Source organism: Bacillus sp. FSL K6-0138 (assembly GCF_037982765.1).
Lineage (GTDB): Bacteria > Bacillota > Bacilli > Bacillales > Bacillaceae > Bacillus > Bacillus glycinifermentans.
This window is the reverse complement of the sequence record NZ_CP150286.1, coordinates 3,230,770-3,344,052: the sequence shown is the minus strand read 5'-3', so window position 1 is coordinate 3,344,052 and position 113,283 is coordinate 3,230,770. Positions and strand designations below refer to the sequence as shown.

General features: G+C 47.9%; 121 protein-coding genes, 1 tRNA gene, 4 pseudogenes, 3 riboswitches and 1 other annotated feature (1 of these 130 only partly in view). Of the genes and pseudogenes, 79 read left to right on the top strand and 47 right to left on the bottom strand.

Going from position 1 to position 113,283, the window contains the following annotated elements; all coding sequences use genetic code 11:
• Both MHB78_RS17755 and MHB78_RS17750 read right to left on the bottom strand, forming a co-directional pair.
• On the bottom strand, nt 1–41 hold the 5' portion of the coding sequence (locus MHB78_RS17755; protein WP_046131284.1) for a spore germination protein GerPB. The gene continues 199 nt to the left of window position 1, outside the view; only the first 41 of its 240 coding nucleotides appear in the window; its start codon is at nt 39–41; its stop codon lies beyond the left edge, outside the window.
• Nucleotides 42–52: 11 nt separating this feature from the next.
• Nucleotides 53–274 (bottom strand): spore germination protein, encoded by a 222-nt coding sequence (locus tag MHB78_RS17750; RefSeq protein ID WP_046131283.1) that lies wholly within the window; start codon nt 272–274, stop codon nt 53–55.
• A 143-nt stretch (nt 275–417) separates the two neighbouring features.
• Between MHB78_RS17750 and MHB78_RS17745 the strand changes: the two genes are divergently transcribed.
• Entirely contained in the window at nt 418–711 is a 294-nt protein-coding gene (locus tag MHB78_RS17745) for a DUF3784 domain-containing protein (RefSeq protein WP_046131282.1), read from the top strand.
• A gap of 76 nt (nt 712–787) precedes the next feature.
• Here the strand turns inward: MHB78_RS17745 and MHB78_RS17740 are convergent, their stop codons facing one another.
• Together MHB78_RS17740 and MHB78_RS17735 are read right to left on the bottom strand one after the other, a co-directional pair.
• Entirely contained in the window at nt 788–976 is a 189-nt protein-coding gene (locus MHB78_RS17740; protein ID WP_046131281.1) for an aspartyl-phosphate phosphatase Spo0E family protein, read from the bottom strand.
• 165 nt (nt 977–1,141) lie between these two features.
• A complete protein-coding gene (locus tag MHB78_RS17735; protein WP_046131280.1) occupies nt 1,142–2,224 on the bottom strand; it encodes a CotH kinase family protein in 1,083 nt (360 codons plus the stop codon).
• 164 nt (nt 2,225–2,388) lie between these two features.
• On the opposite strand from MHB78_RS17735, the gene MHB78_RS17730 reads away from it, so the two are divergent.
• The 5 genes from MHB78_RS17730 (at nt 2,389) to MHB78_RS17710 (ending at nt 5,833) form a co-directional block, all read left to right on the top strand.
• The gene (locus MHB78_RS17730) at nt 2,389–2,979 is read left to right on the top strand and encodes a hypothetical protein (RefSeq protein ID WP_340033076.1); all 591 of its coding nucleotides are present in this window, start codon (nt 2,389–2,391) and stop codon (nt 2,977–2,979) included.
• Between the two features lie 152 nt (nt 2,980–3,131).
• Nucleotides 3,132–4,037 (top strand): fumarylacetoacetate hydrolase family protein, encoded by a 906-nt coding sequence (locus tag MHB78_RS17725; protein ID WP_046131277.1) that lies wholly within the window; start codon nt 3,132–3,134, stop codon nt 4,035–4,037.
• Nucleotides 4,038–4,304: 267 nt separating this feature from the next.
• Nucleotides 4,305–4,628: a hypothetical protein gene (locus MHB78_RS17720; protein WP_231947436.1), complete on the top strand. Its 324-nt coding sequence runs from the start codon at nt 4,305–4,307 to the stop codon at nt 4,626–4,628.
• Nucleotides 4,601–5,350: a ribosome small subunit-dependent GTPase A gene (rsgA, locus tag MHB78_RS17715; RefSeq protein WP_231947437.1), complete on the top strand. Its 750-nt coding sequence runs from the start codon at nt 4,601–4,603 to the stop codon at nt 5,348–5,350. Before MHB78_RS17720 ends, rsgA begins: the two co-directional genes overlap by 28 nt.
• Before the next feature lie 114 nt (nt 5,351–5,464).
• Nucleotides 5,465–5,833, top strand: a complete 369-nt coding sequence (locus MHB78_RS17710) for a YisL family protein (protein WP_046131322.1) — start codon at nt 5,465–5,467, stop codon at nt 5,831–5,833.
• 39 nt (nt 5,834–5,872) lie between these two features.
• On the opposite strand, the gene MHB78_RS17705 is transcribed toward MHB78_RS17710, so the two are convergent.
• Complete coding sequence (locus tag MHB78_RS17705; protein ID WP_046131276.1) at nt 5,873–6,439, bottom strand: DUF2777 domain-containing protein; 567 nt, start codon at nt 6,437–6,439, stop codon at nt 5,873–5,875.
• A gap of 161 nt (nt 6,440–6,600) precedes the next feature.
• Here MHB78_RS17705 and asnB point away from each other — a divergent pair, with 161 nt between their 5' ends.
• The gene (asnB, locus tag MHB78_RS17700; protein ID WP_046131275.1) at nt 6,601–8,442 is read left to right on the top strand and encodes an asparagine synthase (glutamine-hydrolyzing); all 1,842 of its coding nucleotides are present in this window, start codon (nt 6,601–6,603) and stop codon (nt 8,440–8,442) included.
• Nucleotides 8,443–8,481: 39 nt separating this feature from the next.
• Here the strand turns inward: asnB and MHB78_RS17695 are convergent, their stop codons facing one another.
• Entirely contained in the window at nt 8,482–9,822 is a 1,341-nt protein-coding gene (locus MHB78_RS17695; protein ID WP_046131274.1) for an MATE family efflux transporter, read from the bottom strand.
• Between the two features lie 120 nt (nt 9,823–9,942).
• On the opposite strand from MHB78_RS17695, the gene MHB78_RS17690 reads away from it, so the two are divergent.
• From MHB78_RS17690 to MHB78_RS17670, 5 genes are all read left to right on the top strand, one after another.
• The gene (locus MHB78_RS17690; RefSeq protein ID WP_046131273.1) at nt 9,943–10,806 is read left to right on the top strand and encodes an AraC family transcriptional regulator; all 864 of its coding nucleotides are present in this window, start codon (nt 9,943–9,945) and stop codon (nt 10,804–10,806) included.
• A gap of 34 nt (nt 10,807–10,840) precedes the next feature.
• Complete coding sequence (locus MHB78_RS17685; RefSeq protein ID WP_046131272.1) at nt 10,841–11,410, top strand: GNAT family protein; 570 nt, start codon at nt 10,841–10,843, stop codon at nt 11,408–11,410.
• Between the two features lie 36 nt (nt 11,411–11,446).
• Nucleotides 11,447–12,493, top strand: coding sequence for a LacI family DNA-binding transcriptional regulator (locus tag MHB78_RS17680; protein WP_046131271.1), 1,047 nt, complete (start codon nt 11,447–11,449; stop codon nt 12,491–12,493).
• A 272-nt stretch (nt 12,494–12,765) separates the two neighbouring features.
• Nucleotides 12,766–13,794, top strand: a complete 1,029-nt coding sequence (locus MHB78_RS17675) for a Gfo/Idh/MocA family oxidoreductase (RefSeq protein WP_046131270.1) — start codon at nt 12,766–12,768, stop codon at nt 13,792–13,794.
• A 138-nt stretch (nt 13,795–13,932) separates the two neighbouring features.
• Nucleotides 13,933–14,625: a class I SAM-dependent methyltransferase gene (locus tag MHB78_RS17670; RefSeq protein WP_046131269.1), complete on the top strand. Its 693-nt coding sequence runs from the start codon at nt 13,933–13,935 to the stop codon at nt 14,623–14,625.
• Nucleotides 14,626–14,647: 22 nt separating this feature from the next.
• Here MHB78_RS17670 and MHB78_RS17665 read toward each other — a convergent pair whose 3' ends face one another.
• The 4 genes from MHB78_RS17665 to MHB78_RS17650 all read right to left on the bottom strand — a co-directional run bounded on the left by MHB78_RS17665 (nt 14,648) and on the right by MHB78_RS17650 (nt 19,081).
• On the bottom strand, nt 14,648–15,730 hold the full coding sequence (locus MHB78_RS17665; RefSeq protein WP_046131268.1) for a Ger(x)C family spore germination C-terminal domain-containing protein: 1,083 nt from the start codon (nt 15,728–15,730) through the stop codon (nt 14,648–14,650).
• Nucleotides 15,727–16,845, bottom strand: coding sequence for a GerAB/ArcD/ProY family transporter (locus MHB78_RS17660; RefSeq protein WP_052948532.1), 1,119 nt, complete (start codon nt 16,843–16,845; stop codon nt 15,727–15,729). Before MHB78_RS17660 ends, MHB78_RS17665 begins: the two co-directional genes overlap by 4 nt.
• Before the next feature lie 4 nt (nt 16,846–16,849).
• Nucleotides 16,850–18,349 (bottom strand): spore germination protein, encoded by a 1,500-nt coding sequence (locus MHB78_RS17655; protein ID WP_046131266.1) that lies wholly within the window; start codon nt 18,347–18,349, stop codon nt 16,850–16,852.
• Nucleotides 18,350–18,472: 123 nt separating this feature from the next.
• The gene (locus MHB78_RS17650; protein WP_046131265.1) at nt 18,473–19,081 is read right to left on the bottom strand and encodes a LysE/ArgO family amino acid transporter; all 609 of its coding nucleotides are present in this window, start codon (nt 19,079–19,081) and stop codon (nt 18,473–18,475) included.
• 134 nt (nt 19,082–19,215) lie between these two features.
• Between MHB78_RS17650 and MHB78_RS17645 the strand changes: the two genes are divergently transcribed.
• From MHB78_RS17645 to MHB78_RS17615, 7 genes are all read left to right on the top strand, one after another.
• On the top strand, nt 19,216–20,658 hold the full coding sequence (locus MHB78_RS17645; RefSeq protein ID WP_046131264.1) for a PLP-dependent aminotransferase family protein: 1,443 nt from the start codon (nt 19,216–19,218) through the stop codon (nt 20,656–20,658).
• 272 nt (nt 20,659–20,930) lie between these two features.
• Nucleotides 20,931–22,277, top strand: a complete 1,347-nt coding sequence (locus MHB78_RS17640; RefSeq protein ID WP_046131263.1) for an aspartate aminotransferase family protein — start codon at nt 20,931–20,933, stop codon at nt 22,275–22,277.
• The gene (locus MHB78_RS17635; RefSeq protein ID WP_046131262.1) at nt 22,261–23,769 is read left to right on the top strand and encodes an aspartate aminotransferase family protein; all 1,509 of its coding nucleotides are present in this window, start codon (nt 22,261–22,263) and stop codon (nt 23,767–23,769) included. Before MHB78_RS17640 ends, MHB78_RS17635 begins: the two co-directional genes overlap by 17 nt.
• Nucleotides 23,769–25,538 carry an IucA/IucC family protein gene (locus tag MHB78_RS17630; protein ID WP_046131261.1) on the top strand — a complete coding sequence of 590 codons (1,770 nt, stop codon included), beginning with the start codon at nt 23,769–23,771 and terminating at the stop codon, nt 25,536–25,538. Before MHB78_RS17635 ends, MHB78_RS17630 begins: the two co-directional genes overlap by 1 nt.
• Nucleotides 25,531–26,085: a GNAT family N-acetyltransferase gene (locus tag MHB78_RS17625; RefSeq protein ID WP_046131260.1), complete on the top strand. Its 555-nt coding sequence runs from the start codon at nt 25,531–25,533 to the stop codon at nt 26,083–26,085. The genes MHB78_RS17630 and MHB78_RS17625 overlap by 8 nt, the downstream gene beginning before the upstream one ends.
• Nucleotides 26,060–27,403: a lysine N(6)-hydroxylase/L-ornithine N(5)-oxygenase family protein gene (locus MHB78_RS17620; RefSeq protein WP_046131259.1), complete on the top strand. Its 1,344-nt coding sequence runs from the start codon at nt 26,060–26,062 to the stop codon at nt 27,401–27,403. The genes MHB78_RS17625 and MHB78_RS17620 overlap by 26 nt, the downstream gene beginning before the upstream one ends.
• Nucleotides 27,404–27,420: 17 nt before the next feature.
• Nucleotides 27,421–29,235 (top strand): IucA/IucC family siderophore biosynthesis protein, encoded by a 1,815-nt coding sequence (locus tag MHB78_RS17615; RefSeq protein ID WP_046131258.1) that lies wholly within the window; start codon nt 27,421–27,423, stop codon nt 29,233–29,235.
• Between the two features lie 43 nt (nt 29,236–29,278).
• Here the strand turns inward: MHB78_RS17615 and MHB78_RS17610 are convergent, their stop codons facing one another.
• From MHB78_RS17610 to MHB78_RS17595, 4 genes are all read right to left on the bottom strand, one after another.
• Nucleotides 29,279–29,716, bottom strand: a complete 438-nt coding sequence (locus tag MHB78_RS17610) for a GNAT family N-acetyltransferase (protein ID WP_046131257.1) — start codon at nt 29,714–29,716, stop codon at nt 29,279–29,281.
• 18 nt (nt 29,717–29,734) lie between these two features.
• Nucleotides 29,735–33,151, bottom strand: coding sequence for a methionine synthase (gene metH, locus MHB78_RS17605; RefSeq protein ID WP_046131256.1), 3,417 nt, complete (start codon nt 33,149–33,151; stop codon nt 29,735–29,737).
• Nucleotides 33,135–34,973 carry a bifunctional homocysteine S-methyltransferase/methylenetetrahydrofolate reductase gene (locus MHB78_RS17600; RefSeq protein ID WP_046131255.1) on the bottom strand — a complete coding sequence of 613 codons (1,839 nt, stop codon included), beginning with the start codon at nt 34,971–34,973 and terminating at the stop codon, nt 33,135–33,137. The genes metH and MHB78_RS17600 overlap by 17 nt, the downstream gene beginning before the upstream one ends.
• 74 nt (nt 34,974–35,047) lie before the next feature.
• Nucleotides 35,048–35,161, bottom strand: a riboswitch (SAM riboswitch).
• A gap of 91 nt (nt 35,162–35,252) precedes the next feature.
• On the bottom strand, nt 35,253–35,744 hold the full coding sequence (locus MHB78_RS17595; RefSeq protein ID WP_046131254.1) for a YajQ family cyclic di-GMP-binding protein: 492 nt from the start codon (nt 35,742–35,744) through the stop codon (nt 35,253–35,255).
• Nucleotides 35,745–35,905: 161 nt separating this feature from the next.
• On the opposite strand from MHB78_RS17595, the gene MHB78_RS17590 reads away from it, so the two are divergent.
• The gene (locus MHB78_RS17590) at nt 35,906–36,754 is read left to right on the top strand and encodes a S1 RNA-binding domain-containing protein (RefSeq protein WP_046131253.1); all 849 of its coding nucleotides are present in this window, start codon (nt 35,906–35,908) and stop codon (nt 36,752–36,754) included.
• Between the two features lie 41 nt (nt 36,755–36,795).
• Here the strand turns inward: MHB78_RS17590 and MHB78_RS17585 are convergent.
• Nucleotides 36,796–36,920: pseudogene (locus MHB78_RS17585) on the bottom strand (DUF3941 domain-containing protein).
• A 151-nt stretch (nt 36,921–37,071) separates the two neighbouring features.
• Here MHB78_RS17585 and MHB78_RS17580 point away from each other — a divergent pair.
• Nucleotides 37,072–37,275, top strand: coding sequence for a spore germination protein (locus MHB78_RS17580; RefSeq protein WP_046131251.1), 204 nt, complete (start codon nt 37,072–37,074; stop codon nt 37,273–37,275).
• Between the two features lie 62 nt (nt 37,276–37,337).
• On the opposite strand, the gene MHB78_RS17575 is transcribed toward MHB78_RS17580, so the two are convergent.
• Nucleotides 37,338–38,198 carry a DegV family protein gene (locus MHB78_RS17575; RefSeq protein WP_046131250.1) on the bottom strand — a complete coding sequence of 287 codons (861 nt, stop codon included), beginning with the start codon at nt 38,196–38,198 and terminating at the stop codon, nt 37,338–37,340.
• Between the two features lie 175 nt (nt 38,199–38,373).
• On the opposite strand from MHB78_RS17575, the gene MHB78_RS17570 reads away from it, so the two are divergent.
• Nucleotides 38,374–39,216: a YitT family protein gene (locus MHB78_RS17570; protein ID WP_046131249.1), complete on the top strand. Its 843-nt coding sequence runs from the start codon at nt 38,374–38,376 to the stop codon at nt 39,214–39,216.
• A 106-nt stretch (nt 39,217–39,322) separates the two neighbouring features.
• The gene (locus MHB78_RS17565) at nt 39,323–39,682 is read left to right on the top strand and encodes a BsuPI-related putative proteinase inhibitor (RefSeq protein WP_172796351.1); all 360 of its coding nucleotides are present in this window, start codon (nt 39,323–39,325) and stop codon (nt 39,680–39,682) included.
• Between the two features lie 71 nt (nt 39,683–39,753).
• Here MHB78_RS17565 and guaC read toward each other — a convergent pair whose 3' ends face one another.
• The 4 genes from guaC to MHB78_RS17545 all read right to left on the bottom strand — a co-directional run bounded on the left by guaC (nt 39,754) and on the right by MHB78_RS17545 (nt 42,144).
• On the bottom strand, nt 39,754–40,734 hold the full coding sequence (gene guaC, locus MHB78_RS17560; RefSeq protein WP_046131247.1) for a GMP reductase: 981 nt from the start codon (nt 40,732–40,734) through the stop codon (nt 39,754–39,756).
• A 158-nt stretch (nt 40,735–40,892) separates the two neighbouring features.
• Nucleotides 40,893–41,090 carry a DUF3813 domain-containing protein gene (locus tag MHB78_RS17555; RefSeq protein ID WP_065894228.1) on the bottom strand — a complete coding sequence of 66 codons (198 nt, stop codon included), beginning with the start codon at nt 41,088–41,090 and terminating at the stop codon, nt 40,893–40,895.
• 1 nt (nt 41,091) lies between these two features.
• On the bottom strand, nt 41,092–41,232 hold the full coding sequence (locus MHB78_RS17550; protein ID WP_164918140.1) for a hypothetical protein: 141 nt from the start codon (nt 41,230–41,232) through the stop codon (nt 41,092–41,094).
• Nucleotides 41,233–41,331: 99 nt separating this feature from the next.
• A complete protein-coding gene (locus tag MHB78_RS17545; RefSeq protein WP_046131245.1) occupies nt 41,332–42,144 on the bottom strand; it encodes a Cof-type HAD-IIB family hydrolase in 813 nt (270 codons plus the stop codon).
• Nucleotides 42,145–42,267: 123 nt separating this feature from the next.
• Here MHB78_RS17545 and MHB78_RS17540 point away from each other — a divergent pair, with 123 nt between their 5' ends.
• The 10 genes from MHB78_RS17540 (at nt 42,268) to MHB78_RS17495 (ending at nt 53,588) form a co-directional block, all read left to right on the top strand.
• Nucleotides 42,268–43,035 carry a prolyl oligopeptidase family serine peptidase gene (locus MHB78_RS17540; protein ID WP_046131244.1) on the top strand — a complete coding sequence of 256 codons (768 nt, stop codon included), beginning with the start codon at nt 42,268–42,270 and terminating at the stop codon, nt 43,033–43,035.
• Between the two features lie 66 nt (nt 43,036–43,101).
• Nucleotides 43,102–43,410 carry a metal-sulfur cluster assembly factor gene (locus tag MHB78_RS17535; RefSeq protein ID WP_046131243.1) on the top strand — a complete coding sequence of 103 codons (309 nt, stop codon included), beginning with the start codon at nt 43,102–43,104 and terminating at the stop codon, nt 43,408–43,410.
• A gap of 528 nt (nt 43,411–43,938) precedes the next feature.
• Nucleotides 43,939–44,976: an N-acetyl-gamma-glutamyl-phosphate reductase gene (gene argC, locus MHB78_RS17530; RefSeq protein ID WP_046131241.1), complete on the top strand. Its 1,038-nt coding sequence runs from the start codon at nt 43,939–43,941 to the stop codon at nt 44,974–44,976.
• An 18-nt stretch (nt 44,977–44,994) separates the two neighbouring features.
• Nucleotides 44,995–46,215 (top strand): bifunctional ornithine acetyltransferase/N-acetylglutamate synthase, encoded by a 1,221-nt coding sequence (argJ, locus tag MHB78_RS17525; protein WP_046131240.1) that lies wholly within the window; start codon nt 44,995–44,997, stop codon nt 46,213–46,215.
• Between the two features lie 11 nt (nt 46,216–46,226).
• On the top strand, nt 46,227–47,000 hold the full coding sequence (gene argB, locus MHB78_RS17520; protein WP_046131239.1) for an acetylglutamate kinase: 774 nt from the start codon (nt 46,227–46,229) through the stop codon (nt 46,998–47,000).
• A complete protein-coding gene (locus MHB78_RS17515) occupies nt 47,001–48,158 on the top strand; it encodes an acetylornithine transaminase (RefSeq protein ID WP_046131238.1) in 1,158 nt (385 codons plus the stop codon).
• Nucleotides 48,159–48,226: 68 nt separating this feature from the next.
• Nucleotides 48,227–49,288, top strand: a complete 1,062-nt coding sequence (locus tag MHB78_RS17510) for a carbamoyl phosphate synthase small subunit (RefSeq protein ID WP_046131237.1) — start codon at nt 48,227–48,229, stop codon at nt 49,286–49,288.
• The gene (locus MHB78_RS17505; protein WP_046131236.1) at nt 49,281–52,379 is read left to right on the top strand and encodes a carbamoyl phosphate synthase large subunit; all 3,099 of its coding nucleotides are present in this window, start codon (nt 49,281–49,283) and stop codon (nt 52,377–52,379) included. The genes MHB78_RS17510 and MHB78_RS17505 overlap by 8 nt, the downstream gene beginning before the upstream one ends.
• Entirely contained in the window at nt 52,367–53,305 is a 939-nt protein-coding gene (gene argF, locus MHB78_RS17500) for an ornithine carbamoyltransferase (protein WP_046131235.1), read from the top strand. Before MHB78_RS17505 ends, argF begins: the two co-directional genes overlap by 13 nt.
• A gap of 103 nt (nt 53,306–53,408) precedes the next feature.
• Nucleotides 53,409–53,588: a YjzC family protein gene (locus tag MHB78_RS17495; RefSeq protein ID WP_046131234.1), complete on the top strand. Its 180-nt coding sequence runs from the start codon at nt 53,409–53,411 to the stop codon at nt 53,586–53,588.
• A gap of 33 nt (nt 53,589–53,621) precedes the next feature.
• Here the strand turns inward: MHB78_RS17495 and MHB78_RS17490 are convergent, their stop codons facing one another.
• Nucleotides 53,622–53,807, bottom strand: a complete 186-nt coding sequence (locus MHB78_RS17490) for a YjzD family protein (protein ID WP_046131233.1) — start codon at nt 53,805–53,807, stop codon at nt 53,622–53,624.
• Between the two features lie 236 nt (nt 53,808–54,043).
• Here MHB78_RS17490 and MHB78_RS17485 point away from each other — a divergent pair, with 236 nt between their 5' ends.
• The 4 genes from MHB78_RS17485 to MHB78_RS17470 all read left to right on the top strand — a co-directional run bounded on the left by MHB78_RS17485 (nt 54,044) and on the right by MHB78_RS17470 (nt 56,688).
• Nucleotides 54,044–54,778 (top strand): hypothetical protein, encoded by a 735-nt coding sequence (locus MHB78_RS17485; RefSeq protein ID WP_046131232.1) that lies wholly within the window; start codon nt 54,044–54,046, stop codon nt 54,776–54,778.
• Nucleotides 54,779–54,871: 93 nt separating this feature from the next.
• Nucleotides 54,872–55,447, top strand: coding sequence for a hypothetical protein (locus MHB78_RS17480; protein ID WP_046131231.1), 576 nt, complete (start codon nt 54,872–54,874; stop codon nt 55,445–55,447).
• Between the two features lie 87 nt (nt 55,448–55,534).
• A complete protein-coding gene (locus tag MHB78_RS17475) occupies nt 55,535–56,494 on the top strand; it encodes a BMP family ABC transporter substrate-binding protein (RefSeq protein ID WP_046131230.1) in 960 nt (319 codons plus the stop codon).
• A gap of 5 nt (nt 56,495–56,499) precedes the next feature.
• Nucleotides 56,500–56,688, top strand: coding sequence for a ComZ family protein (locus MHB78_RS17470; protein ID WP_046131321.1), 189 nt, complete (start codon nt 56,500–56,502; stop codon nt 56,686–56,688).
• A 44-nt stretch (nt 56,689–56,732) separates the two neighbouring features.
• Here MHB78_RS17470 and MHB78_RS17465 read toward each other — a convergent pair whose 3' ends face one another.
• Nucleotides 56,733–56,990, bottom strand: a complete 258-nt coding sequence (locus MHB78_RS17465) for a hypothetical protein (protein WP_046131229.1) — start codon at nt 56,988–56,990, stop codon at nt 56,733–56,735.
• A 167-nt stretch (nt 56,991–57,157) separates the two neighbouring features.
• On the opposite strand from MHB78_RS17465, the gene MHB78_RS17460 reads away from it, so the two are divergent.
• The 9 genes from MHB78_RS17460 (at nt 57,158) to MHB78_RS17420 (ending at nt 67,017) form a co-directional block, all read left to right on the top strand.
• A complete protein-coding gene (locus MHB78_RS17460) occupies nt 57,158–58,096 on the top strand; it encodes a beta-ketoacyl-ACP synthase III (RefSeq protein WP_046131228.1) in 939 nt (312 codons plus the stop codon).
• 21 nt (nt 58,097–58,117) lie between these two features.
• Nucleotides 58,118–59,356, top strand: a complete 1,239-nt coding sequence (gene fabF, locus MHB78_RS17455) for a beta-ketoacyl-ACP synthase II (RefSeq protein WP_046131227.1) — start codon at nt 58,118–58,120, stop codon at nt 59,354–59,356.
• Nucleotides 59,357–59,441: 85 nt separating this feature from the next.
• Nucleotides 59,442–60,230, top strand: a complete 789-nt coding sequence (locus MHB78_RS17450) for a DUF2268 domain-containing protein (protein ID WP_046131226.1) — start codon at nt 59,442–59,444, stop codon at nt 60,228–60,230.
• A gap of 180 nt (nt 60,231–60,410) precedes the next feature.
• Entirely contained in the window at nt 60,411–61,385 is a 975-nt protein-coding gene (locus MHB78_RS17445; RefSeq protein WP_046131225.1) for an ABC transporter ATP-binding protein, read from the top strand.
• A 4-nt stretch (nt 61,386–61,389) separates the two neighbouring features.
• Nucleotides 61,390–62,412, top strand: a complete 1,023-nt coding sequence (locus tag MHB78_RS17440) for a dipeptide ABC transporter ATP-binding protein (RefSeq protein ID WP_046131224.1) — start codon at nt 61,390–61,392, stop codon at nt 62,410–62,412.
• Between the two features lie 109 nt (nt 62,413–62,521).
• On the top strand, nt 62,522–64,168 hold the full coding sequence (locus tag MHB78_RS17435; RefSeq protein WP_046131223.1) for a peptide-binding protein: 1,647 nt from the start codon (nt 62,522–62,524) through the stop codon (nt 64,166–64,168).
• Nucleotides 64,169–64,252: 84 nt separating this feature from the next.
• Nucleotides 64,253–65,203 carry an ABC transporter permease gene (locus MHB78_RS17430; protein WP_046131222.1) on the top strand — a complete coding sequence of 317 codons (951 nt, stop codon included), beginning with the start codon at nt 64,253–64,255 and terminating at the stop codon, nt 65,201–65,203.
• Nucleotides 65,204–65,221: 18 nt separating this feature from the next.
• Nucleotides 65,222–66,136 carry an oligopeptide ABC transporter permease gene (gene opp4C, locus MHB78_RS17425; protein WP_046131221.1) on the top strand — a complete coding sequence of 305 codons (915 nt, stop codon included), beginning with the start codon at nt 65,222–65,224 and terminating at the stop codon, nt 66,134–66,136.
• A 128-nt stretch (nt 66,137–66,264) separates the two neighbouring features.
• Nucleotides 66,265–67,017, top strand: coding sequence for a YjbA family protein (locus MHB78_RS17420; protein ID WP_046131220.1), 753 nt, complete (start codon nt 66,265–66,267; stop codon nt 67,015–67,017).
• A 133-nt stretch (nt 67,018–67,150) separates the two neighbouring features.
• Here the strand turns inward: MHB78_RS17420 and trpS are convergent, their stop codons facing one another.
• Nucleotides 67,151–68,140: a tryptophan--tRNA ligase gene (gene trpS, locus MHB78_RS17415; RefSeq protein WP_046131219.1), complete on the bottom strand. Its 990-nt coding sequence runs from the start codon at nt 68,138–68,140 to the stop codon at nt 67,151–67,153.
• A 49-nt stretch (nt 68,141–68,189) separates the two neighbouring features.
• Nucleotides 68,190–68,412: a binding site (T-box leader), on the bottom strand.
• A gap of 459 nt (nt 68,413–68,871) precedes the next feature.
• Here trpS and MHB78_RS17410 point away from each other — a divergent pair.
• The 7 genes from MHB78_RS17410 (at nt 68,872) to spxA (ending at nt 75,806) form a co-directional block, all read left to right on the top strand.
• Nucleotides 68,872–70,500 (top strand): peptide ABC transporter substrate-binding protein, encoded by a 1,629-nt coding sequence (locus MHB78_RS17410; RefSeq protein WP_046131218.1) that lies wholly within the window; start codon nt 68,872–68,874, stop codon nt 70,498–70,500.
• Between the two features lie 101 nt (nt 70,501–70,601).
• Nucleotides 70,602–71,537, top strand: a complete 936-nt coding sequence (locus MHB78_RS17405; protein WP_046131217.1) for an ABC transporter permease — start codon at nt 70,602–70,604, stop codon at nt 71,535–71,537.
• 4 nt (nt 71,538–71,541) lie between these two features.
• Nucleotides 71,542–72,459 (top strand): ABC transporter permease, encoded by a 918-nt coding sequence (locus tag MHB78_RS17400; protein WP_046131216.1) that lies wholly within the window; start codon nt 71,542–71,544, stop codon nt 72,457–72,459.
• A 4-nt stretch (nt 72,460–72,463) separates the two neighbouring features.
• Nucleotides 72,464–73,540: an ABC transporter ATP-binding protein gene (locus MHB78_RS17395; protein ID WP_152654486.1), complete on the top strand. Its 1,077-nt coding sequence runs from the start codon at nt 72,464–72,466 to the stop codon at nt 73,538–73,540.
• Between the two features lies 1 nt (nt 73,541).
• Nucleotides 73,542–74,465, top strand: coding sequence for an ATP-binding cassette domain-containing protein (locus tag MHB78_RS17390; RefSeq protein ID WP_046131214.1), 924 nt, complete (start codon nt 73,542–73,544; stop codon nt 74,463–74,465).
• A 190-nt stretch (nt 74,466–74,655) separates the two neighbouring features.
• Nucleotides 74,656–75,234 carry a GNAT family N-acetyltransferase gene (locus MHB78_RS17385; RefSeq protein ID WP_046131213.1) on the top strand — a complete coding sequence of 193 codons (579 nt, stop codon included), beginning with the start codon at nt 74,656–74,658 and terminating at the stop codon, nt 75,232–75,234.
• A gap of 176 nt (nt 75,235–75,410) precedes the next feature.
• Entirely contained in the window at nt 75,411–75,806 is a 396-nt protein-coding gene (gene spxA, locus MHB78_RS17380; RefSeq protein WP_046131212.1) for a transcriptional regulator SpxA, read from the top strand.
• Between the two features lie 48 nt (nt 75,807–75,854).
• Here the strand turns inward: spxA and MHB78_RS17375 are convergent, their stop codons facing one another.
• Nucleotides 75,855–76,517 carry a TerC family protein gene (locus MHB78_RS17375; protein WP_046131211.1) on the bottom strand — a complete coding sequence of 221 codons (663 nt, stop codon included), beginning with the start codon at nt 76,515–76,517 and terminating at the stop codon, nt 75,855–75,857.
• Nucleotides 76,518–76,668: 151 nt separating this feature from the next.
• Here MHB78_RS17375 and MHB78_RS17370 point away from each other — a divergent pair.
• The 4 genes and pseudogenes from MHB78_RS17370 (at nt 76,669) to pepF (ending at nt 80,714) form a co-directional block, all read left to right on the top strand.
• Nucleotides 76,669–76,794, top strand: a pseudogene (locus tag MHB78_RS17370) (hypothetical protein).
• Nucleotides 76,776–77,414, top strand: coding sequence for an adaptor protein MecA (gene mecA, locus MHB78_RS17365; protein WP_046131210.1), 639 nt, complete (start codon nt 76,776–76,778; stop codon nt 77,412–77,414). The pseudogene MHB78_RS17370 and the gene mecA overlap by 19 nt, the downstream one beginning before the upstream one ends.
• A 121-nt stretch (nt 77,415–77,535) precedes the next feature.
• Nucleotides 77,536–78,684, top strand: coding sequence for a competence protein CoiA family protein (locus tag MHB78_RS17360; RefSeq protein ID WP_046131209.1), 1,149 nt, complete (start codon nt 77,536–77,538; stop codon nt 78,682–78,684).
• Between the two features lie 212 nt (nt 78,685–78,896).
• Entirely contained in the window at nt 78,897–80,714 is a 1,818-nt protein-coding gene (gene pepF / locus MHB78_RS17355; protein ID WP_281503742.1) for an oligoendopeptidase F, read from the top strand.
• Nucleotides 80,715–80,766: 52 nt separating this feature from the next.
• Here the strand turns inward: pepF and MHB78_RS17350 are convergent, their stop codons facing one another.
• The 5 genes from MHB78_RS17350 to MHB78_RS17330 all read right to left on the bottom strand — a co-directional run bounded on the left by MHB78_RS17350 (nt 80,767) and on the right by MHB78_RS17330 (nt 84,166).
• Complete coding sequence (locus tag MHB78_RS17350; protein WP_046131207.1) at nt 80,767–80,934, bottom strand: hypothetical protein; 168 nt, start codon at nt 80,932–80,934, stop codon at nt 80,767–80,769.
• Nucleotides 80,935–81,342: 408 nt separating this feature from the next.
• Nucleotides 81,343–82,236, bottom strand: a complete 894-nt coding sequence (gene spxH, locus MHB78_RS17345) for a protease adaptor protein SpxH (protein ID WP_046131206.1) — start codon at nt 82,234–82,236, stop codon at nt 81,343–81,345.
• Nucleotides 82,233–82,631: a thiol management oxidoreductase gene (locus MHB78_RS17340; protein WP_046131205.1), complete on the bottom strand. Its 399-nt coding sequence runs from the start codon at nt 82,629–82,631 to the stop codon at nt 82,233–82,235. The genes spxH and MHB78_RS17340 overlap by 4 nt, the downstream gene beginning before the upstream one ends.
• 284 nt (nt 82,632–82,915) lie before the next feature.
• The gene (locus tag MHB78_RS17335) at nt 82,916–83,581 is read right to left on the bottom strand and encodes a lytic transglycosylase domain-containing protein (RefSeq protein WP_046131204.1); all 666 of its coding nucleotides are present in this window, start codon (nt 83,579–83,581) and stop codon (nt 82,916–82,918) included.
• Between the two features lie 12 nt (nt 83,582–83,593).
• Nucleotides 83,594–84,166: a CYTH domain-containing protein gene (locus MHB78_RS17330; RefSeq protein WP_046131203.1), complete on the bottom strand. Its 573-nt coding sequence runs from the start codon at nt 84,164–84,166 to the stop codon at nt 83,594–83,596.
• 128 nt (nt 84,167–84,294) lie between these two features.
• Between MHB78_RS17330 and MHB78_RS17325 the strand changes: the two genes are divergently transcribed.
• Genes MHB78_RS17325 through MHB78_RS17310 form a run of 4 tightly spaced genes read left to right on the top strand, consistent with a single transcriptional unit; the run spans nt 84,295 to nt 87,046 of the window.
• Nucleotides 84,295–84,660 (top strand): hypothetical protein, encoded by a 366-nt coding sequence (locus MHB78_RS17325; protein ID WP_046131202.1) that lies wholly within the window; start codon nt 84,295–84,297, stop codon nt 84,658–84,660.
• Between the two features lie 30 nt (nt 84,661–84,690).
• Nucleotides 84,691–85,326: a GTP pyrophosphokinase family protein gene (locus MHB78_RS17320; RefSeq protein ID WP_046131201.1), complete on the top strand. Its 636-nt coding sequence runs from the start codon at nt 84,691–84,693 to the stop codon at nt 85,324–85,326.
• A 17-nt stretch (nt 85,327–85,343) separates the two neighbouring features.
• Complete coding sequence (locus MHB78_RS17315; protein WP_046131200.1) at nt 85,344–86,144, top strand: NAD kinase; 801 nt, start codon at nt 85,344–85,346, stop codon at nt 86,142–86,144.
• An 11-nt stretch (nt 86,145–86,155) separates the two neighbouring features.
• The gene (locus tag MHB78_RS17310) at nt 86,156–87,046 is read left to right on the top strand and encodes an RluA family pseudouridine synthase (RefSeq protein WP_046131199.1); all 891 of its coding nucleotides are present in this window, start codon (nt 86,156–86,158) and stop codon (nt 87,044–87,046) included.
• Nucleotides 87,047–87,061: 15 nt separating this feature from the next.
• Here the strand turns inward: MHB78_RS17310 and prpE are convergent, their stop codons facing one another.
• Complete coding sequence (gene prpE / locus MHB78_RS17305; RefSeq protein ID WP_046131198.1) at nt 87,062–87,802, bottom strand: bis(5'-nucleosyl)-tetraphosphatase PrpE; 741 nt, start codon at nt 87,800–87,802, stop codon at nt 87,062–87,064.
• A 299-nt stretch (nt 87,803–88,101) separates the two neighbouring features.
• Between prpE and MHB78_RS17300 the strand changes: the two genes are divergently transcribed.
• The 10 genes from MHB78_RS17300 to MHB78_RS17255 all read left to right on the top strand — a co-directional run bounded on the left by MHB78_RS17300 (nt 88,102) and on the right by MHB78_RS17255 (nt 96,927).
• On the top strand, nt 88,102–89,946 hold the full coding sequence (locus MHB78_RS17300) for a monovalent cation:proton antiporter family protein (protein ID WP_046131197.1): 1,845 nt from the start codon (nt 88,102–88,104) through the stop codon (nt 89,944–89,946).
• Nucleotides 89,947–90,002: 56 nt separating this feature from the next.
• Nucleotides 90,003–90,111: riboswitch (TPP riboswitch) on the top strand.
• A 90-nt stretch (nt 90,112–90,201) separates the two neighbouring features.
• The gene (gene tenA, locus MHB78_RS17295; RefSeq protein WP_046131196.1) at nt 90,202–90,903 is read left to right on the top strand and encodes a thiaminase II; all 702 of its coding nucleotides are present in this window, start codon (nt 90,202–90,204) and stop codon (nt 90,901–90,903) included.
• Complete coding sequence (tenI, locus tag MHB78_RS17290) at nt 90,878–91,495, top strand: thiazole tautomerase TenI (protein WP_046131195.1); 618 nt, start codon at nt 90,878–90,880, stop codon at nt 91,493–91,495. Before tenA ends, tenI begins: the two co-directional genes overlap by 26 nt.
• Entirely contained in the window at nt 91,479–92,591 is a 1,113-nt protein-coding gene (thiO, locus tag MHB78_RS17285) for a glycine oxidase ThiO (RefSeq protein WP_046131194.1), read from the top strand. The genes tenI and thiO overlap by 17 nt, the downstream gene beginning before the upstream one ends.
• The gene (gene thiS / locus MHB78_RS17280; RefSeq protein WP_046131193.1) at nt 92,588–92,791 is read left to right on the top strand and encodes a sulfur carrier protein ThiS; all 204 of its coding nucleotides are present in this window, start codon (nt 92,588–92,590) and stop codon (nt 92,789–92,791) included. The genes thiO and thiS overlap by 4 nt, the downstream gene beginning before the upstream one ends.
• Before the next feature lie 3 nt (nt 92,792–92,794).
• Nucleotides 92,795–93,562: a thiazole synthase gene (locus MHB78_RS17275; protein ID WP_006636858.1), complete on the top strand. Its 768-nt coding sequence runs from the start codon at nt 92,795–92,797 to the stop codon at nt 93,560–93,562.
• Nucleotides 93,559–94,569, top strand: a complete 1,011-nt coding sequence (locus MHB78_RS17270; RefSeq protein ID WP_046131192.1) for a thiazole biosynthesis adenylyltransferase ThiF — start codon at nt 93,559–93,561, stop codon at nt 94,567–94,569. Before MHB78_RS17275 ends, MHB78_RS17270 begins: the two co-directional genes overlap by 4 nt.
• Before the next feature lie 26 nt (nt 94,570–94,595).
• Nucleotides 94,596–95,408 (top strand): bifunctional hydroxymethylpyrimidine kinase/phosphomethylpyrimidine kinase, encoded by an 813-nt coding sequence (thiD, locus tag MHB78_RS17265; protein WP_046131191.1) that lies wholly within the window; start codon nt 94,596–94,598, stop codon nt 95,406–95,408.
• 156 nt (nt 95,409–95,564) lie between these two features.
• Nucleotides 95,565–96,341 carry an enoyl-ACP reductase FabI gene (gene fabI / locus MHB78_RS17260; protein WP_046131190.1) on the top strand — a complete coding sequence of 259 codons (777 nt, stop codon included), beginning with the start codon at nt 95,565–95,567 and terminating at the stop codon, nt 96,339–96,341.
• Between the two features lie 106 nt (nt 96,342–96,447).
• Nucleotides 96,448–96,927, top strand: a complete 480-nt coding sequence (locus MHB78_RS17255) for a CotO family spore coat protein (RefSeq protein WP_046131189.1) — start codon at nt 96,448–96,450, stop codon at nt 96,925–96,927.
• Between the two features lie 32 nt (nt 96,928–96,959).
• Here MHB78_RS17255 and MHB78_RS17250 read toward each other — a convergent pair whose 3' ends face one another.
• The 5 genes from MHB78_RS17250 to MHB78_RS17230 form a co-directional block, all read right to left on the bottom strand.
• Complete coding sequence (locus tag MHB78_RS17250; RefSeq protein WP_046131188.1) at nt 96,960–97,412, bottom strand: CotY/CotZ family spore coat protein; 453 nt, start codon at nt 97,410–97,412, stop codon at nt 96,960–96,962.
• Nucleotides 97,413–97,573: 161 nt separating this feature from the next.
• Nucleotides 97,574–98,056: a CotY/CotZ family spore coat protein gene (locus MHB78_RS17245; protein ID WP_046131187.1), complete on the bottom strand. Its 483-nt coding sequence runs from the start codon at nt 98,054–98,056 to the stop codon at nt 97,574–97,576.
• Nucleotides 98,057–98,187: 131 nt separating this feature from the next.
• A complete protein-coding gene (locus tag MHB78_RS17240; RefSeq protein WP_046131186.1) occupies nt 98,188–98,694 on the bottom strand; it encodes a spore coat protein in 507 nt (168 codons plus the stop codon).
• 67 nt (nt 98,695–98,761) lie between these two features.
• Nucleotides 98,762–99,118 carry a hypothetical protein gene (locus tag MHB78_RS17235; RefSeq protein ID WP_046131185.1) on the bottom strand — a complete coding sequence of 119 codons (357 nt, stop codon included), beginning with the start codon at nt 99,116–99,118 and terminating at the stop codon, nt 98,762–98,764.
• A gap of 47 nt (nt 99,119–99,165) precedes the next feature.
• The gene (locus tag MHB78_RS17230) at nt 99,166–99,552 is read right to left on the bottom strand and encodes a spore coat protein (protein ID WP_046131184.1); all 387 of its coding nucleotides are present in this window, start codon (nt 99,550–99,552) and stop codon (nt 99,166–99,168) included.
• 174 nt (nt 99,553–99,726) lie between these two features.
• Here MHB78_RS17230 and MHB78_RS17225 point away from each other — a divergent pair, with 174 nt between their 5' ends.
• From MHB78_RS17225 to MHB78_RS17210, 4 genes are all read left to right on the top strand, one after another.
• Complete coding sequence (locus MHB78_RS17225) at nt 99,727–100,080, top strand: DUF1360 domain-containing protein (RefSeq protein ID WP_046131183.1); 354 nt, start codon at nt 99,727–99,729, stop codon at nt 100,078–100,080.
• Nucleotides 100,081–100,380: 300 nt separating this feature from the next.
• A complete protein-coding gene (locus tag MHB78_RS17220; RefSeq protein WP_231947479.1) occupies nt 100,381–100,584 on the top strand; it encodes a hypothetical protein in 204 nt (67 codons plus the stop codon).
• An 80-nt stretch (nt 100,585–100,664) separates the two neighbouring features.
• A complete protein-coding gene (locus MHB78_RS17215; protein WP_052948531.1) occupies nt 100,665–100,814 on the top strand; it encodes a YjcZ family sporulation protein in 150 nt (49 codons plus the stop codon).
• A gap of 130 nt (nt 100,815–100,944) precedes the next feature.
• A complete protein-coding gene (locus MHB78_RS17210; protein ID WP_046131181.1) occupies nt 100,945–101,202 on the top strand; it encodes a stage VI sporulation protein F in 258 nt (85 codons plus the stop codon).
• Between the two features lie 41 nt (nt 101,203–101,243).
• Here the strand turns inward: MHB78_RS17210 and MHB78_RS17205 are convergent, their stop codons facing one another.
• Complete coding sequence (locus MHB78_RS17205; protein ID WP_046131180.1) at nt 101,244–103,523, bottom strand: ATP-dependent helicase; 2,280 nt, start codon at nt 103,521–103,523, stop codon at nt 101,244–101,246.
• 117 nt (nt 103,524–103,640) lie between these two features.
• Here MHB78_RS17205 and MHB78_RS17200 point away from each other — a divergent pair, with 117 nt between their 5' ends.
• Complete coding sequence (locus MHB78_RS17200) at nt 103,641–103,898, top strand: hypothetical protein (RefSeq protein ID WP_046131179.1); 258 nt, start codon at nt 103,641–103,643, stop codon at nt 103,896–103,898.
• A 49-nt stretch (nt 103,899–103,947) separates the two neighbouring features.
• Here the strand turns inward: MHB78_RS17200 and MHB78_RS17195 are convergent, their stop codons facing one another.
• The 9 genes from MHB78_RS17195 to MHB78_RS17155 all read right to left on the bottom strand — a co-directional run bounded on the left by MHB78_RS17195 (nt 103,948) and on the right by MHB78_RS17155 (nt 109,861).
• The gene (locus MHB78_RS17195; protein WP_046131178.1) at nt 103,948–104,535 is read right to left on the bottom strand and encodes a DedA family protein; all 588 of its coding nucleotides are present in this window, start codon (nt 104,533–104,535) and stop codon (nt 103,948–103,950) included.
• 94 nt (nt 104,536–104,629) lie between these two features.
• Nucleotides 104,630–105,616 (bottom strand): UDP-glucose 4-epimerase GalE, encoded by a 987-nt coding sequence (galE, locus tag MHB78_RS17190; RefSeq protein WP_046131177.1) that lies wholly within the window; start codon nt 105,614–105,616, stop codon nt 104,630–104,632.
• Nucleotides 105,613–106,509 (bottom strand): UTP--glucose-1-phosphate uridylyltransferase GalU, encoded by an 897-nt coding sequence (gene galU / locus MHB78_RS17185; RefSeq protein ID WP_173427498.1) that lies wholly within the window; start codon nt 106,507–106,509, stop codon nt 105,613–105,615. Before galU ends, galE begins: the two co-directional genes overlap by 4 nt.
• Nucleotides 106,510–106,531: 22 nt before the next feature.
• Nucleotides 106,532–106,924: a GtrA family protein gene (locus tag MHB78_RS17180; protein ID WP_046131175.1), complete on the bottom strand. Its 393-nt coding sequence runs from the start codon at nt 106,922–106,924 to the stop codon at nt 106,532–106,534.
• Nucleotides 106,925–107,122: 198 nt separating this feature from the next.
• Complete coding sequence (locus tag MHB78_RS17175) at nt 107,123–107,551, bottom strand: GNAT family N-acetyltransferase (RefSeq protein WP_046131174.1); 429 nt, start codon at nt 107,549–107,551, stop codon at nt 107,123–107,125.
• A gap of 9 nt (nt 107,552–107,560) precedes the next feature.
• Complete coding sequence (locus MHB78_RS17170; protein ID WP_046131173.1) at nt 107,561–108,070, bottom strand: YjcG family protein; 510 nt, start codon at nt 108,068–108,070, stop codon at nt 107,561–107,563.
• Nucleotides 108,071–108,135: 65 nt separating this feature from the next.
• Nucleotides 108,136–108,858 (bottom strand): esterase family protein, encoded by a 723-nt coding sequence (locus tag MHB78_RS17165; RefSeq protein ID WP_046131172.1) that lies wholly within the window; start codon nt 108,856–108,858, stop codon nt 108,136–108,138.
• Nucleotides 108,859–109,038: 180 nt separating this feature from the next.
• Nucleotides 109,039–109,341, bottom strand: coding sequence for a helix-hairpin-helix domain-containing protein (locus MHB78_RS17160; protein WP_315956865.1), 303 nt, complete (start codon nt 109,339–109,341; stop codon nt 109,039–109,041).
• Nucleotides 109,342–109,429: 88 nt separating this feature from the next.
• Nucleotides 109,430–109,861 carry a hypothetical protein gene (locus MHB78_RS17155; protein WP_046131171.1) on the bottom strand — a complete coding sequence of 144 codons (432 nt, stop codon included), beginning with the start codon at nt 109,859–109,861 and terminating at the stop codon, nt 109,430–109,432.
• A 163-nt stretch (nt 109,862–110,024) separates the two neighbouring features.
• A riboswitch (SAM riboswitch) is annotated at nt 110,025–110,142 on the top strand.
• Between the two features lie 64 nt (nt 110,143–110,206).
• On the opposite strand from MHB78_RS17155, the gene MHB78_RS17150 reads away from it, so the two are divergent.
• Together MHB78_RS17150 and metC are read left to right on the top strand one after the other, a co-directional pair.
• Nucleotides 110,207–111,325: a methionine biosynthesis PLP-dependent protein gene (locus MHB78_RS17150; RefSeq protein WP_046131170.1), complete on the top strand. Its 1,119-nt coding sequence runs from the start codon at nt 110,207–110,209 to the stop codon at nt 111,323–111,325.
• The gene (gene metC, locus MHB78_RS17145) at nt 111,322–112,500 is read left to right on the top strand and encodes a cystathionine beta-lyase (RefSeq protein WP_046131169.1); all 1,179 of its coding nucleotides are present in this window, start codon (nt 111,322–111,324) and stop codon (nt 112,498–112,500) included. The genes MHB78_RS17150 and metC overlap by 4 nt, the downstream gene beginning before the upstream one ends.
• Nucleotides 112,501–112,558: 58 nt before the next feature.
• On the opposite strand, the pseudogene MHB78_RS17140 reads toward metC, so the two are convergent.
• Nucleotides 112,559–112,819: pseudogene (locus MHB78_RS17140) on the bottom strand (DUF819 family protein); the annotation flags it as partial.
• A 114-nt stretch (nt 112,820–112,933) separates the two neighbouring features.
• Between MHB78_RS17140 and MHB78_RS17135 the strand changes: the two are divergent.
• A tRNA-Val gene (locus MHB78_RS17135) sits at nt 112,934–113,006 on the top strand.
• A 67-nt stretch (nt 113,007–113,073) separates the two neighbouring features.
• On the opposite strand, the pseudogene MHB78_RS17130 reads toward MHB78_RS17135, so the two are convergent.
• Nucleotides 113,074–113,197, bottom strand: a pseudogene (locus tag MHB78_RS17130) (hypothetical protein).
• Nucleotides 113,198–113,283: the final 86 nt, after the last annotated feature.

Genomic DNA, 113,283 nt, shown 5'->3' with positions numbered 1-113,283 from the left:
AGGTAATTGATTTGTATCGTTTGATTAATATAGAAGTTCATGATCTCACTCCTTACAGGTTTCCTGCGACCGGCTGATCGATCAGATCGGTATCGTTTGTGCGGGTAATGCTGTTTTGGTTGTATATGACGGTTCCGTCTCCGGTTACAAAACTCCCGGCGCCGGCAAACGTTTTAAGTTCGGAATAAGGAGAGATCGTAATGCAGTCCCCGATATGAACAATCCCGCTTGAACCTACGGCATTTACTTTAAAAGCTCCGACAATCGCTGGCATGAAAGCACACCCTTTACAAACATTCTTATGGGCTATACACCATATCTTATGTTCATTGGGCTCTTTTGTGATAAGGGTGAAACTATTTTCTGAAAAAAACGTAAAAAGCAAGCAGAAGCGTGTTGCGGGGGGTGGAAGTGAGCATGTATTTCGAGCTTCAATATGATTCATTATTGCTGGCATTTCTTTTTATGTTTACGGCCTACGCTGTCGGGATAAAAAAACAATTGTGGCTGTTGAGAGGATTTCAGCAGTCAAGGATCAGAGACAAGGATAAACTCGCTGAAACAGCCGGATATTTCTTTTTAAACAGCGGCTTTTTCCTGTTGTTGAACGGCTTTGTTTATATACCGTATCAAGAGACGTTTACACCACCTGCCATCCTTGCTTACGGTGTCTGTACAATCATATATGTGCAGAAAACATTGGTTGATTAGAGGATGGCATCAAAAAAAGACCGGCGGCTGTTACAGCTCTGCCGGAAAAAAGCAGTATTGCCCGGGGCGGCGGCTTTTAGGAAGTTCGGCGGCCGCGGGTTTTAAAAGCGTCTTCGGGTTGCATGCCGTTTTCGTGTTTCTGCATTTTTTGATTGAGCAAGTTGTCCAGTTCCTGACTGCAGCGAATCGCTTCTTTTGAATTGATTCCGAATTTTTCAGCGGTTTCGAATAAGTCTAACCGTTTTGCTTCAATTTTCTTGTTCATCATGGCAGTCTCCAACCTTCACATATATTTTGAGCCGGTGAATCAGCTTTTACAGCGGAATAAAAAAGTGGATATTGATAGTATACCCTATTTTGTGATAAAAGGATTTTTTTCGCCAATATGACAAAAAATGTGACAATTTTCGGCGCAGACGTGTGTTTCGTCTTAAAGCCTGGCCAGCTCAAAAAGCAAAAAGCGTTTTCTCTTTTCAATATACTGAAAAATCTGTTTTTGTTCATCCTCAAGCTGCTCGGAGGTGATGGTTGTGTAAGGATCCATCTGAAGGAAAGGTGTCAGGTCGGCATGCCATTTTGTCAGAAAAGGCGAGAGCCGGCTGATCGTGAATTCGTGCTGCAGGATGTGCCTCATTAAAATGGAGTATTGGGCTTTGAAGGCCGGGATGTCCAGCAGCCTCGCGGATAATGTGTTATAGCCTGTCACCGGAATGCGGTCATGCTTCATTTCTTTGCCGTTGATGTTCCGCCCCCATGTCGCATCATAATCCCAGGGGATGATTTGGAAGGATCCCGTCTTTTCATTGAAATACAGGGCGTAATTATGAACAAATGCGTCGAAATTTTGCGTGCACACCGCTCCGATCAGCCATAGCAAATATTGTTTGACATGAAGGTATCGTTTGATTTCTTTTGCAAAGACATCGTCTTTTGCGGTGTTGATAAAGTAGATAAACTCCTGGAGCGCATCGTCGTGCCTCACCGAACCCGATTTTCTTTCATAGCCCTGCAGGAGATTTTTCTTTGCCTGCTTATCGAAAGAACTCAAAAGGGAAAAGTTGGCATCGTCATCAACAGCGTAGTAAATCGCCCCGTCTTCCAAATTTCTTTTCTTTAAGAATGTATCGTCAACAGATTCGATTTTTAAATAGATCCCTTCTTTTTTTCCGTTGATATAAAGGAACACGTGCGAGGCTGAGGGAGAAAGGACGCCGATTTTTTCAAAGAAATGAAAGGAGAGCCTGTTTCGGATGTAGGAAGGATCATTGAATTCGGCGTTTAAATGGAATTCGGATTCCCCGTTTTTCGAATGCTTGCGATATTGAATGTCATACGATTTTTTTTTCAATTTGCGGGTGTGCGATCCCCTGTAAGAAACGAAGACGGGAATGTTTGCCGAACTGGTTTGTAGCATGCCGGGGACCGCTTTGTCGCTCCAGATGTCTTTTTTTAATTCAGTTAATCTGCTCTGATCAATGTTCAGCCTAAAGGCCGGCAAAGCAGTGCCACTCATGATCATTTCCTCCTTTTTTATCTGACATATCATATGTGGAAAAAGCCTGTCCCGGAAGCGCATGGCCTAAGTTTGCATAAAACAGTCATTTGCCTCAGTACACCTGTCTCTACTCTAGAGTATGATAAAGCAGGACATAAAAAGGTGGATAGGAGGGTTAAAAGATGAGTGATGTCCATGATCATGATATTCAACAAGCGGTAGACCAGCTGAAGAGCGAGGGCAGAGATCAATATTTAGACCGTGAGCCTGATTCTCCGGCAGCCGAAGAAACCAGGCCCGCCAGCATTTTTGACCTGTGGTGGGGGATAAGGCCGCACAGAAGCAACCGGCATGAGAAAAGCAAGGAGCACGAGAAAAGCAAGGAGCACGAGAAAAGCAAGGAGCATGAGAAAAGCAAGGAGCACGAGAAAAGCAAGGAGCACGAGAAAAGCAAGGAGCACGAGAAAAGCAAGGAGCACGAGAAAAGCAAGGAGCACGAGAAAAGCAAGAAGCATGAGAAAAGCAAGGAGCATGAGAAAAGCAAGAAGCACGAGAAAAGCAAGGAGCACGAGAAAAGCAAGGAGCATGAGAAAAGCAAGAAGCATGAAAAAAGGAAAAAACACGAGAAAAGCAAAAAACCGGAATACGGGCACAAGCGGCCTGAATATCGTTCTCACAAGAAAAAGCATTACAGAAAAACGAGACACGGCTATGAAAAATATACGGAATATTATGAGGGAAATGTAACAGAGGTCAAATATCGCAAAGTATAATCAAAGCGGCTTACTGCATTGTGAGCCGCCATTTTTTTAGGTGTGAAAACCGGGACTTTAGAACGGGTTTTCACATTGCAGAAAGGATTTTTTAACGGTCTGGAGAATATAAAAAAAAGTTAAGCTGAAATCTAACTGCGGGGGAATTTTGAATGAAGTTTGCGACAGCAGTGCTGCACAGCCGTCAATTTGTGGGACTTGTCATTGGCGATAAAATCATGGATTTGCACAAAGCCGAAAAAAAGCTGTTTGAGCTTGAGACTATACCTGAAACGCTCATCGGGTGCGTGAGCGAGGGCGACAAGTTCGTCCGGCATGTCGAACAGCTTGTCGAGTGGTCAAAGAAAAAAAATACCGAAGAAAGCGGTTCGTATATTTATCCGCTGTCAGATGTCAAGCTGCTGGCGCCCATTCCAACGCCGCGGAAAAACGTCTTTTGCATCGGAAAAAATTATCGGGACCATGCGATAGAAATGGGAAGCGAATCAGACATTCCGAAACATATCATGGTCTTTACAAAAGCGCCGACTTCGGTGATCGGGCACCTTGAAGAGATCGATGCCCACAAAGGCGTGACAGAAACGCTAGATTATGAAGGGGAACTGGCCGTCGTCATCGGCAAAACGGGAAGACGCATCCCGAAAGAACAAGCGCTTGACTATGTATTCGGCTATACGATTATCAACGATGTGACTGCGCGCGATCTGCAAAAGCGGCATAAGCAGTTTTTTATCGGAAAAAGCCTTGACGCCACATGTCCGATGGGGCCGTATCTTGTACATAAATCAATGATTGAAGACCCGCAGCAGCTGAAAGTGGAAACGCGGGTCAACGGTGAACTCCGCCAGTCGGGCGATACGAAAGATATGATCTTTTCGGTTGCCGAGATCATTGAGACGCTGTCAAAAGGAATGACGCTTGAAGCCGGCGACATTATCGCAACGGGCACGCCGTCCGGGGTCGGCAGCGGGTTTCAGCCCCCAAGGTTTCTGCACGAAGGGGATCAGGTCGATATCACGATCGAACCGATCGGAACGCTTTCGAATCTTGTAAAATAAACCTTGTTGCATAGTGGGTATTTCTGTATAATGAAATTATAAAATTTTTCGAAAAGAGGGATGTGCGATGAGAAGACAGATTGTGAAGTTTGCAAGCTTATTCATAGCACAGCCCATGTCAAATAAATGACCGGTTACCTTTGTTTGATCTGGTGATATTCCATGGGCTGTGTCAGTACGGCTCATGGATTTTTTGCTTAGATGGAGCGAAAAAAAGGGCCTGCGGGCTCTTTTTTTAATATCATCAGACAATGGGAGGAAACTTATTTGAATTTATCAAAATTAGGCGTCAACTATATTAGCCACCGTTTAAAGGATATGAAAGAAAGCGGCCTTGTGCTGGGAAGGGTCGCCCTTCCGCATAAGCGGCTGTATCGGGTTTTTACCGGACAGGGGGAATGGCTTGCCGAAATTTCCGGCAGGCTGAGGTTTGAAGCGGAAACGAGCGGGGATTTTCCGGCTGTGGGAGATTGGGTGTATATGCGTCCGCGGGAAGATGAAAAAAAGGAGACATTGTTCCCCGCTTTAGCCAAATTTCGCGCAAGGCTCCGGGTGATCCGGCTGTGGAACAAATCACGGCTGCCAATGTAAATACGATTTTTCTCGTCAATGCCCTCAACCGGGATTTCAACATCAGAAGAATCGAACGATATCTATCGCTCGCTTGGGAGAGCGGAGCCAATCCAGTCATCGTCCTCAGCAAAGCCGATATTGGCGATCGAATAGAGGAAAAGGTCAGACAGGCTGAATCTGTCGCATTCGGCGTGCCGGTCCATGTCATCAGTGCACATGAAGGCACGGGGATGGATGAACTGAAGTATTATGTCAGAGAGGGAGAGACAGCGGCGCTTTTAGGCTCGTCAGGAGCGGGAAAATCGACGATGATGAATTTTTTCCTGAACGAAAACCGTCAGGCCGTTCAAGAGGTTCGCGAAGGTGATGACAGAGGGAGGCATACGACCACGCACAGGGAGCTGTTTATGATTCCGGATGGAGGGGTTTTAATCGACACGCCGGGCATGAGAGCAATTGAGCTCTGGGAATCTGAAGAAGGCTTTCAGCAAAGCTTCGCTGATGTTGAGGAGCTGGCGCTTGCCTGCAAATTTACCGATTGCAGCCATCATCAAGAGCCCGGATGCGCCGTTCAAGCGGCCATCCTGGCAGGGGACTTGGATCATTCCCGCTTGAAGAGCTACCTCAAGCTCAAAAAAGAGCTGGAATACATCGCGAGAAAAAAAGACAAACGGGCGATGATACAAGACAAAAACCGCTGGAAGCAGATTTCAAAAAGCATGAGGAAAAAGCGGCGCTGAAATCATTCGGCGCCTTTACCATGATATTGGCAGCGTTCACATTTTTTTGTTTAATGGACGGGTTCATGATAATATAAAAGCAATACCTGATCTGATAGGGGGGAATTCGATATGGTGACGCATTTGCACATCACGGCTTGGGTGATTGCGCTCATTTTAGTATTCGTTACTTATGCGCTTTATGCCGTCAAAAATGAAAGAGGCGCGAAAATCGCACATATGGTTCTTCGCTTGTTCTATATTTTGGTGATCTTAACGGGAGCGGAAATCTTGTTTAGGTTCGCTGCCTGGACGAATGTATACACAGGAGAATACATAGGCAAGACGATCCACGGCCTTGTGACGGTCGGATTGATGGAAATGCTCTTGATCCGCAAGAGAAAAGGAAAACCGATCACCGGGATTTGGATCGGCTTCATTATCGTCCTGCTCTTAACGATCGCGCTCGGGCTCCGTCTTCCTCTGGGCTTTAAAACCTTTTAAGCGCGTGCACCAGTTCTGTTTTAAGGGCTGGTGTTTTTTTTATGAGGGGGGTTTGTATGCTGATATAGTCACGATCCTTATCCCATCGGATGTTGTCCATTCAAACCTGTCTTTTCTCTCACCGGTCCGTTCGTAATGATGCTGGAGCGCGCATTGTTTCACATCGTTTGAAAACTGGTAAAACGAGGCGCCTTTTTCTGTTGCAGGGTTTGCCGAAAAGCTTAAGCCGTTGAAGGCGTAGACGCAGTCAAAAACAGAAAAACCGAGGCTGTTCAACTGGTCTAAAAACGAATAAAACTGCCCGTCGTCCAAATCATACAAAAAATCCAAAAATGCCTGTTTTACCGTTTTCAAATAGCGGATTGCCTCACCGCCTGTTAATGGAATGTTTTCGCCTCTTTCTGTTGCGGCGAACCGATCGAAGAGCTCCGCTTTCACCCATTTGCCGTCGAGATCGATATAGACGCCCGGGCTTCTCAGGCTTTCAAACAGACATATATCCCCTTCCTCATTTTCGATCAGGCAGATTCCCTCGTCCATGATAATCGTTCCGTAAATCCATCTGCGGTCTTCTTCATAAATCCTCATCTCGCGTTCCGTTCCCATGGCTGGTCTCCTTTCCTTTTCTTTTTCTCCAAAACGGGCTTGTCTCATACAAGTCTCTGATGGACAATTCAACTATTATTGTAAGGTGCATAAAATAAGTAAAGTGACAAAGGAAGTGAGCCTAAAAAGAGAAAGAACATTAGAATTGGAGCTGATCGACAATGTGTGGAATAACGGGGTGGGTGGACTTTACAAAACCGCTCGTCCGAGAGCAGCCTGTCATGGAGAAAATGACTGACACGCTTTCGAAAAGAGGACCCGATGACACAAACATTTGGGGAAAGCATCACGTTTTATTCGGACATAAGCGCCTGGCTGTCGTCGATTTGGAAGGCGGCAGACAGCCGATGACCCGCACACATCAAGGGCATACCTACACGATTTGCTATAACGGAGAGCTCTATAATACAGAGGATTTGCGAAAAGAGCTTCTGGCGATGGGGCACCGATTTAAGAGCCACTCTGATACAGAGGTGCTGCTCCACTCCTATATGGAATGGAAGGAAGCATGCATCCACAGGCTGAACGGAATCTTTGCGTTTGCTGTCTGGGATGACGAGCGGGATCTTCTGTTTGCGGCGAGAGACCGCCTCGGGGTCAAGCCGCTGTTTTATTCCGAGCACGGTACGTCATTTCTGTTCGGCTCTGAAATCAAGGCGATTCTCGCTCATCCAGAGGTGAAAGCAAAGGTTGATCGCGAGGGGCTTGCCGAAATATTCGGACTCGGTCCGTCAAGAACGCCGGGAAGCGGGGTTTTTAAAGGGATTAGGGAAATCCGCCCGGGGCATGCCATGCTGTTTTCAAAGGACGGCTTGACGGTGTGGCGCTATTGGAATGTCAAAAGCGAAAAACATCCCGACAGTTTTGCCGATACCGTTCTGAATGTCAGAACGCTTTTTGAAGACGCCGTGACAAGACAGCTTGTTTCAGATGTGCCCGTATGCACGTTTTTGTCAGGCGGCGTCGATTCAAGCGCCATTACGGCGACTGCTGCTAAGCATTTTGAAAAAGAAGGTAAAGCTCCGCTCCATACGTTTTCGGTCGATTATGAGGACAATGAGCAGTATTTTACCTCGAGTTTGTTTCAGCCGAATGCCGACGGACCGTGGATCCGAAAAATGTCGGAAGCATTCGGAACCGTTCACCACAACTGCGTCATTTCCCAGGAGGATCTCGCCGGCTATTTGGAGGAAGCGGTCATCGTCAGGGATTTGCCCGGAATGGCCGATGTCGATTCGTCGCTCCTTTGGTTTTGCCGGGAAATCAAAAAGGATTTTGTCGTGAGCCTGTCCGGGGAATGCGCAGATGAGATTTTCGGCGGGTATCCGTGGTTTCATTCGGCAGAGGATGTGAAAGGTTTCCCATGGATGAGATCTATGGAGGAACGGATCGGACTTCTCAACAGCGGCTGGCAGAAAAAGCTCGGCCTCAAGGAGTACGTAACGGCGAAATACGAAGAAACGGTGAAAGAAACGCCGGTGTTAGACGGAGAAACGGGTGAGGATAAGAGAAGAAGAGAGCTGTTTTACTTAAATATGCTTTGGTTTATGACGACGCTGCTTGACCGGAAAGACAGGATGAGCATGGGTGCAAGTCTTGAAGTCAGGGTGCCGTTCGCCGATCACAGGCTCGTCGAATACGTTTGGAATATCCCGTGGGAATACAAAATGCACGGAAACCGGGAAAAAGGGGTCTTCCGCAAAGCATTGGAAGGGATTTTGCCTGACGACATTTTATATCGCAAAAAAAGCCCGTATCCGAAGACGCATCATCCCGCTTATACAAAAGCGGTGAAACGCTGGCTCGCGTCGCTTATTCAGCAGAAGGATTCGGCCCTTCACACCTTTTTGGACAGAAAAAAGCTCGATCAGCTGATCGAGACGGAGGGCGCGTCTTTTCAGGTTCCCTGGTACGGCCAATTGATGAAGGGACCGCAGCTCATCGCGCACCTCGCGCAGATTCATACCTGGTTTGAGACTTACAGAATCGATATTGAAGAATAGAAGAAAGCACCCGGAGCAAGGCGGGTGCTTTTTGAATAATCAAGCCGCAAATCCTTTTTGGAGCCATATTTTTGATCTCCATCTTCTATACATCATAATCCCTCTCACCCATTCATCAGCAATAAAAGAAAACCAAATTCCCGCAAGGCCGAGTTCAAGCTGGATGCCGAAAATGTATGCGATCGGCAGGCCGATTCCCCACATGGAGATGATCGCCATATAGACCGGATATTTCGCATCACCGGCGGCTCTGAGCGAGTTGATGATCACCACATTGAATGAACGGCCGGGCTCGAGGATGATCGTCATGATGATTAACATGCTCGCTGTCGCGATAATATCGGGATTTTGGCTGAAAATGCCGATCAGCGGTTTTGAAAAAACGGCCAGCAGAATGGAGGTGAATGTCGTAATCGCCAGCGCCCACCACAGGCTTTTTAAGCATCTGCTGTATGCTTCGTCAAATTGTTTGGCTCCGATATGGCGCCCGATCAAAATTTGCGTTCCCTGGCTGATCGCCGTTCCAAAAAGCATGATAAACATCATCAAGTTTTGCGCATATACTTTTGTCGTCAGCGCCTGTGCACCCATGAGCGTGATAAAATAGGTGACGATCATTTGTGACGCGTTATATGAAAGCTGTTCTCCGGCCGAAGGGATGCCGATTTTGAGCAGCTTTTTCAGATGGCCTTTTTGAATGAGGAAAAGGCGCTTTGATAAAAGCGGCATGCCGATGCGCTTTTTGACGAGCAGGGCGATCGCCAATAGGCCGATGACGCGGGCAGTTGAAGTAGACAGCGCCACCCCTGCAACGCCGAGCACAGGGAAGCCGAACGGCCCGAAAATAACGAGATAGTTTCCGGCGATATTTAATATGTTCATGCCGATCGTGACGGCCATTGTATCCTTCGTATGTCCGTAGCTTTTTAAGATCGCGCTGTACGTCATGATCAGCGCCTGGACAAAGGACAGTCCGCCGACGATCTGCAAAAAGATTTTCGCTTCATCGAGCAGTTCCGCCGACAGCCCCATCATCAATAAAAGCGGTTCTGCAAACATATAAATGGCTGCGCTTATGAGAAGACTGATGATAAAATTGGCGCTGATGGAGACGTACCCGACATCCATCGCTTCATTTTTCTGCCGTGATCCTAAAAACTGTGAAATGATGACTGTGGTACCCGTTGCGATGAAGCCGAACATGACGATGATCAAATTCAGCATTTGGTTGCTGACGCCGACGGCCGCTACGCTGTCGTCGGAATATTGGCTGAGCATCAGGGTATCCGCGTTTCCCATCAGCATATATAATGAAACCTCGATAAAAATCGGCCATGTCAAAGCAAATAAAGAGAGGTTTTGAACATTTGTTTTCTTCATGGCGGTGACCCCTTTCTTTTAAAAATCCGTTTAATAGTGTAACGCCATCCTTTTATAATAAAAAGAGACGAAACCGATACTTTTTGGAGAAATCCGACCAAATCAAAGGGGGGAAGAGCATTGGATCATGTCATCTTCAAGATTCCGCCGCTGCCTGTTCTGATCACCTGCGGAGAAGGGGTATTCAAAACAGGGGAAAAACACGTGAAACGTGAATATTCCGTCTTTGACCTCTTATATGTCATAAAAGGGGAGCTGTTTTTGACCGAAGGCGGCAAGCCTTTCCGCGTCACAGAGGGGGAGTACATCATCCTCATCCCGGGGCTGGAGCATTACGGACATCAGGGCTGTCTGGAGGATACCCATTATTTCTGGCTCCACTTTCAAGAGGAGGCGTACGAATTGGCGGATCAGGGAGGTGAGAACTGGACCGGACTCAAGCTTGAGCACGGAACGTTTGAAACGCCCCCTTTATACAGCCTGAGACTTCCGAGAAAAGGGAAAGTCGATCAAAAGGCTTTTATAGAAAAGCAGTTTAGAAGCTTGCTTGATGATTCTGCCGAAAATTCGGATTTGCCTCTCAGAAAACAGCTCCTGTTCGAAGAGCTGCTCATTCACCTGCAAAAAGAGGCATTCCGCATTCCTTCCGCGAATGAACGGGTGGCATCGGAAGCGCAGCGCTATATCGACCGCCACTACAAAGAAAAGCTCAGCATGGATCAGCTGTCGGCCGCTCTGCATTATCACCAGGACTACATCACCCGCTGCATGCAAAAAGTGTTCGGCCAAACGCCGGGGCAGTATGCCAACAAGGCGCGCATGCATGAAGCAAAACGGCTGCTTTCGGTGACAAATGACAAAATGTCATCGATCGCCGAACAAGTCGGCATCGACGATCCGACGTATTTTTCAAAGCTTTTCAAACAGATGGAAGGCATGTCGCCTGTCGAGTACAGAAGGATGATCAAGAGGAGCATCGAATAAGGTATAGGAAAAAACGGATCGGAGGAGAAAACACATGGACTCCATATGCGGCGATAAAGTCAAATTGCGTCAGATTACGATGGATGACGTTCCTGAGTTATGGACTATGATCTATGGGACAAAAAAACCTGAATGGAAAAAGTGGGATGCGCCTTATTTTCCGCTCCAGCCTGAGCCGTATCAATATTTTGCAGAATCATTCTTGCCGCTATTGAAAGAAAAGCCGCCCCGCTATGCAGCGATAGAGATTGACGGACGGTTTAAGGGGACGGTTTCTTATTATTGGGAATGCAGGCCGACCCGCTGGCTTGAATGCGGCATCGTCATCTATGATCCACAGTTTTGGAACGGCGGATACGGCACTGAAGCGGTGAAGCTGTGGGTCGGCTGGTTGTTTGAAAACATCGATGTTGAAAGAATCGGGATGACGACGTGGTCCGGGAACGGGCGGATGATGAAGTGCGCGGAAAAAGCGGGTTTTACATTGGAAGGGCGGCTTCGAAAAGTCAGGTATTACGATGGGGTTTACTATGATTCAATCAGATACGGAATATTGAGGGAAGAGTGGGAGCATATTTGCGGAGAAGGCTGCCGCATTCTATAATAAACGACGAGATAGAATACGGATGAGGGAGAAAATATGAAAATCACGATTTATGATGTGGCAGAAGCGGCCGGCGTTTCGATTTCCACGGTGTCGCGCGTGATCAACAACACCGGGAGAATCAGCCAATCGACAAGACAAAAAGTATTCGAGGTTATGAAAGACCTCAATTATCAGCCGAATGTCCATGCATCAGCGCTGACCGGGAAGCGGACGAACATCATCGGCCTTCTGACGCCTGATATCTCCAACCCTTTTTTCGGCGAACTGGCCAAAAGCGTGGAAGAACGGGCGGATGAGCTCGGATTCAGCATCATCATGTGTTCCACGGACAGGGACCCGAAAAAAGAGACAAAATATTTTTCAGTGCTGAGGCAAAAAAATGTCGACGGAATCATTTTTGCGACAGGCATTGAAAACAAAGAGAGCTTGGCGGCGGTTGAGGATATCGCCGATGAAGGCATACCGCTCGTCATGATTTCGCAGGACCGCGCTCTTTTTCCGATGGATGTCGTGGTTATTGACGACTTGATGGCCGGATATATAGCGGCAAAGCATTTAATCTCGCTCGGCCATAAAAGCATCGCCTGTGTGATCGGCGACGGAACGACAACGTGTGAAAAAGACCGTCTGAAGGGCTTTAAAAAAGCGATGGATGAAGCAGGGATTGCCGCCGGAGAGTTGCTGACGGCAGGAAACGGCTTCTCCCTTCAAGGCGGTAAAAAAGCCGCGGCATCCATATTCTCTCAAAAGGTACCGACAGCTGTTTTGGCGATCAATGATGTGCTCGCCTGTGCAGTGATCCAGACGGCGAAGGAATGGGGGCTGGAAGTGCCCGGGGATGTATCGGTGATCGGCTTTGATAATACGATGCTGGCCGAAATGGTCGCTCCGCCGCTCACTACCGTTTCCCAGCCGATCGAAGAAATGGGGCGCCGCGTTGTCGAACTGCTTGCGGAAGAGATTCGCGGCGCGAAAAAATCAAAAAGCAAGACGATTTTAGCACCGGAGCTTATCATCAGACAGTCGACGGCTCGGCCGCGAACAACAGAAAAAACACAGGAAAAGGGCAGCTTTAATTAATTCAAAAAGCGGCTCTTTTTTTGCAGGAGGGAGCAAGCGCTTGTCCTTAATTTTTTCCGAACGCACCATCATTGATCTGACAAAATTATAAAAAAGTATTGCGGAAGCAATTAATCAGCGATAAAATGGAATCGAATTTGAGCAAGCGCTTTCTCAATAAGCGGGGAGCCATATTCCGCGATAGAACCCGTCTTAGCCTGCTACAAAAATAAAGCGCTTACAAATCAGACGGGCCGCCGTCAGACGAATAAACAGCGAGGGGAGAAAAAAACGTGGGAAAAACCGTGAAATGTGCAGTATTGGGATTGGGGAGGCTCGGCCTTTATCATGCGAAAAACTTAAAAACCGCAGTACAAGGGGCGGAGCTTGCGGCTGTAGCCGATCCGCTCAAAGGAAAGGCAGAGCAGGCGGCTTCAGAGCTTTCAGTCGAAAAATGGTCAGTGGATCCGTACGAAATCCTGGAAGATCCGGATATTGACGCCGTCATCATCGTCACGCCGACGACGACTCATGCGGAAATCATTAAAAAGGCGGCCGATTGCGGGAAGCAGATTTTTGTCGAAAAGCCGCTGACACTCAGCCTTGAGGAATCAAAAGAGGTCACAGCAAAAATCGAGGAGGCCGGCGTCATTTGCCAGGTCGGCTTTATGAGGCGGTTCGATCCGGCATATGCCGATGCGAAAAGAAGAATCGATGCCGGCGAGATCGGCAAACCCGTCTATTTTAAAGGATTTACGCGTGACTTCGGTTCCCCGCCGGCTGAATTTATTAAAAACAGCGGCGGCATTTTTGTCGATTGTTCCATCCATGATTATGATATTGCGCGCTATGTAATGGGCGCCGAAATCACTTCTGTATCGGGGCACGGCCGGGTTGTAAAGCATGACTTTATGGCCGAATGCGGGGACGTCGATCAGGCGCTGACCTATATGGAATTCGATTCAGGAGCAGCCGGCGATACGGAGGCGAGCCGGAATTCTCCTCACGGCTATGACATTCGCGCTGAAATCATCGGAACCGAAGGCAGCATTTTTGTCGGATCGCTCAGAAACAAACCGGTGACGATGCTCACCGGAAAAGGCAGCAGCTATGACATCATTCCCGATTTTCAGACGAGGTTTCATGAAGCGTATTGTCTGGAGCTTGAACATTTTGCCGAATGCGTCCGCAATCAGACAAAACCGATCGTAACCGCTCATGACGCGACCATTAATCTGGAAATCGCGATCGCGGCAACCGAATCATATAAAAGAGGCAAGCCTGTCAACCTTCAGAATCAGGCGGGGCGGATGACGGTTTAGAAAGGGCGGGACACGCACGCGCGAACAATCCCGCAGACCCTTAATAAATGATCGATTCATTCGTATTCTTTAAAAAAGAATCGAAGCATGGACTTCCAGACACAAGCTGTTGGAGGTTTTCTGACAAGGGGGATATAGATGGGCACAGCCGGCGTTCAGTTTGATAAAGTCGCTGAAGAATACGATTTTGCAGCAAGCCTTTTGAATGATCATTCATTTTTTCTGTCCAACATGCCTTTAAAAAAGGGGACGGCATTAGACATTGGCTGCGGCACAGGCCTGCTCGCTCACGAGCTGTCCGGTCATTTTGATCATGTGATTGGCATTGATCTATCAAATGAAATGCTGGAGATCGCCAGGCGTAAACGCCGGGGCCAAAATACCGAATATTTGAAAATGGATGCGAATGATCTTCGATTCTCCGGTCTCTTTGATTTCATTGTCAGCAGGACGACATTTCATCATTTGAAAGATGTGCCGAATGTGATCTGCAGAATGAAAGAATTATTGCATCCAGGCGGAAAGATCGTCATCATCGATAATGTATCAGAGGTTGAGACGCCGCCCGCGTATGTGTATGTGCTGGGAGCGATTCGAGAATTTTTTCCCAACTGTTTTACTTTCGGAATAAAAAGTGCTGCAAGGGTGTTCAGGCATCAGACCTCAAAACCGTGGCTTGAACATTTAGCGGCAGACAAATACCTTTCAGAACAAGCATACTACGATCTTTACGGACCATTGCTTCCGGGCTGCACATTCCGCCGGATGGGCTGGGCGATGGGGATCGTCTGGGAAAACAAGCCGATCGGTCAAAACGGACTTGAATTTTGATGTGCGACCTTTTTAAACGAAATCATTGCGTGTTTGTTATCGGTCTGAGTTTCACTTGATAACGAACTTTAATATCCATGTTTTCCCACAATTTCTCCCAATGTTCATCGCTCATCGGCTTTGTGAACGGGAACAGCGCTTCACCGCCGATTTCGAGAGGATCTGCTTTGACCTGCTGCATTTTTTTCAGCAGGCAGGCTGTCCGCCTTTCCAATTCAGATTCGATATCTTGGACAAGCATGTCGAATTCTCTTTGATCCTGGAGGTTTTTCTCTCCGTCATATTCTTCGATTCCGGCGTTAACGCTGACATTCATTGTTAACGCCGTCTTTTTTTCGTTCAATTCGAAATAGACCGCCGATCGTGCCTGGCCAAGCACAATCGAATGCCCGGGAAGGGGCAAATATTTGAGATATCGATTATTGTTGATGATCTGAAAGGTTTGATCATCGATTCCTGAAATAACGTTTGCCAGTTTATCATCTTGAAATAGGGCGGTGCCTTCATATTTGAAATGATATCCATCTGTTTGGAACACCGGGGCGTACGGATCAGAAAAATGAGTATAAAGCTGATTTTTGAAATGATGCAGATTAACGATGCTCATCTCTCCCTGGCTTGCTTTTTCATAATGACGCAATGTTTGATAAAGGTAGAAATCGAACTTTTTGCTTTCCTTTAGTGCATTGGTCATATATTTGTCAAAATCCCCATTAACAATGATGAGGTAAAGGCGCGGGCCGATTTTCGCATCGGATAGCAGAGAGTTCACGATCTTTATAATCCCTTTCCTGGCAAGCCTTTCTTCAATCATAACCATCCGAAGCTGTCCGTTTTTTAATTCGTTATAGTAATTTAAGTCGAAATTTTTTCCAAACTGCTTGACCATTTTGACTTCTTTATTAAAAATCCGCTTTTCTTCAAATCCAATCGGCGGGACGAGCGTGCTCATGGACAGCTTTCCGTTACCCGCTTCTTTGATGAACCAAAATGTGACGGGCGAGATTTCTTCAATCTCGTTGTTTTCAACAAATGGAGAACATCCCTGTGCTGTCAATAAAAAAGTGATCGCAATGTATAATAAAGCAGCTTTTCTTTGTGTCATTCCATACGCCCCTTTAGCTTGCCGGCTATGACGAGTAATGAAGGAACCAGCGTGTAAGTGACGGCACCGATCGATACTTCAAGCAAAAACCATATGTTTTGCTGTTCGCCCGTTTTCCAAAACCATGTGCTTAATACGAGAGTGCCTGCCAAAATGAAAAGGATGCTTGAGTAAAATCCTTTTCTCGTCACAGGCTTTGAAACTTTTTTCAACAGGATGCTCACTCCTCCGTAGAAACATAGAAGAAAGATTGCAATGACGAATGCGAAATGAAACATATGAGCAGACAGCAACAAGGTATCGATTCGTTCCAAGACCGGCGATTGCAGATAGCGCAGCATGTTCATCACCGGAAAAAGGGTTTCACGCAAATAGGAAGAACCGTAAAAAAATAATGATGCTATGAACAGCAGCAAATATTCAAAGAGCGAAATCGCATTTCCGATCGTTAAGCATTTCAGCACTTTCGTATGTTTGCTGAACCAGGGAGCCAGGCAAATCAGATATTCGGGACTCGAAAACGCAGACCAGGTCACAAGCAGCGCTTTCCATGACTGCCTGGTCCATTCAAACGGAATGAGCGGGTATAAATCATTCAGCGAAGCGATCGGGGGAACATAGAATCTGATAAACAAAAAAACGATCCAAAATGACGACATGAACGCAATGATCACAAACCTCATCGTATTTTCCATCCCGCGGGAAGCCGTATAACCGCCGATTAAAATGATAAACAACACAAGCCAGTTAATATTGATAGCCGGAAAAATAAAGTGGCGGACGCTTTCAGCGTAGCTTACGACCATAATCATGATTTTGACGGACAGCTGAAGCAGGCCGATCAAAACGAAAAAGCGGAGTTTTCTTTCGCCGAAAAGCTCTGCAAAGCCCTCATATCCCCTGGCAGCAGGATGTGCCTTCAGGAACTTTGATAAAATAACCAAATTCAACTGTGACAGCATCCCGATCGCAATCATGATGAAGATCATGTAAGGGTGAACCAAATACATCGGCAGGACCAGGATATAGAAAAGAACCTGCATCTGGTTGGTGATAAAGATCATATACAGGCCGTCAAGAGGCCGCGTTTTGTTAAATAGCGTGAAGGGGTTCACCCGATCACCTCCTTTTGCCATATCTCCATTTTTGAAGGGGGTGTAAAAATTCCGGTCGCCTTTTCAGCCAGATTAGCGGACTGCGGATGAATAGATCGAGCCAATCCCTTAAATATAAAGGCGAGAACGGCGCAAAATAAGGCTGTTTCAGGGAAGTGAGCCCATTCAAATGGACAAACAGCCCGATCAGCCCGAAGATCATTCCGAAGATCATTCCGAAGATCATTCCGAAAAAGCCGAGGCAAGCCGTTAACACGAGCATGATAAAATGCATTAACGTATAGCCTTTTGCCACCATGTAATTCGGCACCAAAAAAGAAGCGACCGTTGAAATTCCGACGAGAACAATTAAAACTTTGCTGACGAAACCGGCTTGAACCGCTGCTTCTCCGATGATGATTCCGGAAATGACTCCCAATGTCGAGCTTGATTTGACAGGCATACGCACGCTTGCTTCCTTTATGATTTCGATGACGATCAGCATGAGGGCGGCTTCCCAAAACGGGTTGAGCGGGACCTTGCTTCGCGATTCGATCAAAACAAAAAGAATCTGCAGAGGGATCATATGATAATGATGGGTCGATAACGCCACATAAATAGGGATCAACATGATCGACAGAAAAAAGCTAAAATAACGAAGACATCTGAGAAAGCTAGATATCGGCCAGCGGATTGTATAATCTTCAGGCGAATGGAAAAGGTGAAAAAACGTAATCGGCGCATTTAGAGCGTACGGTGTATTATCGACCAAAATGGTGATTTTGCCGATGCTCAAATTGTACACGCAAATATCCGGGCGCTCTGTCTGCTGAAACTGGGGGAAGATCGAATAATGGTGACCCTCAATTAGTTCTGCAAGCTGAGCAGAATCAAAGACCGTATCAAAATCGATCTCCGAAATTCTTTTTTTCACATCCTCTACAAATTCACGGTTGGTCAGGCCGGCAATATAGACGATCATGACAGAAGTTTTGCTCAACGTTCCGGCTGTTAAGCTTTCCGTTTTTAAATTTGTCAAAGGCAGGCGTCTCCGTATCAAAGACAAATTGATCCCGATCTGTTCAGTGAAGCTGTCTTTTGGCCCGTATATTACCGTTTCCGTAAGAGAAGATTCAATTGGGCGCCCCAATTGATTTCTCATCGGTATCGCGAACCACTGCTTCTCAAGCGGATCGTGTATCAACACAGATCCTGTCATCAGATGCTCTTTTGCTTCAGCAAAAGATTCAACATGCAAAACATTTGACACCAAGCTTTTTAAAGAGAGGTATACCGTTTCTTCCGAACAGTTGATAAGGGGTTTGATAATCGCTTGCTGAAGGAGACCCCCGTCAATGATCGTATTGATAAAGTAAAATACGGCTTTTTGTCCGCTTTCCGTTTCATGTTCTTCCACTTTGGCATCTGCCATGCCTTTGATTGCTTCTTGAACGGATTCAGTACTAAGAGCGGTTTTTGCACCTGAGATGTGATCTATCGTCGTTAGTCTGTATTTTCGAAACATCGGCATCCCTCATCAGCGATTGATCAAAATGGTTTCCGGCGCTTTCCAGATGTGTTTATTGTGCTCTCCGAAGCTTAATTTATACAGGAGACTTAAACGGCGAAACCCGGGGAAGCCCCGAGTTTAAGCAAATAACGAGGCGCCGAGATAAACGGCGAGCATCCACATCATGACAGCGGAGATTTTATTAAAGAAGATCAGTACGGATCCGCGCGAATCGAGCCTCCTGAGGATTCGCCCTGCCGAGGCGAGTCCGGCAAACCATATCCACGAAACGAAGATGCAAGATCCGGTAAACAGCCACTTTTCCCGGCCGTCGTATGTCAACGAATTGGTACCGATCACCCCGACGATATCAAGGATTGCATGAGGATTTAAAAGGGATACGGCCGCCGCAAAAGCGATCTGCTTTTTCGCCGTCATGCCTAAAGAACCGGTGTCTTCTCCGGAGGGCCTGCTGTTCCATGTGACCCATCCTATAAAGAGGAGAAAGCAAGTGCCTGCTGCAATCAAGACAATCTTTACGGCGGGGATCCCGGCGACAGCCGCGGAAACGCCTGTGACCGCGGCGATAATGAGCAGCGTGTCGCATAATGAAGCGGAAACGACAAGCGGCAGCACCCGCCAAAAGCTTTGTGAAACTGCACCTTGCTGAAAGATAAAAACGTTTTGCGCGCCTAAGGGCAAAATCAGCCCAAAAGCGAGAATCATTCCGTGAATTGCTGCGTTCATTGTTAGCAAAAACTCCTTTCATCAAAAAACGTCTGTTTTATTGTAGTGCGGGGAGCGGATCTTGTCTCCAGCCATTTGGATGGTATAAGAGCCCAGCCAAATGATATAGTTGAAAAAAGGAGCGAAAACGACGCATGAATAATCGGCTGAACCGAAACTCAGAAATTCCGCTGTATCAGCAAATCGAACAGATCATCAAGGGAAAAATTGTAAAAGGGGAATGGCCTGCCGGAACGAAAATCCCTTCCCAGCGAAAGCTTGCCGATGTCTTCCGGGTTAACCGGAGCACGGTGACCGCGGCGATTGACGAATTAACCGCGAGAGGCCTTCTTGAAGGAAAGCGGGGAGGCGGAACAAAAGTGACGAATCATACGTGGAAAAGCCTCTCCGCCGTGCGGCCGCTCGATTGGACAAGCTATGTCCGGTCGGGGATTCACCGCCCGAATTCGACGACGATTCAGGAAATCAACCGGCAGGAATTCAATGAAGGCATGATCAGACTCGGAACGGGAGAATTGTCGCCTGAGCTCTTGCCTTACAGGCAAATGAAAGAGGTTCTCGCAGGTGCTGAAGTTGAACAACAACTGTCGCTTGGCTATGAAGAGCCGAAAGGAAACCGCTATGCAAGGGAAGCGGTGGCAGAGCATCTAAAGCGAAAAGGGGTGAATACTTCGCCGGACTCCATTTTAATCGTCTCCGGCGCCTTGCAGGCTTTGCAGCTCATCGCGGTCGGCCTTCTGAAGCGAAGATCGGCCGTACTCACGGAAAGGCCGTCATACCTGTACTCGCTGCACGTTTTCCAATCGATGGAGATGAGGCTCTTCGGGATCCCGGTTGATGAAAGTGGACTTGATCCCGCATTCATCCCGGCATGCAAAAAGCAATACGGTGCAGACCTTTTGTACACGATTCCGTCATTCCACAACCCGACGGGCAGACAAATGTCGGAAGACAGAAAAAAAGAGCTGATTCGAATCAGCAAAGCGTACTCCCTTCCGATCATCGAGGACGATGCATACGGCGATTTATGGCTCGACGGTCCGCCGCCTCCGCCGCTGAAAGCCTTTGATCAGGACGGCAGCGTCCTTTATGTCGGGACGCTGTCAAAGACCGTCAGCCCAGGTCTGCGCATTGGCTGGGTCGCTGGTCCCGAGCCCGTCATCGAAAGGCTGGCTGACATTAAAATGCAGACGGATTACGGCTCAAGCTCGCTTTCCCAATGGGCTGCTGCCAAATGGCTTTCGGGCGGCCTTTACGAAAAACACCTCATGGAGATCAGAAAAAAGCTGAAAATCAGGCGTGATGCAGCGCTTCGCAGTCTTAAAGCCCATTGCGGGGCGATCGCAACCTGGGAAAAGCCGAGCGGCGGATTTTACATTTGGCTCACATTTCATAAACCGCTGCCGCTCAATACGTTATTCGAAAGGGCGCTGAAGAGAAATGTCCTGATCAACCCTGGAACGCTATATGATAAAGAAGCAAAACAAAGCATCAGACTGTCCTACTCCTACGCCTCTATATCCGATCTCGAAACAGGCATCCGAACGGTTGCGGAACTGGCGCGGGAACTGATGTGACGAACGCCTTCATAAGGCCGGCGGGGCAAGCCGGCCTATTCCTCCCCAATACACAATCTCCAATTCAGGTCTAAAAGACAATGGTAAAAAACAGTAATTTCCATTATAAAATGACTTTTGATTCGTATTAAGAATGTCAGCAAAGCGAAGAGACACCTTCTTATGAGAAAAATCACATTTTTCCGAATCTTATTGACAGGCCCGTGTCACAAAATATACACTTTTTTTGTCATTGAAAATGATAATCTTTATCAATTGGAGGAGTGCTTTTCATGTCTGTACAAACCAGTTCTAAAAATCGAGTGTTTTTGGAGCAGCAAAATAGAAGAGAATCAAACGCACGTTCATATCCGAGGCGGTTTCCGCTTGCCATGCAAACGGCCGAAGGCATTTTTGTGACGGATGCGGATGGAAAGCAATATTACGACTGCCTGGCAGGTGCGGGTACGCTTGTGCTCGGTCATAATCATCCAGTTGTCATTGAAGCGATTCAAAAAATGATCGATGAAAAGCGCCCTCTGCACACGCTTGATATCACGTCTGAAATAAAAGAAGAGTTCATCAGCGAAGTGTTTGCAAGCCTTCCTGAATCATTTGCCAAGCGGGCGAAGATTCAGTTTTGCGGTCCGACAGGCGGCGATGCGATTGAAGCCGCAATCAAGCTTGTGAAAACGGCGACAGGCAGGAGAAGCATCCTGTCGTTTCAAGGCGGATACCACGGGGCAACTCACGGAACGATGGCGTTAAGCGGCAATTTGTCACCGAAAGAAAACGTCCAGGGGCTGATGCCTGATGTTCATTTTCTCCCGTACCCTTATGAGTACCGCTGCCCGTTCGGAGCCGGCGGAGAGGAGACCCACCGCCTGTCAAGCGCATATATCGAAAACATGCTCGACGATCCTGAAAGCGGTATCCTGCCTCCGGCGGGGATGATTTTTGAAGCCGTCCAAGGCGAAGGCGGCTCTGTCCCGGCGCGTGCCGAATGGATAAGGGAAATGAGAAGAATCACAAAAGAACGCGGCATCCCGCTGATCATCGACGAGGTGCAGACCGGAATCGGCAGAACCGGAAAAATGTTTGCGTTTGAACACGCCGGCATCATACCTGATGTCATCGTCCTGTCGAAAGCGATCGGCGGAAGCCTGCCTCTGTCTGTCGTCGTCTATGACCGTGACCTAGACCAGTGGGCCCCGGGCGCGCACATCGGTACATTCAGGGGAAATCAGATGGCAATGGCGGCCGGAACGGCAACATTAAAATACATGAAAGAAAACGGCATTCTGCTACACGTGGAAAAAGCCGGCGCCAAATTCATGCAGCATTTACAGGACATACAGCGCCATATCCCCGAAATCGGCGATGTCAGAGGTCGGGGCCTGATGATCGGCGCAGAAATCGTCTCCCCGCTCCAAAAACAAAGCGCTGCCGGCACCCCGCCGGCCGATCCGGAGCTTGCAGCAAAGATCCAAAGAAAATGCTTTGAAAAAGGCCTGATCGTCGAAACAGGCGGCCGCCACGGCAGCGTCATCCGCTTTTTGCCGCCTTTGATCGTGACGGAAGAGCAAATCGCCGACATCACAGCGATTTTCAAAGAGGCTGTCTATGAAGCTCTCAAGTAAGGAGAGAACCTTCGATTCCCTCTTCATGCACGGCGGCAAACAGGGAATCGAAGCCTACCGGAAAGCAGTTGAGGCCGTTGTGAACATCTTGTCGGACGAATGGAAGAGGGACGCGGATCCGTACAGCGGAAACATGCCGCACGAATTGGACGGTCCCGCCAGAAACGTCTGCTCGTTTCGCGAAACGGGCGAGCCGCTTGAGAGCGTTCTTGAACAATTACAGGAAGTCTGCCTGCAGAACCGCATCCGTGTCGAGCATCCGAAATGCACCGCGCATCTTCATTGTCCGCCTGTGATTCCGGCTGTGGCAGCGGAAATGCTGATCAGCGTGATGAACCTGTCGATGGATTCATTTGACCAAAGCGGGGCAGCGTCCTTGATCGAAGAGGAAATGGTGCAGTGGCTCTGCCGGAAATTTCATTACGGCAAGGAAGCGGACGGGACGTTTACGAGCGGCGGGACGCAGTCGAATCACATGGGGCTGCTGTTGGCGCGCGATGCGTATTGCGAAAAGCGGTGGAACTGGAATGTGCAAAAAGACGGGCTGCCTCCCGAAGGAGACCGTCTGCGGATTCTTTGTTCAAAGGACGCCCATTTCACCGTGAAACGGTCGGCTTCACAGCTGGGATTGGGCGAGCGTGCCGTCGTTCTTGTCGACACGGATGAAAACAAGCGGATGTGCCTCTTCGATTTACAGAAGAAAACAGACATGCTGAAAGATTCCGGTCTTTATCCGTTTGCGCTCGTTGCGACATGCGGAACGACCGACTTCGGAAGCATTGACCCGCTGTCAGAGCTCGCGGATGCGGCCGGAAGAAGCGGCCTCTGGCTCCACGTAGACGCGGCATACGGCGGAGCTTTGATCATGAGTAAAATGCGGCGCGATAAATTGGCCGGAATCGAACGGGCCGATTCTGTCAGCGTTGATTTCCACAAGCTGTTTTACCAGCCGGTCAGCTGCGGGGCATTTCTCGTGAAAGACAGGAGGCTTTTCCGCTTTATTGATCATCATGCCGCTTATTTGAATCCTGAAGAGGATGAAGCTGACGGTCTCGTACACCTCGTCAATAAATCGCTTCAAACAACAAGGCGCTTTGACGCTTTAAAGCTGTTGATCTCGCTGCGCGTCCTCGGCGAAAATTCATTTGCCGATATGATTGACGGAACGTTCGTCTTAGCAGAAGCCGCGGCGCAAAGGATTGCGGCAAAAGATCATTTCGAACTGCTGAATCCGCGCCCTGAGCTGAACGCTGTCGTCTTCCGCCATCTGGCCGGAGACGATGACGAAGAAAATGATGATGTAAACAAATACGTCCACCGGGAACTGTTTCAAACCGGACGGGCCGTCATCGCTAAAACGACAGCAGACGGGAAAACGTATTTAAAATTTACGCTTCTTAATCCGAGAACAGCTCTTTCTGACATTGAAGACGTTCTTTGCGAGATCGAAGAGCTTGCAGGCTTGTATTTGAAAAGCAGGAGGGTAAAATGATGGGTTCTTATCAAGAAATTGCAGAACATGCTACGATGCAAAGCTTTTTAAATTGCTATTTGCGGGAGACCGGTATCAAAGCGGCAGAAACCCGGACCGGAGCCGGGAAGATGCTGATTGTGCCGCTTGCGTATCAGCAAATCGAGCTGATCGCCCCTGTGAAATATTGGTCGGAAACGGGGAGGCACCTGTTCTCCTTTCCGCTTTATTACAGAATAAATAGGGACGGAAAAGAGCTTCCGCTCGACTACGTCACACTCGTCGCCCTCGCGTCAAAAGAATTGCTTCTTCAGCAAAACAACAGGGTCGCAGAGGATGAATTCATGCTCAGGGTGGTGCTGAGCTGCCGCAATATCCGCCGCTATGTCGAAGAAAGGGCGAATGATCAGGAAGAGCTGAACGCAGCTGACTTTTCCTTTATCGAAGCCGAGCAGTCGCTTCTTTTGGGACATCTCATGCACCCGACGCCGAAAAGCAGGCAGGGGATGACGGATGAAGAAGAAAAAATCTTTTCACCCGAATTGAAGGGGGAATTTCAGCTTCACTACTTTAAAGCGCATGCTTCACTCGTGCTTCATGATTCAGCGGCAGGCACGAAAGCGCCGCTGTTGATTGAAGAAGAACTGAGAAACGACCCATCCGTTGATAAAAAATGGCTTGAAAAAGAGACAAGGAACCCCGATTTTGTGCTGATCCCGGCCCATCCCTTGCAAGCAAGAGCCCTGTTGGATAAACCGTTCGTCAAAAGGCTGATCGATGAAGGAGTGCTTACATACCTTGGAGCAAAAGGACGGACGTTTACGGCAACCTCCTCTGTCCGCACAGTATACAGCAAACGCTCAAGGTTTATGTACAAATTTTCGGTCCCGATCAAAATCACGAATTCGCTCCGCGTCAACAAGCAAAAGGAACTTGACAGGGGCGTTGAGATGGCTCGCCTTCTCGAAACAGAGCTCGGTGAAAGACTGAAGGACAAATTTCCCGGCTTCCGCGTGATCAAGGACCCGGCCTATCTTTCAATCAAAGGAGAAAACGGAGAGTCCGGATTTGAAGTCGTGATCAGGGAAAATCCGTTTTATGAAGACGACCGTTCCGCAACACTTGTCGCCGGTTTATGCCAGGACCATGCATACGGAAAAGAATCAAGGCTCGGTTCGATCATCAAAACGCTGGCAGCCCGGGAAGGACGGCCGACAGAGGATGTGAGCGCCGATTGGTTTGACAAGTATTTGTCCATTTCGCTTGACCCTGTCTTATGGCTGTTTGAAACATACGGCCTTGCGATCGAAGCCCACCAGCAAAACGCCGTCGTTCGCCTGAAAAACGGCTATCCGGAAACGTTTTATTACAGGGACAACCAGGGCTATTACTACAGCGAATCAAAGGTGCACATTCTTTCCGGGCTTGCCCCGGATTTAAGCGAAAAAAGCGAGACGATCTGCTCAGACGGGGTTGCCGTCGAAAGGCTGCGCTATTATTTCTTCTTCAACCACTTGTTTGGACTTGTAAATGGGTTCGGGTCGGAAGGACTGATCAGGGAAGAAGCACTGCTCGCGATGATCAGGGAACGGCTTTTAGAAGCGGAGAAAACGTACGGCATCACCGAATTGACGGACAGCCTGCTGCGCTTTCCTGCGCTTCCGTGCAAAGCAAACCTCTTGACGCGCTTTTACGACATGGATGAACTGACGGGTTCGCTTGAAACGCAGTCCCGCTACACGTCTGTCGCAAATCCGCTTCTGAGGGAGGCGGCTGCCGTCCATGAGTAGAAGAATCACGTTTCGAAAGGCTGATTACGAAAGGGACATATCCCTCGTATACCGATGGATGCAAGAAGAGCATGTGATCCCGTTTTGGCATTTGAATATGCCGCTTCCGGAATTTGAGGTGCATTTTCACAAAGCGATCACAGACCCTCATCAGACGCTGTACATCGGCTGTATTGACGGCGTGCCGATGAGCTACTGGGAATCGTACTGGGTCAAAGGGGACATCATCGAACACCATTATGAAAATGCGCCATATGATCAGGGCGTCCACCTCTTAATCGGGGAAAAGGCGTATTTGGGAAAAGGCTTGGCACTACCGCTTTTGGAAGCGATGGTCAGGCTGCAATTTGAGGCGCCTGAGACCGAGAAGGTGATCGCAGAGCCGGATATCCGCAATAAAAAAATGATTCATATCTTTGAAAAAGCAGGCTTCCGGCCGGTCAAACCCGTAACCCTTCCTGATAAAACCGGACTATTGATGTTTTGTGATCGAAAACGCTTTTTTGAAAAGGAGAAAAGACATGAACTCAACATGCAAACAAAATGATGTATACGATGTGATCGGCGTCGGCATCGGACCTTTTAATCTCGGCCTCGCAGCTTTAGCTGATTCCGTGCCTGAGATCGATGCGCTGTTTTTTGAACGGAACGGCAGCTTTAACTGGCATCCCGGATTGCTGATCGAAGGGACGACCTTGCAGGTGCCGTTTTTGGCCGACTTGGCAAGCATGGCCGATGTGACGAACAAATACAGCTTTTTGAACTATCTTCAAAAGCATAACCGGCTTTACTCGTTTTACTTTTTGGAAAATTTCCACATTCCGAGAGCGGAATATAACCATTACTGCCAATGGGTTGCCGAAAGCCTCGATTCCTGCCGCTTCGGCATGAACGTTGAGAGCATAGCCCTGGTTGAAACCGTTAACGGCGCTGTCTACGAAGTGCGGGTCGTCGACCAAACGAACGGAGCCGAATCCGTCTATTTCAGCAGGCATATCGCGCTCGGCATCGGGACCGGTCCGCACGTTCCGGAACCTTTAAGGGATGCGCTCGGCGGCGAGGTATTCCACTCTTCCGACTATTTAATGAAAAAACGCGATGGATTCAAGGGAAAAACGGTTGCCGTTGTCGGCTCAGGCCAAAGCGCGGCGGAAATATTTTACGATCTGGCGGCTGGCGGCTGCGCCCGGCATGTGAGCTGGCTGACCCGCTCAAAAGGCTTCTTTCCGATGGAATATTCGAATCTCGGCCTTGAATACTTTTCGCCAGATTATATCGATTTTTTCTATCAGCTTCCGCAATGGAAAAAAGATGAACTGCTCAGAGAACAAGACTTGCTCTACAAAGGGATCAGCTCGAAGACAATTTCCGACATCTATCATCTGCTGTATGAGCGCACAGCCGCAGGCCGCGCCGCATCCTTTGACCTGCAATCGATGACAGAGGTCAAGCGCATCGAGCGTGCAGCCGAAAGCTTCATTCTCCATTGCTCGCACCGCGTGAATGAAGAACGGTTCGAGCGACGGGCCGATGCCGTCATCCTGGCGACGGGCTATAAAGAAAGAATGCCTGAATTTCTCGCCCCGATAAACGGCCTGATCGAAAAGGATGACAGCGGGCGCTTCGCCGTTACGCGAGATTACCGGCTGAAGACGACGGCCAAAACGGACAACCGCATCTTTGTGCAAAACGGGGAGCTGCATACACACGGCGTGGGAGCCCCTGACCTGGGGCTCGGCGCCTACCGCAACTCCGTGATCATCAACCAGCTTGCCGGAAGAGAAGTATACCCCGTCAGCCATAAAACGGTCTTTCAGACGTTCGGAACGGGGAGCACAGAAAAAGCGGCCGTGCCAAACGGCTGAATAAGGAGGCGTTTTTCATGTTGTTTAAAGACGAATTGAACAGGGTCCTTCATAAGGACAGATGGGAAAAAGTCAATCAGCGGCTGCTTGCGAAAATGCTTTCCGAATACATGTATGAGGATATCATCAAACCGTCTTTGATTGAGGAAAAAAACGGAATTTCCCGCTATGAGCTGCAGACTTCAGAGGATAAAGCGTACCGGTTTTCAGCGAAGCGCCGCATGTTTGACAGTTTTGAAGCGCTTGCTGACTCGATCGAAGTGCAAAGGTCCGGATATTGGACGAGCGATGTAAGCGCGATAGAGTTTCTTCTCGACATTCAGCCGCATATTCCGATGAGTCCGGAAACGGCGGGGCATTTAATCAAAGAGTTCAACCATACGATGCTTGCCGACGCCCATTTGCTGGCAAAGGACGCACTCTCGGCGGACGAGCTTACAGAGGCCGATTATGCCGTGATTGAAGGGGAAATGACGGGACATCCGTGGATTGTCTACAATAAAGGAAGGATCGGCTTTGGCTATGACGACTACCTCCGCTTCGCCCCGGAAAACCGGAAGGCGGTGCAGCTTTTGTGGATCGCCGTTCATAAAAAAACGGCCACGTTTCATTCGGTCGACGGGCTCGATTATGAGACGCTGATCAATGGAGAGCTTGATGAAGTGTCATTAAAGCAGTTTGCAAAAAAAATAGAAAAACAGGGTGCCGAGCCAAAAGACTACTATTTGTTGCCCGTCCATGAATGGCAGTGGACAAACGCGATCATCCTGCAATTTCCCGAAGAGATTGCATCAGGTGCGATCATCCCTTTAGGAGAGGGGAAGGATCAATACTTGCCGCAGCAATCGATCAGAACGTTTACAAACATCACCCATAAACATAAGCATCATATCAAACTGCCGATGAGCATATTAAATACGCTCGTATACAGGGGGCTCCCTTCAGAGCGGACGGTTATTGCGCCGAAAATCACGGAGCATATTAAAGGGATCGCCGAACACGATCCGTTTTTAAGAGAAGAATGCAGGGTCATTCTCCCGGGGGAGAATGCGAGTCTGAACGTGAACCATCCATACTATCATTCTCTTGAAAAAGCGCCGTATCAATATTTGGAAATGCTTGGCGCCATCTTTAGAGAAAGCATTTATACGTATTTGGAAGAAGGAGAGCACCCTGTGACGCTTGCATCATTGACATATGCCGATCAAAACGGCGTTCCTTTTATCAAATGCCTGATCGAAAAGTCGGGGCTTTCGGCAGATGAGTGGATCGGACAGCTCTTTCAAACGATGATGCCGCCGCTGCTTCACTTTATGTACCGGTACGGCACCGTCTTCTCGCCGCACGGGCAAAATACGATTCTCGTTTTAAAAGGCTACAAGCCTCACAGGCTCGCGATCAAAGATTTCGTCGATGACGTTAACATCAGCGATCAACCCCTGCCAGAGCTGGCCGGTTTGACGGATGATTTAAAAGCGGTTCTCAGAAGCGAGCCGCCGGAAGGGCTCGTGCAGTTCATTTTCACGGGGCTGTTCATCTGCCATTTGCGGTATGTGGCCAACATTTTGGAAAACCATGATCTGCTTCCGGAAAAGCGCCTTTGGAAAGCGCTCGCTGACGCCATTTTGGATTATCAGCGAAAATTCCCCGAGCTGCGCGAGCGCTTTGAGCTGTTTGACTTGTTCAAGCCCAAACTGACAAAGCTTTGCCTGAACCGGAACCGGATGGTTGACTACGGCTACAGGGACGGAGATGACCGTCCGCATGCGTCCGAATTCGGAAAGGTGACAAACGCGCTTACCCAATTCAAAAAAGAAGCCGCACAGCTCTGATGCTGTTTGCGGCTTCCTGAGCCCCGCACGCGGCGGGGCTTTTTTACAAGGTTTTATACATCAATACATGAGGGCCGATATGGGGAATTTCATAAACATCGCCTTTTTCGCTGAAACCGAGCCTTTTATAATACTCCTTTACCGATGTTCTCGCATTGCACCATAAAAGGTCAGCTCTTCTTTCGCGGAGGCGCTCTTCTGCACTGCGGATTAACGCGCTTCCCGCTTTTTGCTTGCGAAAGCCTTCAAGCGTTGCCATTCCTCTCAGCTGATACTGAAGGACGCCTTCAAGATCGGAGCGGGGTGATCTGTGAAAAGAAGCGATGCTGATTAATGTTCCGTCTATAAACCCGCCGAGGTGAAATGTCCCGTCAAGCAAATCTGTTTCATAACGGCAGGCATCAGCCGGCTGATTCGGCCGCAAAATGCGATGCCTGATGTCATACGTTTTCTCTGCCGTGATTTCTTTCACTTCAACCATATGATGTCCCCCTTTAGATCATTGTACATTAAAGTATCTTGCTTCAGGGTGTGAGACGACGATCGCCGATACGGAGGCTTCAGGCTCCATCATAAACCCGTCTGTCAAATGAACGCCGATCCCTTCAGGCTGAATGAGCCTGAACAGCTTTTCCTGATCCTCAAGGTTCGGACACGCCGGATACCCGAAGGAATAGCGCTGCCCTTGGTACTTCGCCTGAAAACGCTGCTCCATGGTGAAGTCCGGTGCATCAGGAAAGCCCCAGCGGTCGCGGATGATTTGATGCGTCCGCTCGGCGAGCCCTTCGGCAAGCTCGAGAGCGAGGGCCTGGACCACGTGGCTTTTTAAATAATCGCCTTCCGCTTTAAAGCGGTTCGCAATTTCCCTCACGTGTCTGCCCGCGGTCACCGCGAAGAATGACACATAATCGAGCTCTCCTTTCGGCCGTATATAATCGGAAATACAGCGGAACGGAAGCTTCTCCTGCCTCGGAAAAACAAACGTTTCCAGAATCTTGGCGTGATTTCCGGGATCGAGGATATGAAGCGCGTCGCCGTCGCTGTACGCCGGGAAAAATTGATAGACGACGGCGGGATCGAACCAGCCGTGCTTTTTCCCTTCGAAGAGCAATCCGTCGATTAATGCTTTCAGGTCGAGTGCTTTATGATTTTTTTCAGCCAGCAGCTTTTTCACTTTTCCTTTCAAACCGAGGTGATGGCCGATGAGCATTTGTTCATTTACATACGGCACAATGTAGGAAAGGTCAATGTTTTTCAAATAATGCCGCTTCAAGTCTTCCGGCTGAAAGACCGGCGCCTCCGGAACGAGCGCCCGTTTTTCAAGCATTTCTATAACGGCCGCCGACGGTTTCTTTTCTGCAACAGCAGCGGGTGCAGCCTGTTCCTTTTTCTCGAGAAACTGCGACGGGTCCTTCCTCAGCTCGTTGGCGAGGGATAAGCCGTCCATGGCGTCCTTTGCGTATAAAACAGGCCCTTTATATTCAGGCGAGATCTTCATATTCGTAAATTTTCTCGAAAGCGCGGCACCGCCGACCAGAATCGGGATGGAAATCTCGGCTTTATCAAGGTCTTGCGCGGTGACGACCATCTGCTGCGCGGATTTGACGAGCAGCCCCGACAAACCGATAATGTCGGGATTTTCTTTGCGGATCGCTTCGATGAGCTCCTGCGGCGTCACTTTAATTCCGAGGTCTACGACTTTGTAGCCGTTGTTGCTTAAAATGATGTCGACCAGGTTTTTGCCGATATCGTGTACATCGCCTTTTACAGTCGCCAGAATGATCTTGCCTTTGCCGCTGTCGTCCTTTTTCTCCATATACTGCTCAAGAAACGAAACGGCGGCTTTCATGACTTCCGCAGACTGAAGCACTTCGGCTACGATCAGTTCATTGTCGTTAAACAGCCGTCCGACCTCTGCCATCCCGTCCATCAGCGGGCCGTTGATGACGTCAAGCGGAGTGTCGTTTTTCGCCAGCGCTTTCTCAAGATCGGGAATGAGGCCTTCTTTCGTTCCTTCGATGACATAACCGGCGAGGCGTTCATCGAGTGAAAGGGATGTCTTCGGCTGTTTGTCCGCTTTTTTCTTTCCCCTGTAAAACTCGGTGAATGCCGCCAGCGTCTTGTCATCGGTATGGAACAGGAGCTTTTCGGCCATTTCGACCTCCTGTTTTGGAATTGAGGCGAAGCGTTCGAGCTTTTCGGTATTGACGATCGCATAATCAAGCCCGGCCTGTGTGGCGTGGTATAAAAAGACGGCATTTAAGATTTCCCTGCCGACTGGAGGGAGGCCGAACGATACGTTGCTGACCCCGAGGATCGTCAAGCATTCGGGCAGCTTGTCTTTGATGAGGCGGATGCCTTCAACCGTTTCTTTCGCAGAGCCGATATACTGTTCATCACCGGTTCCAACGGGAAAGACGAGCGGGTCAAAAATAATGTCGCATGCCGGAACCCCGTATTTTTTCGTGAGCAGCTCATAGGAGCGAACGGCGACGTCCAATTTTTTTTCCGCGGTCACGGCCATTCCTGTTTCATCGATCGTCCCGACGACAAGCGCGCCCCCGAACCGCTTGATGAGCGGAAGGATGTCTGCGAATCGTTCCTCTCCGTCCTCGAGGTTGATCGAGTTGATGATCGCTTTCCCCTGCGAATACTTTAGCGCCTTTTCGATGACCGCTTTATCGGTCGAATCGATCACAAACGGAGCCTTCACTTTTTTCATCGCTTCTTTTAAAAAGCCTTCCATATCCTCCGCTTCATCGCGGTCGGGATCGGCGAGGCAGATGTCGATGACATGCGCCCCGTTTTTCACTTGGGCTCTTGCGATTTCAGCAGCTTCCTCGAATTTTCGTTCGGCGATGAGGCGCTTGAATTTTCGCGAACCGATGACATTTGTCCGCTCCCCGACAAAAAGAGGGCGCATCGATTCCTCATAAATCAAGCCGTCGATTCCTGAGACGGTGTGCGGTCTCGGTCCCGCCGGGAGCTCGCGGGGAGGCAATGAAGCCACTTCATCGGCCAGCGCCTCGATATGGGCCGGCGTCGTTCCGCAGCAGCCGCCGACGATGTTCAGCCAGCCTTCTTCTGCGAAAGCCCTGATTTTTTTCGCCAGTGACTGCGGTGATTCATGATACTGCCCTTCTTCATCGGGCAGGCCGGCATTTGGATAGCAGCTGACTGCCGTCCCGGCAAGGGAGGAGAGGGTCCGGATATGGTCTGTCATAAATTCGGGCCCTGTCGCGCAGTTTAAGCCGACGCTGATCGGCTTCATGTGTTCCAGGGAGATATAAAATGATTCGATATCCTGACCGGCGAGCGTCGTGCCCATCGGCTCGATCGTTCCCGATACCATGAGGGGAAGGGTTTTTTTTGTCTTTTCAAACGCTTGCCTGATGCCGATGAACCCGGCTTTTACGTTCAGCATATCCTGACTCGTTTCAAGGAGCAGAAGGTCGGCGCCGCCCGTGATCAGCGCTCCCGCCTGTTCCTCATAATTGGCGACGAGCTCATCGAACGTCGTGCCGCCGGTAACGGACAGGGTTTTCGTCGTCGGACCCATTGCCCCGGCGACAAACCTTGGCCATTCAGGCGTTGTATATTTTTGAACGGCCGCTTTTGCGAGCCTGACGGACGCCGCATTGATATCAAAAGCGAGATGTCCAAGGCCGTATTCATCAAGAACGAGCCTTGTCGCACCGAATGTATTCGTCTCAATGATATCGGCTTTAGCCGCCAAATAAGCTTCATGAATTCCTTGGATGATGTGCGGCGCTGTCACACTCAAATATTCATTGCATCCTTCATAGGCTTCACCGCCGAAATCGGCGGGTGATAAGTTTGCATTTTGAATCATCGTTCCCATCGCACCGTCAAGAACGAGGATTTTTTTCTTCAGCTGGTCAGTGATGATAGACATTTGTCGTCTCCTTTTCTTTCTGGTGAATGTACGCCGTAAGCTCTGCGGTTAAATCGGACCTCAAGAACGGCGTGATCAGATAAATGCCGTTGAACAAATCGCATGCGGCGTCAAGCAGCGAGCGGGCGATGGCGAGCCCTTCCTCAGCCTGTTTTTGTTTGTCGCTGCCGGCAAGCGCCATCTTTTCGCGGATCGCATCCGACAGTTTGATGCCTGGAATTTCGTTGTGAATAAACTCGGCATTCCGGCTGCTAGTCAGCGGCATGATCCCGATGTAAATCGGGGTTTTGAGATGCTTTGTTTCCTCATGGATCTTGATGAGCTGTTCTTCGGAATAGACGGGTTGGGAAATAAAATAGTCCGCGCCGCAGTCGATCTTTTTCTCAATCCGTCTGACCGCTTTGTCAATATGTCTCACGTTCGGGTTGAAGGCGGCCGCGACGGAGAAGTTTGTTTTCTTGCCGAGCGGCTTTCCCGAGTAGGACAAGCCTTCATTAAATTGTTTGATCAGGCTGATCAAGTCGAATGACGTCAGATCGTAAACAGAAGTCGCTCCAGGAAAATCGCCGATTTTCGAAGGGTCTCCGGTAATCGCCAAAACGTCGGAAAGCCCGAGCGTATCAAGCCCCATTAAATGAGACTGCAGGCCGATCAGGTTGCGGTCCCTGCATGTAATATGGACGAGCGGCCTCATGTCAAGCCTCTTTTTTAAAAGCGCGCCGCAGGCCACATTGCTGATTCTCGGCGTGGCGAGCGAGTTGTCCGCTAACGTGAGTGCATCGATTCCGGCTGACTTTAACTCTTTTGCTGCCCGCAAAAACTTTTCAAAGTTTAATTGTTTAGGAGGGTCCAATTCGACGATAATGGAGCGCTTCTCTTTCGCAAGCTCGTCTAAAGCGGGCTCCGTTCTTTCGTGCTGAACTGCTGCCGCTGCTTTCTCCCTGACTTTGACCCGTTTTTCGGTGACGGGCGGGAGGCCTTTGACAGCTTCAGCCATCGCTCTGATGTGGTTCGGCGTCGTTCCGCAGCAGCCGCCGATGATGCGCGCGCCCTGATTGCGAAACTCAACCGCGCTGTTTCTGAAATATTCATCATCCGTTTCATAGACGAGACGCCCTTCAACAAGAGATGGAATGCTGCTGTTCGGATAGACGGAAAGGTAAGCGTCCTTCAAGAGAGGCACCTCCTCGAGCGCTTTGATCATGTGATAGGGGCCGAGGCGGCAATTGATGCCGACCACATCGGCTCCGAGTCCCGCAAGAAGCGTCAAGCCCTCTGAAAGCGGGGTCCCGTCCTGAAGAACGCCTTCTTCATGCATCGATACGTTTACGATGATCGGAAGGTTCGTTTCTTTTCTGGCAATCTTCAATACTTCGCGTGCTTCCTCTAAGTCGTAATACGTTTCCAGAAGGAGTCCGTCCGGTTCCTCATTCAACAGAAGGTAAAGATGTTCGCGAAAGCTTCTTTTGATGTCATCGAGCGAATACGCGCTTTTATTGAACGTCCGGATGCCGCCGAGCGTTGCGAGAACATAGGCGGAGCCGGCCGCTGAACGGGCGAGGCGGACGGCTTTTTCGTTGATTTGCTTCGTCTCGTCTTCAAGGCCGTATCTGGACAGCTTGATGAAATTTGCACCGTAGGTGTTTGTTTGAATGATGTCGGCGCCTGCCTTGACATATGCTTCATGAATGCGTCTCACTTCATCCGGCTTTGAGACGTTCAGCTCTTCGAAGCAGCGGTCGATCCCGTATGAATAAAGAAGCGTTCCCATTGCGCCGTCGGCTATTAACGTTCTGCTTTTTATATCCTCCAATAAACCCATCGTTTTCCCCCTTGAAATAGTAATAAATAAAAAAAGCCTTCCAAGAAGAAGACTTTTCGTACGCATTCACCTTCTTCTTATCTTCCAAGCAGTCTGCTTGCTGGATTTAGCACCTTGGTCATGAAACAATCATTACACCGGTTGCTGAGGCTTCATCGGGCCAGTCCCTCTGCCTCTCTTGATAAGAACAGCTATTCAATTGTCGGCTGATGCCGCCAAAAAGCGGCTTTTACTCAATTTACCGAAAATCGGGGGAATAATCAACAGTAAATTGAGAATTTATCGAAAATTTATAAATTGAACATCAATCGGAAGATCCGCTTCCCTTACCAAGGCGATGATTTGCTGGAGATCGTCTTTGTTTTTCCCGGTCACCCTGATTTGGTCATCCTGCACTTGCGATTTGACTTTAAGGCCCGATTTTTTGATCAGGGTATTGATTTTCTTTGCGTTTTCTTTGTCGATGCCCTGAACGAGCTTGCCGCGCTGTCTGACCGTTCCGCCTGACGCGTTTTCCAGCTTGGAATACTCGATGTTTTTCGTTGGGACGTTCCGCTTGATCAGCTTGCTGACGAGAACGTCTTTCAGCTGGTTCATTTTGAATTCGTCGTCTGACACGAGCACAAGCTCTTCCCCGTCGAGCGTGATGCTGCTTTTTGAACCTTTGAAATCATAGCGGTTGCCGATCTCTTTCAAAGCGGTTTGGATTGCGTTTTGAACTTCGGGAAGTTCCACCTTTGAAACGATGTCAAATGAGCTTTCTTTAGCCATAAGAAAAAAACCTCCATCCATTTTACTTATGAGTCAATTATAGTAGAATAAGGTGAAACTTCCAATATCGAACGGTTTCGTCTGGCCGTTATCTGGCAATAATTTGAACATTGGAGGAATACGAAAAAGCGAAACAGGCGAGTGAGAAAGGAAGAGCAAGTATGAAACCGGGACAGCAATTAACGTTGAAAATAGATCACAAAGCAGATTACGGATATTTTTTGACCGATGGAGAAACGGTCATCCTTTTGCACAACAGCGAAATCACCGAAAATATTGAAGACAGGGAAGAGGTCGATGTCTTCATATATGTCGACCATGAAGGCCGTCCGGCGGCTACGATGAGAAAGCCGCTGATCAGCGCTGATCAATACGGCTGGGTCGAAGTCGTTGATGCGGTCGATGACATGGGGGTTTTCGTCGATGTCGGGCTGACGAAGGATGCACTGGTGGCAACCGAACATCTGCCGCCTTATTCATCCGTCTGGCCGCAGAAAGGAGACAGGCTCTATTGCATGCTGAAAATCACGAGCCACGGGAGAATGTTTGCCAAACCGGCTCCGGAAGACAGGATGAGCGAGCTGTTTACCGAGGCGTCCCAGGGCCTGATGAATAAAGAGCTGACAGGGACGATCTACCGCTTGATCGCTTCAGGCTCGTTTATGATTTCCGACGGCGGCATCAGAGGCTTCATTCATTCCTCCGAGAGAAAACAAGAGCCGCGGCTGGGAGAAAGGCTCACGGCAAGGGTGATTAAAGTCAAGGATGACGGCTCTGTCAATTTGTCGCTTTTGCCGAGAAAGCAGGATGCCATGTCCGTTGACGCCGAAGAAATTTTGACGTATATGAGGTCGAGAAACGGGGCGATGCCGTTTTGGGATAAAAGCGACCCGGAAGATATTAAAGAACGGTTTAACATGAGTAAAGCAGCGTTTAAAAGAGCGCTCGGCCATCTGATGAAACAGGATAAAATCTATCAGGAAGACGGCTGGACATACGAAAAAAAATAGCAGCTGCAGGCGGCGATTCTTTAGGAAACGCCGCCTGCTCTTTATAAATGATTCGGTTTTTTTGATCCCTGATGTTTTCCGGCTTGCCTGTTCTTTCGGCGAGCCGGTTTTTTTGCTGGTTGACGGCGTTGTGATCAACCGGTTTTTTGTCATCATCTTTTGTCACGTGCAGCACCTCCCGTCATTAGATTGCTCACTGAAATGTAAACTATGTGCGCTATTTTTTCTATGTTTTTGCCGGAGAGTTTATACCTTGAGGAAAAAACGGCATACATATATGAATAATAGAAAAATGCAATAGGAAAGGGAGAAGTGGTATGGGGTTCCCCATTGCAGTTTTTATTCAAAGTGTTTCAGGCGGGGTTGTGAATTTTGGCGGGGCGATTAAAATCAGCCCGATCAATACGTCAAAAACCGTTCAAGGGGCTGGAAGCGGGAATACCGGGCTTACGGCTTCGAACACAGGAGTTTCAGGTGCGGACTCCTTTGATGAAGATGTGCTTGATCAAAATATCGTATAAGGCAGCGGATGGCTCCTTGTCAAAGACAGGAGCCATCGGCCTGTGTCCAAATTCCTGAACATTCACCTTTTTTCTTTTCCCGAAAAAAAGACCGCCACTGTGCCAGGGCCCGCATGCGCGCCGATGGCCGATCCGATCATATGAACTACGATGTCTTTCGGGTGAAACTCGGCTTCGATGAGCCGCTTGATTTCGCCGGCCGTTTCTTCGGCATCCCCGTGGCTGATCCCGATCGTCTGGCTGCTTAGATCACGTCCTCTTTCTTTCATAAGCTCGATCATCCGTTTCAAAAGCTTCTTTTTACCCCTGATTTTTTCTAAAGGGACAAGCTTTCCTCCTTCGACATCAAGCAGCGGTTTGATATTGAGCAATCCCCCGACGAACGCGGATGCTTTGCTGATTCTGCCGCCCCTTGCCAAATAGGTCAAATCGTCGACGGTAAAAATATGTTCAAGATGGTCGCAAAAGTCCTTTACAGACGTTTCGATTTCTTGTATTGTATTGCCGTTAGTTGCGAGTTCAAGCGCATGTTTTACGGCGAGGCCATAGCCCAATGAAGCGCATTTTGAATCGATGATCCGCAAATCAAAATCAGGAAATTCCTCCTTGACCTCGTTTGCTGCCATTACGGCAGTCTGGTATGTGCCGGAAAGCTCAGAGGAAAAAGCGATATATAAAGCGGGCTGATTCTTTTTCGCAAGATTTGTGAACGCGTCTTTCATAAGCTGGAAAGACGGCTGGGAGGTTTTAGGCGCTTTCCCGTTGCGCATGGCCTCATATACAACAAGAGGCTGAATCGTTACGAGATCGTCATACTCTTTGTCGTCAAGAAGCACGCGCAAAGGAATGAAAGTGACGCCGTTGTCATCGTAAAAAGATTTCGGCAAATCCGCCGCACTGTCGGCTATCAGATGGACGGTCATATATAACCCCTTCTTTCATCGTAATGGTTTTTAGGTTAACAAGGCGCACGTCGCCGCCGCGGAAGCTGATCCGCTTTTCCAAGATCAACTATATCATATAATTTCATTTTGGCGTTTTCAAAATATGGATTTAAGGGTAAACCAATTATATAGAATTAGCGGAGGAACTGAAAAAATGGTAATAGCTGAAGCAAAGAAATTGTTCATTGTCATCATAGGCGCCTTACTAAACGCGATCGGCCTGAATTTATTTTTAATTCCCGCCGATGTGTACGCAAGCGGTTTTACGGGTGTTGCGCAGCTTTTATCAAGCGCGCTTGACCAGTACAGCCCCATCTATTTTTCAACCGGAACGCTCTTGTTTATTTTAAATATCCCCGTCGGTATATTAGGATGGATGAAAGTCGGGCGTTCATTCACGATTTACAGCGTATTAAGCGTGGCGCTGACGACGGTTTTTCTAGGGATGCTGCCTGATGAGGGCCTGTCAAACGATATTTTGCTGAACGCTGTTTTCGGCGGGGTGATCTCAGCGGTCGGAATCGGCCTGACGCTGAAATACGGAGCTTCAACGGGCGGTCTTGATATCATCGCGATGGTTCTGGCGAAATGGAAAGATAAGCCTGTCGGCACATATTTCTTTATGTTAAACGGGGCCATCATTTTGACGGCAGGATTATTGCAGGGTTGGGAGAAAGCTTTATATACGCTCGTTACGCTTTATGTAACGACGCGGGTGATCGATGCGATTCACACACGACATGCCAAACTTACCGTCATGATCGTCACGAAGAAAGCGGAAGAGATCAAAGAAGCCATCTACGGAAAAATGGTGCGCGGGATTACGACCGTTCCGGCCAAAGGCGCTTTTACGAATGAACAAAAAGAGATGATGATCATCGTCATTACCAGGTATGAATTATACGACTTGGAAAAAATCATCAAAGAAGTGGATCCAAAGGCTTTTGCAAATGTTGTGCAAACAACCTCTGTTTTAGGGTTTTTCCGAAAAGATTAGAAAGGGTGAATGAATGCGGGTTGTATTGTTGACTGTGCTATTACTCATCGTCGGAGGATGCGGGCAAAACGCGGGGAGCGGCCCCGCCAAGGAGGTATCAGGGGAAATGAGCAACGGAAGTGTTGTACTGACGGTTGAACCTGTGCAAAAACAGGACGGAATCGAATTTCGCATGTCGGTTGTAAACCATTCGGATGAAGCGGTAGCATTTGAATTTAGCAGCGGACAGAAGTTTGAGCTTATCGTAAGCGACAAGGAAGGAAATGAACGATACCGCTATTCAAAAGGAAAAATGTTCACCCAGGCTTTCCAAACGATGACATTGAACCCGAAAGAGACGTACGATTTCACGGATGTTTGGAAGGAAGTACCCGAGCCTGGCGTATACGATGTGAATGTCACGTTTTTGGGGAGAGCGGAACAGCTTGCCGTGCTGAGGGCAGGCACATCGTTTGAAGTAAAGTAAGAATCCAGGCTTACGAGCATTGTGCTGCTACGAATAAAAACAGAGGCATCCGAAGATGGATGCCTCTGTTTTTAATATTTATCGCCATTAAAAATGGAATTTTTGACGATGACATAGTCGACATTGCGGATTGCATCAAGCTTGTTTCCTCCGGCATAAGAAATGGAGGATTGAAGGTCCTGTTCCATTTCGGTCAGCGTATCCTTGATGGAGCCTTTATGCTCCACATACATTTTCTTGCCTTCTACGTTTTTTCGTTCGCCTTTTTGATATTCTGAAGCTGATCCAAAGTACTCTTTGTAGAGCTTTCCGTCTTTTTCAACCGTTGCTCCAGGAGATTCCTCGTGTCCGGCAAACAACGAACCGATCATGACCATTGTTGCCCCGAATCTGATTGATTTCGCAATATCCCCGTGAGTGCGGATTCCGCCGTCGGCGATGATCGGCTTGCTTGCAGCTTTGGCGCACCAGCGCAATGCGGCCAATTGCCATCCGCCCGTTCCAAATCCGGTTTTGATTTTTGTAATGCAGACTTTTCCGGGGCCGATGCCGACTTTTGTAGCGTCAGCTCCGGCGTTTTCCAGTTCCCTTACCGCCTCAGGCGTTCCGACGTTTCCGGCGATGACGAAACTTTTCGGCAAATGCGTTTTAATATGCTGAATCATGCTGATGACGGCGTTGGAATGTCCGTGTGCGATGTCGATTGTGATGTATTCAGGTTCTGCCTGTTCCTTGGACAGCTTTTGTACAAATTCGTATTCTTCCTCCTTGACCCCCACGCTGATGGAAGCAAATAAACCGCGGGACTTCATGTCTTTTATAAAGTTGAAACGTTTTTCGGGCTCGAAACGGTGCATCACATAAAAGTAACCGTTTTCAGCCAGCCAAATCGCCAGCTCCTCATCGATAATCGTCTGCATGTTGGCAGGTACCGCAGGCAGTTTAAACGTCCTTCCGCCCAACTGAACGGTTGTATCGCATTCAGAACGGCTATTGACGATGCATTTTGCAGGAATTAATTGAATATCTTCGTAATCAAACACGTTATCCATGATATACACTCCTAAAAGCGAATATTTATTTATTAATAACATTAAATGTTCGCCTTTAATAATGTACTCCCTTTTGTTTCGAATGTCAAACGTTTTATGTAGAGTTTTTACAAATGACAAAAGGAGCCGTGTCGATGAGACAGGCTCCTTGTTGATGATTAGGACAATCGGTCAAGCCGATCCTGAAGGTCGTGAAGTTGGCCGCGCTCAGCGTCGGTTGAGTTGGCATATGCGGAGGAAATCGCGTTTTTCGCCCTTTCAACCGCCCTTGTCCGCTCGCCCGATTCAGCGCCGTATGCTGCTGTTTCGGCTTCATGGACGGCATGCTTTGCCATTTGAAACAATTCGTTTCTCATTTTACAGCCCTCCGCATTCTGCCGGGCCGTTGCGCTTTTCCGCCTCTTCTAATGTGGATCGGTAAGGGAACCTCGCCGCATGCTGCTTAATCGCGTCTTTGCCTTGCTGAATAAACCGTTTCGATTTGCTACGTTTACCCATCCTGACTGCCCCCTTGAAACGAGTTGGACGGTCTCTTTAGACCGCCTTCCCATAGTATTGCCGAGGGAAAACTGCGTTTATGAATGGCAAATAATAAAATTATAAAGAGAAATAATCCTTTAAAAAGACCGCGATTCCGTCTTCTTCATTCGATTTGGCGACATGGTCGGCAACGCTTTTGACGCCTGCGATTCCGTTGCCCATCGCGACGCCGCAGCCCGCAAATTCGAGCATTTCCAAATCGTTGTCTTCATCTCCGAAAGCGATGACCCGCTCCTGCGGAATGCCGTAGTATTCCGTTATCTTTTGCAGGCCGACCGCTTTGTTGATGCCGCTTTTGATTAATTCGATCACATGCCACGGGGCGGCCCACCTTCTATGGTCGACCATTTCGGCATGAACATCGGATAAATAGGAGCGGATCGCAGGTACATCCTCTTCCTTGGCGTGGATCAAGACGCTTGTAACGTCCGCGCCGAGATTTTTTCTTAAATCGCCGACCGTAATATTCGGGTTGCCCATTGTGAATACGTCGATCAGTTTCTCATCATGGTAATGAAAATAAACATCGTCCATGATTTCGGCGAGGATATTGTGGACGTTGTAAGATTCGCTGACCTCGATGATCTGTTTGACAACATCTAGATCAAGCGACGTATGGAATCTTCCCCAGCTTTCATCCTTCGGGTGATGGACAAACGCGCCGTTGAAGTTCACGATCGGCGTATCGAGTCCAAGCTCCTCATAGTAGATCGCGCTTGCCCTGAACGGCCTCCCTGTCGAAATGCATACGTAATGCCCGTCCTCCCGGAGCTTGCGGATGACGCTGCTCGAGCTTTCAGAGATGGTCTTGTCGTCTTTTAATAATGTTCCGTCTAAGTCCAATGCAATTAAATATGGTTTCGTTTCCATAAATGCTCCTTTTAAGCGTAAATTTAAAAGTTCTGACTTATTTATAGTGTATCTTTTTACCTTCTTTATTGTCTACATGTTAAACTGATGATGATGGATATCCTAAAGGAGGAAGAAACAGTCGTGATTATTGTCGATAAACGGAATATTTCAGGAATCCCTTTTTTGCATATTGTAAAAGAGGAGAATAAGGATAAAGCTCTTCCTCTGGTTTTTTTTATACACGGTTTTACAAGCGCAAAGGAACATAATCTGCACTTCGCATATCTTCTTGCCGAAAAGGGGATTCGGGCTGTATTGCCTGAAGCTGCATATCATGGGGACAGGGAAAAAGAGCTCTCCCGGGAGGAGCTGTCCGCGCGATTTTGGGCCATTGTCACCAATGAAATTAAAGAACTCGATATCCTGAAAGAGCATTTTCATCAGGAAAACCTGATTGACAGCGGGCGGATAGGCGTGGCTGGAACGTCAATGGGCGGCATCGTGACGCTGGGAGCCCTTACCCAATACGACTGGATAACCGCCGCCGTCAGTCTGATGGGCTGTCCCTCATATGTTGAGCTTTTTGACGAACAGCTCGCATTGATAAAGAAAAAGCAGCTTGAAGTTCCTGTCACAGAAGAGCAGATCGCACAGCAGCGAGAGGAATTGAAACAGTTTGATCTCTCGCTGCAGCCGGAAAAGCTGAACACAAGACCGCTTCTCTTTTGGCACGGCAAGCTGGACAGCGTTGTGCCGTTTGCACCGGCCCGCCGGTTTTACGAATCGGTCATGCCTCAGTATGAAAAACGGCCGGATCTGCTTCAGTTCATTGCGGACGAACGCGCCGGCCACAAAGTTTCACGGGAAGGTCTTTTGAGGACGGTTGAATGGTTTGATACCCATCTTTAAAAAAGCACTTTCGTTTCAGAAAATACAAAAAGTGCGATATACTGATGAAAAAAGGAGTGAAGTAGTGTGGATGAAGCATTGAAAGAAAACATCATGGGCGCTCTTGAGCAGGTGGTTGACCCGGAGCTTGGCATTGATATCGTTAATCTCGGCCTTGTCTATGATGTTGAGATGGATGAAAACGGAAAAACAGACATTACGATGACACTGACTTCCATGGGCTGCCCGCTTGCCCCGATTATCGTCGATCAGGTCAAAACAGCGCTGGCCGATATCCCGGAAGTGAAGGAAGTAGACGTCAACATCGTCTGGAATCCGCCATGGACGCGGGACAAAATGTCAAGATACGCGAAAATCGCGCTCGGAATACAGTAAGGACGAAAAGGGCCTGTTCATTTATGAGCAGGCTCTTTTTTAAAAAAGGAGAGCTGATTCTTGCTGTCAAAAGTTGCGCCCCTTTTGATGTTCCAGGAAAGTGCGGAAGAAGCGAGAAACCGTGGAATCGTGCTATGGAGCGAATGAACCGGGTGAAAAGCGTCATTTCAGTAAAAGGGAAGGAGTTCATATGCATGGACAGCAATGTTAAACACGATTTTGCGTCTTCCCATTCGCTCTCAATATTGATACAGAGGAAGGAACCTGTCAGAGATTAGCAAAAAGGCTGACATCCGCTTGCGGTTTCAGCAAAAAAATTTGGCTTGATCACCCAACGGTTCGGCGTTTCATGAAAGCTGAACCTCCCGTTTTAAGATATACCTGAAAGCCCGCATCCACTGCGGGCTTTTTTGTATGAAAAAATCGATGCGCCAAATTGTGAAAAAATATTAAATATACAATTGAATTAATTTTTATTCATGTTATAATGTTAAATAATTTCACAAAGACCAAGAAGGTGAATATGTTTTGAAAATAGGAATTATAGGTGCTACGGGCTATGGTGGAGCCGAGATTACACGAATCCTCAGGTCTCACCCTTATACAGATGAATGCATACTTTATTCATCGAGCGATGAAGGAACGCCGTACCATCAGTCATATCCGCACCTTGTCAAGCTGGCCGATCAGACGCTTAAACCGATCGATATTGAACAGATTGCAAGCGAGACAGATTTTTTATTTATGGCGGCGCCTCCGGGAGTTTCCAGCCGGCTGACGCCTCAGCTTGACGCGTACGATTTGCCGGTAATCGATCTTTCGGGCGATCTCAGGCTCAAACATCAGGCTGTTTATGAAAGCTGGTATAAAAGGGAGGCCGCTCCCGGGCATATTCTCGAAAAGGCGGTATACGGGCTGAGTGAGCTTAACCGGGAGAAAATCAAAACGGCAAAGCACATTGCCAATCCCGGCTGCTTCCCGACCGCGGTTCTTCTAGGCTTGGCCCCGCTTATCAAAAACGGGCTTGTGAACGAATCGTTCGTCATTGCCGATGCAAAGACCGGCGTTTCCGGAGCCGGCAGAAAAGCTTCCATGGGGACGCATTTTTCAGAGATCAATGACAATTTTAAAATATACAAGGTGAATGAACATCAGCATACACCGGAAATCGAGCAGGCCGTCAGGGAATGGGACCCCGCTTTTCAGCCGATCACGTTCAGCACGCATTTAGTGCCGATGACAAGGGGAATCATGGCGACCATCTATTTAGAGCTGAAGGAAAGCATGACAGGTCAACAGCTGCAGCAGGTTTTTTCTGATTTTTACCAAGATTCTTATTTTGTAAGAGTGAGAGAATCAGGTGAATTTCCGGCGACAAAAGAAGTGTACGGCAGCAATTTCTGCGATATCGGCGTCGCCGCTGACGAAAGGACGGACAGGGTGACGATCGTATCGGTGATCGATAATTTAATGAAGGGGGCCGCTGGGCAGGCCGTGCAAAACTTTAACATCATGAACGGCTGGAGCGAGAAGGCTGGACTTGATTTTACGCCAATTTATCCATAAGACAGGAGAGAATGAACCATGATTCAGGTGAGTGAAGACAGCATCAAAAAAATAGACGGAAGCATCGATTCGCCGAAGGGCTATCAGGCAAAAGGCATTCACTGCGGACTCCGCTATTCCAAAAAGGATTTGGGGATGATCATCAGCGCAGTGCCGGCGGTGAGCGCCGCCGTTTATACACAAAGCCATTTTCAGGCCGCGCCGATCAAGGTGACGCAGGACAGTCTCAAAAACGGGGCAACGCTGCAAGCGGTGATCGTCAACAGCGCAAATGCCAATGCGTGCACAGGGGAGCAGGGGCTTTTGGATGCCTATGAGATGCGCCAAAAGTGCGCGGACATCCTCGGCATCGAGCCGGAACTTGTCGCCGTTTCGTCTACAGGCGTCATCGGCGAGGCTCTCGATATGAAAAAGATTCGCGAAGGCATCAGCCTCCTTGATCAAACAACACCTTCGGAAGGCGATTTCGAGGAAGCGATTTTGACGACCGATACCGTTACAAAACAAACGTGCTATGAACTGATGATCGGGGATCAAAAAATCATGATCGGCGGCGCGGCCAAAGGGTCCGGGATGATCCACCCGAATATGGCGACGATGCTCGGCTTCGTCACGACGGATGCGCGCGTTGAGGAGGGCGCGCTTCAAAAAGCTTTAAGAGACATTACGGATGTATCATTCAACCAAATTACGGTCGACGGCGATACATCGACAAACGACATGGTTCTCGTCATGGCGAACGGCTGTGCAGGAAACGAATGCCTTCATGAAGGGCATAAGGAATGGCCGGTTTTTAAAAAGGGCTTGGAGTCCGTATGCAGAGATCTCGCCAAACAGATCGCAAAGGACGGGGAAGGGGCGACAAAATTAATCGAAGTCCAGGTAAAGGGAGCGAAAAGCAATCGCGATGCACAGATCATCGCAAAAAAAATCGTCGGGTCCAACCTTGTCAAAACGGCGGTGTACGGTACGGATGCCAACTGGGGCAGAATCATCGCCGCTATCGGAGACAGCGCGGCATCTGTCACACCGGAAAAGGTCGAAATCCATCTTGGCGGCCAGTGCCTTTTTAAAAACAATGAACCGCAGCCGTTTTCCGAAGCGCTTGCCAAAGAATACCTGCAGAAAAGCGAAGTGCAAATCGATGTTCAAATGAATCAAGGAATAGGCACGGGAACGGCCTGGGGATGCGACTTGACTTATGAATACGTCAAAATCAATGCGAGCTATCGTACGTAAAGGGGAAAGCAATGAACAAAACAATCGTTTTTAAATGCGGCGGAAGCGTCATCCGCGAACTGTCCGATGAATTTTTTCGGAATGTAAAAAAGCTGGTCGAAGAGGGCTGGAAAATCGCCGTCGTCCACGGCGGGGGACCTGAGATTACGAATATGCTGAAGAAATTGAAGATCGAAACAGAGTTTGTGAACGGACAGCGGAAAACGACAAAACAGGTTTTGGAAATCGCAGAGATGGTGCTCTCAGGCTCGATCAACAAGTTTTTTGTGTCAGAGCTTGCAAGGCACGGTCTGCCAGCCGTCGGCGTTTCAGGAAAAGACGGAGGCTTGCTCCTGGCCGATTATATAAATGAAAAAGAATACGGTCAGGTCGGCTGCATTAAAAAGGTAAACGGCCGGATCGTCGAAGCGCTCATGGAAAAAGGATTCATTCCGGTGATCGCGCCGCTGTCGATGACGGAAAACTGCGAGACGCTGAACGTAAACGCCGATTTGGCTGCATCGGCTGTCGCAGGGGCTCTGCGCGCCGATAAATTGATGTTTGTCACAGATGTCAAAGGGATTATGAAAGACGGCAGCATGCTTTCATCCGTCACGCCGGAGGAGGTCGAGCGCTTCATTGCCGTCGGCGTGATTTCCGGTGGGATGATCCCGAAGGTGAACTCCGCTGTAGCGGCACTCACGGATGCGGTGGATGAGGTCATGATCGTCAGCGGAAAGGGTTCTTTTCTTGCAAAAGATGCATTCGTCGGTACAAAAATCATAAAGGAGAAGGAGGCCGTATAAGTGAGCCATTTATTCCAAACGTACAGCCGCTGGAATATTCATATCAAAAAAGCGAAAGGCACGCTTGCCGTAGATGAAAGCGGCAAAACCTATCTCGATTTCGTCCAGGGGATCGCCGTCTGCAATCTCGGACACTGTCCGGATCAGGTGACGGCTGCTGTAAAAAAACAACTCGATAACCTGTGGCATGTTTCGAATTTGTTCCAAAACGGGCTTCAGGAAAAAGTCGCCGAAAAGCTCGCGGCAAACAGTACAGGCGATCTCGTGTTTTTCTGCAACAGCGGGGCGGAAGCAAACGAAGCAGCGATCAAACTGGCCCGCAAACATACGCAAAAAACGAAAATCATCACGTTTCAGCACTCGTTTCACGGCAGGACGTTCGCCGGAATGGCGGCGACCGGACAAGAAAAGATTAAGCAAGGTTTCGGTCCGATGCTGTCCGGTTTTTACTATCTTCCGTATAATGCCCCGGACGCCTTGAAAACGATGGAAGACGAAGAAGGCATCGCAGCGGTCATGCTTGAGACGGTCCAGGGCGAGGGCGGCGTCATTCCTGGAAGCAGCGAATTTTTACAGGAAGTGCAGGCTTTCTGCCGGAAAAAACAGGCTCTTCTCATCGTTGACGAGGTTCAGACAGGGATCGGCCGGACGGGAAAAGCTTTCGGCTATGAGCATGAAAGGCTCACACCGGATATCATCACCGTTGCAAAAGGTCTCGGCAGCGGCTTTCCGGCCGGGGCGGTCATAGGGAAAAAAGAGCTTTCCTCAGCATTTTCGCCGGGTTCTCACGGCTCGACGTTCGGCGGAAACATGCTGGCCATGGCCGCCGCAAATGCAACCTTGGACATTATTTTTGAGAAAAGCTTTCTTGATGAAGTCAGCGAAAAGGGCGAATATTTGCAGAAAGAATTGGAAAGCTTGCTTCAATTCCCGCTGGTAAAAGAAATCAGGGGAAAAGGGCTGATCGCAGGCATTGAATTGAAAGACCCTGTTCAGCCGCTGATTGAAGATCTTCAAAAGGAAGGATTGCTCGTCCTTCCGGCAGGTCCGAACGTCATCAGGCTGCTTCCGCCGTTAACGGTCACAGTACAAGAAATCACAGAGGCGGTGCAGAAACTGAACAATGTCTTGGCACGGCATACAGCGGTAACACAATAAATTTTTTTCGCTATGTTAGTATAAAAATTCATGTAAATTATTATTTATTCATCAAAGGTGGGCAGAAGATGGAAGGATATTTAGTTCTTGAAGATGGAACCTCTTTCAGCGGAGATTTAGACGGCCCTTGCGGCATGAGCGGCGAAGTCGTGTTTTTCACGGGAATGACCGGCTACCAGGAGGTGCTCACAGATCCTTCGTACAAAGGGCAGATCATTGTCTTTACGTATCCGCTGATCGGCAACTACGGCATTAATGAAAGCGACTTTGAAAGCAAAAAGCCGCAAGTGCGGGGGGTTGTCGTCTATGAAGCGTGCGAGCATTTTTCTCACCATCAGGCGACGAAAAGCCTGCGCGATTATTTGAAAAAATGGGACGTTCCGCTGTTCTCTCATGTCGATACGAGAGCGCTCGTCAAACATATCAGGGCAAAAGGCACGCTGAATGCGACACTGACCGTTCAAAAAGACAGCCTGCCGGCTGCGGGCGAGGAAAATGTCGCCGCACAGGTCGCCGGACAAAATGAAACAGGCACATTCGGAGACGGTTCGACCCATATCGCGCTGATCGATTTCGGCTATAAAAAATCGATCGCACTGTCGCTCATAAAACGGGGCTGCAAAGTCACGATCGTTCCGTATCAGGAGATGGATCAAATCTTTAAGCTGAACCCGGATGGAATCGTCCTGTCAAACGGACCCGGTGATCCGAAAGCGATCGCTCCGTACATGGATGCGCTTCGGGACATCATCAAAGCCTATCCGACACTCGGCATATGCCTTGGACACCAGCTGATCGCCCTCGCATTTGGAAGCGACACCTACAAGCTTCCGTTCGGCCACAGGGGAGCCAATCATCCGGTCGCCGACAGGAAAACCGGCCGCGTCTTCATGACGAGCCAGAATCACAGTTATGTCGTTGATGAAGCAACGATCAACACAGAGGAATGCTCGGTCAGGTTTTATCACGTAAACGACGGTTCTGTCGAAGGGATCGTGCACAATACACTGCCCGTCATGTCTGTTCAGTTTCATCCGGAAGCCCATCCCGGCCCGGCTGAAAGCGAGTGGATTTTCAACGAATATATAGAGAATTTGAACAAAGCAAGGAGAGAGTTCGCCCATGCCTAAAGATCACAGCATAAAAAGCATACTCGTTATCGGTTCGGGGCCAATCATCATCGGCCAGGCCGCAGAGTTTGACTACTCAGGAACACAAGGCTGCATGGCGCTGAAAAGCGAAGGATTCCGCGTCATCCTCGTCAACAACAACCCGGCGACGATTATGACGGATGAATCATTCGCAGATGAAATTTATTTTGAACCGCTGACTGTCGAAAGCCTGACCCAGATTATCAAACGCGAACAACCGGACGGACTGCTTGCGAACCTGGGCGGACAGACGGCATTAAACTTAGCGGTCGAGCTTGAAAAAGCCGGCATCCTCAAAAAATATAAGGTGAAGCTGCTCGGAACATCCGTGGAAACGATCGAAAAAGGCGAAGACAGGGAAAAGTTCCGCGCGCTCATGAAAGAGCTCAATGAACCGGTTCCGGATTCCGAGATCGTCGACAACAAAGGCGACGCACTTCGCTTTGCGCAGTCCATCGGCTTTCCGATCATCGTTCGTCCGGCTTATACGCTGGGCGGCAAAGGAGGGGGGATCGCAAAGACAGAGGAGGAATTCATGCCTTTGATCGAAAGCGCCCTTCTCGCAAGTCCGATCCATCAATGTCTTGTCGAAAAAAGCATTGCCGGTTTTAAAGAAATCGAATACGAAGTGATGCGCGACAAGAGCAATACATGCATTACCGTCTGCAACATGGAAAACATTGACCCTGTCGGCATTCATACCGGGGATTCGATCGTTGTCGCCCCGTCGCAGACATTAACGGACGCGGATTACCAAATGCTGCGCTCTGCAAGCTTAAAGATCATTTCCGCGCTTGATGTCGTCGGAGGCTGCAACATTCAATTCGCCTTGGACCCGAACAGCAACAACTATTACGTCATCGAAGTCAACCCGAGGGTCAGCCGTTCTTCCGCCCTTGCTTCAAAAGCGACGGGCTACCCGATCGCAAAAATGGCCGCTAAACTTGCTGTCGGCTATACGCTTGACGAGCTGAAAAATCCGCTGACAGATTCGACATATGCGAGCTTTGAACCGGCGCTTGACTATGTCGTCGTGAAGTTCCCGCGCTGGCCGTTTGACAAATTTAAAAACGCCGATCGCAAGCTCGGTACGAAAATGAAGGCGACTGGGGAAGTCATGGCGATCGACCGCAACCTTGAAGCGGCTCTGCAAAAAGCCGTCGCTTCCCTCGAACTGAAAACAAAAGGAACCCATTTGCCAGAGCTCGGGGCGTTTTCTTCAGACGCTTTGCGCGAACTTTTGGAGACACCTGATGACAGGCGGTTTTTCGCAGTCATGGAGCTTTTGGGAAGAGGGATTTCAATCGAAGAAATCCATGAGAGAACAAAAATCGACTGCTTTTTCCTCCATGTATTTGCAAACATCATTCAGCTTGAAAACGAGCTCATGAAGGAGGGGGATTCGCTCTCTTCCGACCTTTTGAAAAAGGCTAAAGAGAAGGGGTTTACCGACTGTACGATCGCTTCTTTGACAGGGAAAACCGAAGAGGAAATCCGGGCCCTCCGCAAAGAAAAAGGCATTACAGCATCATTTAAAATCGTCGATACATGCGCCGCCGAATTTGATGCAAAAACGAACTACTTTTACTCGACATATTACGGAGAAAGCGACGGGAACTTCTCCGAAAAAACGAAAAAACGGGCGCTTATCATCGGATCAGGACCGATCAGGATCGGACAGGGGGTCGAATTTGACTACAGCGCCGTGCACGGCGTCATGACGCTGAAAAGCCTCGGCTTTGAGACGATTATGCTCAACAACAACCCGGAAACCGTCAGCACGGATTACGAAACGGCGGACCGGCTCTATTTTGAACCGATTACCCCTGAACATATTCTAAATGTAGCAGAAGCTGAAGACATCGATTTTGCGATCGTCCAATTCGGCGGGCAATCGGCCATTAATGTGGCGGAAGCGATCGAAAAAGCGGGTGTCGTCCTTTTGGGAACGTCATCGGAAACGCTTGATGTACTGGAGGACCGCGACCAATTTTATCAGCTCCTTGACGAACTCGGCATCCAGCATGCCAAAGGGGAAACGGCCTCGTCAAAGTCGGAGGCTGTGCAAAAAGCAAGTGCCATCGGTTATCCGGTTCTGATCAGACCGTCTTATGTGATCGGCGGCATGGGAATGATGATCGTCCATTCAAAGCGTGAACTGTCAGATCTGCTTGAGGGCGCATCTGCAATGCCGTACCCGATTTTGATCGATCAATATATTCCGGGAAAAGAATTTGAAGTTGACCTTGTAAGCGACGGACAGGACATTTATATCCCGTCCTATATCGAGCACATCGAAAAAGCCGGCGTTCATTCGGGCGACAGCTATGCGATTTTGCCCGGCCCTTCCGTTACCTCGCGTATGAAGCGCGCCGCACGGGAAGCGGCAGGGAAAATCGTCCGCAGGCTCGGCTTTAAAGGGATTATGAATATTCAATTTATCGCTGATCCGGGTGCCCCGGATGAATTGCTTATCCTTGAAGTCAACCCTAGGGCGAGCCGAACCGTCCCTGTCGTCAGCAAAGTGATGGGCGTGCCGCTGATACCCCTTGCTGCAAAGCTCATTGCCGGGGCGAGCTTAAAGGAGCTCGCTCCCGTCAAGCAAAACCATCACGGCGTCGCCGTGAAATTTCCGGTCTTTTCGTCGCATGCCATCCAGGATGTCGATCTGAAGCTCGGGCCTGAAATGAAATCGACGGGCGAAGGCATGTATGTCGGATATAATCCGGAAAGCGCGATGAAGAAAATTTTTGCCGGCGTCTGGAAAGAAAAAGGCTCCATCTATCTAAAAGCGGGCGATGAGCTGAAAACCGCTGCCGAACAAGCGGGCTTCACCGTACAGACAGATGGCTTCCAAAACTGGATCAAGCGGTCGGACAAAGCGCTTCACATCAATTTGACGGATTCAAAAGAAGCAAAACGCGAGCGGATGGAAGCCATCACACACGGCGTTTTTGTCATGACGGAAGAAGAGACGGTGCGCGCCTTTTTAGGAAGCGGATCAGGGACGGCTTCACCCGTCTCGCTTAAGGACTTATACAAAAAGGAAGTGGAATCATGTCTACTGTAACGAGCAACATCAATTTGTCCGGCAAGGACTTTTTAAGCCTGAAAGACTTCTCAAAGGAAGAGATTTTGTATCTCCTTCAGGAAGCGGCCGACATGAAAAACAACAAAATCCAGCACATCTTTCAAGGGAAAACATTGGCGATGATCTTTGAGAAATCGTCGACGAGAACGCGGGTTTCTTTTGAAGCGGGCATGGCGCAGCTCGGCGGAAACGCCTTGTTTTTAAGCAGCAAAGACATGCAGCTCGGCCGGGGGGAGACGATCGCCGACACGGCGAAAGTGCTCTCGAGATATGTGGACGCGATCATGATCCGCACCTTTGAACACGAAACAGTCGAGGAGCTTGCCGAACATGCGGATATTCCGGTCATCAACGGTTTGACCGACCTGTTCCATCCATGCCAGGCCCTTGCCGATCTTCTGACGATTCAGGAAGTCAAAGGCACGTTTAAAGGGCTGAAAGCCGCCTATATCGGGGACGGAAACAATGTCGCACATTCCCTGTTAATCGGCTGTGCCAAGGTCGGCTGCGACATTACGGTCGCATCCCCTGAAGGATATGAGCCGAATCAGGAGGTTGTCGCGCTGGCCAAGGCATTTGCCGAAGAGTCGGGCGCTGACATAACGATTACAAATGACGCGGCTTTAGCCGTTCAGGATGCAGATGTCGTTTATTCAGACGTGTTTACAAGCATGGGCCAGGAAGCGGAAACGAACGAACGCCTGAGTATCTTTTCCCCGTACCAAGTGAACAGCCGGCTCGTCTCCCGCGCCAAAGCCGACTATATCTTTCTGCACTGCCTTCCTGCGCACCGCGGCGAAGAAGTCGCAGCAGAGGTCATCGACGGACCGAATTCAGCCGTCTTCGACCAGGCAGAAAACCGTCTTCATGTACAAAAAGCGTTGCTAAAGGCACTCTTGTCCTGAACAAAAAACTGCTGATCTCACATGAGATCAGCAGTTTTTTTGACCAGGCGGATGTAAAGGCGAAAACCGGGCAGACTATATTTCTAAAAAGGGGTGAAGCAATATGGGACAGCAGCATCAATTTCGCCCGGGTCACAAAGCGCCCAACAACGGCGTTTACGTGGAGATTGGCGAGACCGGCAGCATGGTCAAAAATCCGCAGCAGATCAAGCTGAAAGCCGGTGAATTTTTTCCTGAAACATCCAACCACAACCGCCTTTGGACATATAAAAGAAAGCCGTAAAAAACGCAAAAACCCTGCCTTGAAGGCGGGGTTTTAATGTTGACCTGCATCCTTTTCAACAGGCATAATTTCTCCAAGTATAATGACGATAACGGTGATGATGACACCCATCGTCGAGCTGAGCTTAAAGTCGTATGCAGCACCGCTCATGGCTCCGACAATATAACAAGCCATTTGTGTCAAAAGGAACGTCCAAAAAAAAGCTGCGATAAATCTCACGTTTCCACCTCGTCCTTCTCAATCGATTCTAAAGCATATCATACCACACATAAAGTAAACGAGAAAGGGCATTTTAGTGAACAGGGCAGAGTAAGACATCACTTTTCAGAAATATTAGACACTCCGTTGCGAAATCTATTTTTCATCATTTAGACTGGGGCTTTTCCTTATACGTTTGCTGCATGCTCCACATAAAATAATGGAGCAGATTACGGCAGGAAGGAGGCAGGCAAGTGATGAAAATAACGGAACGTTTTTTCAAACTCGATACAGAATGGAACGTGATTCATCTTCCTTACAGGCCAAACGGTTTCGCGGTCTTTATTTTCGGCGACCGGAACCATTTCGTCACGGAAGAATCGAGCTTCTGGCTCCAGCATTACGGCAGAAACCAGCTTCTTACGAGTTTGCGAAACAAGGGGTACACCCTTGTGAACAGCAATCTGTTCGGCAGGCACTGGGGATCGGAAAAAGCCGTTGCATACGCAAAGCAGCTGATTCACTATGTATTCAAACAGGAAATTTTAAACGAAAAAATTCATCTGCTTGCAGAAGGAACAGGCGCGCTGGTGGCTGACGAACTCCTCCGCTCGATTCCGGGACAAATCCGCTCTGCTGCGATGCTGAATCCTTGCCTTGATCTTCAGGCTCATAATAAAAGGGAAAAGGAAAATAAATTTTTTTACAAGCAGTTTATTAAAGAAGTTGCAGACAGTTACGGCATATCAGAAAGGGAAGCTGCAGATTACCCGTTTAAAACGATTTCACCTTATCACAATCTTGTGCCTGTTCACATTTGGCAAAAGCTGAACGGTTCTTCATACCCGTACATGCTGCACGCCAAAACGTTTGAGGAGCGTCAGATGGAAGGCGTGCACCGCGTAGGGCTGACCCTGCATTTGTTCGATCATCCCTACCGCATTTATTCAGCGATCGCGAACTTTTTCAAAACGCATGAAAAAGTTTTATAGAGAATAGAATAGTAGCAGCCCGATGTCTTCAGGGCTGTTTTTCGCTGTTTTCAAAACGGCGGGAGAAGCTGAATCGAAAGGTGGTCTTTCAGGATGAAATCAGCACTGGTGATTGGAGCAGACGAATTCTTCGGCCTTTCATTTTGCGAACGACTCATGGAGGAAGGTATCAGCATTGACGTCAAATTGCAAGAAGCAAGTGACGAAAAAAAGCGGTTATACCTTGAAGAACGGCTGATGTGGCTGGTGAGAAATCAGCATTTCTGCGTGATTGAAAAAGACGCGGGCAGCGGCTATGACAAGATTTTTATTCAATATCCTGAGAAGATGCCGGAAAGAGCGCGGGATGAGCTGCCAGAAGACACGCCTGTTTTTCTATTGCTGTACGAACATCAAGAAGATGAGGCCGTCAAGAAAGAGGCTGAAGAGAAGGGCTTTCAAACGATCGTTCTCCCGGACATGTACGGCCCGTGGAACGCCGGGGAAGAGGACGAAGAAAGCAGAGAGTCCGGCTTTTTCGTCGATGATGTTGCATCACAGCTTGCCGTGTACATGATGGAAAAAGACCCTTCACCGCTGCAATTTAAACGGCAGATCACGGAAGAAGAAGCAGCCTCCAAAATCGAGGAATGGAAAAGACAAATGACTACAATTTTCGACAAAAAATAAGAAAGATCTTCCTTAGTTGTACGTGAAAGGATACAATAAAGTTAGATTTGAATTGCTGGTTTTTTTTGAAAGGGAGTTGAACAGGGCATGGTATACAGGCTTGTCGTGATTTTTTTGATGCTCCTTGCGATGTGCGGCTGCGGACAAGCATCGCTGAACGGGAAGATTGAAAAGGTCGGGTTGCTTGTCCCTGATACAATAAGCGATCAAGTATGGGGAACCAAAGGATATAAAGGACTATTAAGAATACAGTCTGTCTACGGTGTCGATGTCTATTATAAAGAAGGAATCGATAATGAAGCGGCTATCAAAATGGCCGTAGACGATTTTCAGAAAAAAGGCGTCAATTTAATTTTCGGGCATGGAAGCGAATATGAAAAAGTGTTTAATCGTATAAGCGGAGACTATCCCGGCATTCATTTCGTCTTGGTTAACAGCAAAGCCGAGCATAAAAATGTGACCAGCATCGACTTTGACGGAAGGGCGATGGGCTTTTTCGGCGGCATGACCGCCGCACACCAATCAAAGTCAGGAAAACTCGGCATACTTGCAACGCATAGCTGGCAGCCTGAAGTCAAAGGGTTTATCGAAGGCGCCAAATATGTGAATCCAGACATTTCGGTCATGACAGAGTATGTGGGACAGTGGGATGACTCCGAAAAGGCCGTTCAAAAGTACGAAAAAATGAAAAAAGCGGGCGCCGATGTTGTATATCCGGCGGGAGATGGGTATAATGTCCCTGTCATTGAACAAATCAAAAAAGACGGACTATACGCCATAGGCTATGTAAGCGACCAGTCGGAGCTGGGGGAGAACGTCGTCCTGACGAGCACCATCCAGCATGTTGACGAAGCTTATGAACTGATCGCCGGCGAATTCAATAAAGGAACGCTCAAGGGAGGCCGGCGGGTCTTTGACATTCAGGACGGCGTCATCGAAATGGGCGAATTCAGCCCGGTTGTCGATCAAGCCTTCCAGAAAAAAATCAAAGGACTTATTGAACAATATAAAAAAACGGGAAAACTGCCGGATGAAAACGTGAGGTGATCTACGTGCAGCACGAAAAATCGATGGAATTTCTGCAAATTGCCATGAAATACGTACCGGAAGCAAAAGAAGAGATGGAGAAAGCGGGAATCGAGCTTTCGCCAGAGATGCTTCAGCCGTTTATGACATTGTTTACAAAGGTCATGGCAGAAGCATACGAGCTCGGCAAAGCGGATGCAGGGTCAGACGAGTAGTCTACATGAGATGACCGAAAAAGCCACTTATATCGAGTGGCTTTTTACTTGGAAATCTTATTTTTCAAGGCGCTTACCATCGACCCGATTTCTTTAAAGGCAGGCTTCAGCTCGTCAATGGAATCCATGATCTGGCCAATCTGATTCATTATGTGCATGTAATCAGGTTCGGTCATTTCCGCCGCTTCCGTCGTCCCGTCAGGCCCGTCTTCTCCGTCTTCATGTTTTTCAGACTGTTCTTCACGTTTGCCCGGCGGATGTGAGCCAAACATCATTTTCGTGAAAAAATCGTCATCCGCCATCTGTTACGCCCCCTTTCTTTCTATATTTTTACTATATGAAGGGAACGGCCTGATAGATTAGACGAATATATTGCCAACTAAAAAAAAATAGGGTAGGATTAGTACCAGATACTAATAATTGCTCATAACATTAGTTGGAAAAAATCATGAATAAAGGAGTCTTTCCTATGAAAGCTGGAATTATTGGAATTGGCCGGTATATCCCTGAAAAGGTGCTGACGAATTCCGACTTGGAAAAAATGGTTGAAACATCTGACGAGTGGATTCGTACAAGAACTGGAATAGAAGAAAGAAGAATCGCAGCCGAAGACGAGATGACGTCAGACATGGCTGTCGCCGCCGCAGAGAAAGCGATGGAGGATGCAAATATAAAGGCGGAAGACCTTGATATGATTCTCGTCGCTACCGTTACTCCTGATCAGGCATTTCCGACGGTGTCCTGCATGATTCAAGAAAAACTCGGCGCTTTCAACGCGTGTGCGATGGATATCAGCGCCGCATGCTCCGGATTCATGTACGGTCTTGTCACAGCCAAACAGTTTATTGAAGCGGAAACGTATAAACACGTTCTGGTCATCGGCGCCGAAAAACTTTCCGGCATCACCGACTGGGATGACCGCAACACATGCGTTTTATTCGGAGACGGAGCAGGCGCTGCAGTCGTCGGACCTGTCAGCGATGACAGAGGCATTCTGTCGTTTGAGCTCGGCGCTGACGGAAGAGGCGGGAAGCACTTGTACCTGGACGAGAAAGATCATACAATCATGAATGGCAGAGAAGTGTTCAAATTCGCCGTCCGCCAAATGGGAGAATCGAGCGTAAACGTCATTGAAAAAGCCGGATTAACAAAAGAGGATGTCGACTTTCTTGTCCCGCATCAGGCGAACATCAGGATTATGGAAGCCGCTCGGGAACGCCTGGAGCTTCCGGTTGAAAAAATGTCCAAAACGGTTCATAAATACGGAAACACGTCAGCTGCCTCGATTCCGATTTCTCTTGTGGAAGAACTTGAAGCTGGTAAAATAAAAGACGGAGACGTCATTGTAATGGTCGGTTTTGGCGGAGGGTTAACATGGGGAGCCATCGCCATGCGCTGGGGCCGCTAGAAGAAAGGTGAGGTGCAACTTATGAATAGGAAAAGAGTAGTCATTACCGGATTAGGAGCTTTATCACCTCTTGGTAATGACGTCAAAACGAGCTGGAACAACGCGGTTAACGGGGTTTCCGGAGTAGGCCCGATCACGCGGGTTGACGCGGATGAGTACCCTGCAAAAGTAGCCGCAGAGCTGAAAGATTTTAATATAGAAGATTATATGGATAAAAAAGAAGCAAGAAAAATGGACCGGTTCACGCAATATGCCGTTGTTGCTTCAAAAATGGCGGTCGAAGACGCCAAGCTTGATATTAATGACAAAAATGCTGCGAGAATCGGCGTCTGGATCGGTTCCGGCATCGGCGGACTTGAAACGCTTGAACAGCAGTTTGAAACGTTTTTGACAAAAGGGCCGAGACGGGTCAGTCCGTTTTTCGTACCGATGATGATCCCGGATATGGCGACAGGCCAGGTTTCCATCGCGCTCGGCGCAAAAGGTGTCAATTCGTGTACGGTTACGGCGTGCGCGACAGGGACGAACTCGATCGGTGATGCATTTAAAGTCATCCAGCGCGGTGACGCGGATGTCATGATCACCGGGGGAACGGAAGCGCCGCTTACAAGAATGTCCTTCGCGGGCTTTTCCGCAAACAAAGCGCTTTCCACGAATCCGGATCCGAAAACGGCAAGCCGTCCGTTCGACAAAAACAGAGACGGTTTCGTCATGGGAGAAGGAGCGGGAATCGTCGTTCTCGAAGAGCTTGAGCATGCATTAAGCAGGGGAGCGGACATTTACGCCGAAGTCGTCGGCTACGGTTCAACAGGGGACGCGTACCACATCACTGCTCCTGCGCCAAACGGAGAAGGCGGCGTCAGAGCGATGAAAGAAGCGATCAAAGACGCCGGCATGTCGCCTGAACAGATTGACTACATCAATGCACACGGAACAAGCACGCCGTACAATGACAAGTTTGAAACGATCGCGATCAAAGAAGTTTTCGGAGAGCATGCGTACAAGCTTGCTGTCAGCTCAACGAAATCGATGACAGGGCACCTGCTCGGCGCTGCCGGAGGAATCGAAGCGATTTTCTCAGTGCTTGCGATTAAAGACGGAATCATCCCTCCGACAATCAATATCGAAACGCCTGATGAAGACTGCGATCTGGACTATGTTCCGGACAAAGCGCGCCGCCAGAACGTGGATGTCGTGCTCAGCAATTCGCTCGGCTTCGGCGGACATAACGCGACGCTTATCTTTAAAAAATATGAATAACAACCGTATCAAAAACGGCTGCCATGTCAAATGGTAGCCGTTTTTTTTTCGCCTGCATACCATACAGGTGAAAGGAGTGATCCGGATGAGTGTCGAACAAACTTATGAATGGTATGAAAAAGCTTCATCCATGCGGGAACTGTCTCTTTGTCTTCTTCCGTATTTCAAAGGGGCGAAATCGAACCAAAGCATGTCCTTGATCAGCCACCTTCAATCCCATGGCATGCTCCGCTATTGGTCAGACGGGCAGAAGACGATGAAGGGGCTCAGGGAAAAAGGCGTATTCCAGCATGTGAAAAAGGAGGAGCGGCTGTTAAAGAAACGCTGGAACGGCCCGGACGTTCCGATCATCATCCTCCCTGTCGACGAAAGAAACCGGAAAATCAGGGCCGAATTCGGCTCCAAATCCGGGCTTGCTTTTCGCGATAAATTATTTTTGTTTCTTTCGACGCATATTTCTTCTTCCTCCATATCAGCGGTCATGACTCACGAATACAATCACGTTTGCCGGTTAGAAAATATGCCGAAAGAGGAAAAAGATGTGACGCTTCTTGATACAATCGTTCTTGAAGGATTGGCGGAAAACGCTGTTTATGAAAGATTTGGAGAGTCGGAGATAGCCGGGTGGACGTCGTTTTATTCGGAAAAACAGCTCGAACATTTTCAAAATCGACTGATTCGGCCTTATTTCGGGCTGCGCCGGCAAGATGGCCGGTTGTTCCCCAACATTTTATTTGGAAAAGGTTATTATCCTGATATGCTTGGATATGCCGTCGGCTACAATATCGTAAAAAAATATTTATCCAGCAAAAAATTAAAGGTTGCCGATGTGCTATCCCTGCCGGCCGAAGACTTTATAGTTCCAATGCTTTAATACATTAAAAAATTGACAATAAATTAATATTATGACAAAACATCTAAAAATTCCTTGATTTTGTAATGATTATGTAATAATATACAACTATAAAATTTTAAGATAATTCAGTCTTATCGAAAGGAATTTATATTAGTTTTCAATCATATTTAACTTCTGGTCTATGGAAGGGGAATCCGGATGAGCGCATTGCTGGAAGTCAGTGACTTAAAAACTTACTTTTTCAGAAAAAAACAGCCCATACCTGCGGTTGACGGAGTTGATTTTTCGATCGAAAAAGGGGAGACCGTTGCACTGGTCGGAGAATCTGGATCAGGAAAAAGCATCACTTCTTTATCGATCATGGGACTTGTCGGGAGCTCCGGCGGAAAGATCATGAACGGTTCCATCAAGCTGGAAGGCCGGGATCTCGTTACATACAAAGAACATGAGTTATGCAAGATTCGCGGAAACGATATCTCCATGATTTTTCAGGAGCCGATGACATCCCTGAACCCTGTGCTGACGATCGGCGAGCAGATCACGGAGGTCCTCATCTATCATAAAAAACTATCAAAAAAGGAAGCTGACAAAAAGGCGGTGGAACTGCTGAAGCTGGTCGGATTTTCGAGAGCCGAACAGCTGATGAAGGACTATCCGCACCGTTTGTCAGGAGGGATGCGGCAGCGGGTGATGATCGCGATCGCCCTCAGCTGCAATCCGAAGCTGCTCATCGCCGATGAACCGACGACCGCGCTCGATGTCACGATCCAGGCTCAGGTGCTCGAGCTGATGAAAGATTTGTGCGACAAATTCGGCACTTCGATTCTGCTTATTACCCATGATCTCGGCGTCGTTTCTGAAATCGCCGACCGCGTGATCGTCATGTATTGCGGACAAGTCGTAGAAAACGCCGCGGTTGACGAACTTTTTGACAACCCTCTCCATCCGTATACACAGGGGCTCCTGCATTCGATCCCGGTCATTGACGGCTCCATCGAAAAGCTGACGGCCATCGAGGGGAATGTGCCGACGCCCGACAACCTCCCGGCAGGCTGCCGCTTTGCTCCGAGGTGTCCAAATGCAATGGATAAATGCTGGAGCTTGCAGCCGGATCTGAAAACCCGGCCCGACGGACGGGCCGTCAGATGTTTCTTATACGAGGAGGGGAAATGAGGAGATGACTGCAACAGCGGAAAACCTGCAGCAGGCGAGGGATGTGGAACATGATGAATCCCTTTTAGAGCTCATAGACGTCAAAAAATACTTTCCGATCCGCTCGGGGATATTCCAGAAAAAGATCGGCGATGTCAAAGCGGTTGACGGGCTCAGCTTTTCGCTGAAGCGCGGCGAAACGCTCGGGATCGTCGGAGAATCGGGATGCGGGAAATCGACAGCCGGCCGGACGATGATCCGCCTCTATAAACCGACAGCAGGGCAAATCCTTTACAAAGGCCGGGATATTTCAAATTTGTCAGAAGAAAGTTTAAGAAAAAGCATCCGCAAAAATATTCAAATGGTGTTTCAGGACCCGTTTGCTTCACTGAATCCGAGAAAGACATTGCGATCCATCATCAAAGAGCCTTTTAACACACATCGTATGTACAACTTCAAAGAACGCAACGAAAGAGTCGAAGAACTTTTGGAAAAAGTCGGGCTGCACCCGTCTTTTGCAAACCGCTATCCGCACGAGTTTTCCGGCGGGCAGCGCCAGAGAATCGGCATCGCGCGGGCCCTTGCGCTCAATCCGGAGCTCATCATCGCCGATGAACCGGTTTCGGCTTTGGACGTGTCGATCCAGGCCCAGGTCATTAACCTGATGGAAGAGCTTCAGGAAGAATTTAATCTGACCTATCTGTTTATCTCACATGATTTGAGCGTCGTCCGCCACATCAGCGACAGAGTCGGCGTGATGTACCTCGGCAAAATGATGGAGCTGGCAGATAAACACGAGCTGTATGACAATCCGCTTCATCCTTACACACAGGCGCTGCTCTCCGCCGTTCCGGTTACGCGAAAGAAAGGGCGCGCAAAGCGGGAGCGGATCGTTTTGAAAGGGGAGCTTCCGAACCCGGCCAATCCGCCGCGCGGCTGCGTCTTTCATACGAGATGCCCGGCTGCAAAACCGGAGTGCGCGGAAAAGGTGCCCGCTTTCAAGGAAGTCAAAACAAACCATTTCGTGGCATGCCACCTTTACGAATAAAGGGGACGGCCGTTACATATTTAATCCTTGAGAGGGGGAATGCCTTCTTCAAAAACGGGGCCCGTTCGGCTCGGAAAAAACAACAGTTTAAAAAGGGGGAATTCGTAAAATGAAGATACGCAAAAAAACCGGATTTTCGATTTTAAGCCTGCTGCTGATCTTGTCGGTCTTTCTTTCGGCCTGCAACAGCGGCGAAGTCGGAGGGGAGCAGAAGGAAGGCAAATCTGACGGCAAACCGCAGCAGGGCGGAGACCTGATCGCCGGATCAACGGGGGAGCCGACGCTGTTTAACTCGCTGTATTCAACAGATACGGCCAGCTCTGATATTGAAAGGCTTCTCTATAATACTTTATTGGATGTCAATGAAAAGCTGGAAGTCGAGAAACAGCTTGCCGAGGATGTGAAGGAGTCCGAGGACGGCCTGACGTTTGACGTCAAGCTCAAAAAAGGCGTCAAGTTCCATGACGGCAAGGAAATGACCGCCGATGACGTTGTATTTACGTACAGCATTCCGATGAGCAAAGACTATGTCGGGGAGCGCGGCTCAAACTTTGAAGTGCTCAAATCCGTCACGAAAAAAGGAAAATATGAAGTCGAGTTTAAGCTGAAGCATCCGGACCCTTATTTTTACAATGTGACGATGACGAGCTACGGCATCCTGCCGAAGCATATCTTGAAGGACGTCCCGATCAGCGAGCTCGGCGAGCATGAATTCAACCGGAAAAAGCCGATCGGAACCGGACCGTTTAAATTCAAAGAATGGAAACAGGGGCAATATGTCAAAGTTGAAGCATTTGACGATTATTTCGCGGGACGTGCGCATTTAGACTCGATCACGTATAAAATCATCCCGGATTCCAATGCGGCGCTGTCTCAGCTTCAAGCCGGAGATATCGATTATTTAGTCATTACGCCGGGACCTGACTATAAAACCGCGGAAAAATTTAATAATGTAAAAATCGACACAGATTTGGGCTTGAACTATACGTACATCGGCTGGAATGAAAAGAACGAGCTCTTTAAAGACAAGAAGGTCCGCCAGGCGCTGACATATGCCCTCGACCGCCAGGCGATGGTCGACCAGGTTCTTGACGGAGACGGAAAAATCGCCAACATTCCTGAAAGCCCGCTGTCATGGAATTATCCGGACAATGAAGCAGGGATTAAAACGTTTAACCACGACCCTGAAAAAGCGAAGAAAATGCTGAAGGAAGCCGGCTGGTCTGATACGGACGGCGACGGCATTTTAGACAAAGACGGCAAAAAATTCTCCTTCGTCCTCAAAACAAACCAGGGCAATAAGACGAGGGAAGACCTCGTGGTTGTCGTTCAGCAGCAATTGAAGGAAATCGGCATTGAGGCAAAGCCGCAAATCGTCGAGTGGAGCGCGTTGATCGAACAGATGAATCCGCCGAATTGGGATTTTGACGCGATGATCATGGGCTGGAGCTTAGCCACATTCCCTGACCAAAGCAATATTTTCCATTCGAAAGAAGCGGAAAAAGGGCTGAACTATGTGTGGTATCAAAATAAAGAGCTTGATAAGCTGCTCGACAAGGCCAAAACGCTGAAAGACCGTGAAGATTATAAAAAGGCGTATGAAGACATCTACAAAATATTGGCGGAAGATCAGCCGTACACGTTCCTGTACTACACGAATTACCACAGAGCGATGCCGGCCAACATGAAAGGCTTTGTTTTCCATCCGAAGGAAGATTTCTATAAAGCCGAAAACTGGTGGCTGGATCAAAAATAAAGGAAATTCCCTTAAGGGGAGGGAGGTTTTCAAGATGCTTCCTTCCCCTTCATTTTAAGAAATTAATCAAAAAGGGGATCAAAAATGGTTACATATATCATTCGCAGGACGCTCATGTCGATTCCGATCTTGCTTGGGATTACCATTTTGTCATTCGCCATTATGAAAGCCGCCCCGGGGGATCCGATGGCATTAATGATGGACCCGACGATCAGTGCGGCAGACCGGGAAAAATTCATCGAGAAATACGGCTTGAACGAGCCTGAGCACATTCAATATTTGAAGTGGCTCGGAAACATGGTTCAGGGGGATTTCGGCACCTCAATCGTCAGAAAAGGGATGCCTGTTACCGAACTGATACTTGCAAGGCTTCCGAACACGCTTTTATTGATGCTTGTTTCGACCATTCTCGCGCTTCTCATCTCGATTCCGTTCGGGGTGCTTTCAGCGAGGCGGCCGTACTCAAAGCTTGATTACGGGATTACATTTACATCGTTTATCGGACTTGCCGTCCCGAATTTTTGGCTTGGATTAATCCTGATTATGTTTCTTGCCGTCAATTTAGGCTGGTTTCCGACAGGCGGCGTCATGACGATCAATTCAGATTTCAGCTTGTGGGACCGCATTCATCACTTGATTCTGCCCGCTTTCGTACTCGCAACCGCTGATATGGCGGGACTCACGCGCTATACGAGGTCAAGCATGCTCGATGTGCTCAGGCAGGACTACATGCGGACGGCCAGAGCGAAAGGGTTTAAAGAAAACCGGGTCGTGTACAAGCACGGACTCCGAAACGGACTGCTGCCGGTGATCACGATTTTTGGACTGATGATTCCTTCCTTTATCGGCGGAGCCGTCGTAACCGAACAGATTTTCAGCTGGCCGGGCCTCGGAAAGCTGTTTGTCGATTCCGCTTTCCAAAGAGATTATCCGGTCATCATGGCCATGACCGTCATATCTGCCGTGCTGGTCGTCATCGGAAATTTAATTGCCGATATTTTGTACGCAATCGTCGATCCGCGAATTGAGTATTAAAGGAGGGGGACTAAGGTCATGACACAGCCAAACTCACCGGCGCCTTCACCGGAGATCAGGCTTCAGGAAAATGTCGCGCCGAAGCCGGAAACGATGACAAAAATCTTCTTTGAAAAGTTTTTCAAAAACAAGCTGGCGGTGATCAGCGGAATTATATTATCCATCATAATCTTGTCGGCTCTGTTTGCGCCGCTGATCGCTCCGTATCCGCCGGAGCAGCAGAATCTGCTGAACAAGCTGAAACCTCCGAGCGCTGAACATCTGATGGGAACGGACAAGTTCGGACGCGACATTTTCAGCCGTTTGCTGTACGGCGCCCAAGTATCGCTTCTCGTCGGCTTCGCTTCTGTGCTCGGTTCCATTACCATCGGCACCGTGGTCGGCGCCGTAGCCGGCTATTTCGGCGGAATCATTGATGCCATCATGATGCGGCTCGTCGACATCATTTTGTCGATACCCGACATCTTCCTCTTGATTACGCTGGTGACGATTTTTCAGCCGGGCATTGACAAGCTGATTTTAATCTTCGCCTTGACGAGGTGGACGACGACGGCGCGGCTCGTCCGCGGTGAATTTTTATCCTTGAGGTCGAGGGAATTCGTTCTCGCTGCAAAAACGATCGGAACAAGGAGCCACAAGATCATTTTCTCCCATATCTTGCCGAATGCGATGGGACCGATTATCGTTGCTGCCACATTATCCGTCGGAACGGTCATTCTTTCGGAGTCGGCGCTCAGCTACCTCGGCTTCGGTGTTCAGCCGCCGATGGCGAGCTGGGGAAACATGCTCCAGGATGCGCAAAATTTCACGATTATGATTCAGGCGTGGTGGTATCCGCTGTTCCCGGGACTCATGATTTTACTCACTGTATTATGCTTTAACTTTGTCGGCGACGGACTGCGCGATGCGCTTGATCCGAAGAATATCAAATGAACGAAGCCGGGGATTTTACCCCGGTTTTTTGCTGATTCGTTCTGCCATAATCTTTGCCTGATGGAATAAATTCTCTTCTCCTTGCCTATACTGTGGACAACAGTTTTTATAAAAGTGAGGGGTTAGAAATGTTATTTCTTCATGATGTGTGGGTGAATTGGTTTGAGGGAGAAGAAAACGGCTACAATGTCTGCCACTTTCACGAATGGCGGAAGGAAGACAGTGTTGAACTGCTTGACCAGGTGCCTTTGTTAAGGGTTTCGTCCGTTCTGTTTCACTACATAGAAAATGACCTGTCAGAGCTTCCGGCGGAATTGTTAAACGATGTCCATCAAAAAGCGTATATCCGCAAAAATCACGAACGGACACAGCTTGACCACTGCTTCGTTGTAACGGACGGCATCGGAATTCTCGCGGTTGATACGGCCGGCTATTCAATACCGGTCAGAAAAAGCCGCCTCATTCCAAGGCAAGAGCAGCTTGTGTACGAAATGGTAAAGGACGTCGAGGCGAAGGAATACGAATTTTCGCAGGAAAAGCTGCAATCTTCCAAAGAATACCACATTCTATCATTATCACCGGAGCATGTCAGAGGACTAACAAGAAAGGAACGCCAGCTCAAGCAGCTTTTGTTCATGGCGCTTGATCAGCTGAAAGGCCTCAAAAACCGCGCTGAGATTGCCTACTGGTACACGGAATGGAATCCGTATATGTATGAGCAGATTAAACGGATGACATTTGAAGAAATCTGGGACATGCTTTTCAATGAAACGATCGACGGCTGGTCTGATAAACACCGGGACTTTTGCGAGAATTTGATAAAAGGGCAGCCGTTTTTTGAAAAACTGTGGGAAATTGAAAATGAGTCTAAAGTCAACTAAATAAGAAGCAGAGAGGCTGTCGAGCGTGCCGATGGCCTTTTTCGTTTGTTTTTAGCGACATTTTATTAGAAAAGAAAAAGCTTTTGAATAAACGAGAAACCACTTTCCATGGCAAGGGAAAGTGGTTTTGTTGTTAGCGTTTTTTGCGGCCGAGGCCCATCGCGTTCTCCATTTTTTTCAGCATTTTGTTTGCCGCTTTGTTTGCGCGCTCTGCGCCTTCGTCGAGAATCCGGTCCAATTCCTCTGATTCGATCAGTTCGTAGTACCGGTCCTGAATCGGTGACAGCGCATTGACCACGACTTCGGCAAGATCGGTTTTAAATTCGCCGTAGCCTTTGCCGTCGTACTTTGCTTCGAGCTCTTCGATGGAGACTTGTCCAAGGATCGAATAGATCGTCAGCAGGTTGGACACTCCCGGCTTGTTTTCCTTATCGTATTTGACGATTCCGTCTGAATCGGTGACGGCGCTTTTGATTTTTTTCTCCAGCTGTTTTGGCTCGTCAAGCAATGTGATGAACGCCTTTTGATTCGGATCAGACTTGCTCATTTTTTTGAGCGGATCGGCCAGCGACATAATGCGGGCGCCGACCTTCGGAATTTTTACTTCAGGCACCGTAAAGATGTCATTGTATTTTTTGTTGAAGCGCTCAGCCAGATTCCGCGTCAGTTCAAGATGCTGCTTTTGGTCTTCGCCGACAGGGACGACGTCTGTTCCGTACAGCAGGATATCGGCCGCCATTAAAGGGGGATATGTCAACAGCCCAGCAACGACGGCTTCTTTGCCCGCCGATTTGTCTTTAAACTGGGTCATGCGCTCGAGTTCGCCGATATAGGCGACGCACTGCAGCATCCAGCCGGCCTGTGCGTGCGCAGGCACCTCAGACTGTATAAACAGCGTCGCCTTTTCTGGATCAAGGCCGATGGCCAAGTAAAGAGCGGCCAGGTTGCGGATGTTTTTTCTCAGCTTGAGGCGGTCCTGCGGAACTGTGATCGCATGCTGGTCAACGATGCAGAAATAGCAGTTGTAGTCATCCTGCAGCTCGACGAATTGTTTCATCGCTCCGATGTAGTTGCCAAGCGTAACGGAGCCGCTCGGCTGAATTCCGGAAAATATCGTTTTCATGTGAATCCCTCTTTTCGTTTCAAAATAAAAAGGCCCACTCTTCCCTAAAAAAAGGGACGAATGAACCGCGGTGCCACCCTGATTATTTCATTATGGACAAAATGAAATCACTTTAGACGTTGTTAACGAAGCCTTCTCCGTCTGAGCCTACTTGAAAACCGTTCGGTCAGCTGCTCCAAAGCCCATTCCACATTCGCCATTATCCGCTCCCAGCAACGCGGACTCTCTTTAAATGGGGAGAAATGTGTACTCTTCTTTTTCAAAGCATTTAATTCATAATTTTATTATATATAAATTTGAAATAAAAGTCACCAGTGTTAAATAAAGAATCTTATGAAAGCGATGAAAAACGTTTGCTTAATGGCCGGACGTTATTTATTGTGTGTGGAGATTGTTATATGTAAAAAACGATTCTGTCAGGATTAAGCAGCTTTTGATTTTAACGATGTTATGCTTTAAAACAGAGAAGTGTCTTAAGAACTTTGGCAGAAAAGCTGACAAACGCGAATTGTTTGAATAAAAAAATAATTGAAAATTAATATTGCAATAAATTATTCTATTAATTATAATGAATTTGTTCACTTCGGTGTTACAGGTTCTTTACATAATAAATATTCAGAAAAGACGAAACAGAAGAAAAAGTATGGCAAGTGGGCCTATTACTTTTTTATGATAAATCTGAATGTTAAGGAGTAAGGAACTAAAAAAATATCAACATAGGGGGGTTTCTCTTGAAGAAGCGTTTATCATTTATCAGTTTACTGCTTATGTTCACCCTCGTTTTGAGCGCTTGCGGTTTCAGCTCAAGCTCTGGAGACGGCGGCAAGAAAGACAGCAAAGGAAAAGATACATTGAATGTCAATATAAAAACTGAACCGTTTTCATTGAATCCGGGCCTTGCAAACGATTCGGTTTCTGGAAACGTGCTTCGCCAGACGTTCGAAGGGTTGACAACGATTGGCAAGGACGGAAAGCCGGTCAATGCGGCAGCAGAAAAGATCGAAGTCAGCAAAGACCAGAAAACATATACGTTTACAATCCGGAAAGATGCGAAATGGTCAAACGGAGATCCTGTAACAGCCGAGGACTTTGAGTATGCCTGGAAGTGGGCGCTTAACCCGAAAAACGAATCGCAATACTCCTACCAGCTTTACTACTTAAAAGGCGGTGAAGCGGCTAACACAGGCAAAGGAAAGATTGATGACGTCGGCGTTAAAGCGGTGAATGACAAGACGTTGAAAGTCGAGCTTGAAAAACCGACACCGTATTTCACGGAACTTACCGCGTTTTACACTTACATGCCGGTCAATAAAAAAGTCGCCGAGAAACATCCGAAGTGGTATACAAAAGCTGATGAAAATTATGTATCCAACGGACCTTTCAAAATGACGGAATGGAAGCACAGCGGGAACATCGTACTGGAGAAAAACGACCAGTACTGGGATAAAGATTCCGTAAAACTGAAAAAGATTAACATGGCGATGGTCAACGACCCTAACACAGGCCTGAACATGTATAAAAAAGGCGAGATTGACTTCGTAGGACAGCCTCTTGACGAGATTCCGACGGATGCGATCCCAAGCCTTAAAAAAGAAGGCTTAAACATTGATCCGTTCGCAGCGGTGTACATTTATAAATTCAACACAGAAGCAGCGCCGCTGAACAATGCCAATATCCGCAAAGCTCTGACATATGCGATCAACCGCGAAGCGATCGTCAAAAACATCACACAGGCTGAGCAGATTCCGGCGACCGGATTCGTACCTCCGGCAGTCACAGGATTTGAGTCAAACAAACCATACTACAAAGACCATGATGTTGCAAAAGCAAAAGAATATCTGAAAAAAGGCTTAAAAGAGCTGGGCCTTAAAAAGGCGTCAGATCTACCGAAAATCACGCTTTCTTACAACACGGATGAAGCCCATCAAAAAATCGCTCAAGCCGTTCAGGAAATGTGGAACAAGGATTTAGGCGTTAAAGTTGAATTGGGCAATGAAGAGTGGAACGTTTATATCGATAAGCTTCATACAGGCAACTATCAAATCGGCCGAATGGGCTGGATCGCCGACTTTAACGACGGCATGAACTTCCTTGAAACATACCGGGATAAAGAAGGCGGAAACAACGATACAAACTGGGAAAACGCCCAATATAAAGAGCTTCTCTCAAAAGCTTCAACCGAAACGGATGAGCAAAAGCGCATCGAGCTGATGAAACAAGCCGAAGGCATCCTGATGGATGAAATGCCGATCGCTCCGATCTACTTCTACACGATGCCTTACATGCACGATAAAAGCTTAAAAGGCTTTGTTTTGACAGGGACAGGAGAACTCTATTTCAAAACTGCGCATTTTGAATAAAACTGCATCAAAAAGTATATGGGGGCTCTAAAGGATTTTCCCCCATATACTTTTATTTATGATAAGAGTTTAATAGACTGAAAATTCGGAGGTGTGTAAACATGATTAAATTTTTAGGCCGTCGTCTCGTTTATATGCTGATTTCTCTATGGGTGATTGTCACTGCTACCTTCTTCCTGATGAGATCCATACCTGGCGGGCCATTTTCAGGCGAGAAGAAGCTTCCTCCTGCAATCGAAGCCAGCCTCAATTCATACTATGGTTTAGACCAGCCCCTCTTTAAACAATATCTCGACTATTTGGTGTCAGTGATGAAGTGGGATTTCGGGCCATCATTTAAATACAAAGGACAAACCGTGAACGAACTGATCAACTCCGGTTTTCCGATTTCTTTTACACTGGGAATGGAAGCGATTTGTCTCGCGCTTGCTTTCGGCGTGTTATTTGGCGTTATTGCAGCGCTGAAGCGGAATAAGTGGCAGGATTATACAGCGATGATTATCGCTGTCATCGGCATCTCTGTGCCGAACTTTATCATGGCCGCGCTTCTGCAGTATGTACTGGCGATGAAGCTTGGCGTGTTCCCTGTCGCACAATGGGAATCATGGGGCCACACCGTTCTGCCGGCGATCGCCGTATCTTCAATGCCGATGGCGTTTATCGCCCGGCTGACGCGTTCAAGCATGCTCGAAGTACTTAGCAGCGATTACATACGTACGGCGAAGGCGAAAGGTCTAAGCACTGCAGCCATTACCGTCAAGCATGCGATACGGAACGCGATCATGCCGGTTGTTACATATATGGGACCGATGGCAGCATCTATTTTGACCGGGACGTTTGTCGTTGAAAAAATCTTCGGCATACCGGGACTCGGCATGCACTTCGTCACAAGCATCACGAACCGCGATTATACGGTTATCATGGGCGTCACTGTGTTTTTCGGCGCGATCTTACTGCTTTGCGTCCTCATTGTTGATATTTTATACGGCTTAATCGATCCGCGCATCAAACTGTTTGGCGCTAAGAAAGGGGAGTAAAAGGATGCAGCAAATACCTAAAGACATGTTTGAACCTGCAGCTGTCGACCATAGCGAAGCGGAGAAAATCTCCAAGAAAAACCTTTCTTTTTGGACGGACGTGTTTTTGAGATTTAAAGAAAACAAGCTTGCGATGTGCGGCCTTATCGTTCTCATTCTCATCGCGCTGATGGCCATCTTTGCGCCGGTGTTTTCAAGCTTTCATTATGATGAAACGAATTTGACCAATGCGAACAAACCGCCGAGCGGAGAGCACTGGTTTGGCACCGATGACCTCGGCAGGGACGTGTTTGTCCGCACATGGGTCGGAGCCCGCATCTCGCTGACAATCGGTCTTGCCGCCGCGCTGATCGACGTTTTGATCGGCGTCATCTGGGGTGCGATTTCAGGCATCAGAGGCGGACGCACTGACGAAATCATGATGAGAATCGCGGACATCTTATGGGCGATTCCTTCCTTATTGATGACGATCCTTCTTCTCGTCGTCATGGGAAAAGGGTTAATCACGATGATCCTCGCAATGGTCATTACAGGATGGATCAATATGGCGAGAATCGTGCGCGGACAGGTGCTCCAGCTTAAAAATCAGGAATTCGTTCTCGCTTCAAGAACATTGGGTGCGAAAAACTCGCGCATCATCAGAAAACACCTGCTTCCAAACATTATGAGCCCGATTTTGGTGACGATGACATTGACCGTCCCTACTGCGATTTTCTATGAAGCGTTCTTAAGCTATCTTGGCCTCGGCGTCCCGCAGCCGCTGGCAAGCTGGGGGACGATGGCGACAGACGGCGTGCAGGGCCTGGAATATTATCCTTGGCGTTTGTTCTTCCCGGCTACATTTATCTGCCTGACCATGTTTGCATTCAACGTTATCGGCGACGGATTGCGCGACGCTTTAGATCCGAAGCTGCGTAAATAAAGGAGTGAGAAAGATGAAACACTTACTTGAGGTGAAAGATTTAGCCATTTCTTTTAAAACATACGCCGGAGAAGTCCAGGCCATCCGCGGTGTCAACTTTCACGTTGACAAAGGGGAGACGCTTGCGATCGTCGGGGAATCCGGATCTGGAAAAAGCGTCACTTCACAGGCGATCATGAAGCTGATACCGATGCCTCCGGGCTATTTTAAGAGCGGACAGATTTTATTTGACGGACAGGATTTGGTGCCGAAATCGGAAAAAGAGATGCAGTCGATCCGCGGCAAAGAGATCGGCATGATCTTTCAAGACCCGATGACATCGTTGAATCCGACGATGAAAGTCGGCCGCCAGATAACAGAGGTTTTGTTTAAACACGAGAATATTTCCAAGGAAGATGCGAATAAACGTGCGGTAGAACTGCTCAGCCTTGTCGGAATTCCGATGCCTGAACGCCGCGTAAATCAATATCCGCACGAATTCAGCGGGGGAATGAGGCAGCGGGTCGTCATCGCGATGGCGCTTGCCGCCAACCCGAAGCTGCTGATCGCGGACGAACCGACGACCGCCCTTGATGTGACCATTCAGGCGCAAATTTTGGAACTGATGAAAGAATTGCAGAAAAAGATCGAAACATCGATCATTTTTATCACCCACGATCTCGGCGTCGTCGCCAACGTGGCCGACCGGGTAGCCGTTATGTATGCCGGACAGATCGTCGAGATTGGAACGGTTGACGAAATTTTCTACAATCCGAAGCATCCTTATACATGGGGTCTTTTAGCTTCAATGCCGAGCCTTGACAATGACGGGGATGAAGAATTGATGGCGATACCGGGATCTCCGCCTGATCTGACGAATCCGCCGAAAGGCGACGCGTTTGCATTAAGAAGTCCGTATGCGATGAAAATCGATTTTGAACAGGAACCGCCGATGTTTAAAGTATCTGATACGCATTATGTGAAATCGTGGCTCCTGCATCCGGATGCGCCAAAGGTTGAACCGCCTGCGGCTGTTAAAAGCAAAATGCGGGAGTTTAAAAATCAATACGTAAAACCGGTTCAAGTGAAAGAAGGTGAATGATATGGCAGAAAAACTGCTCGAAATCAAGAACTTAAAACAGCACTTCTCAACGCCCAAAGGAACGGTAAAGGCTGTCGACGGAATCACGTTCGACATCTACAAAGGGGAAACGCTCGGCCTTGTCGGAGAATCCGGCTGCGGAAAGTCGACGACAGGACGGACGATCATCAGGTTATATGAAGCGACTTCGGGTGAGGTGCTGTTTAAAGGAAAGAATGTGCACGGCAAAAAATCCGCCAAAGATCTTCTCGAGTTCAACCGGAAAATGCAAATGATCTTTCAGGACCCGTATGCTTCATTAAATCCGCGGATGACGGTGGCCGATATCGTCGCCGAAGGGATCGACATTCACGGCTTGGCAAAAACGAAGCAGGAGCGCCTTGCAAGGGTTCACGAGCTTTTGAAGCTGGTCGGCTTGAATGAAGAGCACGCCAACCGCTATCCGCACGAATTTTCCGGCGGTCAGCGGCAGCGGATCGGCATCGCAAGAGCGCTTGCTGTTGAACCTGAATTCATCATTGCCGATGAGCCGATCTCCGCGCTTGACGTGTCCATCCAGGCTCAGGTCGTCAACTTGATGAAGGATCTGCAAAAGGAGAGAGGATTGACATATTTATTCATCGCCCACGATTTATCGATGGTGAAATACATCAGCGACCGGATCGGCGTCATGTATTTCGGAAAGCTGGTTGAACTTGCGGCAGCCGAGGAATTATACGAAAATCCGCTTCATCCTTATACACAGTCGCTGCTTTCTGCGATTCCTCTTCCGGACCCGGATTATGAGCGCACACGGGTGAGAAAAACGTATGATCCATCCGTTCACAAGCTGAAAGACGGTGAACAGATGGAGCTTCGCGAAGTGAAGCCTGGGCATTTTGTAATGTGTTCCGAGGAAGAATTTGCAGCGTATCAGTCCAAATAAAAGCTTACGAGACAGCCGCGCAGGCTGTCTTCTTTTTTGTAAAAAAAACTGAAACTTTCGGGCCGAACATCCGTCTTAGTATATGTAAGCGCAACATGCTGCTTTGCTCCAGGAGGTTTGTTTAATTTTATGAGAAAGCGGGTATATCTAAGGTGTGAATCATAAAAGAACAGCCATAAGGAGTAGATGAATGAACTGGTATGAGAAGCTCAGCGAGTATTTTACCGTTGAAGAAATGAAGTCGAAAGAGCATATGGAAGCATTATTAAAGGAACGAGACGACATATACCATAAAGAAGAAGGCAGGCATCACGTTTTGATGTATGCCGAGTTTGATTCCTTTATTTTCATTGACTATTTATTCGTTTCAAAGGATGCAAGGGGCCAGGGGCTCGGTTCAAAACTGATAGAGGCTCTTAAAAAGAAAAACAAACCGATCCTTCTTGAGGTCGAACCCGTTGATGAAGATGATGCTGATACGGCGAAGCGGCTCAAATTTTATCAAAAGGAAAACTTTAAACACGCTGAGTCAGTCGGCTACCGGCGCCGGTCTTTGGCTACCGGCAAAGTAAACAAAATGGAGATCCTCTACTGGTCTCCGAAATCAAACACAGAAGAAGAAGTATTTGAAGCCATGAAAAAAACGTACGAAAAGATCCATACATACAAAGACGAAAAATGGTATGGAGAATCGTTCGAACACGTTGATGATGTCCTAAAGATCATTGACGAGGAAAAGCAGAAAAACATTTTCGATGAATTAAACTAAATGAGAATGAAATCCGGCTAAAAAAAGAAATGTCGCAGGATTGTCAAAAAATTTCTATTGCACACTGTTCACACTTACTTTTTTATAGTATAATACTCTATAAAGATTACTTCTTTAGAGTTATTTCAATTTAAGAATAAGCTGATTTCATTCTACTTTCCAAGGAGTGAAGAATTATGGTTACATTATATACATCACCAAGCTGTACGTCTTGCAGAAAGGCGCGCGCATGGCTGGAAGAGCACGATATCCCGTTTCAAGAAAGAAATATTTTTTCAGAGCCGTTATCAATTGATGAAATAAAAGAAATTTTGCGGATGACGGAAGACGGAACAGACGAGATCATTTCAACCCGTTCCAAAGTATTCCAAAAGCTGAACGTCAACCTTGAAACGATGCCGCTTCAAGAGCTGTATCAGCTGATCAATGAACATCCCGGCCTCTTGCGCCGTCCGATTATCATCGACGAAAAACGCTTGCAAGTCGGATACAACGAAGATGAAATCCGTCGTTTCCTTCCGCGCAAAGTCCGTACGTTCCAATTAAGAGAAGCACAGCGTCTGGCAAACTAAGGCCGGCCTGAGTGAAATGAAAGAAGGCTGAATCATTCAGCCTTCTTTTTAATGCTTTTCAATCGTCTGTTCGTAATAAATGCTGGCCAAAATGACAAAAATAACCGCAAGGACTGGAAACAGCATTTCAAGCGTACTGTGTCTGGCCATAAAGGATGACAGTTCCTGCTCCCTGACGATCATTTCACCGCCGGTGTATGCAAGGAGCCCGCTCCCTGCGTAGATGAGAAGCGGAAATTTGGAAAGAGCGGCCTGGATGAGCCTGCTGCCCCAAATGATGACCGGCACCGAAACCGCCAGGCCGATGACGACGAGCGTCAGGCGGCCTTGTGATGCGCCTGCCACAGCAATCACATTGTCAAGCGACATGAATAAATCGGCGATCACAATAATCCGAATCGCCTTCCACAAGGATGTCCCGCCTTTGACATGCTGGGCTTCCTTTTTTTCGATCAGAAGCTGATATCCTAAATACAGAAGGAAGATTCCTCCGATAAATTGCAGGTAAGGAACCGCAAGAAGATAAACCGCCAGAGTGGTCAGCATGATCCTCATCAAAATGGCAATGCCCGTGCCGATGATGATTGCTTTTTGCCTTTGCCGGGGAGGCAAATTCCGGCTCGCCATTGCAATGACGACCGCATTGTCGCCGCCGAGAATAAGGTCGATTCCGATGATGACAACAAACGGCATCAGTAATTCTTGTTCCATCAACTGGCACCTCGCTTTTTGCACCTCGCGTCATTTACTGCTTGTACAGCTAATATATGAGGCTCATTCAAAATTATGTTAAGCCCGGCAGCAATGCGTTTTTATTTCTTTTGCATCTTTTTTATCATAAAATAGAAATGAAAGATTGATCCTGCATAAGGTTAAGAAGTGGACGTAATGGGTAAAGTGTAGTAAAGTACAATTAATTGGGAGCTTAGTTATCCCTTCAACATCTTACAAAGAAGGGAAGGTTGGCAAATGGAAATCGAAAGAATAAATGAACATACGGTTAAGTTTTATATTTCCTACGGTGATATAGAAGACCGGGGGTTTGACAGAGAAGAAATCTGGTACAATCGCGAACGCAGTGAAGAGCTGTTTTGGGAAATGATGGACGAAGTGCACGACGAAGAAGAATTTGCCGTTGAAGGCCCCCTTTGGATTCAAGTGCAGGCCCTTGACAAGGGATTGGAAATCATTGTGACGAAAGCTCAGCTTTCCAAAGACGGCCAAAAGCTTGAACTGCCGATTCCTGAAGATAAAAAGCATGACCCAGCAGAGGAAACGCTCGACGCATTGCTGGAAGATTTTCATAAAGAAGAACAAACCGAGGAGCAGAAACTTCAGTTTGTGTTAAGGTTTAACGATTTTGAGGATGTCATCTCATTATCAAAAGTGACCATCAGCGGCTGTCAAACGTCTTTATATACTCACGAAAACCGCTATTATTTATTCGTGGATTTCAACGAAATGCCTGATGAAGAGATTGAAAATCAGCTGAGCATTTTGCTTGAATACGCATCAGAATCAAAGATGACGATTCATATGCTGAAGGAGTACGGAACGCTGATTACAGCGGATCATGCTCTTGATACGATAAACAAATACTTTTCATAAAAAAAGCCGATTTCTTTTCGAAATCGGTTTTTTTGTGTTATAAAATCCTTTTTTCTCAAGAAGAAAAGGAGACGGTGCAAAATGCGTGGAATAGTTACGGTACAGAAAGGAGAGAGACAATGTGTTCAGCGCGATGATCGAAGGAGGTCATCTGATTTGTTTGGCAGATGGATACAAAGCTGATGAACTCAAACGAATAAGAAAGGAACATGTATTTTATTGCCCGGCCTGCCGCCAGCAGCTTGATCTCAAAGTCGGCGATATCAGGCTCCATCATTTTGCACATAAGCCGGATTCGGTGTGCCCTGTCCCCCATGAACCGGAAAGCCGTTATCATTTAAAAGGAAAACAGCTTCTTTACGAGTGGTTTAAGAAAGAGGGACTAAGCCCCGTTGTCGAACCGTATTTGAAACAGATCAGACAGAGGCCTGATTTGCTCGTGGACGGAGGGGAGCGCAAAATTGCCGTGGAGTTTCAGTGCGCCAATCTCAATAATACGGAGTATCGGCAACGATCGGCCGGTTTTCTGTCATTGGGCATTGACCCGTTTTGGATCATTGGCGGGAATCGGTTAAAGCGTTTATCAAACGGCTTTTTTCAGCTTTCCGGCTTCCATTGGCAGTTCAGCAAAGGAGATGTGATGCCCCCCAGGCTCGTATTTTTTTGCCCCGACCAAAAAGCCTTTCTCATCCTTGAGCATTTGATTCCGTTTTTGACAAATAAGACGTCTGCATCCATGCGGTTTCTTCCCCTGCAGCAAACAAAGCTGTACGGATTGATATCTTCAAAAAGTCGTTCTCCTCTTCAGTTTAATGGCTGGAAAAGGAACGTCCTCAGCTTTCGGACTATACCCCGGCGCTTTTTATCTAAAGAGTCAAAACAGATAGCTGCTCTGTTTTATGAAAGATTTCACATCCCACTTCCTCTTTTCCCGTCAGAAGTATTTCTCCCCGTATCTTCAGGCTATATTTTTGTCCAACCCGTTTATGTGTGGCAAGGCTACCTGTATTTGTTTTTCATGAAGCGCCCTTCCTTTCGCCTCCAATCAGCCGTCGCATATATGAATCAGCTGATCCGGAGCAATCGCCTGAAGCTGAGGTGGAATAAGCGTGAGAAAGCGGCGGACGCCGTCGGTGAATATGTCCGGTTATTGCATGAAAAAGGTTTTTTCATTAAAGAAAAAGACGTGTATTTTCCGCGCCGGCCGGCGCCTGCTGAGCAGCGGCTTGAGGAGCTGCTGAAGAGGGATGCCCGCTATTTTTCCGAATGATCATCAAGCCTTTCGTTCAATCTAAAGAAAGGAAGGTGGTGGCCGGTCTGTTTCGGATCAAAAGATTTGCATTTTGTTTTTTGTTTGCGGCATCCAGCACGTTTTTTTTCGCAAATGATTTGACAAAAGGCGGTGAAAAAACAGAAGATAAACACAACACAAGTTTATTGTACACCAATGGACTTGAAGCAAAGAAAGCGAGGGGATTTACAGTGGCTGAAGAAAATCAAACGAAAAAACTGCCTGCAAGAGATGAGGTGAAGCAAGAAGACACGTGGAGACTTGAGGATATCTTTTCATCCGATGAAGCTTGGAACAAGGAATTTCAAGCGGTCAAAGAGCTGCTGCCTAAGCTTTCCGAATTCAAGGGAAAGCTCGGTCATTCCGCCGACGATCTATATGAAGCATTGACATATCAGGACAAAGTCATGGAAAGGCTCGGCAAGCTGTATACTTACGCCCATATGCGCTATGATCAGGACACCGGCAATTCGTTTTATCAAGGGTTAAATGACAAAGCGTCCAACCTTTATACACAGGCTGCCAGTGCGACGGCCTACATGGTGCCGGAAATTTTATCGATACAGGAGGATAAGCTCCAGCAGTTCCTTTTGGAAAAAGAGGAACTGAAGCTCTACTCGCACGCGCTTGAAGAAATCAACAAAGAACGGCCTCATGTGCTGAGCGAAGAGGAAGAAGGGCTGCTTGCCGAGGCATCGGATGTTCTGTCATCGCCGTCCACTACATTTGGCATGCTCAATAACGCCGATATGGAATTTCCGGAAATTACCGATGAAGACGGAGAAAAGCGCCAGCTGACTCACGGGAACTACATCACCTTTTTGGAAAGCGAGAACCGCGACGTCCGCCGTGAAGCTTTCAAGGCGGTATATGATACGTACGGCCGTTTTAAAAACACCCTTGCATCGACCCTCAGCGGCGCTGTCAAAAAAGATAATTTTTATGCGAAGGTAAAGCACTATAAATCGGCGAGAGAAGCTGCGCTGTCGCGCAACAGCATTCCGGAAGAGGTTTATGATAATCTCGTCGAAACGATTAATAAATACTTGCCGCTTCTTCACCGCTATGTGGAGCTCAGAAAACAAGTGCTCGAACTGGATGAAGTTCACATGTATGACCTGTACACGCCGCTTGTAAAAGATGCCGGCATGAAAGTGACGTATGAACAAGCGAAAGATTACATGCTGAAAGGGCTCGCTCCTTTAGGGGAGGAATACTCGTCCATCCTGAAGGAAGGCTTGAACAACCGCTGGGTCGATGTTTACGAAAACAAAGGAAAGCGGAGCGGGGCTTACTCATCAGGAACATACGGAACAAATCCGTACATTTTGATGAACTGGCAGGACAACGTCAACAACCTGTTTACGCTTGTCCATGAATTCGGCCATTCCGTCCACAGTTATTATACGAGAAAGCATCAGCCGTATCCGTACGGAAACTACAGCATTTTCGTCGCTGAAGTCGCATCAACGACAAATGAAGCCCTTTTAGGGGACTACCTGCTGAACACAGTCGACGACGAAAAGCAGCGGCTGTATATTTTAAACCACATGCTTGAAGGCTTTAAAGGAACAGTTTTCAGACAGACGATGTTCGCCGAATTCGAACATGCGATTCATGTCAAAGCCCAGGAAGGCGAACCGCTGACTCCTGAGCTGCTGACAAGCATCTATTACGATTTGAACAAAAAGTACTTCGGAGAAAACATTGAAATCGATAAAGAAATCGGTCTTGAATGGGCAAGGATTCCTCATTTCTACTACAATTATTACGTATATCAATACGCGACAGGCTACAGCGCCGCACAGGCCCTGAGCCAGCAGATTTTAAAAGAAGGGAAGCCGGCTGTTGACCGCTATATCGAATTCTTAAAAGCCGGAAGCTCCGATTATCCGATTGAAGTACTGAAAAAAGCGGGTGTCGACATGACATCCTCAGAACCGATTGAAGCTGCATGCAAGAAGTTTGAAGAGCAGCTGAATGAAATGGAAGAGCTTCTCTTGAAATAACGAATAACTTTAGGGCTGCCGCCAAAACCGGCGGCCTTTTTCCAACAGGCGTCTAAAACCCTTTAAACGTTTTGCGGTGATTGAAGCGGCTGATCGTGTAAAGGATCGATATGAACAGCAGGGGAGACGTAATGTAGAGAGGGAGCATCTGCATCAAGCCTAAAATATTCAATAAGAAAAAAATAAAAATCAGTATTACCCCTATCACGATATGGAGCATAAAACCCCTCCTATAGACTGATAAATTTTTGAGAAGCAGAAAAACGCAAAAAGCAGTTCGAAACATCGTGAAAACCCGCGTTCTGACGCCATTTTTTCACATATGGACGGTCCTGTTTTCATCATATGTAGGACATCTACTTTTTATGTTTTGTGACAAATATGTGAAAAGTAATAAAATCAGTTGTCAAAAGTCGACATGATTTGATATTATAAAGATGTGAAATTGATCACAAACAAACATTTACCCCTTTGTTTGACCGTGAAAAATTTCTCCCATCCCCTTTGTTGTCGTTAAGACATAATAGAAACCGCGCTTATCCCGGCGCGGTTTCTTAATGCCTTTCGAAAGAACGTATGTTTGTGTTTTGGCCATAAAATAAACACGGGCAAGCCCGTGCTATTTTTATCATTTACAGAGCGGTCCGGCCCCGGCGTCTTCGTTTACAAAACGCCAAAACATGCCGTGCTTTGCCTCAACCCTTTTGACCTTTCCGGCAAAAGCGAGTTTTTTCATTTCGCGTTCCACTTGTTCGAGCGTCCAATCGTAAACCACGGCGATTTCTTTGTCGGCGACAAATTGAAAATATTCGACAAATATTTCAAGCGGCGGGGTTTGCGATGGCTTCGGCTCATCTCCAAGCATTTCGAAAAGTACTTCTTCGTAAATGTCATATGAATAATGTCCGGTTACTTTCAAGCCTTCTCCTTCGCGAACGCTGTTGAAAAAGGTGAGCGTCGGAACCGACGTGACTTCCATTTCGGCGGCGATTTTCATGTCGCATTGCAAGGCTTTCACCGCGCTTTGGGAATGAAGATCTTTTTTAAATTCCTCTGCATCGAGCTGCGTGCTTTCGGCGATATTGAACAGCACCTCTTCATCGGTAATATCCTGTTTGCTGAGGAATAGGCGCTCCTGCATGCTTCTTAAAAACTGCAATCCGGCTTTTCTTCCCTGAAGCTCCGCCGCTTTCAGCGCCAATGACGCCAGATATGGAGCGGAGAGGGGGTTTTCAAGCCAGAGGGTCCCGTCACAGGACATGCCCGACTTGCTTGCGATCTTTTCCCATGCTTCTGCGAGAAGGTGCTTTTTGCGTTTCTGAACATTTAACGCCGTAATGCTGCATACGGCGATGCTGCGCAATGTAAAAAAACGTCCGTAGCGGATTTTTAATTTTTTGATAGCAGGCTCCAGAGCCCAGCATTCCGGGGATAAAGGATCGACAAACATATAGATTTCCATCGGCTTTTGCGGATGTCCATGGCAATGGGAGAAAAATTGGTCACGTTGATTAAGTGTCAATGCGAACCATCCTCCATTTTAGGCTGGTTTACCATATGCCTGGCTGTCAACGTCAATCTCTCGAAAAGAAAGTCCCTGATATCGCCCTGCAAACCGACATGATCCATTGCCTCTTTCATACACGACAGCCAGGCATCCGCCCGTTCCGGAGTGATCGGAAACGGAAGGTGCCGTGCTCTCAGCATCGGATGTCCGTGCTCTTCCGTATAAAGCGGCGGGCCGCCCAAATATTGCGTTAAAAATTGTTTTTGTTTTCTCGCCGTTTCCGTTAAATCGTCCGGAAATATGGGGTGTAACAGCGGATGCCGTCTCACGCGCTCATAAAAAGTATCAACAAGTTGCGATAGAAGTTCTTCTCCAATCGCTTCATAAGGTGCGTTAAACGATTGTCCCATGTTGACTACTCCTTCTAATATGGCTAATAGGAAAAAAAGACGGTTCCTATTGCAAAAAAATATTTATGTTGTTCATCATTTATTATTTCACGATTGTATATACTTATTTTAGCAACCCTCAGCTCATTCTACAAACAAACCGACTCAGAGCGCATGAGGGAATCACTGTTTTTGTACCAAATATCATATCATAACCGCTTGTTAAATGTGTATTATTTAAACGGGGAGGATAAATTTGAAAGTTTTAAGAAGCTATAAAAAACCGGAAAGGAATCCTTTCCGGCTTATGCGTAGTAATTTGCAGTGATGTTTTTTACATAATTTTGCGTTTCTTTGAATGGAGGAATGCCGCCGTACTTTTGGACGTTTCCGGGACCGGCGTTGTACGCCGCCAGTGCGAGAGAAACGTTTCCGCTGTAGCGGTCAAGCATTTGCTTTAAATATTTTGTTCCGGCTTCAACATTTTGTGCGGGATCCAAGGCGTTTGTAACCCCGAGCGATTTTGCGGTTGAAGGCATGAGCTGCATCAAGCCCATGGCGCCGGCCGGACTGACGGCCTTCTGCTGATAGCCGGATTCCTGTTTAATGACCGAGTGAATCAGCTTTTCATCTACGCCGTATTTTTCAGCGGCTTTTTTGATGATGTCATCGATATTTTTGTTCTGTCCGCCGAAAGACACCGAACTGGTGCTTGCTGATGGCGATGGGTCGCTTACTGTTTTGTCCGAGGTCAAAGCCTGGGAAGTCCCGATTTGAGCCGAAGGAATCGATTCCGCATGTACGGCCGGAACCGTTCCTGTCCCTGTCTGCAAAGTTCCGGCATTTGTTAAGTATTGATTTAAAATCGAACTGAAATCAAAGCCCGTATCTTCTGAACCGCTGTCAGACGCTTGATAAAACGACCGTAATGCCTGAAGTTCCAAAAGGGCGGTCAAATTGTTGATGTTCATTATGTTCCCACCTTAATTATTTTTCACTTTTTGCTCATAAAAACGGACGATTTTGTTTTTCGTATCGCGTTTCGGGATGCCGAATGTTTTCAAAAGTTTTGCGAAATCAAGCTTTCCCTGTTCATAGTCTGCGACTTCGAATTCAATTTCGTAGTCCTCTACTTGTAAGTATCGGCTGTGATCTAAAACAATTAAGCCCTCAGGCAGTTTTTTTTCTGCTCGGTCTGTCGTAAGCGTCCCGAAATACCCGAGATCTCCCGGTTCGATGCCGAGATCTTGCAGACGGTCGAATACGTGCCCTTTCGGAATGTGAAAATGCTCAAAGTCCGGTTTTGACGGCAGTGTCTGGTGGGTTTCCGTCAATCCAACAGGCGCCGGCTCTTTCAGCGTTAACACGTGCCGGCCCTGCTTTTCGCGAATTCTTAAAGCAGCTCCCTTTTCTTTCAGCGAAAAGGCCGCTGTATCGTAATAATGATTATGCTGCGCGACAAATTGATCCTGAGTGAATTGATAATATGATTTTAATTGCTCGAATTCTTCTTTTGTCAGCATGTTTTTAAATTCTATTTCAAGTTCCTGGCTCATCTTTTCGTTTTCATCCTCTCAGCCGCTAAAAAATCATTTTTCTTATTATCTCTTGGGCATGAACGTTTATCAATATCGAACTTGATATGATAAAATAAATCTGTACTTTTATCGCAAAGGAGAACATTATGCAGAACAGAATTGAGATAACAGAAGCAGATCTCTTGGATGACCGGCTCGTATTGACCAGCGGAATCAAGGATGAAGAGAAGCGGAAACCGACCGGACGCATGCTTGCGGACTCTGATCATTTTGCATTTGTATACATACTGGAACAAGGCGATTCTTTTCAATACGCCATTTTAAATGAAAGCATATGGCCCGATATGAAATCGGCCCTTGATCGACATATTCCCGTGTTTTTGAATATCGGAAAGGAAGAGCTGGAGCTTGAGGGGTTCCATGCAGAGCTACAGTATCTGATCGATAATATTAAAGATAATGCAAATTATGGCGAAGAAATGGAAGAGAGAGTGAAACGGGCATTCCTCTAGAAAAAAGGCGATGAAATTGGGGGAAGGTTTATGGATGAAAAACAATGGGAGCGTTTTTTAGCACCGTACAGGCAGGCTGTTGAAGAGCTGAAAGTAAAGCTGAAAGGGATCAGGGCGCTTTACGAATACGAAGAAGAGCATTCGCCCATAGAGTTTGTGACGGGAAGGGTGAAGCCTGTTCCGAGTATTTTGGAAAAGGCGAAACGGAAAAACATCCCGCTCGATGATATCGAAAGCATGCAGGATATTGCGGGACTCAGGATTATGTGTCAATTCTTTGAGGATATCCACATCGTCAAACAGATGCTTCTGGCGAGAAAGGATTTCACGGTCGTGGATACGCGCGATTATATTGCGGAACATAAAGAGAGCGGCTACCGTTCCTACCATCTTGTGATTTTATATCCTCTGCAGACGATAAACGGAGAAAAGCAGATTTTGGTTGAAATTCAAATCAGAACGCTGGCCATGAATTTTTGGGCTACGATTGAGCATTCTTTAAATTATAAATACAGCGGCAACATCCCGGAAAAAGTGAAATTAAGGCTCCAAAGGGCATCTGAGGCGGCTTCAAGGCTCGATGAAGAAATGTCTGAGATCAGGGGTGAAATCCGGGAAGCCCAGGCGGCTTTCTCGCGAAAGAAAAAGGACGAGGATGACGGCTAGGGGAAAGGAGAAAAAAGATGAAATTTGCGGTATCGTCAAAAGGAAATCCGGTCTCTGATACATTGAAAAGCAGAATTCAAACGTACCTGCTCGACTTCGGCCTTGAGTGCGACGAAGAAGAGCCCGATATCGTCATTTCCGTCGGAGGGGACGGAACGCTTTTATACGCGTTTCACAAGTACAGCAGCCGCCTCGATAAAACGGCATTTGTCGGGGTTCATACCGGCCACCTCGGCTTTTATGCAGACTGGGTTCCGGACGAGATTGAAAAACTGGTGATCGCGATTGCGAAAACGCCGTTTCAGATTGTCGAATATCCGATCCTGGAAGTGATCGTCCGCTATAATAACGGTGGAAAGGAAGCAAGGTACCTGGGGCTTAATGAGTGTACGATTAAAAGCATCGAGGGTACGCTCGTCACAGACGTCGAGATAAAAGGGGAGCTGTTTGAAACGTTTCGCGGCGACGGGCTCTGCCTGTCGACGCCTTCAGGCAGCACGGCGTACAACAAGGCGCTCGGCGGGGCGATCATCCACCCGTCGATCAGGGCGATCCAGCTCGCTGAAATGGCGTCTATCAACAACCGCGTGTTTCGGACGGTCGGCTCGCCGCTCATTTTGCCTGAGCATCATACATGCGTGATCAAACCACTTAACGATGTGACCTTCCAGGTTGCGGTTGATCACTTAACATTGCTGCATAAAGATGTCAAATCGATTCAATGCCGCGTCGCGAGCGAGAATGTCAGGTTTGCGAGATTCCGTCCGTTTCCGTTTTGGAAAAGGGTGCAGGAATCCTTTATCGGCAAGGGAGAATAGGAAGGTTTGCCGTGAGCGATTTTTCTTTGAGACAAACGATAACAGCAAAAGAAGACGGTATGCTGTTGAAAGAGTATGTACAGCGCATGGGCATTTCAAAGAGGATGCTTGCAGATATCAAATTCGGTGGCGGGGATCTTCTCATTAATGGGGAGCATGTCACGGTCAGGCATGTCCTTCAGGAAGGGGACAAGCTCGCAATTTTGTTTCCGCCGGAGAAGGTTAGCGAATCTCTGCGGCCGGAAGCGATCCCGCTTGACATCTTGTTTGAAGACGACCATGTCCTCGTGCTTAATAAACAGCCTTACCTGTCGTCGATTCCTTCGCGGGAACATCCGACGGGAAGCCTTGCGAACGGGCTCATTTATTATTATCAGCAGACGGGCTGTGAAGCAACCGTTCATCTTGTGAGCAGGCTGGATCGTGACACATCAGGGGTCATGCTCGTCGCCAAGCATCGTTTTGCACATTCCCTTTTGTCACATTTGCAAAAAGAGGGACATGTCAAACGGCAGTACCGCGCCGTCGTTCACGGCGAAATCAGGGAAGACCGCGGAACGGTCGACGCCCCGATCGGCAGAAAAGCGACAAGCATTATTGAGCGGGCTGTCGTCCCGGATGGCCAAACAGCGGTCACCCACTTTAAGGTGAACATGCGAATCGGACAGATAACAGACGTTTCGCTGAGCCTTGAAACGGGAAGGACCCATCAAATCCGCGTTCACATGAGCCATATCGGACACCCGCTGTGCGGTGACACGCTTTACGGGGGCACGCGCGATCTCATCAATCGGCAGGCGCTTCACAGCGAGAGGCTGGCGTTTATTCATCCGCTGACAAGGGAGGAGCTGGCGTTTTACGCGCCGCTTCCGTACGATATCCGGAAATTATTGGAGAGCTGAAAAACAGCTCTTTTTTTATGGCTCTATGCGAAATCTCGTTTCATCGAAAGGCATTGAGGAAGGGACCGATTCTGTTGTGAGTTCCGGAAACCTGAAGGCGGTCAGCCGATTGCCGAACACGCATCCCGTATCAATGTTAATTGTATGGTGAACCATCCGCGGAGCCCTGACAGGAGTGTGGCCGTACACGACCCATGCCTCGCCCTGGTAATGAGCGGCCCAGTCCCGCCTGACGGGCCTTCCGTCAGGCAGCGTCTCTCCCGTAATATCCCCGTACAAAACAAACTGTTTTACCTTACCAACGGGCTTCTTTCCGATATATTCGGCTTTTATCCCGGCATGGGCGACGACGAGCTCGCCGTTATGCAGGATCTCATAAAGCGGAGCGCGTTCATACAGGTGCATAAACAGATCTCTGATATGGTCTTGTTTTTGCGGTGGGAGCCGTCTGTATTCGGCGGCTGTCGTTTCAAGGCCGTGCATGAGCTTGACCGGGTTTCCTTTGAAAAAGCGGTAGAGTTTGTTGCAATGATTGCCCGGGACATAGCGGGCTGCGCATTTTTCAACGGCATTCGCCACGAATTCAACGACGGCGAGCGATTTCGGCCCCCGGTCTGTCAAGTCTCCGAGAAAGACAGGGGTTCTCTTTTCAGGGTGAGCGGGCAGCCCTGTATCAAGGGAATAGCCGAGCTTTTCAAGCAATGCGGTCATTTCATCATAACATCCGTGAATATCTCCGATCACATCGTATTTCATGTCTTTCATCTCCTAAACGTTAACTAACAGCGATTATATTTATGATAACCTTCACCGGCTTTGTTTATTGGATATCATACCTTGTTTATGTTCTATTTTCACCTTCAAACATTTCCTGCGGAGAAAATCAGGCATATCACTTTTATTTCTCGGCGAGCATTGTTAAAATCGACTTTTACACTTGGGAGAAAAGGACGATCATCTGAACTTTTCTTTCGTTGAATTGTAATTATGGTCCTTTTTGACTGTGGAAGGGGACACTATATACTAAGGAAACCGGTTTTTAGGAGGTAACATCTATGGAGCATACATCTGTTTCATCTTTAGTTGTCGTACTCATTGTCGCATTTTTAACCCCCATCCTGCTGAACCGCTTAAGGCTTGTCATACCTGTCGTTGTGGCGGAAATCATCATGGGTCTTGTTATCGGAAAAAGCGGTTTTAACCTTGTCGAAGTGCATGATGCGTGGCTTGAGACGCTATCGATGCTCGGGTTTATCTTTTTAATGTTTTTGAGCGGACTGGAGATCGATTTTTCCGCGTTTGAAAGAGGAAAGAAAAAGCAGCTGCTCCCAAACGGAAAAGCTGCGCCAAACACGTTTAAAACGGCTGCCATTATATTTATCGCGATTTTCATTTTGTCGCTCGGGCTTTCTTACAGCTTTGTCCTGGCCGGGTTCATCGACAACGCCTTTTTAATGACGCTGATCATTTCGACGATTTCACTCGGTGTGGTCGTTCCGACGCTGAAAGAAGAGCGCCTGATGAAGACGAACATCGGACAGATTATTTTGCTTGTGGCGGTGATCGCCGACCTTGTGACGATGATTTTGCTCGCTGTCTTCGCCTCGATTTATGGAGACGAAAGCAGCAATATGTGGCTGTTGATCATCTTGTTTGCCGCAGGCGTCGTCCTTTATCTCTTCGGAAGGGTGTTTAAAAACCGCTCTTATATTGAAGTGATGTCAAAAGGAACGATTCAAATCGGCACAAGGGCGATTTTTACCCTGATCATCGTGCTTGTCGCGCTTTCGGAATCGCTCGGCGCGGAAAACATACTCGGCGCATTTTTAGCCGGGGTTCTCGTGTCACTGCTTTCTCCGAATAAAGAACTGGTCCAGCAGCTTGATTCTTTCGGCTATGGATTTTTGATTCCGATCTTTTTTGTGATGACGGGAGTCAAGCTTGACATATGGTCCTTGCTTGAAGACCCGAAAATTTTAATGATGATCCCGCTGCTGTTTGTGGCGCTTTTAATCAGCAAGATCGTTCCTGCGCTGATGTTGAAAAAGTGGTATGGTGTGAAAACGGTGCTGGCTTCAGGGCTTTTATTGACGTCGACATTGTCGCTCGTCATTGCCGCCACAACCATCGGCGAACGGATCGGTGTCATCGACGCGAAAATGTCCGGTGTGCTCATTCTTGTCGCTGTCATCACGTGCATTATTACGCCGACGGGTTTCAAAAAGCTAATGCCGAAAGCACAGATTGAAACGGAGCAAAAAACGATCACCTTTATCGGCGCCAATCAAATGACACTGCCGGTTACTCTTGAGCTGTCTTCTGAGGAATATCACGTCAGAGTTCTGCATGTCCATCAGGAAAAGAAAGAAGAAAACCTGTCAGAGCCGGTTTTTGACGTGGAAGTGCTGCCAGATTATGAATTCGGGACACTCGAATCATTCGGCGTTTTTGAGACAGATATTCTTGTCGTAGCGACCGGGAATGAAGAGCGGAATACCGGAATTGCCCTATTTGCAAAAGATAAACAAGTCGATAGGATTATCGCAAGCGCAGATTCGCCGCAAGCGGAAGCCAAATTGAAAGAAAACGGCATCGATACGATTTCCGTCCTGCTGTCGACGAAAACGCTGCTTCGCGCGCTGATCGAGGCTCCGGGCGTCATGAAGCTTTTGACGAATCAGGATGCATCATTATACGAAATCAACATGAGCAACGAGCGCTATGACGGCGTGCTGTTAAGGGAATTTCCGTTTATGGGGGACGTGATCTTTGTGAGGATTTTCAGAGGTGTCGACAGCCTTGTGCCTCACGGCGATACAAGGCTGCAACTGGGCGACAGGCTGATCGCCACCGGCTCGCGCGAATATATCGCCGAGTTGAAAAAAACGCTGGAAGACTGATGCTTGACCATTTTTAATTTCGTGTTAAGATAAAAATATAACTGAATGAATGAAATGTTTTCCACTAGGGGAGTCCTTCATAAGGGCTGAGATAAAAGTGTGACTTTTAGACCCTCATAACCTGAACAGGTTCAGACCTGCGTAGGGAAGTGGCAAGGTATTTGACTATGTATGGTATTATGCAAATTCCAAACCACTTTTCCTGCGGGGAAAGTGGTTTTTTTCATTTTCTAACATTAAAGGAGGGCTACTTAGATGAAGTTTTCGGAAGAGTGCCGGAAGAGCGCTGCAGAATGGTGGGAGGGCAGTTTTGTACACCCGTTTATCAAAGGAATCGGTGACGGGTCTTTGCCGATCGACTGCTTTACATATTATGTGCTGCAAGACTCCTACTATTTGAGCCATTTTGCCAAGGTTCAGTCCTTTGCCGCGGCATATGCGGCAGATTTATACACGACGAGCTGGATGGCGGATCATGCAAAGGGAACGTATGAAGCAGAGCTGGCTCTGCATAGGAAGTTTTCCGAGCTGCTCGGTATTACCGAGGAAGAAAAAAGAGCGTTCAAGCCGTCACCGACCGCGTATGCCTATACGTCCCACATGTACCGCTCTGTTATGAGCGGCAATTTTGCAGAAATTCTTGCCGCTTTGCTCCCTTGTTACTGGCTTTACTACGAGGTCGGGGAAACGTTGAAAGCGTGCAAGCCTGAGAACGGCATTTATCAGGAATGGATTGCGACATATGGAGGAGACTGGTTTAAAGAACTCGTGACCGAACAGGTCGACCGTTTTGACGGGCTGGCCGAAAAAAGTACCGCTGAAGTCAGAGCGAAAATGAAAGAAAACTTCGTCATTTCCAGCTTCTACGAATATCAATTTTGGAATATGGCGCACAAGAAAGAAAGCTGGTCCGAGGAGCGGGGTGAACAGCTTGAAGCTTCACGCGATCACCGATGACCGGCACTCCGTTGACGAGCTGGCCGCCAAAATCGTATCCATCAAGGATACAGCGGATTTTATCCATATCAGGGAGAGGTCAAAAACGGTATGCGAGATTTCCGAATTAATCGAACGCCTGCTGGCAGCTGGCGTTGACAAGCGGAAGCTCATCATCAACGACAGGGTGGATGTCGCCTTGTTCCACAATATACATCGCGTTCAGCTGCCTTCCCACGGCTTTTCCGTCAAATGTGTAAGACACCGTTTTCCGCATTTGAAAATCGGAAAGTCTGTCCACTCTGCTGAAGAAGCGGTTCAGGCTGCAAAAGAAGGAGCGGATTACGTGCTGTTCGGCCACATTTTTGAAACCGACAGCAAAAAAGGGCTGACAGGAAGGGGGACGGAAAGCCTGTGGAATGTGAAACAGGCTGTCGATATTCCCGTTATTGCCATCGGAGGGATTACCGAAAAGCGGCTGCCTGAGGTAAAGCTGTCCGCGCCTGACGGCATCGCGGTGATGTCGGGGATTTTTTCTGAAGACAGGTCTGCCGAAGCTTGCGAACGGCTTCTGCGCCTGGTGAAAGGAGATCTGTATGAAAAAGCGCTATGAAACGATCGTGATCGGCGGAGGCATCATCGGTGTCTCGATTGCCTATCATCTTGCAAAAGCGGGAAAACAAACGGCGGTTTTTGAAAGCGGCGAGGTCGGGAAAAAAGCGAGCCGTGCGGCCGCCGGTATGCTCGGCGCTCATGCCGAATGCGATAAACCGGGAACATTTTTCGAATTTGCGAGGGCAAGCCAGACTGCATATAAGCGGCTGACCGCTGAACTAAAAAGCGTAAGCGGCATTGATATCAGGCGGCATGACGGCGGTATTTTAAAACTCGCATTTACCGAAAGCGACCGGGCGCGCCTTATGGAAATGGCCGCGCTCGATTCTGCCGAATGGCTGACGCCTCAAGAGGTGTATGAAAAAGAGCCGCATGCAGCAAAGGGGATACTCGGTGCGAATTTTATCCGGGATGACGTTCATGTCGAACCGATCTCTGTTTGCAGAGCTTTTGCCAAAGGAGCAAAACTGTTCGGCGCAGACATCTTTGAGTATGCGCCTGTTTTCTCAATAGAAGCGGCGGCAGGAGGCGGCGTCCGGATTCAGACGGCTTCAGGCGCCGCAGAAGCGGATCATGCCGTGATCGCGAGCGGTGTCTGGAGCGGCGTTTTCTTTCAACAGCTCGGTTTAAACAAGCGATTTTATCCGGTGAAAGGGGAGTGTCTGTCCGTGTGGAATGACAGCATTCCTTTAACGAGAACGCTGTATCACGATCATTGCTATATTGTTCCGCGCCACAGCGGAAAGCTTGTCATCGGCGCGACGATGAAAGCCGGAGACTGGAATGAGCAGCCTGATACGGACGGCATCGAAGCGGTCATGAAAAAGGCGAAAACGATGCTTCCGAGAATCGGCGGGTTGAAAATCGACAGATGCTGGGCCGGATTAAGACCGGAAACAGAGGACGGCAATCCGTATATCGGCAGACATCCTGAAAACGACAGCATCTTGTTTGCGGCCGGCCATTTCAGAAACGGCATTCTTCTCGCGCCGGCGACGGGGGAGATGATCACAGATATGATTCTTAGCCGGCCGGTCGAGCCCGCCTGGGAGGAAGCGTTTAAGGTTGACCGGAAGGAGGCTGTTCACAAATGATGATTCAGCTGAACGGACGAAAGATAGACTGGAAGAATGACGGAGGAACGATCTATGACCTGCTTGCATCCTATCAGCTGGAAAACCGAGTTGTCATCGTTGAAAGAAACAGAGAGATTATCGGAAAAGAGAATTATCAAGAAGTGAAACTTGAAGAAAACGATGTTATCGAAATCGTTCATTTTGTCGGAGGGGGATAAAACATGTTAAAAATCGCTGATCAGCAGTTTTCATCAAGACTATTACTCGGAACCGGGAAGTATCCGTCATTCGAGATTCAAAAAGAGGCGGTGCGCGTATCAGAGTCGGAGATTCTGACCTTTGCCGTCAGACGGATGAATATTTTTGAAGAATCCCAGCCCAATTTTCTCGAACAGCTTGATCTGAGCCGGTATACGCTTTTGCCGAATACAGCAGGGGCAAAAACGGCGGAGGAAGCGGTGCGCATCGCAAAGCTTGCCAAAGCGTCCGGCCTTTGCGACATGATTAAAGTCGAAGTGATCGGCTGTGACCGCTCGCTTCTGCCTGATCCTGTCGAAACATTAAAAGCATCCGAAGCCCTGCTTGAGGAAGGCTTTATCGTCCTTCCGTATACATCGGATGACGTCGTGCTGGCGAAAAAACTTCAAGAGCTCGGCGTTCATGCGATTATGCCGGGCGCCTCGCCGATCGGCTCAGGACAGGGGATTATCAATCCTCTCAATCTTTCATTTATCATCGAACAGGCTGAAGTTCCGGTGATCGTCGACGCCGGAATCGGTTCTCCCAAAGACGCGGCATATGCAATGGAGCTTGGGGCTGACGGCGTTTTGCTGAACACGGCCGTAGCCGGCGCAAAGGATCCGGTCAAAATGGCGCTCGCCATGAAACTTGCCGTCGAATCAGGAAGGCTCGGATATCTCGCGGGAAGAATTCCTGAAAAAGACTATGGCATCGCTTCCAGCCCTGAAGAAGGGATGCTGACGACTTGAACGGCAGATATTCAAGACAGGAGCTGTTTTCGCCGATCGGTCCAGGCGGCCAGAAAAAGATAGAACGCGCGCATGTGCTGATCATCGGAGCCGGGGCTCTCGGATCGGCGAGCGCTGAAATGCTTGTAAGAGCGGGAGTCGGTTCGCTTACGATCGTTGACAGGGATTATGTCGAATGGAGCAATCTCCAGCGTCAGCAGCTATACACGGAACAAGATGCGAAAGACAAGATGCCGAAGGCGGCGGCTGCCGAAAACAGGCTCCGCCTGATCAACGGCTCTGTCCGGGTTAACGGCATCGTCACCGATGTCACGGCGGAAAAAGCGCTCAGCCTTGCAGAAGGCGCATCCTTGATCATTGATGCCACAGATAACTTTGAGACCCGTCTCGTTGTAAACGATGCGGCTGTCAAATCGGGGATCCCTTTTCTGTATGGGGCGTGTGTAGCAAGCTACGGAATTACCTATACAGTCATTCCTGGTAAAACGCCGTGTCTTCATTGTCTTTTGGGACATCTGCCGGCGAACACGATGACGTGCGACACATCCGGTGTCATCAGCCCGGTCGTTCAGCAGGTTACCGCTTATCAAGTGACAGATGCCCTTAAGCTGCTGACGGGGCATGAAACCTCCGGTACGCTCCGCTCATTTGATATATGGACAAATGAAAGGTCCGAGGTTCGCGCGGACGCTCTTAAAGATCAAGCATGCCCGACGTGCGGCACCCGTGAATTTCCGTTTCTTTCACCGGAAAACGAAACAAAAGCGGCCGTTCTGTGCGGGCGGCAAACGGTCCAAATCAGACCTGCCGGCAAACAGCCGCCAATACTTGAGGAGCTGGCCGTCCGCTTCAAAGAAGCGGGCTTGGATGTGACAGGGAATCCGCACTTGGTGTCATGCAAATCCGAAGACTTCAGATTTGTCATTTTTCGGGATGGCCGGGCTTTCATTCATGGGACAAATGACGTAAAACGGGCAAAAACGATATACCACAGATGGATTGGCTGAAGGCTGAAAAAAGGAGTGCAAACAACATGAGTATACGAAAAGCATTGACAATCGCCGGGTCCGATTCAGGCGGAGGTGCGGGCATACAGGCTGATATTAAGACGTTTCAGGAGCTTGGCGTGTTCGGCATGTCAGCTTTGACGGCGGTAACCGCGCAAAATACGCAAGGCGTACACAGCGTTTTTCCGATGTCTCCGGGAGAGCTCGGCAAACAGATCGAAGCGGTAGCCCTTGATTTAAGGCCTGACGCGATTAAAACGGGGATGCTTTGGAGTGCGGAAATGATCGAAGAAATCGTTCAGCAGCTTGAGGAGCACGATCTCAAGGTTGTGATTGTCGATCCCGTCATGATTGCCAAAGGCGGGGCATCGCTGTTGAATGACGAAGCCGTGGAAACGCTGAAACGGCGGCTGTTGCCCCGTGCTTTTGCGGCGACGCCTAACATTCCCGAGGCAGAGGTGCTGACTGGAAGAAGGATTCAGACGATGGATGACCGCAAAAAAGCGGCTGAGGATTTGCACAAATTGGGCGTTCGTTATCCGATCATTAAAGGAGGCCACCTGCCGGAAAAGAAAACAGTGACAGACCTGCTCTTTGACGGCGAAACATTTATCGAAATCACCAATCCTTTTATCGAAACGAAGCACACTCATGGCACAGGCTGTACGTTTTCAGCCGCTTTGACGGCGCAAATTGCCAAAGGAAGCGATATTCACGAGGCTTTCGAAATCGCCGAATCATTCGTGCACATGGCGGTGGCAAACGGTCTGAATATCGGCTCCGGACACGGGCCGACGAATCATTTTGCGTATAAACAGCGCTCTATGCGGGAGGGCTGATCCCTTTGCATACTGTGCGTCAGCAAAGCGGCGGCGTCCATTCCAGGAACGCCGCCGCTTTTTTTGACTGAAAATTGTCAGCCTGACGCAAATTGTGATACTATATATTATGATCAGGTACTAATAAAATGTTAATCATTAGGAGGATTTATACATATGAATGTATCACTTGAAGGCCGTAATATAGTCGTCATGGGTGTTGCGAATAAACGAAGCATCGCTTGGGGAATCGCCCGTTCTCTTTACAATGCCGGTGCAAGGCTGATTTTTACATACGCCGGAGAGCGGCTTGAAAAATCGGTCAGGGAATTGGCTGATTCTTTGGAACGGAACGACTCAATCGTTCTGCCTTGCGATGTCACAAACGATCAGGAAATCGAAGAGTGTTTTGCCAAAATCAAAGACGAAGTCCAAGTGATTCATGGAATTGCACACTGCATCGCATTTGCGAACAAAGAAGAGCTTACAGGAGAATATTTGAACACAAACCGTGAAGGCTTCCTTCTCGCTCACAATATCAGCTCATATTCGCTGACAGCGGTCGCTAAAGCCGCGCGCGGCATTATGACCGAAGGCGGAAGCATTGTCACGCTTACGTATCTTGGGGGAGAGCGCGTCGTTTCAAATTACAACGTCATGGGCGTCGCAAAAGCTTCCCTTGATGCGAGCGTGAAATACTTGGCAAGCGATCTCGGAAAAGAAGGAATCCGCGTTAACAGCATTTCTGCGGGACCGATCCGGACGCTGTCTGCAAAAGGAATCAGCGATTTCAATTCGATCCTGAAAGAAATCGAGGAGCGAGCTCCGCTTCGCCGCACGACTACTCCGGAGGAAGTCGGCGACACAGCTTTATTCTTATTCAGCGACCTTTCCCGCGGAATGACAGGCGAGAACCTGCATGTTGATTCCGGCTACCATATTATCGCCCGATAAAAAACGTATGAAAAAGCGATCCGTTTCAAGGATTGCTTTTTCTTTTCTTCTGATTTTCCCTCCTCCGTCATATAGATATACCATGAACGGATCGGAGGGATAAAAGATGCCTAATAAGAAACACGATGCAGAGCAAAAGCCGCTCATGTATATTGTACAGCCCGATTATGCTGCGGCTGAAGCAAACATGCAGGACATCCTCATCAAAAGAAAAAAACCGCTAAAACAACGCGCTTCTGAAGATAAGGCAAAGCAAAAGGAAGAACAGCCGGAAGCGCAGAGCCAGCAGGAAAAAGAGATTCCTGAAGCGGTTCGTAACAAGGAAGCGGACAGACCGTCCAAAGGAATAAAGCCGATTAAGAAGCCGCTCAGTAAAATGACGATTATCGAAAAAATCAATTTTTTAACAAGTCTCCCGGGAAATATGCCGAAAACGCTGTGCCTTATTGAAGCAAACGGAAAAACGTACAGAGGAACGCTCATCGCAAAAAAAGGCGAGTCCGTCTTCGTCCGGACTTCAAGCAAGGGCGAGCCGGCTGAACTTGCGATCGACAGCATCACTTCGCTGCACCCGCTCGGCTTTTAATACCGACAAAAAAAGTCCCGTTTTAGGGACTTTTAGTTTGTGCGGTTGATTAATTTTGGATTTAAACATTCGATTGCACAGAAGCATTCCAGATCTACTTCAATACAGAAGTTTGTTTTTTCCAAACGGAACACATCGCATATTTTGTCTTTATCATCCGTGAAATCGAGGATGCGCCGATTTTCGTCAAAGGCGATCAACAGCCTTAGCGTCGCGCAGCCGTCATGAACGTTTTCAACTCTGAAAAAAATGGTGCTAAAGCAAGGGCCTGCTTGAAGTTCCCCAATGTTTCCAAAAGCGACGAACGGCTTTGATTTAGACGTAAATATAATAAACGGAATGGTGTCGCCGAGATTGCGCGTAGGAGAAAGCAGATTGCCGAAGCAGCTTGTCGAGCAGCCTCCTTCCTCTTCAATGGCGTTCTGCAGCTCATGAATGCTTTCAACTGCTTCCAATACGCAATTTTCGCCTGAAATGATCGTCATGTTTAAGATCCCTCCTATATCAGGAATTTTCATTTCGTTTCAAAACGGGCCGGACTCTTCTATTGGTAAAAGGAGCTGCCGAGAGCCGGCAGCTTTCGTGAAAGGGGTTTGCACCAAGCCGCTTACCGGTCATGCGGCTTTCGGTGCACTTCTTGCAATGTTTATCCGTGATTGTTTTTTTGTTCTGCTGCGCGATCTACTAGATCAGGTGACAGACACTGAATCGCGCAGAAACAAGTCAAGTCAACTTCGATGCAAAAGTCCGTTTTTTCAAGCCCGAAAAAGTCAGGATCACAAGGGTGGCAAACGCTTAACGTGTCGCCGTTTATGTCCACAGGCCTCAGGATTGAAAGAGTTGCGCAGCAATCTTTTAAACTTTCTGCCCGGAAGAAAATAGATTCAAAGCACTGCATATCATCTGAAAATCCCCCGACATTTCCAAAAGTCGAAAACAGCCCGCCCTTTTTGTCATAAATAAGGAACGGAATCGTGTCTTTTCCGGAAACAGTCGGATTCAGCAGGTTGCCGAAGCAACTTGTCGAGCATGCCGCTGTTTCTTCGACTGCTTCCTGCTCTTCAATAATCTGCTCAACCGCTTCACAAACACAATTTTCATGCCGGCCATGGTTTTTTCCGCAGCTCATGGATTTCAGCTCCTTTATATTAGGATATTTGACTTTAGTCTTTAACAAGATATGTACCCGTACCCTTGTTGGTGTGGGTAATCGTCTATAAAAATGAAGAAAAGCAGAGCGGGTTGGCTCTGCTTTTTATATTAGAGAATACCGACAATAAGCGTTGCGATGATAACTGTAAGAGTTTGAACTGCTGTGCTGACCAATGTTGCGACGTCTGTATCTTCTGTTGATACCGTAACATCGCGGGAATTGTCGATCACGAGTTTTTGACGATTCGTCTGTTTATTTGCTGTTACTTGTAATAAATCTTGTGAGACAAGCTCTGCCAATTCAAAGTCATCGATGATTGCGAGAACGACCGTCACGATCGCCGTCTGAATCGCTGTCAGCACTGATGTGACGACTTGAGTATCCTCTGTAGAGACTCTGATGTCGCAAGAATCTTTAATGATGATGGTTTCATCTGAAAGCTGCTTATTCAGGTTGAGCTGATCCAATTCCTGGTTGATGAAAGCTTCGTCTTTACCGCATTTGCAATTATAGTCATCACAAATCTGCTTCTTAGGGAATCTCGGATAATACTCGGTTCCCGGATGCTCGCATTCAGGATCAAGCGCTACCCAAGAATATGGTCTTGTTTCCATTTGTTTTCCTCCTTCCATTTACTATTATTAAATGTTTGAAGCTTCGAACTTGTATATGGCAAATACCCTACTCCAAATCCCCATTTTTTTCTTCATTTTCGCCTTTATTTTCTTGCTGTCTTCTTTGTTTCAGCTTTTCTCGCAATTTATTTTTATTTGAACGGTTTCTTTTTCGATTTGCTCGGTCTCCGGAACGCGATGAGGCATCCGGCTGGCTCTTGTTTTGATTTTTCTGCTTTTGCTGTTTAACGACGGCTTCGGACTGTGCTTTTAAGTCATCGAGCATTTTTAGAATGTTGGCTTTTTCATCCTCAGACAGCGTCCGGACATTATCTTTTGAGACCCCGTGTTTTCTAAGGATATTTGACACCAGCGTGTTCATTAACGGGTTGACTTCTGATTTTAGTTTTTCCAGATCTGACAATTTATTCTCACCTCAATTTCTAAAGAATATTAGAAAGAAAGAAGGGGTTAAAGTATGTCAAGTTCTGTTAAAAGAGCGATCAGGACGTCGGTCAAGATTTGGATAGAAACTGCGATTTCCACGGAAGAAAGGGTAATGACAATATTTTTGCTGCCAATGACTTGAATGACCGTTTTTTTCCTGTTTTGCAATTTGTGTACGACAAGAAGTTGTTCCGAGATGAGAGCGGCTGTTTCCGGATCTTCGATTGCCAGCTGCACCGCCAACACAATGATTGTAATCACAATTGCTTGCAGAGAGAGAGCGGCTGTTATGTTTGTCGTGTTTACCGTAACATGTTCTGAATCTACGATTTCAATGAGCTGTTCATAATCCTTGGAAATTTCGTCGAATGTTTCCGTATATAGCGCTTCGGCTTTTTCATGAAACGACATAACTTTCACTCCTTTCTTATCTACACTTTATTAAATGCAAATTGGTTCCATAGCGGAATGAGGAAAACATACAAATCTGCACCCAAATTTGCACAGCGGGACGCTTTGTGATTCATGTTCGCCCCGGGAATCGCATATATTGGAAATCAGACGATTTTTAAGAGGGGGAGCCCGGTGATACAAAGCTGGTTTTTATTCGTTCTATTTTCACTTGCGGTGTTTCGGCTGACGCGTCTTATCGTTTTTGACACGATCATGGCTCCATTGCGTAACCTTTTTCACGATGAGGTTGAAGAAAAAGACGAAAAAACGGGGCAGATTGAAACGTACATTGTCGTAAAAGGAAAGGGCTTTAGAGCCTGGATCGGCGAGCTGTTAAGCTGCTATTGGTGCACGGGGGTGTGGTGCACAGCGATATTGCTCATTCTGTATGCACTCGTCCCGACCGCAGCCGAATGGCTGATTCTGCTCCTTGCCATCGCAGGCTTTGCCGGGGTGCTTGAAACGCTCGTGTCGAAGTGGCTTTAGCTGATTGGGGGTTTATCACAGCAACTTATAAAAAGAGTAGTCATATAATAGGGATATACGAATGAGAAAGGAAGGAATGGACATGAGACAAGTGAAAAGGCGGCAACAAGGCCGGACAACGAGTGCTTCCAAAAACAATCAATCTTTCTCAAAAAAAGTGAAGAAAAAAGGCTGCGGATGCGGCAAAAAGAGAAGTGCCCAATAAGTTTTTCAAAAAAAGCCGGAAAAGATCCGGTTTTTTTGTTTCCGATTTTCCTCTTTTCGCATACATAATCATGAGGAGGAGAATCCTGAGTGAATATGTTTGAACAGCTGATGGAATCGATTCACCGCAAGCATGATCAATATCAGACGGAACATGATCGGATCATAAAGAAGCAGCAGAAGGAATTGAATCGTTTTGACCGCAATGCAGAACAGTTTGGAGAACAAATCGAACAGTTCTCTAAACATGCTGAAACATGGATGGAAGAGGACGGGCGGTTACCGGGAGTATTTAAATAATCCACACAAGCCCTATGCATCTATCCAAGCGAAACCTATCAACTAACATATGGTATAGGGAAGAAAAGGAGGTGCTTTTGATGGGTTTTTCTTGTGGAAGCTGCTTCGGTTTTGGAAGCTGCTATGGCGGCTATGGTTATGGCGGCTATGGAGGTTACGGCTCAACCTTTGTCTTAATCGTCGTTTTATTCATTCTTCTCATCATTGTCGGGGCTTCTTTTAGGTACTAATTTTCGAAAAGAAGAGAGTGAAGGGCGAACCGCCCGCGGCTCTCTTCTTTCAAAAGAAATGAATGGATAGGCACAGAGGGGTTCCGGAAGGCATATGATAGCGTATGACTCCACAAAAGGAGGAAGGAATATGGACAATCAATTTTTCAAAAACATTGAAAAGAAAACAGGCGTCAAAATGGCGGACGTGATGCAATTGGCAAACTCTTTGCAAAACGCCAACTTCAAGGACGAAAATACGGTCAGAGGCGTTATTAAACGCGTCGCTCAATTAGCCAATAAACGGGTTCCAAAAGAAATGGAAGATAAGATTGTCAAGTCGATTGTTAGCGGAAAAGAAAAATTGGATTTCAATACGATCTCAAAAATGATGAACAATAAAAAATAAACACCGCGCCTTCCAATCAAGGAGGGCACGGTGTTTATTTTTTATCGGGGGATTGCGGCTTTCGGCTGCTGTTTTTTCAGAATAGGCTGTAAAAACCTTGAACGGTATGCAGTTCTGCCTCTCCTGACCGATGGAACGCTGATGTACAGGTTTTCTTCAGCTCTGGTCATCGCGACATAAAGGAGCCTTCTTTCTTCTTCCAAAGCGGATTCGTCTCCTTTTCTCGCCGTTTCCAATGCGAAATCATGGGGAAGCGAGCCGTCGGCCGCTCCTAAAAGGTAGACGGTATTGAATTCAAGGCCTTTTGCGCGGTGGATTGTCAAAAGCTGAACCCCGCTTCCGTCAGGCTTATTTTTTTCAGCCGCTCTCATATGGTCAACATGCGCGAGAAACTCCGGAATCGTCTTGAATCGCTTTGCAGCTGTTTTCAAATCGCGCAGGTCATCTGAGCCTTTTTCAAGCTTGTTCCCCTCGTTGCCGCGTTTTTTCAGATATTCGGAAAAACCCATCTTTTCCTCGGCAAACGTGATCGCTTCAACAGGTTTCATCGTTTTTAAACCGTGGAAAAAGGGAACGATTTTTTTGATTTTTTCAAGCTGGAATGATTTGATGCCGGTCAATTTTACAAGCGCCTGAACCATCGTACAGTCCTCTGTGATCGAGAGCGCCTTGAGCGTATTTAAGGCGGACTGCTTTAAAAAGAGAACGGGCAAAAGCTGTTTGACCGCTTCCGGATCGTCTTCATTCTGGCTTAAGTATAAAAAGCTGAGGATCTGCCTGACGACTCTCCTGCTGTAGAATGACTGGACGCCCTGTTCCGCCGTATAGGGAATCGCTGACTGGTGAAGGCGTTCATAGATGGCGCGGCCGCCGCTGTTTGTCCGATACAGAACCGCGAAATCCTCCGGTTTTGCGCCCATCTTGATTTTCTCCTGGATGTCGGAGACGACCATGATCGCTTCCTCTTCTTCATCATATGGATAAAATAAGAGCGGTTTTTTGGCATCGTCCTTTACGGCTTCCAACCTTTTGGGCCGGCGTTGTTTGTTTCTTTCGACGACTGCCTCGGCGCTTGCGACAATCGGGTGGCTCGACCTGTAGTTCGTCGTCAGGTGAACCGTTTTAGCATCCGTAAAATCCTTTTCAAAATCAAGAATAAAAGACGGACTGCTGCCCCTGAACGCATAAATCGACTGATCATCATCACCGACGCAGGTGATGTTGTTCTCCGGGCTGGCAAGCAGCTTGATGATCTCGTACTGGACAGGATTGATATCCTGAAACTCATCGATTAAAATCGCGTGAAACCGCGCTTGATACATTTGCAGCACATCAGGCCGGTCCTTGAACAGCTCATAGCATGCTGATGCCATATCGTCAAAATCGAATTGGCTGCGGGATTTCTTTTGCTGCTCATAATGCAGGTACAGCCGGTGCACGCGCTTTTCCCATTCGTCCTCAAGCGGGATGCGCTCTCCGGGCAGATAGGCGTTTTTCCAGTAGCCGATCTGCTGAAGCGCCTGGTCGATTGGAAAATCCTTTTCATCAAGACCTTCTTCGGCAAGCGCCATTTTGAGGTACTGCTCTTTTTGCCAGTCCCATTTCAGCAGGTGTTCCCCGTTCCATTTCGCCGGGTCGTGATGATAAAGAATTTTATAAAAAAGGCTGTGGAATGTCCCCGTTACCAGGCGGCTTACGGTCTGCCGCGCCAAGCCGTATTGCGAGGCCATCCGCTCCTTCATTTCCTTCACCGCTTTTGTGGTAAACGTAACGAGCAGGATAGCTGACGGCGGTACGTCGAAATGTGACATCATATAAGCGGCCCTTGCCGTTAATACGCGTGTCTTCCCGCTTCCTGCGCCGGCCAGCACGAGAAGGGGACCTTCTTGTGCGGAAACGGCCTCAGACTGTTTTTCATTTAAAGGGACATTCTGAAAAATCGGCTCAGGTTCCGTTTCCGTTTGCGGAGAAAAGCGTTTGTGAACTGCCGCTTCCCGCGGAGGCATCCAGGCATCAGCCGTTTCCCGTACTTTACCGGCAATCGATTTTCCTTTCGGCAGGCGAAACACGCCGCTTTCCGTGTAGTCCGTTTCTTGTTTCGGCTGCCCATCTCCGCACGCCGCTTCGCATTTGGAAAAGTCTCCGCTGTCCCTGTGAAAAAAATGCGGTTCTTCATGAATCGTCAATTTCAAGCGCAGCGGCAGACCGCAATTTTTACATGTGATCTGATCTTTTTTTGCCTCTTCAAAAAGGAATTGAAGGTGTTCTCTCGAATATGTATGTATATGAATGTCTTTGTTATTCAATCGGGCGCATTTCAAAAAGAAGTCCCTCCGGTAATAGGTAGTTGTCTTCTTGTGAGACAACGTCTATCATATCAAATGAAAACCATTTAAAACAGTAGATTTTTGGGAATCGGAGCGCAGGGAGGAGATAAGATGGGTTATCTGCCGCCGGTTTATCATGATCAGTATACACAGTACGCCAACCGCAGCGTCAGCCGGAAAGCCGATTATGCATCTATTCAAAAAACGGCTCGGGTGCCGAGCGAGAGGGCTTACCGCGAAGTGGAAAAAAGAGTCGAAAACGAGGCCTCTGCAGAAAGAAGCATGCAGGAAAAGAAACGGAAAAAAGGGTTGAACCGCCGAATCGCAGACAAGAAAAAGAGGGGCCGTTATGTAAATGAATCGGTTTAATGTATGTTCGATTTAAAGCTGAAAACCCCGGCCGCCGCCGGGGTTTTCATTATTTTTTACGCAGCTTTTTGAATCCGAAATATAAAATGATTAATGCTGCTGCGCCAAACATGATCGGAGTCGTATACGTTTTGGCCACATTTTCGACATGATCCCAACGGCTTCCAAGCTGTATCCCGAGATAAACAAATAAAATCGACCACGGGATGATCGCGATTACGGTCAAGCCGACGAATTTCAAAAGCGGCATTTTGGCGATGCCCGCCGGAATGGAGATGGCATGGCGGACCACCGGGATAAAGCGGGCAGAAAACACAACTCCGGCTCCGTATTTCTCGAACCATTTTTCCGCCGTTTCGATATGATGTTTTTGGATCAATAAGTATTTTCCGTATTTATATAAAAACGGACGTCCGCCGTAATAACCGATCCAGTACAGAAACATCTGGGCGATCGTTCCGCCGATGACGCCTGCGATGATGGCTCCGGTAAATGTGATGGAGCCGTTTGATACCATATACCCCCCGTATGCCAGCACGATTTCGCTCGGGATGATTTCAATCATTAAACCAATCGCTATCCCGAGGTAGCCGAGATCGGTCAGCCACATTAAAATGTCGTTCACTATGCTTCCCATTTTCGTTTTTTCACCCTGCCTTTACGATTCATCAGCCGAACTTTTGAAATAACGGCAGGGACTCCTGCCGTTTGCGACGGGAAACAAGCGAATGTCAAAACCCGCTTGGATGCGTCGTATGCCACGCCCACGCGCTTTGAATAATGGTTTGTAAATCGCTGTATTTCGGCTTCCATCCGGTATGCTCCTGAAGCGCCCGGCTGTCCGCCACAAGCACCGGCGGATCGCCCGCTCTGCGCTTGTCCGTTTGCTTTGGTATGTTTCGTTCCGTGATCGTTTCAGATGTTTCAATCATTTCTTTCACGGAATGTCCGGCCCCTGTCCCTACATTATAAACATTTTGCACCAGTCTGTCTTCATACAGGGCACCTAATGCCGACAAATGAGCCGCGGCCAGATCGAGAACGTGTATATAATCCCTGATGCATGTTCCGTCAGGCGTCGGATAATCGTCTCCAAAGATTGAGATTTTTTCCCTATGGCCCAATGCCGTCTGCAGGATGAGAGGAATGAGGTGGCTTTCTGGATCGTGGTCTTCGCCGATGAATCCGTCCAGAGCTGCACCGGCCGCATTGAAATAGCGGAGAGCCGCCCACTTGACATTATGCCTTTTTTCGACCCAGTGCAAATATTTTTCGATCATCAGCTTCGATTCGCCGTAAGGGTTAACCGGTTCAAGCGGGGCGGTTTCCCGAATCGGCTTGTCCCCTGTGATGCCGTAGACGGCTGCTGTCGATGAAAACACGATGTGTTTAACGCCTTCCTGTATGATCGTTTCAAAGAATGAACAAGATTTGATCGTGTTTTCCCTGAAGTAGAGTTCGGGTTTCTCGATCGATTCAGATACGAGGCTTTTCGCCGCAAAATGGATAACGGCATCGATGTTGTGCTTTCGGATGATCGATTTGACCAGGCCGCAGTCGCTGATATCGCCCTCGTAAAAGTGAGGAGTATGGACGGCTTCCCGATGCCCCGTGGACAGGTTATCGAGGACGACAGCCGTGATGTTGCGATTTTTCAATTCAAGGACGGTATGGCTTCCGATATATCCGGCTCCTCCGGTCACGAGCACTGATTTCATTGTAAAGCTCCTTTCTGCGTTTCTTTCATAAGGACATTCTCGAGATAAGTTAACAGTTTTGGCCGCAGTTCGTTTTGCATGAGCCCGATTTCCATGCTTGCTTTAAAACATCCGAGTTTGTCGCCGATATCGAATCTGCTGCCTTCCAATTGACGGGCATAAATGCTCCGCTCCCGGCAAATCGTCCTTAATGCGTCTGTCAGCTGTATTTCATTTCCCGCGCCTTTTGGGGTCCGCTCAAGGACCCGGAAGATGGAAGGCTCCAAAACATAGCGGCCCATGACGGCGATATTCGAAGGCGCCTGCCGGACATCCGGTTTTTCCACCAAATCTTCAATGTCATATACTTTATTTTTTTGGGTGGATGTCTGAATGATCCCGTATTTCGAGACATCGGCCGCGTCGACAGTCTGAACGCCGATGACAGTTGTTTTGTATTCCTGATAGACGTCGATCAGCTGCTGCAATGCCGGTTTTTCCGATACCATGATGTCGTCGCCGAGCAGGACGGCAAACGGCTCATCACCGATGAAATGCCGTGCCGACAGCACCGCGTGTCCGAGTCCGAGGGGCTCTTTTTGACGGATATAATGGATGTTGGCCATATCGGCAATCGTCTGAATTTCTTTCAGCAGCTCGTGTTTTCCTTTGCTTTGCAGATTTTGTTCAAGCTCGACAGACCGGTCAAAATGGTCTTCGATCGAGCGTTTGTTTCTCCCTGTGATAATCAAAATATCCTTTATGCCGGACTGGACGGCTTCCTCCACGATGTATTGAATGGCCGGTTTATCGACGATCGGCAGCATTTCCTTAGGCTGCGCTTTTGTCGCCGGCAAAAATCTTGTTCCTAATCCAGCAGCGGGAATGACGGCTTTTTTTATTTTCATCATTATTCACTCCTATACATTTGTATTCTTATGAATCTATTTCCGGCTCCTGAAACACCCAAAGGCGGTTCCCGATAAAATTGATCACCATTCCTCCGACCGTTGCAGTCACTTTGCTGGAAACGAGGGACAGGCCCGCTTTTTGAAGGCCGTACAGCAGCAGAAAGGTGATTCCTGAAGCTGCCAGGTTGATGATGAGGAAGCGGATGATCTCCTGCCCGCGGACTTTTTCTTTTACCCGAAATGTCCACGTCCGATTCCAGATATAGCTGTTTAAGATGCCGGCCGTATATGAACAAACCTGTGCAATCAGGTAGGGGACGTTCAGCGCCGTAAGCAGGAAAAATACTCCGAAATCAATGAGCGTGTTTCCGATTCCGACGGTGCCGAAGCGCAGCAATGTAATGAGTTTCTTTTTCATAACGGCATTCGATGTTTACCTCCCAACCGAAGAAACGGGCTGTTTTCGGCCGTTTCTAAAACTTACAAATAACCTTACATGATAATGTTGAATAAACGTGAAACAAAAGATGAACAAACTATGAAAAATGGGGAGAGGGGAAAAGAAAAACCGCTCCATCTCGGATGGAACGGTTCTGTAATACAGCGCACCCGGCGCCTACAGATGCTGGCCTTTAACCATTTTGACGTGCGGTATATTCGCGTCTAAAAATTCTTCGGAAACGACACGGTAGCCGTGTTTTTCGTAAAAAGGGACGGCCTGTGTCTGAGCGTTCAGCATATATTGGGAGGCTCCCAGTTTTTTTGCTTCGTTTTCGAGCGCCTCCATGATCAGGTTGCCGACGCCCAAAGAGCGGTAGTTTTGCAAGACGCAGATTCTCTCAAGCTTTCCATAGCCGTCAACGATGCGAAGGCGGCCGGCACCGACCGGTTCTTTTCCGTCATAGATGACGAGATGTGAAGATTCCTGATCAAGATGATCCATTTCTTCTTCAGGTGATACGTTTTGTTCTTTGATAAACACTTCCGTTCTAACGAAAAAAGCGTCTTTTAGCTGCTGATCATTCTTGACGATGACGGGTTCCACTTGTATTCTTCACACTCCTAAAATAAATGTTTCATAGACGGTCCAAGAGCCGTTATCCAACTGATAAAGCAGGTGAAAGCGGTCGATGACTTCTTCGTGGGTCGCGTCTTGCATTTTCAGCGTTCCAAGCACATCGGAGTGCTCATCATCGGAAAGGTTTTGGGCAATCGTCACATGGGGAACAAACGCATACTCCGGTTTGCCTTCCAAAACGCCGCTGTACATTTTTTCGTGCAGCTCGGTTAATTCCCGTGTCGGTTCCGCTTTCATATAAATTACGTTATTAACCGGGGCAAAAGAGCTGAACTTTGTAATCTTCAGTGTGACCGGCGCCATCTCTTTTGAAAGCTCCCTCAGGTGTGCAACGACTTTGCCGATGTCTTCTTCGGACGATTCAAATGGCGCTCTTAATGTGAGATGAGGCGGGATTAAGGCGTAATTCGGATCATAGCGTTTCCGGTAGGAATTTGCAATGTCCTGAAGTTTTTTTGATGGAAATAACACAATACCGTATTTCATTTTGTTCCCTCCTTAGACAATTTGTATGGTCTTAGTATAACAAAGAAAGGCTTTTATTCGGAGAGCTAGAGCATTTTTTTTAAAGCGGGCGTGATTAACGGCTGCCAGTATGTCCATTTATGGTCTCCGTCGAATGTTTCAAAGTGATAGTTCGTGTTCTTTTTTTGAAGCAGTTCTTTCAGCTGTTCATTAGGAGCTGTGAAATCGAGTATCTGGTCGTCTGTCGTTTTGACCGCGGTTTCTTTTGTGCCGATTTGATGATAGATCGAAATGAGCTGCAGGGAATCGGCATCCGCAACTTTTTCGAGCACATGACTGTCGACGTAAGGTGACTGCATGATGACGTTTCCAAACATATTCGGATACTCGAGAGCTGTCATGAGGGAGACCGTCGCCCCGAGGGAATCGCCGATCAGCGTCCTGCCCGATCCGACTTGATATGTCGGATACTCGCGGTCTGTGAAAGGAACCAGTTCATGGGCCAAAAAGCGTTTATAAGCTTCAAATTTCGTTCCCTCCGGATGGTATGTACGCCTTCTTTCCTGCACGTTTTTGTAAGGGACGCCGATCACGATGCACCGTTCGATTTCGCCGTTTTTTATCAGCTCTTCGATCTGCCGGCTGATGCGCCCCAGGCGGAAATAGTCGTGACCATCCTGTGCGATGATAACGTGATATTTGTAGAGCGGGGAATAGCTGGCTGGCAAATAAACCAAAAGCTCCATTTCTTCGCCAAGCTCTTCCGAAAAAAGCGTTTTTTCCTGAATGACTCCTGTTTTTATGGCCAAGATGAACTCCTCCAGAAAGTAGGTTGTTAACGTTTCCATACATTGTATCACGAATGGCGCGAAAATTCTCTTTTTAAGTGTCATTTTCAGCGGGTTCCATAGTTTCAGCTATTCTTCTCATAGCAGGGGGCGGAAGGTCTTTCCGCAGGATAGCCGTATTGTTCACGGTATCTTTTTCTGTCAGCAGTGAAGGTCCCACCAGTTTTTGTCGCTGCCACGATGATTGGCGTGATGGACGATGCATCGCAAGGAATCCTCTACACAAGGGTCTTCCCAGCAGCCTTTAAGTTCTTCCAAACGGTTTAGCAAATCAGCGCCTGTTTCATTCTTTATGTCATCAAGAGAATAAAAGCCGAGATCAACGGCACATTGGGCCATCTTCGGCCCAATTGAAGGAACCGTTTGAAACTGGGCGAGCGCTTTTATGTATTCCGCCCGATCTAGAGGGGAGCCGAGCGTCTTGGCAAGGTCTGCAATCTCCATCTCTGCCGTATCTTTTAATTTTATCTTGGCTGCCCTTAAGTTGGCCCGTTCATGATTTGTCAAAGGGAGTTTTATATATTCACCTCTTTTACATTCCTAACACGGATATAAACTGAGTTGAATCGCTTTTTTCCTCTATCCACGTTTGAAATTCGGAGATCATTGAGATCAGCTGTTTGATGTTTGCTTGATGGTTTTCCAAAAACTCTTCCTCCGAGTAAACGAACGGAAACCCTAAAACATCTTTCAATGAATGCGGGTCGGGATCATTGATTAAATTTTGCTTCATTACTTCCAATTCCTTCATAATCAACTTCCAAGTATCTGTATCCATTTCATTGAAAGCAAAATAATCGAATGGTTTATAGCACTTTTCAAAGGCTGGCATCATATAGCCGAAGTTGTCTCCTGTAAAGTAAATCGAAGACGTGTTCCAACACTTGCCCCGGTATTTATCCGGAAGAATCTCTATGTAACAAGAGCCTTCGAGGGCATCCGTACCATAAATGATTTCTATCATTTTATCACCTCTTTATTTAAATGTATCATAAGCTAAGCTGTATCTTGTACTTAAACTTATGGGGAAAGGGACGCCAAAACTGCCTGCATAAAGATTGAAAAAAGACTCTTGAAAATTCTCCTGAATTGGGGTAAAGTAAAGAACAATCAGAAAATTAAACACTTTCTTATCACGAGAGGTGGAGGGACTGGCCCTTTGAAACCTCAGCAACCTGTTGCACTTGACGATGTCAGTGCACCAAGGTGCTAAATCCAGCAAGCGTTATGCTTGGAAGATAAGAAGAAGCGAATAATACCCCTTCTTCTTATGAAGAAGGGGTTTTTACTTTTTAAAGGATGGTGTCATATGACTGAACATGTACAAACAACACTGGCGCAAATCGGAAACCGCAGTGATGAAATAACAGGAACCGTCAATCCCCCGGTTTATTTCTCCTCCGCTTACAGGCACAGAGGAATCGGAGAATCCACGGGGTTTGACTATATTCGTACAAAAAATCCGACAAGACAGCTTGTCGAAGACGCGATCGCAAAGCTTGAGGGAGGGACGCGCGGCTTTGCGTTCAGCTCCGGCATGGCCGCCATTCAAACGATTATGGCGCTGTTTCAAAGCGGAGACGAACTGATCGTTTCCTCGGATTTGTACGGAGGGACATACCGCCTGTTTGAAAACGAATGGAAAAAATACGGGCTGCGCTTTTTGTACGACGATTTTTCAGACGAAGACTGTATCAAGTCAAAAATTACGGAAAACACAAAGGCCCTTTTTGTAGAAACTCCGACAAATCCGTTAATGAAGGAAACCGATATCAAAAAAGTCGCGAAAATCGCCAAGGAGCACGACTTGCTGCTGATTGTCGACAATACGTTTTACACTCCGGTATTGCAGCGGCCGATTGAACTTGGCGCCGATCTTGTCATTCACAGTGCAACAAAGTACCTCGGCGGACACAACGACCTATTGGCAGGGCTCGTTGTCGCGAAAGGAGAAGAGCTGTCAGAGGAAATGTTTCAGCATCAAAACGCGATCGGCGCGGTTTTGTCCCCGTTTGATTCGTGGCTCTTGATGAGAGGGATGAAAACGCTCGCCCTCAGAATGAAGCAGCACGAGGAAAACGCCCGGGAGCTCGCCTCATTTTTAGAGGAGCAGGAAGAAGTTGCAGACGTTCTTTACCCGGGAAGGGGCGGCATGCTGTCATTCCGCGTTCAAAAGGAAGAATGGGTCAACCCGTTTTTGAAAAGCTTGCAAACGATTTGCTTTGCCGAAAGCCTCGGCGGGGTGGAAAGCTTTATCACGTATCCGGCGACGCAGACCCATATGGATATCCCTGAGGACATCCGGATCGCCGGCGGCGTCTGCAACAGGCTGCTGCGCTTTTCCGTCGGAATCGAACACGTATCCGACTTGAAGCATGACCTGAAGCAGGCATTGCAAAAAGTAAAAGAGGAGGCAGTGCAGGCATGACGAAGGGTAACTGGACGCTCGAAACAAAACTCGTACACAACCAGGCGAAAACGGATGCGGCGACCGGAGCAGTCAGCGTGCCGATCCAGCATGCATCGACCTTTCACCAGGCGTCTTTTAACCAGTTTGGCGAATACGATTACAGCCGTTCCGGAACCCCGACGAGAAAAGCGCTTGAAGACGCGATCGCAGAGCTTGAAGGCGGGACGCGCGGCTTTGCTTTTTCTTCGGGAATGGCCGCCATCTCTACCGCCTTTTTGCTTTTGTCAAAAGGGGATCACGTTCTTGTCACAAAAGATGTGTACGGGGGCACATACCGGATGATTACAGAGGTGCTGAGCCGCTTCGGCATTGAGCATACATTCGTCGATATGACCGATCTGAATGAAATTGCCTTAAACATCAAGGAAAACACAAAAGTCATCTACCTTGAAACACCTTCAAATCCGACGCTCGGGATTACGGATATCAGAGGCGTCGTCAAGCTTGCAAAAGCGCACGGCTGCCTGACATTCCTTGACAACACGTTCATGACCCCGGCGCTTCAGCGGCCGCTTGAGCTTGGGGTTGATGTCGTGCTGCACAGCGCGACAAAATTTTTAAGCGGGCACAGCGACGTCTTATCAGGGCTTGCCGTCGTCAAGGACAAAAAACTCGGCGAAGCGCTTTATAAACTGCAAAATTCGTTCGGAGCTGTTCTCGGCGTCCAGGACTGCTGGCTCGTGCTCAGGGGATTAAAAACGCTCCAGGTCCGCCTTGAAAAAGCAAGCAGAACGGCCCGGCAGCTCGCCGAATTTTTTGAAAAACATCCGGCTGTCAAGCGGGTGTATTATCCAGGACTTTCTTCACATCCGGGCGCCTGTGTGCATAAGCACCAGTCAAACGGCGCCGGGGCGGTGCTCTCATTTGAACTCGAGAATGCCGCAGCCGTCAAAACGCTCGTCGAACATGTCACGCTCCCGGTCTTCGCCGTCAGCTTAGGCGCAGTCGAGTCGATTCTTTCATATCCGGCGAAAATGTCGCATGCCGCAATGCCGAAAGAAGAGCGGGAAAAACGGGGGATTACCGACGGTCTTTTAAGGCTCAGCGTCGGCGTGGAACATGCAGACGACTTACAGGCGGATTTTGCCCACGCCTTGCAAGCCGCATCAGGCACGCTCGCCCATTCGTCATAGCTTTACAGAAAGCCGGGGAAAAACCCCGGCTTCTTTGCCGTTTTCAGAGGCCGGAAAATCAGTTTCCGATCAAGGTCCCGACATATTGCCGATGAGATAGCCGAACACCCCGATGAGCAGGATCGGGGCGACAGCCTTTGGCGATTTCCATCACCGCCGCTGTCGTCAGATCTCCGCCTGATGCGTTGCAGGCTAACAGGATTTCTTCGAGCAGAAAACGGAGCACCTTGCCCGCGGCCAATGAAACGAGTGAGATTCGTCATCACAACGACAAAAACAAACCCCAAAAGAAGCGGGCATTCATTAGAATGATCTGAAGACGGCGGCTGATCCATACAAAATAAACATTTTGAAAAAAAGTAGTTGACGAAACGATATAAACTGCATATAATAGAACTTGTCAGTAAGACAAATACCCAGTGAAACACATCATGATTCCGTAGCTCAGCTGGGAGAGCGCTACCTTGACAGGGTAGAGGTCGCTGGTTCGAGCCCAGTCGGAATCATACGAAAACCCTTGCGCAGCAAGGGTTATTTTTTTCTATTTCTGATAACCTTTTTCAGGTTAATATGTTAAAAGCCCTGAAGAGTATAAAAAAAGAAAATAAACAATACAACAAATGTTACGGCAATGACAACTTCTTTAGTATAGTTTTTGTCATCTTCCTGCTCTTGTCTCCGTTTTCTCACCCTCCATCCTATACTTTTTTTATACCTCTTTTTTCTTTTCATCTTTTGTCACGATTAATCCCTAAATTCACTTTTTTACTCAATTTCCCTTCT

Bases quoted from the DNA above. Each gene is read 5' to 3' on its own strand.
- MHB78_RS17440 (WP_046131224.1), top strand. From the start codon at position 61,390: ATGACTGCAACAGCGGAAAACCTGCAGCAGGCGAGGGATGTGGAACAT.
- MHB78_RS17635 (WP_046131262.1), top strand. From the start codon at position 22,261: ATGAAGCTCTCAAGTAAGGAGAGAACCTTCGATTCCCTCTTCATGCAC.
- MHB78_RS17575 (WP_046131250.1), bottom strand. From the start codon at position 38,198: ATGACCGTCCATCTGATAGCCGACAGTGCGGCGGATTTGCCGAAATCT.
- MHB78_RS17480 (WP_046131231.1), top strand. From the start codon at position 54,872: ATGAAATCAGCACTGGTGATTGGAGCAGACGAATTCTTCGGCCTTTCA.
- MHB78_RS17670 (WP_046131269.1), top strand. From the start codon at position 13,933: ATGGGCACAGCCGGCGTTCAGTTTGATAAAGTCGCTGAAGAATACGAT.
- MHB78_RS17400 (WP_046131216.1), top strand. From the start codon at position 71,542: ATGCAGCAAATACCTAAAGACATGTTTGAACCTGCAGCTGTCGACCAT.
- MHB78_RS17435 (WP_046131223.1), top strand. From the start codon at position 62,522: ATGAAGATACGCAAAAAAACCGGATTTTCGATTTTAAGCCTGCTGCTG.
- MHB78_RS17600 (WP_046131255.1), bottom strand. From the start codon at position 34,973: ATGGGTTTATTGGAGGATATAAAAAGCAGAACGTTAATAGCCGACGGC.
- MHB78_RS17655 (WP_046131266.1), bottom strand. From the start codon at position 18,349: ATGTTTCGAAAATACAGACTAACGACGATAGATCACATCTCAGGTGCA.
- MHB78_RS17325 (WP_046131202.1), top strand. From the start codon at position 84,295: ATGCAGAACAGAATTGAGATAACAGAAGCAGATCTCTTGGATGACCGG.
- MHB78_RS17730 (WP_340033076.1), top strand. From the start codon at position 2,389: ATGAGTGATGTCCATGATCATGATATTCAACAAGCGGTAGACCAGCTG.
- MHB78_RS17630 (WP_046131261.1), top strand. From the start codon at position 23,769: ATGGGTTCTTATCAAGAAATTGCAGAACATGCTACGATGCAAAGCTTT.
- mecA (WP_046131210.1), top strand. From the start codon at position 76,776: ATGGAAATCGAAAGAATAAATGAACATACGGTTAAGTTTTATATTTCC.
- MHB78_RS17695 (WP_046131274.1), bottom strand. From the start codon at position 9,822: ATGAAGAAAACAAATGTTCAAAACCTCTCTTTATTTGCTTTGACATGG.
- MHB78_RS17640 (WP_046131263.1), top strand. From the start codon at position 20,931: ATGTCTGTACAAACCAGTTCTAAAAATCGAGTGTTTTTGGAGCAGCAA.
- tenA (WP_046131196.1), top strand. From the start codon at position 90,202: ATGAAGTTTTCGGAAGAGTGCCGGAAGAGCGCTGCAGAATGGTGGGAG.
- galE (WP_046131177.1), bottom strand. From the start codon at position 105,616: ATGAAATCAGTGCTCGTGACCGGAGGAGCCGGATATATCGGAAGCCAT.
- thiD (WP_046131191.1), top strand. From the start codon at position 94,596: ATGAGTATACGAAAAGCATTGACAATCGCCGGGTCCGATTCAGGCGGA.
- MHB78_RS17570 (WP_046131249.1), top strand. From the start codon at position 38,374: ATGGTAATAGCTGAAGCAAAGAAATTGTTCATTGTCATCATAGGCGCC.
- MHB78_RS17275 (WP_006636858.1), top strand. From the start codon at position 92,795: ATGTTAAAAATCGCTGATCAGCAGTTTTCATCAAGACTATTACTCGGA.
- opp4C (WP_046131221.1), top strand. From the start codon at position 65,222: ATGACACAGCCAAACTCACCGGCGCCTTCACCGGAGATCAGGCTTCAG.
- MHB78_RS17420 (WP_046131220.1), top strand. From the start codon at position 66,265: ATGTTATTTCTTCATGATGTGTGGGTGAATTGGTTTGAGGGAGAAGAA.
- MHB78_RS17565 (WP_172796351.1), top strand. From the start codon at position 39,323: ATGAGCAACGGAAGTGTTGTACTGACGGTTGAACCTGTGCAAAAACAG.
- argB (WP_046131239.1), top strand. From the start codon at position 46,227: ATGAACAAAACAATCGTTTTTAAATGCGGCGGAAGCGTCATCCGCGAA.
- MHB78_RS17155 (WP_046131171.1), bottom strand. From the start codon at position 109,861: ATGATAGAAATCATTTATGGTACGGATGCCCTCGAAGGCTCTTGTTAC.
- MHB78_RS17230 (WP_046131184.1), bottom strand. From the start codon at position 99,552: ATGTCGTTTCATGAAAAAGCCGAAGCGCTATATACGGAAACATTCGAC.
- argF (WP_046131235.1), top strand. From the start codon at position 52,367: ATGTCTACTGTAACGAGCAACATCAATTTGTCCGGCAAGGACTTTTTA.
- MHB78_RS17665 (WP_046131268.1), bottom strand. From the start codon at position 15,730: ATGACACAAAGAAAAGCTGCTTTATTATACATTGCGATCACTTTTTTA.
- MHB78_RS17430 (WP_046131222.1), top strand. From the start codon at position 64,253: ATGGTTACATATATCATTCGCAGGACGCTCATGTCGATTCCGATCTTG.
- MHB78_RS17445 (WP_046131225.1), top strand. From the start codon at position 60,411: ATGAGCGCATTGCTGGAAGTCAGTGACTTAAAAACTTACTTTTTCAGA.
- MHB78_RS17195 (WP_046131178.1), bottom strand. From the start codon at position 104,535: ATGGGAAGCATAGTGAACGACATTTTAATGTGGCTGACCGATCTCGGC.
- MHB78_RS17750 (WP_046131283.1), bottom strand. From the start codon at position 274: ATGCCAGCGATTGTCGGAGCTTTTAAAGTAAATGCCGTAGGTTCAAGC.
- MHB78_RS17510 (WP_046131237.1), top strand. From the start codon at position 48,227: ATGGAAGGATATTTAGTTCTTGAAGATGGAACCTCTTTCAGCGGAGAT.
- MHB78_RS17550 (WP_164918140.1), bottom strand. From the start codon at position 41,232: ATGGGTAAACGTAGCAAATCGAAACGGTTTATTCAGCAAGGCAAAGAC.
- MHB78_RS17255 (WP_046131189.1), top strand. From the start codon at position 96,448: ATGCCTAATAAGAAACACGATGCAGAGCAAAAGCCGCTCATGTATATT.
- MHB78_RS17215 (WP_052948531.1), top strand. From the start codon at position 100,665: ATGGGTTTTTCTTGTGGAAGCTGCTTCGGTTTTGGAAGCTGCTATGGC.
- MHB78_RS17725 (WP_046131277.1), top strand. From the start codon at position 3,132: ATGAAGTTTGCGACAGCAGTGCTGCACAGCCGTCAATTTGTGGGACTT.
- MHB78_RS17320 (WP_046131201.1), top strand. From the start codon at position 84,691: ATGGATGAAAAACAATGGGAGCGTTTTTTAGCACCGTACAGGCAGGCT.
- argJ (WP_046131240.1), top strand. From the start codon at position 44,995: ATGATTCAGGTGAGTGAAGACAGCATCAAAAAAATAGACGGAAGCATC.
- thiS (WP_046131193.1), top strand. From the start codon at position 92,588: ATGATGATTCAGCTGAACGGACGAAAGATAGACTGGAAGAATGACGGA.
- MHB78_RS17450 (WP_046131226.1), top strand. From the start codon at position 59,442: ATGAGTGTCGAACAAACTTATGAATGGTATGAAAAAGCTTCATCCATG.
- MHB78_RS17245 (WP_046131187.1), bottom strand. From the start codon at position 98,056: ATGAGCTGCGGAAAAAACCATGGCCGGCATGAAAATTGTGTTTGTGAA.
- MHB78_RS17495 (WP_046131234.1), top strand. From the start codon at position 53,409: ATGGGACAGCAGCATCAATTTCGCCCGGGTCACAAAGCGCCCAACAAC.
- asnB (WP_046131275.1), top strand. From the start codon at position 6,601: ATGTGTGGAATAACGGGGTGGGTGGACTTTACAAAACCGCTCGTCCGA.
- fabI (WP_046131190.1), top strand. From the start codon at position 95,565: ATGAATGTATCACTTGAAGGCCGTAATATAGTCGTCATGGGTGTTGCG.
- MHB78_RS17625 (WP_046131260.1), top strand. From the start codon at position 25,531: ATGAGTAGAAGAATCACGTTTCGAAAGGCTGATTACGAAAGGGACATA.
- thiO (WP_046131194.1), top strand. From the start codon at position 91,479: ATGAAAAAGCGCTATGAAACGATCGTGATCGGCGGAGGCATCATCGGT.
- MHB78_RS17250 (WP_046131188.1), bottom strand. From the start codon at position 97,412: ATGACGATCATTTCAGGCGAAAATTGCGTATTGGAAGCAGTTGAAAGC.
- MHB78_RS17610 (WP_046131257.1), bottom strand. From the start codon at position 29,716: ATGGTTGAAGTGAAAGAAATCACGGCAGAGAAAACGTATGACATCAGG.
- MHB78_RS17350 (WP_046131207.1), bottom strand. From the start codon at position 80,934: ATGCTCCATATCGTGATAGGGGTAATACTGATTTTTATTTTTTTCTTA.
- prpE (WP_046131198.1), bottom strand. From the start codon at position 87,802: ATGAAATACGATGTGATCGGAGATATTCACGGATGTTATGATGAAATG.
- MHB78_RS17735 (WP_046131280.1), bottom strand. From the start codon at position 2,224: ATGAGTGGCACTGCTTTGCCGGCCTTTAGGCTGAACATTGATCAGAGC.
- MHB78_RS17580 (WP_046131251.1), top strand. From the start codon at position 37,072: ATGGGGTTCCCCATTGCAGTTTTTATTCAAAGTGTTTCAGGCGGGGTT.
- spxA (WP_046131212.1), top strand. From the start codon at position 75,411: ATGGTTACATTATATACATCACCAAGCTGTACGTCTTGCAGAAAGGCG.
- MHB78_RS17595 (WP_046131254.1), bottom strand. From the start codon at position 35,744: ATGGCTAAAGAAAGCTCATTTGACATCGTTTCAAAGGTGGAACTTCCC.
- MHB78_RS17385 (WP_046131213.1), top strand. From the start codon at position 74,656: ATGAACTGGTATGAGAAGCTCAGCGAGTATTTTACCGTTGAAGAAATG.
- MHB78_RS17390 (WP_046131214.1), top strand. From the start codon at position 73,542: ATGGCAGAAAAACTGCTCGAAATCAAGAACTTAAAACAGCACTTCTCA.
- MHB78_RS17680 (WP_046131271.1), top strand. From the start codon at position 11,447: ATGAAAATCACGATTTATGATGTGGCAGAAGCGGCCGGCGTTTCGATT.
- MHB78_RS17545 (WP_046131245.1), bottom strand. From the start codon at position 42,144: ATGGAAACGAAACCATATTTAATTGCATTGGACTTAGACGGAACATTA.
- MHB78_RS17505 (WP_046131236.1), top strand. From the start codon at position 49,281: ATGCCTAAAGATCACAGCATAAAAAGCATACTCGTTATCGGTTCGGGG.
- MHB78_RS17315 (WP_046131200.1), top strand. From the start codon at position 85,344: ATGAAATTTGCGGTATCGTCAAAAGGAAATCCGGTCTCTGATACATTG.
- MHB78_RS17740 (WP_046131281.1), bottom strand. From the start codon at position 976: ATGAACAAGAAAATTGAAGCAAAACGGTTAGACTTATTCGAAACCGCT.
- MHB78_RS17650 (WP_046131265.1), bottom strand. From the start codon at position 19,081: ATGAACGCAGCAATTCACGGAATGATTCTCGCTTTTGGGCTGATTTTG.
- MHB78_RS17405 (WP_046131217.1), top strand. From the start codon at position 70,602: ATGATTAAATTTTTAGGCCGTCGTCTCGTTTATATGCTGATTTCTCTA.
- MHB78_RS17590 (WP_046131253.1), top strand. From the start codon at position 35,906: ATGAAACCGGGACAGCAATTAACGTTGAAAATAGATCACAAAGCAGAT.
- trpS (WP_046131219.1), bottom strand. From the start codon at position 68,140: ATGAAAACGATATTTTCCGGAATTCAGCCGAGCGGCTCCGTTACGCTT.
- MHB78_RS17475 (WP_046131230.1), top strand. From the start codon at position 55,535: ATGGTATACAGGCTTGTCGTGATTTTTTTGATGCTCCTTGCGATGTGC.
- MHB78_RS17210 (WP_046131181.1), top strand. From the start codon at position 100,945: ATGGACAATCAATTTTTCAAAAACATTGAAAAGAAAACAGGCGTCAAA.
- MHB78_RS17240 (WP_046131186.1), bottom strand. From the start codon at position 98,694: ATGGAAACAAGACCATATTCTTGGGTAGCGCTTGATCCTGAATGCGAG.
- MHB78_RS17685 (WP_046131272.1), top strand. From the start codon at position 10,841: ATGGACTCCATATGCGGCGATAAAGTCAAATTGCGTCAGATTACGATG.
- MHB78_RS17330 (WP_046131203.1), bottom strand. From the start codon at position 84,166: ATGAGCCAGGAACTTGAAATAGAATTTAAAAACATGCTGACAAAAGAA.
- MHB78_RS17375 (WP_046131211.1), bottom strand. From the start codon at position 76,517: ATGGAACAAGAATTACTGATGCCGTTTGTTGTCATCATCGGAATCGAC.
- MHB78_RS17620 (WP_046131259.1), top strand. From the start codon at position 26,060: ATGAACTCAACATGCAAACAAAATGATGTATACGATGTGATCGGCGTC.
- MHB78_RS17150 (WP_046131170.1), top strand. From the start codon at position 110,207: ATGACTGAACATGTACAAACAACACTGGCGCAAATCGGAAACCGCAGT.
- MHB78_RS17335 (WP_046131204.1), bottom strand. From the start codon at position 83,581: ATGAACATCAACAATTTGACCGCCCTTTTGGAACTTCAGGCATTACGG.
- fabF (WP_046131227.1), top strand. From the start codon at position 58,118: ATGAATAGGAAAAGAGTAGTCATTACCGGATTAGGAGCTTTATCACCT.
- MHB78_RS17555 (WP_065894228.1), bottom strand. From the start codon at position 41,090: ATGAGAAACGAATTGTTTCAAATGGCAAAGCATGCCGTCCATGAAGCC.
- metC (WP_046131169.1), top strand. From the start codon at position 111,322: ATGACGAAGGGTAACTGGACGCTCGAAACAAAACTCGTACACAACCAG.
- MHB78_RS17170 (WP_046131173.1), bottom strand. From the start codon at position 108,070: ATGAAATACGGTATTGTGTTATTTCCATCAAAAAAACTTCAGGACATT.
- metH (WP_046131256.1), bottom strand. From the start codon at position 33,151: ATGTCTATCATCACTGACCAGCTGAAGAAAAAAATCCTCGTTCTTGAC.
- MHB78_RS17465 (WP_046131229.1), bottom strand. From the start codon at position 56,990: ATGGCGGATGACGATTTTTTCACGAAAATGATGTTTGGCTCACATCCG.
- MHB78_RS17160 (WP_315956865.1), bottom strand. From the start codon at position 109,341: ATGGAGATTGCAGACCTTGCCAAGACGCTCGGCTCCCCTCTAGATCGG.
- MHB78_RS17300 (WP_046131197.1), top strand. From the start codon at position 88,102: ATGGAGCATACATCTGTTTCATCTTTAGTTGTCGTACTCATTGTCGCA.
- MHB78_RS17615 (WP_046131258.1), top strand. From the start codon at position 27,421: ATGTTGTTTAAAGACGAATTGAACAGGGTCCTTCATAAGGACAGATGG.
- MHB78_RS17200 (WP_046131179.1), top strand. From the start codon at position 103,641: ATGGGTTATCTGCCGCCGGTTTATCATGATCAGTATACACAGTACGCC.
- MHB78_RS17485 (WP_046131232.1), top strand. From the start codon at position 54,044: ATGAAAATAACGGAACGTTTTTTCAAACTCGATACAGAATGGAACGTG.
- MHB78_RS17220 (WP_231947479.1), top strand. From the start codon at position 100,381: ATGTTTGAACAGCTGATGGAATCGATTCACCGCAAGCATGATCAATAT.
- guaC (WP_046131247.1), bottom strand. From the start codon at position 40,734: ATGGATAACGTGTTTGATTACGAAGATATTCAATTAATTCCTGCAAAA.
- MHB78_RS17645 (WP_046131264.1), top strand. From the start codon at position 19,216: ATGAATAATCGGCTGAACCGAAACTCAGAAATTCCGCTGTATCAGCAA.
- MHB78_RS17180 (WP_046131175.1), bottom strand. From the start codon at position 106,924: ATGAAAAAGAAACTCATTACATTGCTGCGCTTCGGCACCGTCGGAATC.
- MHB78_RS17745 (WP_046131282.1), top strand. From the start codon at position 418: ATGTATTTCGAGCTTCAATATGATTCATTATTGCTGGCATTTCTTTTT.
- MHB78_RS17705 (WP_046131276.1), bottom strand. From the start codon at position 6,439: ATGGGAACGGAACGCGAGATGAGGATTTATGAAGAAGACCGCAGATGG.
- MHB78_RS17460 (WP_046131228.1), top strand. From the start codon at position 57,158: ATGAAAGCTGGAATTATTGGAATTGGCCGGTATATCCCTGAAAAGGTG.
- MHB78_RS17340 (WP_046131205.1), bottom strand. From the start codon at position 82,631: ATGGGACAATCGTTTAACGCACCTTATGAAGCGATTGGAGAAGAACTT.